We start from the raw sequence: 105,746 nt of genomic DNA on the forward strand, positions 1-105,746 counted from the left end.
GATTAACATTTATCTTTTGGTACTTTTTTGGCACTCACGTCTGGACTGATATCACCATGTCTGGTGGTATGGAAATGATGAACCACGCTACACATGAAGTCCACCACTCCCCCTTATTAATCAGCTTAAAACTAGCGATCGCAGTTATGGTAGTCGCTTGTCCCTGTGCTTTGGGACTTGCCACACCAACAGCCATTCTCGTTGGAACTGCTATGGGCGCAGAACGAGGTCTGTTAATCAAAGGCGGCGACGTTTTGGAGAGAGTACACCAGTTAAACACCGTAGTCTTTGATAAAACTGGCACTCTGACTACGGGTAATCCCATCGTCACAGATTGCCTGTTAATTAAGGAATCGGAGACTAGGGGCTGGGAACTGGGGACTGGAAATTCCCAATCCCTCCTCCAACTAGCAGCAGCCGTAGAAAGTGGTACTCACCATCCCCTAGCAAAAGCGATTCAGCAAGAAGCACAAAGGCAACAGTTATCTATTCCAGAGGCTGTGGACTTTCACACGGAACCAGGGCTAGGAGTGTCTGCTGTGGTAGAGGGCACAGTTGTGCTATTGGGTAACTGGGACTGGTTAAGTTGGCACGGTATTTCAATTAGTGAAACTGCACAACAGGTAGCCCAGAATTTAGCAACAGATGGTAAAACAGTCGTTTGCGTAGCAGTTGGCGGAACTTTCGCTGGGCTAATTGCTGTTTCTGATACTCTTAGACCAGACGCTCGTTCTACCGTAGACAAGTTACGTCAGATGGGCTTACGGGTAATGCTGCTCAGTGGCGATCGCTTAGAAGCAGCTAGCGCCATAGCCAAGCAATTAGGATTAGATAGCGCTGATGTAATAGCAGGTGTTCCCCCAGCAAAAAAAGCAGCTGCAATAAAGTCTCTACAACAAGCAGGGACAAAAGTAACTCCCCAATCGGTAGTCGCAATGGTGGGAGATGGAATCAACGATGCTCCTGCTTTATCCCAAGCAGATGTAGGGATTGCTTTACACTCTGGGACAGATGTGGCGATGGAAACTGCTGAAATTGTCCTAATGCGCGATCGCTTAAACGATGTCGTCGAATCTATTCAGCTTAGTCGCGCCACCTTCAACAAAATCCGCCAAAATTTATTCTGGGCTTTTGCATATAATACAGTTGGCATTCCTTTAGCCGCGGGTGTTTTGTTCCCTAGCTTGGGTTTTGTCCTCAACCCATCTGGTGCGGCTGCATTAATGGCTTTTAGCTCTGTTAGCGTCGTCACAAACTCAATATTATTACGGCGGTTAGCTCATCACCCGTAAAATGCTCTATTGTAAGTAAAATTTCCAAGCTAAATCTTGGTTGTTCCCATCTCAAGTTAAACTGAGTCGGTATTCAAATTTTACCAGTTCACAAAGCTTCTTGAGACACTTACCAAAGCTATCATACCTATTGGAGTAGAACGACCATGTTCTACTCTTTCAAGGTATTATGCAATTTTAAAGCTTATTTAGATCAGCACCACAGATTTATGGTGCGTGAAAATTGCAAAATACGATACTAAACAAATCTTGATTAATCACAGTTCCACCGATTTTAGCAACGATTTGTCAATGGCAGCAGAAACCAATGAAAACCATCTACTGATTATTGAAGACGATCAAGGTCGCAAAGAATTTTCTCTGGAGCACCCCGTCTACTCTATCGGTAGAGACCGCGAATGTAATATCCGTTTGATGTCGCAGTTTGTCTCTCGCCGCCATGCCACATTAGTGAGATTGCCACGAGAGCATAATAGTCATAGCTACTATTACCGGATTGTAGATGGCGATGCCAAAGGTAAGCCTAGTTCCAATGGTTTGATGATTAATGGACGCAAGATACCAGCCCACGATCTCAGAAATGAAGACGAGATCGTTTTTGGTCCTCAAGTACGTGCTATTTATTACCTTTTAAAAAACACTCAGCGTTTGGGACAAACGGATTCGAGCGAGTACGACATTACACTAATAAACCCCGGTATGGCCGAGGATTTAGAGGATATAGGAGACTGAATTATAACTACCAATCACAGTCTGACACTCCCACGGGTTGAAGTTGTGGGAGTGTCAATACAATCACCAAAGCTATCCGGCAAGACTTTCAATCAAATGCCAATGGCGGCTACTTTCAATAGCTTGCTTGATAAATTCAAACATTTGTCGGCAGTAATTATCTAGTTGGAGTGGTAGTTCCTCATTTTTAATCACAATACTCATCCGGGTTTCTGTTTCAGTAGATTTTGATTTATCAATCAGTACTTCTACTGTTACCAATTTAGGAAAAGGAACATTGCCAGGAACCTCACGAGCGATAATGTAATCGGCCGTATTGTATTGAATATCCAACTGACAGTCCTGTAGAAGTTCTACAAGTAACGGCAACAGATGGTCACTAGGAACAGAAACAATAAATGAACAGGTATAGCGAGCCATAATAGCCCCACGCCTTGCAACACTCCGTCCATCCTATAATACCGAAGCATCTAAACGGAAAGTCATTAAAAAAGCAAAGTTTTTTAATTTTGAGATCGGGTACTACCAGATATACAGTCACATCTGTTCTATTTACAAGGAAAGTGCCATGAGGAGGCAAAGGGCAGAGGGCAGGAGGCAGGTGGTCACTTCGACTACGCTCAGTGACCACCTGCCTTCTGCTCTCTGCCTTTTTTGGTAAGCTGAAAGTTTGATCAAAAACTTTACAATAAAAGTTTGGCTGAGGTAGAAAATGAAAGTCGCAATTACTGGAGCAACAGGATTTGTTGGTAGTCGTTTGGTACGACGACTCCACGGGGAAGGTCATAGAATAGTAGTATTAACTCGGAAAACCGCCTTTGCTCAAAAGGTTTTTCCATCTGAGGCTTTCCCCAATGTAGAAATTGTTGCCTATACACCAAATGCATCTGGTTCTTGGCAAAGTGTCATCGCTAATTGTGATGGCGTAGTTAATCTGGCAGGAGAACCCATTGGTGAAGGACGCTGGACACCAGAACGGAAGCAAGAAATCCTCAATAGCCGGAAGCTAGGTACACAAAAAATAGTTGAAGCAATAGTCAACGCTAATCCCAAGCCAACTGTATTAATCAACGCTTCGGCTATTGGCTACTACGGTACCAGCGAAACGGCAACCTTTGATGAAACAAGTCTATCTGGTAACGATTTTCTCGCCCAAGTTTGCCTTGCCTGGGAAGCAGAAGCGGCAAAGGTAAAAGATGCTGGTGTACGGTTGGTAATTCTGCGTTTTGGGGTTGTTCTGGGCAATGGTGGTGCATTAGCTAAAATGATTCCGCCTTTCCAACTCTTTGCCGGTGGCCCCATTGGCAGTGGTAGGCAGTGGTTTTCTTGGATTCACGTAGACGACTTAGTTAACATGATTCAGCAAGCTTTAACTAAACCGGAAATAGATGGCGTATATAATGCCACTGCCCCTAACCCAGTCCGCATGGCAGATTTAAGCCAAACTTTGGGACAAGTGATGAATCGCCCTTGTTGGTTGCCTGTTCCTGCTTTTGCGATCGAAGCCCTTTTAGGAGATGGGGCTATAGTAGTTTTAGAAGGTCAGCAAGTCCTTCCCAAGCGCACCGTAGAAACAGGCTTTAAGTACAAATATCCTAATTTGCAATCAGCACTAACACAAATTCTTACATAGATTCAAAGAGACTGGGTACTGGGTAATGGGGATTGGGCACAAGAGGCAGAGGTGCAGAGGAGAGAACTTTTACCCCTGCTCTCCTGCTTCTTTTCCAGTGCCCAGCCATGCACTGAGTTTCGACTGCGCTCAACTACCGCTTGTCGTTGGCGCAGCCTCTTGTAGAGGAGTGTCCCTAATTCCCAGTACCCAGTCTCTTGACTATTGACTAGAGAGAAATTTTCTGGAAACCCAACTGATAATACCGCTGAGAATAGCACCGCCCATGAGAATGCCAATTGCTGGGTTAAACAAGGGTTGCCACAGCTTATGCCATAAATCTAAACCCAGGTTTACTCCCGCAGCATCACCGATCGCAGCAATCATTAACCAGCCAAAGCCAAACAAAACCAAAAAAACGTCTGCGACTAAAACCATGTTTAGCCAATTTAACAATTTATCTTTCATGATCGGACTGGGTACTAGGGACTAGGTATTAGGGACTGGGGACTGGAAAAGAAGTAAGGGAGCAGGGAGCATACTTCGACTCCCTTCTCCTGTCGGAGACGCTGCGCGTAGCTTGCTTCTCAGAAGGAGTACGACTACGCTCAGGGCAAGTCGCTCAGTAACCGGGGAGTAAGGGAGAAGAGTTTTCCCCTCTGCTAAGAGCACCCCGCCTTTCTGCCTCTTTTCTATTCCTTACTCCCCACTCTCCATCCTCTACTTTTCAAACAACCAATTTTTGACTTTTATCAAACTCTGCCAATCTGGTTTTCTACTTAAACCGTCTTCAATACTATTTTTTATTTCATCACTCCATTCTTCATTGACAAAAATTAACTGTTGTGCAATGTCAATGTGTTCTCGCAAACCTTTTTGACCTGTTTCCAGCATTGCTAAAGCGAGATTTACTCTAGCCTGTGGATCTTGTGGGTTTAACTTGACTGCCTTCTGTGCAGCTTTGTAAGCCAAGTTGGGTTTGTTATCTAGTAGATACAACCACGCCAAACAAATCCAAGCAGCACTAGTTTTAGGAGCGCGATCGCACACTTCTTTAAACACAGGGATTAAAGAATCTACTGCTTCTCCAGCTTTATAGCGTTCTAAACCTGTATCAAACAGGGATTCAACTGTATTAGTCATGAGTCATGAGTCATTGGTCATTGGTCATTGGTCATTGGTCATTGGTCATTAGTCATTGGTCATTAGGCAACTGCAAATGATAAACGACAAATGACGACGGACAAATGACAAATGACAATATTACACCCCAAATGACTTGCCGCAACCGCAAGTTTGGTTGGCATTGGGGTTAGTGAATTGAAAGCCACCGCCAATCATGGCATCGCTATAATCGAGCATTAAGCCGTAGAGATATAACAGACTCTTGCGATCGCTGACAATTTTGAAGCCATCATAGTCAAAAACTTCATCCTGCGGGGTGATCTTGCTAGTGTCTTCAAAGTCCATCATGTAAGACATCCCAGAACAGCCACCCTGACGAACTCCTACCCGTAAGCAGAAGTCTGTGCCTTGCTTGTCCCGGAGGGATTTTACCTGGTGCAATGCGGCTTCGCTCAACAGAATTCCGCGTTGTTGAGGCTGAATTGCTTGTGTCATCTGCTTTTTCAACTCCTTAATTAGTCTAAGATTTACCCTATATCAGCTTGTTAATGCCTCTGGGTTGCCCTTGGTGTTTTTGTATTCATTCTAGCGGCTTAGATGTCGTTAGATGCCAAATTGTAAACACACCGTCAAAAGCAGCCAAAGATTTTTATTCTAGAATTGAGAGACTTCAGTGTATTTATAGATTCGGTATTTTTGAAGTTCAAGCCTTGCGGCAGCAACAGAAGCAACCACCCTTCAGGTGCAGCCATAAAAACTTAATCCGAGGCTAGCTATCCCCCAAAGTTTACTTCCAAATTGCTTCTTTTGATTAACTTACTCTATGACAAGTTTTAATCGCTCTACCAGTCGTCGGTTAAAGAAATTAACTCAAATTCCTTCTGTATGGGAGGGCGATCGCCGTCCGTTGTCATCACCAAACCAGCACTCAGATTCAGAGGCAAAGGGAGAATGCATTCTTTGGGTAGATTACTCTCAAGGTGTTGTTCGAGGAATGGACGTGGTAGCTTCAGATATCGGCCCAGAAGCAATAGTTCGCACCTTAATGCAAGCAATGGAGCATCCCCAGAGTCCGGCAAGACCTGCCAGACCCCAAAGAATTGTAGTCAAAGACCGGGAGATCCAATTTTACCTGCGGGGGGTGCTACAAGATTTGGATATCGCCATTGACTACGCCCCAGAACTACCTTTAATTGACGAACTATTTCGCGGGTTCGCCGACATCCTTGATAGTCAAACCCCCGATTTACCTCCACAGTATGCACAAATCTTGCGAGAGAAAGCATTTGCAATTTGGCAAGCAGCACCTTGGGAATTTTTGGAAGAACAGCAAATTTTGTCAATCGAGATTAATAAGTGGGATGTTGGCACACTCTACGCCTCAGTTATGGGAATGCTGGGAATGGAGTATGGGATTTTGTTTTATCGCTCTGAAGAGTCTTTAAAACGGTTTCGCGCCGCAGTTTTAAGAGATGAAGAATCAACGGAGCACCTAGAAGAAGCGTTCCTCAAGCAAGATTGCCTGTTTCTCACTTTTGAAAGTACTGACGAAACCGATGAAGATGAGGAGGAAGCAGGTAATTTGGCGGATTTGCCATTATCAGAAATTGACCCCACTTTTGGTAATATCCACCCCTTAGAAGGACTGCGGTCTGTTTTGTATGACGAAGAAGCACTAGTAATCTTCGTTGCGATCGAAAGCCTGAGCCGCTTTATTCGCGATCACCGTCGCCAGCTTCATGAGGATATCTTCCCTACCCTCAGCCGTCGCTATCGCATTTCTCTGCCGCAGTCGGAAGAATCAACTAAATCTGTGGCTGTGACAGTCTCTACCATGCCGCAGTTAGCAGCAGAATTAGAGGAAATGGCAGGCTTTGGTGTCGATGCTCAAGAAATTGGGAACCTTGACTCCCCGAAGTTCCAATCATTGCAAGATGACTTGATACCAGAAGACTCTTTTCTTAGCTTAGGTGTGGTGTCTTGGGAAATGTTGGAGTACCTCAGGAAGGGGGTCAGCTACCATAAGGCTGGTGAAATCAAACAAGTGGGTGACGGTTTGCCGGTAATTTTAATTCAAACTTCCCGGCCCAAGGCTAAGACTGTAATTGAAAGAATTGAAGCCGCAGGCGGACTCAAAGCAATTTGCTTTAATCCAGGTGCCGACCCCTTCGATGGCGATCGCTACGATTTAGGTTTATTGCAAACTCAAAATGGCGAATTGTTCCTATTCGGTGAATTTTTAGATGAAGATCCTATTCATGTAGAAGCCCGAAAAAAATGGAATCAGCGGTGTAAGAACACTAAGGGCTACTGTGGCTTAATCATTGCCAAAGGACTAACGGGAGCCTCCCGTGGCAATCCTCAGTTACGAGATATGATGGCTTTGTTTGAAGCGCGATCGCTTTCACCTAAAGATTTAGGTATTGGTACTCTCCAACTGATGCCCCAACTTAAATTTGAATAGTTGCACGAATTCCTACAATCCTTAATCTCAAATTGTGAATATGAGAAATTAAGTCAATATGTATTTGATTTGCATATTGACTGAAACTGCATTTAGGAACGGAAAAGGATAAGGCTTTATCTTTTAACGTTTATTCCTCTTCTCTTTACCAACTGAGTGTTGAGTGAAGTAAAAAGTACTCAGGATTTTCGCATTTGTATATCCTCCATCCCTTGTAGGAGGACTTTTGAGCAGAGGTGGAGTGTCTCCACCTCTGCTCAACACTCTTCATACTTCTCTATTCACGTATTTCTCAGTCCGCGGGACTTCGCAATCTATATTCATGTATATGTCAATACTTATAGGCAGCCAATGATTAGAAGTTAACTTTACCTCAATTTCATGAAGTACCTGTATTCTTACAGTTTTTGAGTTATTTTATTTAATTTTTATCAGTATAAATAACTACATGCTACTCAATAATTATCTGCAAAGTTTGGTTTAATCAAACCTAGCTGATGCACTTAGATATCGGAATCTTTTTTTTAACAAGTTTTTGAGTTTAGCATCTTGTTATATATCAATATGATTAAGCAAAAGTTCAAAAGTATATCTTTTCCTTTGTAATTTTTTTATAAAGGATGAAAATTAGCTTATTTAGTGTCTAAATGAAGATTATTTAAAGTGCGTAAATAATGGATATAATGAACACATCACTAAAAAATATTGAAGCATACAAGTATTTTTCTAGGTATAGCTACCGAATAATAAATAGTTGTAAATCAATATTTTATTGCCAGGAATTTATCTCTTAGCTTAAATCGGAGAAGAAGATTTAGTGTCAAAAATTTAGCACCATAGTTGGCTAAAAATAATTTATCTAACCTCAAGATAGATGAATACTAACAAAGGATAAAACGCTGGAGTGAAAGCAAACTATATCGCTAGAGGGAGGATAAAAAATATGCAAAAATTCATTGTATCTTTACAGGAAGTTAGTGTAAAAGTATGAAACAAAACTAAAATATTATTATCCACAACACTCAAGTAACATCACATCTATTACGGACTAATTCATCTGTGTGAAATTACAGATGATACTGTCAAAATTTACCAATATATTGGCTATTTACACTCAGTCTCCTGAGCCTTATCCCCTTTTTTTCAGCTACTATATTGGCACGGAAAAGCAATCAGCTTGATCAAGGTAAGCCAAAATTCATAAATGTTCAAGTAGCTCTTAACTTCTTGGTTACATTAATGGGTGCAGATGGGTGTTTGTTCTAGAGCGATCGCTTATTTGCCTACTTTAAGTGATTATTCACGATCTATACACACCACTCCAACCCACCTCTCAGCAAGCATTTCAGCATCATGATAATTCTAAAGCTTTATTTTCTAGTGTTGTACTAGATGTTCTCTCAAACTGGATTTACCAAACTTGGTTCAAAGAGAAGGTCAAATGCTTTTAACGAAGAATAACTTTGGAAATCTTTATTTAAGTAAACAGTAGGTGTCTCAAATTCATTTATCAAATTTCATTATGAGGCTTTACTCATGCTGTTAGTGGGGTTATTATCTTCAAAAGCAACTATGTGCATTTTCTACTGTCACAATAGTAACAAATAAAGTGTAGTTTTTTGATTTCTTTAGAAAATGATAAATACTTTGACAAAACAAACATTTTTAATATTAATGGTATTACTTGTTTCCTGAGACCAACTCTGATAATCTTATCGGTTCCCTCATTACTTAGACTTTTTCGACAATCTAAATATACAGCAGATAGCATGATAATGACAAATAAAAAATGGGCCGTTAAACGCATAACAGTCAATCTCGCAACACAGGAAGCGGAAAAACTAGAAAAATATTGTCAACAAACAGGTAGACCCGCAACCGATGTGATTCGTGAACTGATTAGAAGTTTGCCTGTCTCCGATGACAGCAAAGATGGAAACAAGTAAGAAGATGCTTTCATGACTTATTCCAGATAACTGCTTTGCCACCAAAAAATAGCTATGATAATTTTTTGAGTCTGCTGCTATGGACAAGAGTTTGTCTAGCTGATACAGACGCGAGAAAAACGCGTCTGGTCATTTGCCAGGACTAAAAGAAGCGATCAAAGAGATTTTAGCATCGACATTGCCATACCTTAATATGCTGGTACAGTTGATATTAAGTAGCAAATTCCGACACCAACCCAGTTACAATCTGTAAAGAAACTGAAAAGGAACAACGGAATGCGCGTTGCAATCGTAGGTGCGGGACTGGCTGGACTAGCAACCGCAGTGGATCTAGCAGATGCTGGTTGTGAAATAGAGATTTTTGAGTCTCGTCCGTTTGTGGGTGGTAAAGTTGGCAGTTGGGTTGATGAAGATGGCAACCATCTAGAAATGGGGTTGCATGTATTTTTCGGGTGCTACTACCAACTATTTGACTTGATGAAAAAAGTGGGGGTGTTAGAAAACTTACGCCTCAAGGAACATACCCACACTTTTATTAATAAAGGGGGCCAGACTGGTGCTTTAGATTTTCGCTTTCTTACAGGTGCGCCTTTCAATGGCTTAAAAGCATTTTTCACTACTTCCCAACTATCGTTGCAGGATAAATTGCAAAATGCGATCGCTTTGGGTACTAGTCCCATAGTTCGCGGATTGGTAGACTTTAACGGAGCGATGAAAACCATCCGCAAATTAGATAAAATTAGCTTTGCCGACTGGTTTCGCAGTCACGGTGGGAGTAATGGCAGCATCAAGCGTATGTGGAACCCTATTGCCTACGCATTGGGATTTATTGATTGCGAAAATATGTCTGCCCGTTGTATGTTAACGATATTCCAGCTATTTGCAGTCAGAACTGAAGCCTCAGTTTTGCGAATGCTGGAAGGTTCTCCATCTGAGTATTTACATAAGCCGATTCTGGAATATCTGGATGTTAGAGGCACCAAAGTTTACACGCGTCGGCAAGTTCGGGAAATTCAGTTTACTGAGTTAGAGGAACAAACCCGCGTCACTGGTATAGTAGTTGCCCAAGGTGATACAGTAGAGACTATCACCGCTGATGCTTACGTTTTTGCCTGTGACGTTCCAGGAATTCAACGCATCCTACCTCACGAGTGGCGTAAGTGGTCAGAATTTGACAATATTTACAAACTGGATGCAGTGCCAGTGGCTACAGTGCAGTTACGCTTCGATGGTTGGGTAACGGAACTGAACGATGGAGAGCAACGTAAACAGCTAAATCATGCGGCTGGAATCGATAATTTACTTTACACTGCCGATGCTGACTTTTCTTGTTTTGCCGATTTGGCGTTGACTAGCCCTGCTGATTATTATCGCCCAGGACAGGGATCGTTGTTACAGCTAGTGCTGACACCGGGAGATCCATTTATTGCACAAAGTAATGAAGCGATCGCACAGCATGTTCTTAAGCAAGTTCATGAACTGTTTCCCTCGTCGCGGGAGCTAAATATGACTTGGTACAGTGTGGTAAAACTGGCTCAGTCTCTCTACCGAGAAGCGCCAGGGATGGATGCGTACCGTCCCAACCAAAAAACACCTGTAGAGAATTTCTTCCTCGCAGGGAGTTATACTCAGCAAGACTACATCGACAGTATGGAAGGAGCGACTATTTCTGGACGGCGTGCGGCAAAAGTGATTTTGGAGAGTTTGAAGAAGTAGACACGCAATGACTTGCCGCAGGCTACCGCAAAGGACGCGTAGGCATGAAGTGGCTTCTCGAAAAGTAGGACGCGAAGGAAGAAGAGAGAATGTCAGATTGGTTAGAGCATACTGTGCAGGTAGAAGTAGAAGTTCCCATAGATTTAGTATGGAGCCTCTGGTCTGATTTGGAGCAAATGCCTCGGTGGATGAAGTGGATTGATTCGGTGAAAATTCCGCCAGATAATCCAGATATATCTCTTTGGAAATTAAAGACTGGCAGTCTAGAATTTAATTGGAAATCCCGAATTCTCAAAGTTGTCCCCAACCAAATTATCCAATGGGAATCGATTGATGGTTTGCCGAATCAGGGAGCGATTCGCTTTTACGATCGCCACGGTAGTAGCGTTGTCAAAATGACCATTTCCTATGCCATCCCCGGCATTATTGGCAAAATTATGGATAACTTGTTTTTGGGACGGATAGTTGAATCGACGATTCAAGCTGATTTGGAAAGGTTCAAAGAATACGCGCTGAATGTTAAATCTAATTGATATAGATAGCAAAAACAGGCAGTGGGAAACAGGGTGTAAAAGTTTCTTGCTGTCTGATAAGGAAATATGGATTTTTTAAGGATTGGAGGAGATGCGATCATCGACACTTGTTGCGAGTTCGACTATCTACAAATTTTTTAGCATACACAAAATCTTGTTTGGCATATTAACCTTAATAACTAAGAATGACTTCACTTTTAGATTTGACTATTCCACTAGTGAAATAGAGTAAGATTTCATATTATCTAGACTGATTACATCACCTTTCTTGTAAGCCATTGCATCATTTGAAGGAAGATTAATTTCTGTTAACAAAGTAACTGAGACAACCTCACCTGTATTATTAACTTTATGAACTCTTCCCTCCAACCTAACTTCAGAGTTGTTTTCTACAAATTTATCAGGCAGTCCTGGAGATACGAGAGGAAGGATCTCAAAAAACACTATTTTTCCTGCGATAATTTCGCCAATCTGGAAACTATAATTATTGACTAGCTTCTCTGTATGATTAAAACTCTGAAATTTCTGTTTTTGAATCATAATAAATTCTTCAAATAATTTTACAGGTGTACTGGAACTCTTCACTTGTCCCTAACCCTCAAAGATAATCAATGGTTTTGGCAATTTTTGAGGCTAGTAAGAACTACCAAGTGCAATCGCCCGACTTTATATTTCAGGCGCACACTCATGGATGAATATACAAATTTATAACAATAAAAAGCACAGTAATAATACGTAAAAATACTATTTTAAACCAATAATAACCCGCGATCGCACAAATTGTGCAGTATTAGTTACCACCTAGTAAATTGCGTTAACGCACCCTACTTACTGTTGGTTCTGGAAGTGGATCACCTACAGCTTCGTAGGCAATAATTAGGGACTCTAAGGCTTCAATTCCATTTGCCACAGCTAACTCGTAAGTATCTCCGTGAGTCCGCCAGCGTTGTCTTGGAAAATCAGGGAATCCTACTAAAAAGCAATCATCTTCCTCAGACCACTGAATAACCATTTGGTATTTAAGCTTACTCATCTTGTTTGTTCTCCTCTACTTCTTCGTCTGACATTTTGAACTTAGAGGGTTAAAAAACTACCAAGTTGGGTCGCTAAACAAATTAATCGTCAATTCCTCGCGTGGCGGTACTGCTGTGATACAAGCGCGGATGATCTCTCCATCCTCTAATTCGACGGTGCAAGCGTGACAAGACCCCATGAGACAACCGGTGGGTATAAATACCCCAGCCCGGTCTGCTACATCTAAGAGGGCTTCTCCCACTTCGGCATCTACTGTGACATCATCTGGTAAAAAGCGGACACGGACAATCATCAATGTTACGCATTTAATTTAGTATTGACTCGTAAGAATTATCCTTTGTCATTGGTCATTTGCAAATGACAAATGACTAATGACTAATGACATTTCAACGCATTTTAGCTTAAGACAAAAACAGACTTAAGTCTAAATGACTTTCAACTTCAGTGGCTAAAGAATCCAAAATTTGCTCTCGCTGTTCTCGGTAGTTAGCAACACCAGTGGGCAAAGATTTTAAACCCCGCTGTTGACGGAGGCGATTTAACCAAGCCCGTCGCCAAGGCCCATTATCAAAAAGCCCGTGGAGGTAACTTCCCCACACCGATTGACAACTATCCACTAATCCTAAATTAATATCGTCAAATAGTGCATGGTAGGATTGGGGATCTATGCCTTGCTGTTCGATGCGCGATCGCCCTTGGTGAATTTCAAAACCATTGACTGGCAAGCCCTGTTGCGGATAATTTGAGCTAACTTGGCGCTGGCGGGCGATTTTTTGTCCTGTAATTACAGTTCTGATTGGTAAAAGATTTAACCCTTGAAATCTGCCGGCTTGTCCCTCTATCCCTTCTGGATCGGCGATGATTTGACCAAGCATTTGATAACCACCACAGATACCTAAAACCGTTCCACCAGAAGCAGCATAGTTTTGGATAGCTTCTGCCATACCGCTTTTTTGCAGCAGTAGCAAATCAGCAACTGTGGTTTTTGTACCTGGAATAATCACGGCATCAGGATGTCCTAAATCTTGCTTAGGACTAAGGTATTTCACTGAAACTGTACTTTCTGATTCTAGTGGGTCAAAGTCAGTGAAATTGGCAATTCTTGGTAAGCGGATGACGGCAATGTTGAGGTCGGTTTGGACTTTATTCGACGACGATTGACGTTCTAGCAGATCAAGGGAATCCTCTGCTGGAAAAACTTCTTGTAAGTAAGGTATAACACCGATAACGGGGATACCCGTGCGTTCTTCTAACCATTTTATCCCTGGATCTAGGAGCGATCGCTGTCCTCGGAACTTATTAATTACTACACCCTTTATTAAGGCGCGTTCATCCGGTTCCAATAACTCTAGGGTTCCTACCACATGGGCAAAAGCACCACCCCGATCAATATCAACTACTAATATTGTTGGCGCATTCAAATATTTTGCCACCCGCATATTAGTTAAGTCGCGGTGCTTGAGGTTAATCTCTGCGGGACTACCAGCACCTTCACAAACCAGCAAGTCAAATTCTGTTCCTAAATGCTGTAGTGATTCTTCAATTGTCCGCCACCCCAGTTCAAAATATTGCTCGTAGTAATCTGAGGCACTCACTTTGCCAACAGACCTGCCTTTAATAATTACTTGGGAAGTCATATCCCCTTGGGGTTTGAGTAAAATTGGGTTCATTTCTACCCAAGGCACGACTCCCGCCGCCCAAGCTTGTACTGCTTGGGCATAGCCAATTTCTCCACCACTGGCAGTGACATAAGCATTTAAAGCCATATTTTGACCTTTAAAGGGAGCCACTCGCCAGCCACGCCGCGACAGAATGCGACAAATAGCTGTAGTTAAAAGTGATTTCCCTGCATGGGATGTTGTCCCCACTACCATAATTGATTTCATAGTTGCTATCACTTAGTTTTTCAAGATACAGGATGAAATTTTAGGAGCGAACAACAGGGGAGCAGGGGGAGAAGCAGGGGGCAAGGGGGAGAATACAAAATTACCTCTTTTCCCTCTGCTCCCGTTCGGCTACGCTCACGGCAAGCCTGCTCTCTACCCCTCTGCCTTTTCCGAATGCTCAATGCTCAATACTTCGGCTTATCTCGGCTTCGCTCGGCACGAGTCGCTCAGTACAAGTGCCCAATGCACCATCACAAATTTCAGTCAAATGATTATGGTAAAGACTTCATGAATAGATGTGATGTTTCCGTATATATTGTTCCCTTTGATTCCCTAATCCTAACTCTTTGGTCTTTTATTCTAAAAGGGTATCCGCAACCAACGAATCACAGCATCGGATAAACGATCGCGCCATGAAGGAGTCCGCCAATTTTTTCCTTGATATTGTTCCACTAACTGGCGTCCCAAAGGAGTGAGGCGAAAACTATCTGTAATTCCCTGGCCATCGACTTCTCGCCGCAATACACCTACTTGGATCAGCCAGCCTAAAGCGTTGTCACAGGCTAATTCTGATAAAGGGCGCTTAGTATAGCCCTGCTTGAGTCCATTTTCCAGGGCGATCGCAGTTAATGAAACACTCTGATGTCCCATCACTTCAAATAAAGATAACTTAAAGGGTGAACACACTAGCGATCGCTCGGCTCTTTCTACTGTGCTCCGAGGATAGACAAAAATATTTGGGTTTTGGGAATCAACAGCAGGCATTGTATATCGGGAGAAATTTTTCTTGTAATAAAGATTAATTTAAGAATATATTTTTTCTTGTACAAACTACCTCATTTAACCAAAATTAGTTACCTAAAGTATAGTTATGCTATTTTTTAGTAATTATATTTAATCATTATAAATTAATGTAAAATTTCAAGTGCATCAACAATCTGAAACAGGAAAGGTTAATTATGCCTCTAGCAGTTGGTACGGATGCACCTGCATTTACCGCCAAAGATACAAACGGCAACACAGTCTCATTATCTGATTTTGCCGGGAAGACAGTAGTTTTGTATTTTTACCCTAAAGATGACACGCCAGGCTGCACCAAACAAGCTTGTAGTTTTCGGGATGCTCAGTCTCAATATCAAGGTAAAGATATTGTAATCTTGGGAGTCAGTGCAGATGATGAAGTCTCCCATCAGGCATTCACCCAAAAATATAATTTGAATTTTCCCCTACTGGCTGACACCGACAAATCCCTCATTAAAGCTTTCGATGTGGATGGCGGCGGTTATGCCAAGCGCGTCACCTACGTAATTGACCCCAGCGGCAAAATTACCCATGTTGACACGAGTGTAAATACCACTACCCATGCTAGCGATGTTTTAGCTGCACTTGGGCTGTAGTTTTTTACCTGATAACTAAAGATTTTTTAAATAGTCTCAGCCCCAAGCCTCTACGGCTTGGGGTTCTTTGTTTGAATTCAGTTACCTGATGGTGGTGTAACTGAAGCTGGTGTAACTGATTGTGGTGTAACCAATGGCAAACTGGGAGTTGCTTGTTGACCTTGAATTAGTCTTTGTTGCCTTGCTTTAAAGGCTGCTGCTGCTGAGTCTAGTTGTTCGTTCTGTTGGTCAGAATTCCAGTTGAGAGTCCCGAAATTTGCCCGATGAATCAGGTCAAACATATTGAAATTATCTGAGTTCGTCCGAGAAAATGGATCGGTATTTTGGTCTGTTGTACTGTTACTAGGAAAAGCATCTGCTGGGCTGCTGACTTGAGCCGAACTAGGTTGAGCCATGAGCAAAGACGCAAAGCTAATTCCGGCCGCAGTAGCGACAAAGAGTCTAGTAATTTGTAAAAATGATTTTTTCATGGGATTTTGACCCTAAAATTGATCTATTTTATCTTAAGCAAGAGTCCGACGCAGTTGTGGTTGAATACTTAGTAAGGCGACAAGGGCAAAGCCAAATAACACCAGCAACGCTCCCCCAAAGGTAACATCACCCCAAGGAGCCTGCATCACTACACTACTTAATCCCCAACTACTGTGGAGATAGAGATAGCGAATTGGTTCGATCGCATAGCTAAGGGGATTTAGCGTAGCGATAACCTGTAACCACTGAGGCATAAAGGATAGAGGTGCTAAAGCCGTACTAGCAAACAATAATGGCAGGTTAGTGACGAAAATCACTGCAATCAATTCAATGTGTCCGGGTAGAGCAAAAGCTAAACCGAGGGAGATGGCTGTCACACCCAAAGCTAAAAGAAAGACAATTAGAGCGATCGCACTTAAACCAGCTGCATCTGGTAGTCCAGCCCCTAAGAATGCTGCTGCCGCTACAATCACCGCTGCTTGCAGCAAACTTTGGCTGATGATGAAGATGGCTGAGGCAAAGACAATGGAAAACCGTGATGCTAACGGTGCTACCAGCAAACGATTCAAAAAGCCGAATTCGCGGTCAAACATTACGGGCAAACCAGCATTCAGTGCCCCAGCAAAAGCTGTAAACACAATTATGCCGGCAGCCAAAAATTGACCGTAATTGGTTGTGTTGCCAAATATACCTGTGGGAGCATTTTGGAACAAAGCACCAAATAGTATCAACCACATCACTGGCTGAATAATTCCGGCAACTAAAGATGAGGGACGGCGTTGCAACTGAATAAACAAGCGACGAGTTAAAGCCAACGTCTCTTGTACCAATTCACCGAAAAAGTTAGGTGCAGCATTAACATCTGCTTGTGGCAATACTAGAGGCTGCCAATTGATATCAGATTTAGGAGTAACACTCATAGCAATTTTGGATTTTGGATTTTGAATTTTAGATTGGGGATTGGAAAGAGGCAGAGGGGCACAAAGCTTGGAGCAGAGGAGAAAGAGGTAATTTTTTATTCTCCCGCTTGCCCCCTGCCCCCTGCCCCCCTGCTCCATACCCTATGCCCCATTCCCTATCTCATATTCTGCTTTTTCTCAGCTTTGGGATCGCGGGTAGCAACGGCTGCGAGTTCTGCATCCAACAAGGTGCGTCCTGTCGCGGCGAGGTAAACGTCATCGAGACTGGGGCGAGATTGGGCAATGCCAAATATGGGCAAGCCAGCGGTATTCAGCGATTGCTGTATGTTAATCAGAACATCGTTCTGAGGTGTCACCACCAAGTTGAGGGAATTACCTTGAGCGCTGTTGATAATCGCTTCTTGCACAAATGGCAAAGTTTGCAACAGGTTTTTGGCAATTTCTGCTTCCTCAATGGGGGAAAACTCGCGGATTCGCAACGTGATGCGATCGCCCCCTACTTGATCTTTCAATTGCGAAGGTGTGCCAGTGGCAATCACAACGCCGCGATCTATAATTGCCACGCGATCCGCTAAGGCATCAATCTCTTCTAGATAATGGCTGGTAATTACTACCGTCGTTCCAGAGGCGCGTAATTTTCGCAGGAAATCCCAGACCACAAAACGGGTTTCTATGTCAAGTCCGACAGTTGGCTCATCCAATACCAAAACATCCGGTGCATGGAGCAACCCAGCAGCCAAGTCTAGGCGCTTGCGTAAACCGCCTGAGTAGGTTCCTGTCTTTTTGTTGGCGTATTCTTGCAAACCGAGTAAATCTAATACCGTCTCAATACGCTGTTTGGCTACTGCGCCTGGGAGATGATAAAGTGCAGCTTGCAATTGCAGCAGTTCTTTTCCAGTCAGCACCTTATCTATAGCGACTTCCTGAGCTACATAGCCTAGTCTTTGTCTTGCCACTCTCGGATTATCTAACACAGAAATGCCAGATACTTCGATTTTGCCAGCATCCGGTGTGGTAAGTGTACACAAGGCACGCAAGGTAGTAGTTTTACCAGCACCGTTGGGGCCCAATAAACCAAAGATTTCTCCTGATTCTACCTGAAAGGAAACATCTTGGACGGCAACTACCGTGCCGTAGCGTTTTTGCAGATTTTGAATTAAAACGGCGGGAGCCATGACAGCTTATCCCCAACTATACAAATCTCAATAAAGTCTATCTTTATTGTAGAAGGTGGAGAGCAAGGAAATAAGTAATTCAAAATTCAAAATGGAGAAAGTCGATTTTTGCTAGTCATTGGTGGAGACAAATCAAATCTTCACCACTTTCAAAGTTTTGAGGCTTGTGTCATTGCAACCGCTGATAAATCCTCCCATCGCCTGAATTTGTTGCAGATAGTCAAGGACAGGTTTGGTGATGACTTCTCCCGGCATTAATACAGGAATTCCTGGGGGATAGGGACAGACGATTTCGGCACAGATGCGTTTACTAGTCTGTATCAAAGGTAGTATTTCACTGACAGCAAAAAAAGCTTCACGGGGAGAACAACATAAAGCATGACACTGTGTAGTGAAAAGATCCTGCCAAATATGTCTTTTAACAGCCAAGTTGGTTCGGCGATATTCTTTGGCAAGGGCGGTAAATCCTTGCACTAATTGCTCAATATCGGCTGGGGTGTTGCCCAAACTAATGATAAAAGTGAGATGTTGTAGTGAGGCGAATTCAGCAGTGACAGCAAATTTTTCATCAAGAATTTCATCTGCCTCAAATCCGGTTAAGCCTAAACCAGAAACAGTGACAGTTAGTCGCGTTTTATCTAAAGCCACAAAGCCGGGAGATCCCCCCAACCCCGCTTCAGAAGGCTTGCTCAGAATTTGTAAAACAGATAATCCAGGAATTTGACTGATTTTTGTTCTAGCTTCATCAGCAAGTTGCAAAGTGCGAGACATCAGCATTTTTCCATAGAGTGCCATTTGCTGACGCGCTGCATCTAAAGAAGCTAAAAGTAAATAACTAGGACTGGTAGATTGTACGAGTTGCAAAGCTTTACTGATGCGATCGCAATCTATCCTGTTACCTTGAACGTGCAGCATTGATGCCTGTGTCATTGCACCGAGTACTTTGTGGATGGATTGTACAGTTAAATCGGCACCTGCGACTAAAGCTGGAGTGGGTAATTCTGAATGAAAGGCAAAGTGTGCGCCGTGTGCCTCATCTACAAGTAGAGGAATATTATATTGATGTGTAATGCTGGCGATCGCACTCAAATCTCCACAAACGCCGTAATATGTCGGGTAAACTGTCAACACTGCTTTGGCGTCTGGATGTTGTTGGAGTGCAGATTCTACAGCATTGGGCGTGATGCTGTGAGCAATATCTAAAACTGGATCGTATTCAGGATTGAGAAAAATTGGTATTGCACCGGAGAGAATTAAACCAGCGATCGCAGAAGAATGCACATTTCGAGGCAAAATGATTTTATCGCCTGTCCCACAGGTAGCGAGAATTGCCGCTTCAATCCCACAGGTAGAACCATTGACAAGAAACCATGTTTGCGAAGCGCCAAATGCCTCAGCTGCCAGTTGTTGTGCTTCTTGAATAACGCCTTGGGGTGCAAAAAGATTATCTAAATCTGCTAATTCGGTTAAATCAGCGCGAAAGACAGCTTTACCAAATAAGTCAGCCAAGGGTTGAGAAATTCCCTCACCTTGTTTATGTCCTGGAGTGTAAAAAGGCGCATGGGGTCTTGCTGTATTGGCTTTTAAAGCATCTAATAAAGGTGTTTGGTTTTGATTGAGCATTTTTGGAGAAACAAAGCGCAAGGACGCAAAGGAAACAGTACAGAATTAAGGTAGAGTCTAATCCTATAGACAAAATCAAGACTTAGTAGAGCATTTCATTAATTTGTAGCGAATTAAATTTGGCAATACCCTACAATGCCAATGCGACGGCTGCAATCTTAATGTGTCCCGCTACAATACCAATACGTCGGCTGCAATTTTAATGCGTCCTCTTACAATGCCAATGCGATGGCTGCAATCTTAATGCGTCCCGCTACAATGCCAATGCGACGGCTGCAATCTTAATGCGTCCTCTTACAATGCCAATGCGACGGCTGCAATCTTAATGCGTTCCTCTGTGTTGAAAACGCTATGCTTTTACGCAAAACTATATTTAGGCAATCAAAGCTTAAAACCTCGATCTCTCCTAAGCCACTTTCTTAAGGGGGTTGGGGGGTCTCTTCTGCGTAAGTCCTAAGAATGCTATGCTTGCGTTAAAATCCGTAAATTCTCTGTGGCTGACTAGATGAGACCTTATCATCAAATCCCAATTTTTGAGTGTGGTGAACCGATAATAGCGATTCCTTTAAAATTGTTCGCGGTTGAATTTCCCCATCCTTATGAAAAATTAGGTGCACCTTATGGCGATCGCTCTCCCTATTATCTCCGTCAAAGCGTTATTGAAAATTTGATCCAAGCGCAAAATTATCTTGATGTTTTGCATCCTAACTGGCGGATCCAAATTTTTGATGCCTATCGCCCAGTAGCAGTTCAGCAGTTTATGGTAGATTACAGCTTCGCCCAAGCAGTGCAGGATAGGGGATTGACTGAGGTGGAGTTATCACCAAACCAACGCCAAGAGATTTGGGAAGCGGTTTATGCAATTTGGGCTGCACCAAGTTTGGATGAAAAAACTCCCCCTCCTCATAGTACGGGGGCTGCGGTGGATGTGACGCTAGTAGATAATGCAGGGCAAATAGTGAATATGGGTTCGCCCATTGATGAAATGTCCGAGCGATCGCATCCCGATTATTATGCCAATAGTGACAACTCAGAAACACAAAAGTATCATGCTCACCGTCAGCTATTGCAAGATGTAATGTTAAAAGCCGGCTTTCAACGCAATCCCAGAGAGTGGTGGCATTTTTCTGTTGGCGATCAAATGTGGGCTTGGCTGAATAATCAATCTAATCCAGCCAATCCTGTCACAGCAAGTTATGGGCGTCTTGTATAAATGCGTTATGCATCTTGAGGGTTCAGTTCCTTTAACTCGTCAGTGGTGTAAGTACCAATGGGAGTCCAAACTAGATAAGGAAGGAGTAACAGCGCTGCCATTGGAGAAATCGGCAAAATGCAGATTGCCAGGACAACGCCTGAAATCAAACCGATTAGCCCAAGAATTTCCCCAGCTTTGAGACTGCGAAACCTCAACATTATAGGTATGTAGGCCACGGTGATAATTTCCACCAAGAGGTACAAAGCCATTAGTAGCCAAGTAATTAGGCCTCCTGGATTTTTTTCCCAGACAATATAAGCTGAAGCTGCACCGCAAATAAAAATCACAGTCCAGATGAGCGGAATCAGCGGCTCAAAAACTAGCCAGCGAGGGCGACTTAACTTTGCAAACCATTTAACATCACGCGGCGTGATCAAGAAACTACCAAGGGCGATGAAGAAAGTTATAGCCCCAATTATTATCCAAGATGGAATCATAATGCACTCAAGTTTTGTGTATTTTGTCAAGTCATACACTGCAAGTTTGGCAATTTAGGCTATATGTTGAATCATTCGCTGGTGCGAATCTTAGGCATCTTGAGGATTGAGACTAATCATCTGCCAAGTAGTATAAGTACCAATGGGACTCCAGAGCAAATAAGGAACTAGTAATAGTGCTGCCCAACCAGAAAAACCTAAGACTGCAAGTATCAACAAAATACAAATGAGGAAACCTGTGGCACCAAGAATTGTGCCCACTTTTAGACTGCGAAGCCTAAACATTACAGGTGTATAGGCAATGGTTACAATTTCTAAAAGTAGATATAAACCCATAATTAACCAGGTTGAGGTGCTTCCTGGGTCTTTTTCCCAGACAATATAAGCTGACCAAGCACCGCAAATAAATATAACAGTCCAGATAATTGGAATCGCACCCTCAAAAGTGAGCCATCTCGGTCGTTGTAAGCGCTTGAACCACTGGCGATCGCTAGGTGTAATCACGTTTGCTGCTAAAGCAACTAAGAAAGCAACACCCCCAATCACCATCCAAGATTTAATCATGCCCGTTAGTCCTTTACAAGCGCTATCTATCGCTTAATATCACTCTTTATAGTGTGATTTTGTCAATTTAATTGCTAATTTTTCATCGTCCCTGAGTTTGAAAACTTTTCATCGTTTGGCAGGATTTTAAATTATGGGCATTGGTTATTAATTCTTCTCCTTCACTTCTCCTGCTCCTTCTGCTCTCCATTTATTCCCCAAGATTTTAAGATGATTATGTCTAGGGGTGGGTGTATGGGGCGAATCGGAGAAATAATCTTGGCAGTAGGGGGATTAAGGTAATTAGATTTAAGATTTAATGGTGATTGATATGCAAACTGAATCAGAAGCACGACTGCTAGCACCAGAAACTAGAGGAATTGGTAATACTATTCGCCTTACAGGCTGGATTACTTTCTGGATACAATTGGCAATTGGAGTGGTTTCTGTCTTAGCTTTGCTGTTTGCCTTGACTGGTCGTAGATTTGTTCAGCAACAAAATGCTGGTCTTGGGATTGGCATATTTTGGGCTGTATGCGGGATTGTACTGTTGTTATTCAGTCTCTATTGGGATTTTCGTTACACTCGCATAGGCAAAGCTTTAGAAAATACCAATCCAGCTTTGCATCCTAGTAAGGGAGATACAACTAGAATTCTCCGATTGGGCATAGTTGTGAGTTTAGTGGGTATATTATTAACTCTCTTAGGTGCTGGCTCAACCGTGTTAGTGCTAGTGGCAAAATCTATATCCCAACCTCCAGGAGTGGCAATTATCAATCCCTATAACATTATTCGAGCGATGGATATTTTTGTGGCTGTGGCAGACATCACTGGGATTGCTGCTCACTATGCGGGTACTGTCGCTTCGTTATGGTTACTGGAACGAGTTCATCAACACTAGTGCAAGAATACAGGAAAACTGATCTCAGTAACGACTATGCTAGGGGGCTACGCGTAGGTATAATTCAAGCTGCTGACACGCAAGAAGTAGCGATCGCATTTAGCGCTAAGGTCGGTAAATAGTTGTTTTTCTGCGGTCATTGGGTTAGTTGTAATTATTTTAACTTTTACCTAAAGATGCAATTTAAAGGCAGATTGTTATTACTTATGACAGTTACTTGAAATCATTCTGATGAGTGAAAGTATATATACTTAATAACTGAGGTTCAAAGCATGGACTCAACAGGTAAGGTGCAAACTTTGGACTCGTCCTGGTCTCTTCCACTGCCGTTGAAAGAGTATGCAATGAGCCGAGTAACTGTCTACTTTTATAGCGACAGATGGGTTCCAATTAAATATTGTTCTTTGGAAAAGGCAATTTTGCTTTACCACAGGGCAAATTTAGAAGGCAAGGAAATTTTATTATTTCCTACTGATTTAGACCCTAATCGATTCTCAAACTCTTTTAACTAAAATGTATTGAGGTAGACTATCTTTCAAAAATCTTGGCAACAAATGAATCGGATCTAGAGGCGTACATATATATGTACGCCTCTACTTGTAAATAGGTCTAATAATTCGTAAAAACTTCAAAGCCAAAGGTACGATCGCCATAAGGTACAAGTGCGTCAAAAATAAAAATTTAGTATTTTGAAAGTTGCAGACAGAGTAGGGAGCGTCACGTACACTGATCCAGATATTCAGTGGTAAAGATTTGAATTTCTTCTGATATCAAACCAACCCAGAACGCAGTGCTACAACTGCTGCTTGTACGCGATCGTCCACTGCTAATTTATTCATAATCCCTCGGACGTGAGTTTTGATGGTGTTGGGACTGAGATAGAGTTTTTCGGCAATCTCTGGGTTACTCAAACCGTCTACCATGAGTTTCAACACTTCTAACTCGCGCCCAGATAAGTTGGCGTTGTTGCTGGTGGGTGTAGGTGGTTTGAGATTGTCAATTACTCGCCGCGCAATTTGGGGATCGAGATAGGCTGCACCATCAACTGCGGCTGCGATCGCACTTAACAATCTTTCCACACTTGCACCTTTGATGCAATACGCATCTGCACCGCTAGATAGTGCGGCAATAATTTCTGTCTCGGTTTGATGAGATGTCAGCATCACCACATGAGTTGCTGGCAGCGCCGCTTTAATTTGCTGTGTCGCTGCAATGCCATCTAATCGCGGCAATCCAATATCCATAACCACCAAATCGGGTTTCAGTTGCAGTGCTGCTTGGACTCCCAAATAACCATCTTCTGCTTGTCCAACAATCTCCAACTGAGGATGAGCCATTAACGATTGCTCTAATCCCAGTTGCATCATCGGATCATCTTCAACAATTAACACGCGCAACGGCGGAGCATTAGCGGGTAAATTTAAGGGATAGCGAATATCTAAAGACATTTTTATTAATTAAGAGTCATTAGTCATTTGTCCTTTGTCATTTGTCTTTTGCTTTTTTTGCTTGCCAATAACCAATGATTAATACAACTCTTGGAGAGGCTGCGCCAATGGCTTACCTCGGCTCCGGTTCCATCGAGCGAACTTGTGCTGAACGCAGTCGAAGTAGTCGAGATGCTCGGCACGAGTCGCTCAGTACAAGTGACCAATGACTAATGACAAATGACCGATTATTATTCTTCCACGCGATAGCCTAACTCTGCTAAACTTATTCGCGACTGTCGCCATTTTGGCTGGACTTTGACAAACAATTCGAGGTAAACTTTACCAGCGATTAACTTTTGAATTTGCTCGCGGGCTTCACTACCAATTGCTTTGAGCATTGCTCCGCCTTTGCCAATAAGTATACCTTTTTGGGAATCGCGCTCGACGTTGATGGTAGCAAGTACACGCGTAATGGTGGGAGTTTCTTCTACTAAGTCAATAGCGATCGCTACTGAATGGGGTACTTCTTCACGAGTCAATAACAAAATTTGTTCTCGGATTAATTCACCCATAATAAACCGCTCTGGCTGGTCAGTTACCAAATCTGGCGGGTAGTATAACGGTCCAATTTCTAAATGTTCAATTAATAATTCTTGAAGTTGCGGTAATCCTGCACTCGTCTTGGCAGAAAATTTCACGATTTCCCATTCATGGGACTGGGCAATCTGAGCGTAACTATCATCTAGAAACTGAAAATCGGCCGGTTGTTGGTCGATTTTGTTCGCACCCATAATCACTGGTGTTTTGCTACGACTGAGCAATTCGGCAATATAGCGATCGCCTGCACCACAAGCCACAGATCCATCTACCACAAATAGCACTACATCTACAGATTCAATGGCAATTTTGGCATTTTGCACCAATACTTCGCCCAATTGATGATGGGGCTTATGAATTCCTGGCGTATCTACAAAAATTAACTGCGCCTCTGGTGTAGTTAAAATGCCGCGCAAACGGTTACGTGTTGTTTGCGCTACTGGTGAGGTAATGGCAATTTTTTGTCCGACTAATTGATTCATTAAAGTAGATTTACCGACATTTGGACGACCAACAATGCCGATAAAACCTGATTTGAATTCAGGAGGAGCCTGGGGGATTGTTACTTCTCCTGAAAAAGAGAAAGTGTAATTTTCAATACTAGTCACCTTTGGCTCCACCCTCATATTTTACAGCTGGGATAACTTGATTTTTTCTTAGACACAAAACAAGCATAAAATTACCCTGGCATTTTTAGGGATTAATTTTGCCGAGGTTTAATCTACTACTGGCTCTACACTTATATTTTACATCTGACATAACTCTGTTTTGTTTTTAGATACAAAACAAACATAAAATTACTTTGGCATTTACAAGGAGGACTTTTGCTTCGGTTTAATCTGCTGCTAACTTTGGCTTAAGTTTCATCAACTACTAAATATATTTGGATCAAAATGTCAATAAAAGAGATGGGAGAACCCAAACGCATTGGAATTCTTACGAGTGGAGGTGATTGTTCTGGCTTAAATGCTGTGATTAGGGCTGTAGTAAATTGTGCTGTCGATACTTACGGCTGGGAGGTTTTGGGAATTCGTCAAGCGACTCTAGGATTAATGGCGCGTCCGCCACAATTCACAAAACTGGAAATCGATCAAGTTGACTCGCTGTTAACTGCGGGTGGCACAATGTTGGGGACAACCAATAAAGGCGACCCTTTTGCTTTTCCAATGGCGGATGGAAGTTTATGCGATCGCTCTGAAGAAATCATTGCAGGTTATCATGAGCTAGGTTTAGACGCTTTGATTGGTATTGGCGGCGATGGTAGTTTGGCAATTCTGCGTCGCCTCGCCCAACAAGGTGGCATTAATCTAGTTGGTATTCCTAAAACAATTGATAACGACATTGGCGTCACTGAACATGCTATCGGTTTTGATACAGCAGTTAATATTGCCACGGAAGCACTAGATCGATTACATTTTACTGCTGCAAGTCATAGCCGAGTCATGATTTTGGAAGTAATGGGGCGTGATGCCGGACACATAGCTATAGCTGCGGGAATTGCTGGGGGAGCGAATGTAATTTTAATTCCCGAAATTCCTTACACAGTTGACCACATTTGCCACAAAATCAAAGAACGCCAAGAAAAAGGTAAAAACTATTGTTTGATTATTGTTTCTGAAGCGGTTCGTACCCAAGATGGGGAAAACGTGACAATTACAAATCGCTTAGGTCAATCTCGATACGGTGGTATTGGCGAATATTTAGCAGATGAAATTATTCAGCACATTGGTGTAGAAACGCGAGTCACAGTTTTAGGACACATTCAACGCGGTGGAACTGCTTCACCATTAGATAGATTAGTTGCAACAGCTTTTGGCGTTGCGGCGGTTAATCTCATTGCCGAAGGTAAATACGATCGCATGGTAACTTGGCAAAATCGCCAAGTATTAAGTGTACCAATTACAGAAGCGATCGCTCAATATAGCGCCGTCGATCCCAATGGTACTTTAGTTAAAACCGCTCGTGGTATGAGTATTTATTTAGGAGACTGAAATTAGTTAGGAGTGAGGAATTAAAAAGCTCATAACTCCTGTAAAGACGCGATTAATCGCGTCTCTACTCCTAACTCACAATTCCTAGTACAAACTCACCTTCATTCACAGCTTGATTGGTTGCGACATCATAAACCAATCCATCATGTTGAGCGCAGACATCAATTACACTAGGTAACTTACTCTCTTTATTAAAACTGAGAATTTGATACAGTTTTTCTCCAGCTTTTACTGAACTACCTAATTCTATTCTCGATTGAATCATGCCACCTGCGATCGCATAATATTTTTTCCGATTGCTGCTAGATGCAAAAGTCATTTCATGGGTTTTTGTGTCAGATAAAGAATCAGGAATTTGCAGTACATCTTTTTGCACTAAATAGTTTTTTATACCCCTTACACCTTTAGCAACTGAATCAGGATTCATTTGCATTCCTGCTCCTAATTCTAGCGTCCAAGCTTCCACATCAAACTTAATTTTTCTACCCAACTCTTCAAAACAACCTTCCAATGCTAACCAAGGTTTGATAAAAGCTTCATCAAAAGCATCACCATCGTATTTATTAAGTAAGATTCCAAAATCGAGCAGGAAATATTTTGCACTATCTTCTCGGTTTCGGAAGTAATAAAGGTAGTCTAATGCTTGATTTGTAGAACTATGTAAATCAATTAAATAATCTGCATCTAAACTGAGATTTTGTAGTTTATAGCTAAAAACCTCAGTGTAAGGTACACCACTAGGAGAATTAATTTTTTCTAAACCTTTTGCAAATTGTTGCTTGATTATAGTTAGATAATTTTGTCGAACGTCCTTTAGATCATCAATATGAAGTTGAGATTTAGTAAAAGCTACTAAATCATCAGCTTCTTTCTCGTAGTCCCAAAATATGCGATTCCAGTCTTTGGCTTCGTAAACGCAGTAACGCCCAGGAGAAAAATGTTGAGCGCGTTCATTTGTCCCCATTGGATTACAAACGGGAACTAGCCAAATTTCTCCAGTTAGATTTGTATCATTTATTGTTAATAAAAACTCAATTAGCTGGTGAATAACGGCATTACCAGCAATTTCTGCACCGTGCAAATTAGATTGAATATAAACCTTTTTACCAGGTTGAGTGCCAATGAATTTGTAAACTTGGAGAAAAAGGCGATCGCCCGAAGCCATTTGACGTAATACAATGCTTTCAATAACTGGCAACATGAAATAACTCGGTGATGATTTGAGTAAATTATCGCTGTATCTGTAGTGAATTAAAAGCCTAGCCCAATAGAATTAGCTGATTTCGTTTAGCATATTCCCCTCCATTTTTCACATCTGGAGGGGATTTTATTGTACAAAGCGATCGCCTGAATCAATAACTAGCAACTTGGGTTAATAGAGCCACAGCCACAGCAGACTGTTGCACACAATTAGTTAAGACATCTAAAGACTTCTTGCAGAAGTGGGTAAGGGGTAAGGGGGAAAGGGATAGAATTTTCCCTTTCCCTTTGCCCTTTTCCCCTTTCCCTACAAGAGTGCAAAAGGAACTTTTGCAAGAGGTCTTAAGCATTCATACCACCATCAACATCAAGTGTTGCCCCGGTGATGAAAGCCGCGTCAGGACTGGCCAGAAAAGCGACCGCAGCCGCGACTTCCTCTGGCTTGCCGTAGCGATCGAGCGCTGTGGCTGCTTTTTGGATTACCGCAAAATCACTATCAGATGGGTTCATATCAGTTTCAATTGGACCTGGCTGTACGATGTTAACTGTGATCGCCCTCGGTCCCAGATCGCGTGCCCAGCCCCGCGTGTAGCCAGCGATCGCAGACTTAGTTGCTGAGTAATCGGAGATTCCTGCCCAAAGCGAATGGCTTCCAGCACAGGAGCCGATGGAGATGATCCGTCCACCTTCAGTCATGAGCGGTGCAGCAGCGCGGACGGCAGCCACTACGCCACCCACATTGATCGCAAACTGCCGTTCTAAGGACGCAATATCACTTGCAGAATCGCCAACTACACCAAGGACAAACACCCCAGCATTGTTCACGAGAATATCCAGACGGCCAAAGCGTTCGGCGACCATCTTAACCAAATTCTCAACCTCGAGAGAATTGGCTTGGTCGGCTTTGAAGGCGGCGGCACTAACCCCTTTTTCTTCGAGTTCCCGGACAACGAGCGCAGCCTTTTCGAATGAGGTGGCGTAACTGATGGCAACGTCTGCGCCGTCTTCAGCCAGATGTTTGGCGATCGCAGCACCAATACCCCGTGAACCACCTGTGACAAGGGCAACTTTACCTGTGAGTTTCTTTGTATTGCTATTCATGATTTTTGCTCCTTCGTTGTTGCAACCTGTCACCTCAGTTATTTGACAACCGGGTAATTTTGTCAAGATTTTGACAAAGCTATCAACAAATCAGCAATAATAACCAAGCCTGATGTGTTTTACCCAAATTTGAAATTTGTCCCAAAACTGCTTGGTGCGAGACGACGGGTGAAGAGTGCGCTGGAGAGGTGCGCGAGGTAATTTAGTCACTGCGAGATAGGCTAGAAACAGAGTCGTAGGGTGCAGTGCAAGATTTATTGCCAACGTCAAATCATTCATAAGTTTTATTTAAGCATTGCTTGCGATCGCATAAGTGTTGGTCACAAAAACGATTGTTTTCATAACCAAAACGATTGTTTTCATAACCAAAGTGATTATTTTCATAACCAAAGCGATCGTTTTCATAACCAAAGCGATTGTTTTTATGACCAAAACGATTGTTTTCATGACCAAAGCGATTGTTGCCGTTGCAGCTGTGCATGGAATACCTATTAACGGGGCGATCGCAACAATTGTCGTGTTATATATTTTGAAAATTGGAATAAATCTTTTATGCAAATATACTGAGCCAGAGAGTGAGGGAGAGCAACGCAAAAATAATAACACCTAACTCCTGTACAGAGGCGATTAATCGCGTCTCTCCTAACTCCTAACTCCCCTCATGTGCCAGGTAAATTTCGCAAACGCTCATCCAAATGACTACGGTCTGCCAAAACCTTTAACAGCGGACCATGTGAAGTAAATTCTACAATACTGACTGAAGCAACAGGGCATCCCAAACGAAAACGGAAGCGTCCCACATCAATCCCCAGCAAACTACACAGAATAATTCTGATGGTTGCCTTATGGGAAACAACTAAAACATTACCACTACTATAATTTTGTTTAATTTCTTCAATTACCTGCAAGGCACGAGTTGCAATTGTAACAGCCATTTCTCCACCATTTGGTGCATTCCAAGCGGGATCTGCTGACCAGCGAATATAATCATCGTGATATTCACGGCTAATTACTTCTGGTGTTTTTCCTTCCCATAAGCCATAGTTAATTTCTTTCAAACCATCCCTAAGTTGTGGTTCCATCCCTATTGCTTCACATAAGGGTTTTGCTGTCAATACAGTTCGCCGCATTGGACTACAAAATATTGCTGTCCAATCCATAGAACTATATGCGTCAGCAAAAGCCTTTGCCATCTCCAACCCTTCTGGAGTAAGTTCTGAGTCTATGGAACCGCAAAAGGAATTATTGCGACTACATTCTGTCTGTCCGTGACGGAGGAAATAAAGAGTTAGGCTCACGGTATATTCTCATCGATTGTAAATTTAAGAGCATTAACAATCAGATGTAGCTGAAGATAGTTAATGCCTGTGGTATATTACTACAATTTTTTGAGATTTGAAATGATTTTCAGATTGGGCAAAGTTACCGCAGCTACACCCATTATAGACATCGCTATTTGACGCTATTTAAAAGGTAGGCATTGGTGCAGCGATCGCTAATTATTTGATTTTATTTGGCTAAAAATAATCTAATAATATTTTATTACATAATCTTTACTGAATAATAGGCAAAAAATAAAGGTGGGCATAGCCCACCATACTTTGTTACGCAACACTCCAAACTAAGAACTCAAACTTTATTTGCGACTACCCAACCACTTAGCCGCTGCAATTCCGATAATACCTGCAACTACAGGATTACTGAGAAACTTGATAATCCCTGGTTGCTCCGCCAACACTTCGCGGAAAATGTCGGGATGGTTATGATAGACGAAGGACGCTAGTTTGCTAACATCATCAGCACTCATGCGGCTGGGGTGGTGTGTAGAAAGCCCCAACTGTTGCTCTAGATGGCGATCGTCTAGTCCTCTTTCCTTCAAGTGTTTGAAAAAAGCCCTTGCTACATCATCGCGTTCATTGGGTTTAATTTGTGCGATCGCCTGTTGTAATTCTGGCTCCATTTGGCTAGTAGGAATCCGATCTGGATGTAAAGATCGACCAAATAACTGCCGACGTTGATCTGGTGTTGTCCGTTGAGCAAAATCATCGAAATTTTGATATTCTGCTGTTGATTCGGCTGTAGTATCATCCAAAGATTCAACATCACCCTGAGCCAAATCTTTCATTATTTGGCGTTTATACTGTTCGCTGCTTGCCACTTTACTTATCTCCTTTTTTTTCATCAAACTATTTTGATGGCTGGTATTTTCAAGCTATAACTACAAAATCCCAATTCATCAAACCCTCTTCAAGTTTTCATTCCAAATACAGCAATTAGCTATATTTAACTTGATTAGTCTGAGTGTCATACTCAGTAGTCAAAATCAATTTTTTATCAGGTGCATAAATCAAAACTTTTAAGTCTTGATTGGGGAAATTTTTATGAAAACCTTGAACTAAGGATTTTGCTAATGGTCGCACTTCGTTAGGACGAACTTTAGGGGAAATCACAACACCTAGTTTGTTGTTATCACGAACATAAGCGTCCTGAAGTAATCCTTGAGATGTTTGCACAACCCAGGTACCAAAGGTTTGTCCTCCTGGGGTATTGCCTCGCTCTAACTCTGCATAAGTTACATCTCGGCCAATTGCTGACGGAGCAGTTGGGCGGTCAACTTGTGACACGGTAGCGCCACCACAGGCAGTAGTTATCATCAGTACTGCGATTAAAACGAAAGTCGCCAATATTTTGCGACTTTGCTGAAGCAGAATCATTATTTTACCTCCTAAAAAAACCTTGAACAATAGAAAATATAGATTTCCAGTCTGCTCAAAATAATTGAGTTGTTATGCAAATTTATAAATATAGTCTGTCAAGTTTAAGTTGACGGTTAAGCGAGTTATTAGTTAAGACTTTAGTCCTGATTCCCTATACACTAAAATGCTTGGTTACTCCAAACCCTCGAAACTAGCTTGACAAAGTAATAGAGTTAAATTATCTAATTTTTAAGAATTTTTGAAAAGTGTAGAGACGTGATTAATTACGTCTCTACAAAAATCTTGCCAATCAAGCTGATTTTCTATTCTCTACCCCTTGCTCAGGGAAGCTGAAAATAGTTTAGCTTGGCTCTCGAACAACTCATATTTTTTGCAAAAATGGAATCCATCCCATCGATATCCCTAGAGTTTCTGCAAAAAATTATGAATTATTTAGTCAAGTTTTTTCTTCACATTATCTTTTACATCTTCAATGCCGTGGCGTACTTCGCTTTCAGCTTGCTTTGCTTTGCCTTCAGTTTTATCTTTTGGATCTCCAGTAACTTCTGCTGCTGCTTCTTGGGCTTTACCTTCAATATTTTTAGCAGTTGCTTTAGCCCGTTCTTCTAAGCTCATTTTGGTACTCCTTATTTTAAGTTAAGTTTATTTCAAAGCTGTAAATTCACTTTGAAATCTTTTGTGATTACCTTTACACAGTAGCTTAAAGTTTTTCCTAAAGCCTTCCACCACAAGGCATATTAAACAATTTAAGATTCAAACTTAAAAAATCATAATTCACAAAAGTAATTATAGTAAGCATCCTGGCTGTTATTTGAATATAAATTCAATTAATATAGAGTGTAGTTACCTATGCTAAAAGACATAGAACAAGTGCAAATAGCAAATATCGTAATTGCTACTATTGACGTTTAACTAAAAAAACCCAGTTTCGTACAGAAACTGGGTTAATAAAGTTATGAGGATATTTTTTGTCTAATCTAGAAAACCCATCAAGTTTTCAGAATTGTCAATTTCATTTGATGCTATCGGACGGTTACCGAATGTGGAATAGCTTTCAGAAATTACCAATGAACTTGAGCTAATTGGACGAATACCAGAGAGATTAATACTTTCAACAACTTGGAATGTATTAGCACCAATTGGACGAATACCCATTGAGTTATAAGTTTCAACTACTTCTAACGTACTGGTGCTAATGGGACGCACCCCAGCAATTGAAAGTTTTTCAGCAACTTCTAAGTCGCTAGCGCCTATGGGACGAATTCCAGAAATGGCGAGTGTTCCAGAAGCTCCCACTGGCAGTTCATTAACTTCCTCGACTTTATCTGCATTCAAGCTCTGGTCTTGTTGATTTTCAACTTCCTCTGTTGTTTCCCCTGGAGACTTGGCATACTTTTGCCGAGAACTGGTTGCTTTGCCAGCGTTGCTAATAGTCATAAACGAAGACCTCTGGTTTGTTAATTGAATTTTACAATAATTAAGGAAAGATGAAATTTTTTCCCATATACCTTAGAGTTTAACCTTAAAAAACCTCATATAGATATAAGAATCTTTAAAAGTGATACATAAGTAAATTTTAATTATTAAAATTTGTAAAAAATTATTACTAATTATTTGGTCTAATAAGCCAGCTAGAATGGATACAGGGCGAAATCGTCACCATGAGATCGGGTATTTCCAGCAAAACTGTATGACAGAATTTTGTCTTCAAGCTCCCTTTAGTCCCACAGGCGATCAACCGCAAGCGATCGCCCAACTTACTGCTAGTATCCAATCAGGCAATCGTTACCAAACTTTACTAGGTGCTACTGGAACTGGCAAGACATTTTCGGTAGCAGCAGTTATTGAGAAAATTGGCAAGCCTACTTTAGTTCTGGCGCATAACAAAACCCTGGCTGCACAGCTTTGTAACGAGTTGCGAGATTTCTTTCCCAACAACGCAGTCGAGTATTTTGTCAGCTACTACGATTATTATCAGCCAGAAGCGTATATTCCCGTTACCGACACTTATATTGAAAAAACGGCAGCGATTAATGATGAAATAGATATGTTGCGGCATTCAGCGACGCGATCGCTGTTTGAACGTCGTGATGTCATTGTCGTTGCTTCCATCAGTTGCATCTACGGTTTAGGAATGCCAGCAGAATATCTGAAAGCTGCCATCCCCCTTCAGATAGGTATGGAAGTGAATCAGCGCCAAATTTTACGGGATTTGGCAAATGTTCAATATAGCCGCAACGACATAGAAATGGGTCGGGGAAAATTTCGCGTCCGTGGTGATGTCTTAGAAATTGGCCCAGCTTATGAAGACCGAATTATTCGCGTCGAATTCTTTGGTGATGAAATTGACGCGATTCGCTATATTGACCCAGTGACAGGTGAAATTCTCAAAAGTTTGGAAGCAGTGAATGTTTACCCAGCACGCCACTTTGTCACCCCAGAAGAACGATTAGAAGTAGCTTGTCATGACATCGCCGCAGAATTAAAACAGCAAAAACTAGACTTAGAACAAGCTGGGAAACTATTAGAAGCGCAACGCATAGATCAGCGTACACGCTATGACCTAGAAATGCTGCGCGAAGTGGGTTACTGCAACGGCGTTGAGAATTATTCCCGTCACTTAGCAGGAAGACAAGCTGGAGAAGCACCAGAATGTTTAATTGATTATTTTCCCAAAGATTGGCTATTAATTATCGACGAATCTCACGTTACAGTGCCACAAATTCGCGGTATGTATAACGGCGATCAAGCGAGAAAAAAAGTTTTAATTGAACATGGATTTCGGCTTCCTAGCGCTGCTGATAACCGTCCTTTAAAAGCAGAAGAATTCTGGCAAAAGGTGAATCAGTGTATTTTCGTTTCAGCAACTCCCGGAAATTGGGAATTAGAAGTTTCTGAAGATCATGTAGTTGAGCAAGTGATTAGACCAACTGGAGTGGTTGATCCAGAAATTTCCGTACGTCCCACAGAAGGACAAATTGATGATTTGTTGGGAGAAATTAAAGATAGAGCCGATCGCCATGAACGAGTGTTAATTACCACATTAACCAAACGGATGGCAGAAGATTTAACCGAATATTTGCAAGACCGCAGTATAAGGGTACGGTATTTACATTCCGAGATTACTTCTATTGAGCGCATTGAGATTTTGCAGAACTTGCGCGAAGGGAAATTTGATGTTTTGGTTGGCGTGAATTTGCTGCGGGAAGGCTTAGATTTACCCGAAGTTTCCTTAGTAGCAATCATGGATGCAGATAAAGAAGGTTTCTTACGAACCGAGCGTTCCTTAATTCAAACTATTGGTAGAGCCGCGCGTCACGTCCAAGGACAAGCGATTTTGTATGCCGACAATATGACAGGTAGCATGATTAAAGCTATTGATGAAACAGATAGACGGCGTGGTATTCAAACGGCACATAATCGACTGCATGGGATTACACCGCAACCAATTGTCAAAAAATCAAGTAATGCGATTTTGGCTTTTTTAGATGTATCTCGGCGGTTAAATGCAACTGACTTGAAAGTTGTAGATGAACATATAGATGAACTGCCATTAGAACAGATTCCAGGGTTGATTACTCTGTTAGAAGCACAGATGAAAGAGGCGGCGAAAAAACTGGAATTTGAAGAGGCGGGTAAATTGCGCGATCGCATTAAGCATCTGCGGGATAAAATGCTAGGACATTAACGTGAATCTCATGCTGACCAAATATTAGCCTAAATTGAAATAGCTGATTCCAGTCTCAAGTATGATCGAGAAGTAAAAGCGATGGCTTGTCTGCGACACGCTACGCGAACGCCAACGCCAAGGGCGAACGCATACTCTAAATACTTTTGTTGCTAGAGTTCTTTTCTTGAATTCTCAGCAAATTATAGTTATCTAACTAACTAAAGGAGAACCATCATGGCTGTATATTTAATTGCAGACGTTAAAGTTACGGATGATGCCTGGATTTCGGACTACGCAGCAAATGTCCACGATATCGTACATAATCATGGAGGGAAATACCTTTCCCGCAGTGGCAATATTACGACTATTGAAGGCGAGGGATTAGGAACAACATTGCTTGCTTTGCTGGAATTCCCTTCTACGGAAGCAGTGCAAGCGTTTGTTAACGATCCAGCCTATGCAAAATATCGTCAAGCTCGCCAGGCTGGTAGTATCAGCAGGTTCCATATAATTGACGACACCGATGTTGCAGGAACCATACCGTATTTACCAAAAGGTTAATATCGTCTATTGTCCGATTTGATCCAAAATATGCATCTAGATAAATATCCATTATGTTTACTTTGGATCGTCTTTTAGATACTCATACCTTTATCTGGCTACGCTATCCTAAATAAACTGAATCATTAAGAGATCGCGCCGATGGTTGCTTTACCCGATCGCATTTTGATGAGTGCAGAGGAATATCTGGTTTGGGAACCCGCTTAAGAGAAACGCTACGAGTAGTGGGATGGCGAAGTTGTGGGGATGAGCGGTGATACGCGCAACCATAATCGGATTTCTCTCAATTTCTCAAAGCTCTTAGATGATGCCCTGGCCGATGTCTACGACGGGCTACGCCTACGCACCTGTGAAGTATACATTGTAGATGTAAAGGTGCAGGTAGAACCGGGGCAAAAGTATTTTTATCCAGATGTGGTGGTAACTTGCGATGAGCGCGATCGCGATCCACAATTGGTACAGTTTCCCTGTTTAATTATTGAAGTGCTATCACCTTCAATGGAAGCAGCCGATAGAGGAAAAAAGTTTGCCCTTATGGTTCTAGTTTTCGGTGGGAAGTCAGTGAGGTTGGATTTCAAGCAGGGTTTTTTGCTGGTTTTTTAAGCTACGGCATATTTCTATTGGTTAATCAGAGACGAAAATTACCTTTGTCTTATCGGCAATTACTTAAAATGGCACGCTATCCCATTATTTGGGCAATTGTAGTTGCTCAGATCGCAGGATTTATATTTTATTATTTTCAATTTCCCTTCTTTGCCGATCAGATTACGCCAGTCGTTCAACCAGCAGAAGTTTCCAAATTTATGTTGGTTTGGGGAATCCATATTGGACTTTACATCGGTGCAGCGTTAGGAATTGTGCATGGTGTAGCAAAGATTCGTCGAAGAATGCTACATCTGTCACTATAAGGACTATATCCACCCTCGTAATTTTTTATGTACCCATGCCAAATACCACATATAATCATCAATTTTGTAATTATCAGCAGCTTTAACTATATATTCCTGAGCTAAATCAAGATTATTTTGAGCTTCGTAATATAATCCCAAGTAAAGATGACTGTAAAAATTCCCCTTTATTCCTTCTGATTGGCCCACACTTAAAACATCATCTGGTGTACAATTTCCTGCATACAAATCATATACACGCTGCATAATACGTCGAGGGTCATTTTTCACAGTTAGTAAAGAATTACGTGCCTCTTCAACACCTAACGAACGAGCTATGCAGATATATCGCCATACTGTTTCTTCTACATCTTGAGCATTCACAGTCAAATCTATTTCAAATTGTTGAGCGCCTTCAGCAAATCTTTCTGCATAATAATATGATAATCCCCGTTGCCAGAGGTAAGGTTTGATACGGGCATCAAATTGCTCTGCTATATCAAAATCTTGAATAGATTCATCAATCTTAGCTAGTTGAAAGTTAACCATGCCTCGACGAACGTAAGCATTAGGATTTTTTGGCTGATTGCGAATGGTTTCGTTCCAGCGCTGGAGTTGATTTTCCAGAGAATTTGAAAAAAACATGGGTTTGATCAGCTATTGAATTGGAATCAGATGCGGTAAATGCTTTAGGGATTGCGATCGCCTACATTACTATAAAAAGCGATCGCATTGGGCACTTGCAAGATAAACTCTTAGGTTATTGATAGCTTTAAAATAAAAAAATCCGCAGAATTACAAATGAGCGATGCCTACGGCGGGCTACGCCTACGCTGGACACTGACAGGAAAGAAAGCACTGGTTACAGGTGCCACTAAAGGCATTGGACTATAGGACTAGTATTTGATTCTTGAAATACACGTAGGGTGTGTTATGCCGTAGGCTAACGCACCAAAACCTTCGGATGGTGCGTTACGGAAACCGTAACACACCCTACACATACTTAGATTTTTTCATAAATCAAATCCGATTGCTATAGCTGTTGCTAATGAGTTCTTATCTCTGGGTGCAGAAGTCACAATTGTGGCACGGAATTCTCAGGATGTTGACCAACAATTAAGTATTTGGCAACAAGCAGGATTATCTGCTTATGGGATTACGGCAGATGTTGCAACCCCTGATGGGCGTCAAGTCATCTTTGAGCAGGTTAGCAAAACCTGGAATAAATTAGATATCTTGGTCAATAATGTCGGAACCAATATTAGTAAAAAACTCGTAGAGTATACGCTAGCTGAGTATCAGTTCATCATCCAGACGAACCAGATATCAATTTTTGAGATGTGCCGTCTATTTTACCCTCTACTGCAAAATAGGGAAAATAGCAGCATTGTGAATATAAGTTCTGTGGCAGGTTTAGTCTCGAACCGTACAGGTGCTCCTTATGGTATGACTAAAGCGGCTATAAATCAACTGACGCGATCGCTATCAGTTGAGTGGGCGTCAGATCGTATTAGAGTAAATACCGTAGCACCTCGGGCTATTCGCACGTCTCTAACCGAGTCTGTACTCGACAACCAAGATTTTCTCAAATTAGTTCTGTCCCAAACACCTATGGGAAGAGTTGGTCAACCAGAAGAAGTCGCTGGGATTGTGGCATTTCTTTGTATGCCTGCGGCATCTTTCATCACTGGACAATGTATCACCGTTGATGGTGGATTTTTGGCTTTCGGTTTTTAAGTCTAAAGCTGACTTAAGTCCTGTCTAAATCTCAAACTGAGATCCATCCACGAGGTAGAAGAAACTACTTACAAAATTAAGTATTGTAGAATTTGTGTCTTAAAATCAGGAAAAAACGCCCGTGGTTCCCATTAGAGATAATAATCCTACAAAAATTACGCCTTATGTGACTTATGGGCTGATTGCTGCTAATGTCCTTGCTTTTCTTTATGAGGCAAATCTTCCTCCCCAAGCATTAAATGGGTTTCTACGCCTTGCGGCTGTAGTTCCACGAGAACTTACCTTAAGCTTTGCTGGTATCTCTGTACATCAACCAGTACCAGAGTGGGCAACTTTGATTACCTCGCAATTCTTGCATGGTGGTTTCTTGCACTTAGCAGGTAATATGCTGTTCCTCTGGATTTTTGGTAACAACGTTGAAGATAAATTAGGTCATGCCAAATATTTACTATTTTATTTATCTTGCGGTGTTTTGGCAGCATTAACACAGTGGTTCTTCGCTCAAGATTCTAGCATTCCATCTTTGGGTGCGAGTGGTGCGATCGCAGGTGTCATGGGTGCATACATTCTCCGCTTTCCCAATGCTGAAGTTCTCGGCGTTGTACCTTTAGGAATTTTCTTCCCGACTTTCCGCGTTCCCGCATATTTCTTTTTAGGATTCTGGTTTCTCGAACAAGCCTTTTACGGACTTACTAGTCTCGAAGCACGTACCAATATCGGTATGGAAAGTGGCGGTATTGCCTACTGGGCCCATGCAGGCGGGTTTGTCTTTGGGGCAATTCTTGGCCCACTGTTGGGTTTGTTTAACGATAAATCACAGGAAGAATCTTGGTACAAGTAATTATTCATGGTATCGCATTACCCCTCAATTATACTGTTTTGTTTAATAGGTTAAATTGCCTAAACTTCGCAACTGCTAGCCATACAAGCTATATTGCAGTTAGCCAATAACTTAGGAAAAACACCTGTGTTTCCCCTTTACGACGAAAATCCGACGCGAATCACCCCGTATTTCACCTACGGGTTAATTGGCATGAATATTTTAGTTTTTATTCACGAGGTGAGCCTGTCAAATGCACAATTGAGTCAGTTTTTAAGTCAGTATGCGGTAGTACCTCAAGAGTTAACCACCAATTTGAGTGGAGAATGGATAACGTTATTTACGTCGCAATTTTTACACGGCGGTTGGTGGCACTTAATCTCGAATATGGTGTTTCTCTGGGTTTTTGGCAACAATATTGAAGATCGATTAGGTCATGCCAAATATCTGATTTTTTATTTGGCGTGTGGTGCTTTAGCTGCCTTGTGCCAATGGTTTATTGGTATGAATTCTCAGATTCCTTCGTTGGGGGCAAGTGGTGCAATTTCTGGGGTTTTGGGTGCGTACATTATCCGCTTTCCCCACGCTAAAGTGATGACCTTAATATTTTTGGGGATTTTCATTACCACAATTAGAGTTCCAGCACTAGTAATCATTGGACTTTTTGTTGTGCAAAATGTGATATCCGGTCTTGCTACCCTGCAAACAGCCGCTAACATGACTGTGCAAACTGGTGGAGTTGCCTATTGGGCGCACATTGGTGGTTTTGTTTTTGGGGTAATTCTCGCTCCTCTATTTGGTTTGTTTAGGCACGACTAAATACAGCATTTCCTAAATTCATAGCAAAAAATTGCTACCTATCAAACCTCTGCGTATCCTCTGCGCTAACTTTTGTGTACCTACCAGGAAGGCGAAGCGCATCTGCGTTGAAATTTGCACATTTGAAAATTATTAGTTTTTGCCTGCACCTGCTGAAACTTCTGCTGATTCTTCTACCTCAGATGTAAATGTTGATGATTGTGCAACTTGTTCAGGTACAGAAACGATGATATCAGCACCATTAATAATTGCTCCTAATAACCCCAGTTCAGCTTCCACCAATTGATCGATAGCTTCACCTAGCATGTTCTCTTCTGTATAGTGTGGTCGCGCCACTAGTACGATCCCATCGCTGTAGGGTTGGATTAACAAAGGGTCATTAGATATACTGAGTGAACTAGTATCTAAAATAACTAAATCAAAACGTTCGCGGGCATCTTCCATGAGCCGCCGCATTTCGCTGGATTCAAGAATAGCAGCAGATTGCCGTATGGGACCAGGGCTGGGAATAATGTATAAATTTTCCACATCAGGCACTAAACGAATACATTCACTCAAATTACCGTAATAACGCAGGGGTTCAATAGTGGCGTCGGGGTCAGGAATTACTTTCAGGGATGTACAACGGGAAGGCGATCGCAAATCTGTTTCGACGATCAAGGTTCTTTTACCAGCACGTGCAGAAGCTACACCCAAGTTATAAGCACTTGCTGTCTTACCCTCTAGGCTGCTAGTGCTAGTAATCAACACCACCTTTAAGTTTTTCCCACCAATCCGGCGCAGATTACTACGGAATTTCTCATAAAATTCTAAATAAGGAGAATCTTGGGAAAGTACCACTGGCACAGCTTCTTGATCCAAATCATCAACTGGCATTAAAGGCAATTCTCCCAATACTGCCACTTCCCGTTGCTTGAGGCTCTGGCGGATATCCTCCCTGGTTTTGAAAGTCCCTTCCAGCGCTCCCAACAAAAATATCACACCACCACCAATCACCACACCTAAGAAACCACCCACAGCAAGGGTAATAGGCACACTCTTAGGGGGTTTGATATCGGGAACAACTGTGGGTCGTCTGGCAATGCTGAGGCTGCTAGTAGTTTCTGCCTCTGCGGTTTTAGCATCGGTTAGCTTCACCTGCATTTGGTCATAGATGGCTTTTTTGAGGGCAACCTCTTGTTCTAAACGCGATCGCTCTAATTGCTTATTCGGTATCAGAGAATACTCTTGCCGTAGTCGCGCTTCTTGTTGGATTTCTTGAGTTAGTTGTTGTTGCAGCGTCTCCCGTTGGGTTTGCAAAGACACCATTTGGTTTGCCAATTGCTGGCGGGCTGGATCTAAGCTGCTTTGGGTACGAATACCTGCAACACTACCCTGAAGCGGAGCCGCAGTCCCATCACCACCTAACACTTCAGAGGCACGTTGTTGTAGCAATTCCTCAGCAGCTTGTTTCTGACGCAACAACTGAACCATCGTTGGATGTTCCGGTCGCAAATCTTTTCTGAGCACGGCAATTTGCGACTCACTTTGATAAATTTGCGCTCGCAAGTTACCAATAATTGGATCTGCACTCAAAGCAGAAGAAATATAAGCCTGTCCGACTGTTAAGCCTAACTTATTTTGTAAACTGCGAACTTGACCATCAACCCCAGAAATAGTTAATTGAATTTGCCGTTGTAGATTTTGGCTGGCAGTAATGGCGCTTAACAAACTGCCATTCTCCGCTGCTAATATTGCTGTTCGCTCTATGCGATCGTACTGTTCCAACTTCTTTTCAGCAACTTGCAGTTCTCGTTTAGCTTGTGGTGTGCGATCGTTAATCTTTTCAATAATTGCTTGTAATCGTCCAGTATTGATATCACTGCTCAACTTGATCATTGCTTGCATCAATTCCGCCAAGACCTGTATACCTCGTTTGGCGTCAGTATCTACATATTTCAATTCCAAAATACTAGATTCCAGTTCTCCAGACCTGGGGTTTTTTTTAGGTACAGAAAGGACGACACTGGCACCGAGCTTTTTCGGTTTGACACCGACTTTTTCTGCCACTGCTGCAATTATCTGGTTTGACAGTAAAACTTCCTCATTTAGTTCTTTTCCTTGCTGTTGGATTTCACTACCAGTTGCAGAGAAAGAAACTGGTGGACCACTATAGGTAAGTGCAGCAGATGCTATATAGCTAGTAGGTGGCTCTGGTTGCATAGCCACCACAGTTGACCCTGCTACAACTAAAGCAAAACTAGCTAATCCAATCCACTTGTACTTATCAAAAGCAATAAGATAGCGCTTAACAATTGGTGGGGTCATGGTTGCTTCACTCCAATTCAAAATTTAAAATGACGCTCGCAAACTCGCTAACGCTGCACTAACAAAATTCAAAATTAGGAAGCACCAAACTAAAGATAGTGGCTTTGATATAAGGACGCTATCGACTTCCTACTGTATATACCGGTTGATATCTTTAATATTTTTACATTAACGAATTCAAAGAGAAATTGGAGATGTGGCTGCCTCCACTCCCAAGTATTTACAGATTGTATCTTTCTTTTAAAGTCACTAATTTGACCCGCCACCAAAGTTGTCAAAAAACCGGAGAAAGGATTGAACATTAAAGAAAGGTTGGGTAATGGTAGTCAAGAAATTAGTAATTCTACCGATGAGGTTCCGACCAACAACAAGAACATCATTATCTTGAAGCGCTACATTTTGGGACGCATCGCCACCTAGAGCTTTTTTAGCATCAAGTTTCTGGGTAACAGCTTTACCTTGTTCAGGATCGAAGCGAACCAGAGCGATATCTCGGAGGTTAGCAGTGTCGAGATTTACTCCTCCCAAAGCATCTACAAATGTACTGCCGTTAGGCAGTGCTTGAATGGAAATACCTCCCGCAGCATAGTTTAAAACCCGGACTCTAATCTGTGGTACAGCCAAGGATGAACGTGCTACCAAATTGCGGTCATAACCGTCATCATTACCAACTTCACGACGGGGTACGAGTATCGCATCTCCATCTTGTAACCGTAAATTAGGGATTGAACCACCATTTTGCAGTGCTGCATATAGGTCAATAGTTTGTGAAATCACGGAACCATCGATTAACTTCCGACGTACTTGTACTTGCCGCAGGTCTGCATTCAACGTTGAACCACCAGATATTAGCAAGGCATCAGCAACACGGGGTGTTGTTGAATTAATCGGATAAATTCCTGGTCGAAATATTTCCCCGCTAATGGTAACTTGAACTGGTCGCGTCCCTGCCAAGGATACTACCACTATTGGATCTGGGAAAATACGACTCAAACCCAAGCGAATTTTTTCTTGAGCTTCTTCCAAGGTTAAACCTTGTAATGACACTGTTCCCACTTGCGGCACTACAATGTTGCCTTCTGGACTAATTACAGCTTGAAAACCGAAGTCTTGACGCTGGGTTGCTAAGGCTAAAACTATAACTGGATCAACCACATAACGATTTAAACCCAAGCGAATTTTCTCTTGAGCTTCTTGCAAAGTTAAACCTTGTAAGAATACTGTTCCCAGTAACGGCACGACAATATTACCTTCTGGGTTGATTAAAGCTTGAAAGCTCAAATCTGGAAAGCGCTGAACCGAAACGCTAATTCCATCTCCTATTCCTAAGCGGTATGGGCCAGGAGGACGCTGAAGCACAACGCCAATTATATCTCCTGGGCCCAAGAGGTAACGGCTCAGTTGAGGGGAAATTTCGTCATTTGCACCTGGAGGTACAACCTCAGTACCTGGTACAGGCGAGGGGGGTTGCCCTGGTGATTGTCCTTGAGATGGAAAAGGCTGGGCAACAACAAGTTGGATAGGTGTTGTTAAGAAAACTCCTACTTGAAGACTGACAAAACACAGGGCGCTGAATCCACGCATATAAGAATTGGGATCTATGAACATCGGTGCAGGAAAACTGATATATGAATTAGTCGCGCCGAGTGGTTATTTTACTCTAAAAATGTCCTCAATGTCTCTTTTATCTGCAAGTATTTACTAAGAAAAAGAGAAGAATTTTGCTACATATAATTTCTAACTTCATATTATTAACATCTTTTAGCTGAGTTTTTGCCTAAACGCAATTTATCAAGATACTGTTGACGAATCTCTGCACAAAGGCATCCATACCAGACTCTACAATGTGCCTGACATCAATGCAGCTTGCACTGTTTCCCCGATAGACTGGGCTAAAGACCAAGATGTTTCTACCTGCCCCAAAGGTTCCATTGGAATCAGAATACTCACACCAACCCAAGGAGTGCGTTGCTTACGCCACTGTGCCAATTGATCCGCCAAGAACCAGTGGAAAGGTGATGGATTTCCGCCGTCTGGCATAGCGTACCATTGCAATACAGCGAAGGTTTGCTGTGGTGTGGAGGCGCGAAAGAACCTAGCTTGTACTTTAGTTTCGACATTAGAAGCCAACTTTGCAGGCGATTTCACAGGAAACTCAGCAGAACGAAATTGAGCTACATCCCACTTTCCCCAGCGCGATCTTCCCCAGCCGTTAACGTCTGTCCACTCTACCTCTGGTTGATCCATAGGCCCATTTTGCGGCAGCAAAAGTAGGATTGCTTGGGATTCGGAACCTTCTTTTTTAATTAGCTGCAAAGACCATTTATGTTCGCCAATTTGCTGTTCTGCTTGTTCAATGGTTTGCCAACCAGGAAGAGTTAACCCGGTCTTGCGGATCTGTTTTAATTCTTTGAGGGTAGCAACAGGTGGCGGCTGCTTCCATTGCCAGTGTCCTGTGAGGTATCCGGGAACCCCTGCGATTACCAGCAGTAGTAGCAATAACAAAAGTGCTGCTACCTGACTCAATTGGTTTTCCTTGAAAAACTTGGAGAAGGAAATCATCAGTAAAATTTGCAATACTTAGGCAAAATTTTACTTTATAAAATAACACTGTGAGTTCAGTAATATTTAGGACTTACGCATCAGCGACGAAAAATTAAGAGAGCAGGGAGCAGAAGAGGCAGAGAGAAGGGTGGAGAGGAGAGGAATTTTCCCCCTCGCCCCTTGCTCCCCTGCCTCTTTTCAATGCCCAATAGTTCTAACTTTCTCCTTCTTGCTGAGTTTCTAGAGATGCTGAAAAATAGCTATTAATCCAATTCAGTAAGGGCACTAATGACACCAGCATACAAGCAGAGTAGAGATCGCCACCCCAACCCTCATGCAGCCATTTAAAAGCTGCCTCTTGACCTGTACCGTGAAAGAAAGTCAGTAAAGTATTACGGATGATATTGGCACTAATACTAATAATCACAGCAATAGATAAAAACGATATAGTTGTGCGGCGTGAAGACAAAGCATCTGTCCAATAAAGCAGCATCAAGCCGACGTAGAGAGTTGTAAACAACATTTTCAGCCCCGCACAATAGGGAGCAACTTCCACAATCCGACCTCCCACGTAGAGATTTATCTCATCTACGGTTACTTCCATACCAAATTGATTCAGTATGAAGCCTGCTGTTCCAGCAATAAAGCTTTGGAGAGGCAAGGTATAGGGAGCAATGAGATATGGTAATGCCGTTGGGGTTGCTAAAAATACTAGTATCAGAGGGAATCCTTGCGATCGCAAACCTGATATTCCCTTAAACCACAAGCATAATCCTACCAATATAACGGGTAAGGAAAGGTTAACCCACTCCGTAACACCGCTAAGATAAAAAACTGCCCCTAATAACAAGAAAACAGCACCTAAAGGATGGATCGTATCTGGCAAACGTGTCCACTTTTTCCGGTTCATCCAGCCCAGATAAGCAGCAAATGGTAAACCAATAATCCCGTGGCTGAAATATTCATGTTCTGTACTGATATTTTTGTGCAGCCAACCATCCAACCAATGTAGCAATATAGGAGCATAAAGCAGCAGCAAAACACCTAAAATCGCTACATTTAATAAGCCTGAGGCGTTTCTGTTTTTAAAGTGTTGCTGGAGTGCCATGATTTTCAGTAATTCAAAAACTTTGGTCATTAGTCATTGGTCATTGGTCACTTGTACTGCCCTTCTCCAAGAGTTGTATTAGTCATTAGTTTTGGACAAAGCACAAATGACAAATGTCTAATTGTTAGACGCACATCAGGTATGAATTCACTTCAGGCTACCACGCTGCTAAGGTCGGCAGGAGAGGGTTCATTTACCTGAGAAATTGTTGAGACTGCATGAGCGATCGCGGCTACAACTTCTTTAACTTGGCTACTACTCAAACCAGGATACATTGGTAATGATAATATTTGCTTTGACAGTTTTTCTGCTTGGGGAAAATCTCCCAACTGATAGCCTAAGTTGGTGAATGCCGGCTGGAGATGACAAGGAATTGGGTAGTGAATGCCAGTTTGAATTCCCGCTGCTGTGAGTTTTTCTTGGAGTTGCTGGCGTTCTATTGGGCAGGAATCATCAATTTTAATGACATAAAGATGATAGACATGTCCTGTACCACTTTGGTTTTCTATGGGGATAATGCCAGCAGCTGCTAAGGGTGCTAGTTCGTTATCATACTGCTGGGCAATAGTAAGGCGATCGCGATTCCACTGTGGCAAATATGGTAGTTTCTGGTGCAAAACTGCTGCTTGTAAAGTATCCAAACGGCTATTTGTACCTGGTTCAGTATGAAAATACTTTTGCGATGCACCATAATTTCGCAAACGCACCATCTTCTGGGCTACATCGGAATCTCGTGTCAGCAGCATTCCTCCATCCCCAAATGCTCCCAAATTTTTGCTGGGATAGAAACTAAAAGCTGCTGCTATTCCCACTGAACCAGCGTAATATTCCTCTCTTTGGGCGAGATGTGCTTGTGCCGCATCTTCAAAAATTAGTAGTCTGTAGGTATCAGCAAAGTTCAATAACTGGCGTGGTGATACCATTTGGCCATAGAGATGCACAGGGATAATTGCTTTAGTCTGAGGCGTAATTGCCTTTGCTGCGGCTTCTAAGTCAATTAAAGCTGTTCGGCGATCGCAATCTACCAGAATTGGCTTTGCACCAGCCCGTAGGACTCCAATTAAGGTTGCGACAAAAGTGTTTGCTGGTAAAATCACTTCATCGCCAGCACCAATATTACATGCTTGTAAACCAAGAGCGATCGCATCTGTTCCTGATGCAACACCAACTCCATAAGCTGCTCCAGACACTGCCGCAAATGCTGCTTCAAAATCTGAGAGTGCTTGCCCTAAAATAAAATCTCCCTGTTCCAATACAGATTGGATTGCATCTTGCAATTGCATTTGAATTGGTTCATGTTGTAACTTCAGGTCTACAAAAGGAACCCTAATAGTCATTTTATTCATTACCACTTGTCCTCAAAAAGGATTTTATCGTATGGGAAAAATAGAACAGCCTACACAGTTTTCGGCATGAAATTGTAATAGCTTTAATCTATTGGATAGAGACTTATATCAACTATCTAGTACGGTATGAGTAATTCAAAATCATGCCCTGTTCAGTTGAGCGATCAAAGTTACTATCAGACTTCTTTGCAGCTACTATTCCGACTTGTTTCAAAATTCAAAAAGCTGAAAAATTAAGCTTTTCACTAATTTTGTAGCTTGCTTACCCGTAAGGATATGGTTGATCTATTTACGTCATTCTGTACTATAATTGTCACCCCTGAACGCTAGTTTTCTCAGTAAATTTCTTGCAAATAATTACACTAATTTAGTAATAATTTAAGTAATTTTACTTTAGACCTGCTAGTAAAAATTTTCCCTTCCATACATAAAGAATAACAGCCCCTTTGTATTGTATCCTTAGCATTAGGTTACCCTGGCTGAATCCAAATCTAACGCAGTCTGATTGCAAAATCTCAAGCAATAAAGACTACAACAGTGTGAAATAAAGAACATTCAGCAGCAATAAATAGTAACTGGTGGATACCACGTCGTCGGCTTAATGGAAGGGATAAAAAATTTTTGTCCCAAATTTGTTTGTCAGAGGCAAAATTAGGGAATGCTTAAAAATAGCAATTGATAACCCAGAAATAGGGCTTATATCAATTACAGTATCGAGAAATTATTAAGGTAGCAGTGGCAATGATAGAGCCTGAAAACAAATTATTTGCCCTAAAGGATGGTTGGGATTCTCATGAATCAAGAGAACAACAACGCCTCAAAGCTTTGTCAGATTTAGGTTTGCGGCAATCAGAAACGATTCCGGTTTTTGAAGAAGCCACACAGACTGCTGCCCACTTTTTGGAAGCACCAATTTCCATATTGGGATTTGTGGATCAAGAACGCCACTGGTTCAAGTCCGCGGTGGGCTTATCTCGGCTGGGACTAATGAATCATTTGGCACAAAGCCGCCAACTACTACGCCGGGAATCATTTTGCACTCAGGTAGTAGAGAGTTTTCAAATATTTGTAATTAATGATACTCATAAACTTACAGATCCAGTACTTGCTAACAGCAAGTTGGTGCAGGATTATGGTATTCGTGCTTACTTAGGAGCGCCACTGATTGATGCTGAGGGACATTGTTTGGGTGCATTAGCGGTGATGGATTTAGTCCCGCGCAATTTTACAACCCGAGACATTGAGTTTTTACAAATCATCGCTCGTTGGAGCATGAGTGAATTTGAACGTAACCGACTCCTGCAAGGGAAACTCGAATCAAGCACTCCCAAGAGCGCTCCTATATTTTCACTCAATGACGAACGTAACACTGAGATTAAAATCACTGCACCCACTAAAGATAGCGACTCTGTTTCTACCAAACAACTAAAACTGGAACTTTTGGGTCAGCTAACTCAGGAGTTACGCACGCCCTTAACATCTGTACTCGGTATGGCTAGTGTTTTAGGACGTGAGATTTATGGGCCTTTGACGACTAAGCAGAGAGAATATTTGGAAATTATCCAACACAGTGGTCGGTACTTACTTTCCCTAGTAAACGAAATTACCGAACTAGGAGCTATGGATGAAAACTCAACTGTGCTAAATCTAGCTCCTGTGGATATCGAAATGCTATGCCAACAAGCTATCAATACTCTAGAAGAAGTGGCTAATCGCCGCGAGCAAGATATTCGCCTGTCTATAGAACCGGGACGCAATCGCATTTGGCCTTTAGATAAAGACAAGGTGCGGCAAATCCTCTATCACCTGGTTTTCAGTGTGATTCAACTTTCGGCTACAGGTAGCATTGTTCGCATTCATGTTTCTTACAAGGAAGATACACTCAACATTACTATTTGGGTTTCCCATCCTTGGCTAGGGGACGGCATAACTGAGGTTGATCCCTACTTCCGTCTCAATTCTTTGTCGCTGCTGGAGTTGACAGGTGAGGTAGCAAGTTACAATACTCATGCAGAAAGCCATGAGCAACCAAATACTTCATCAGTAGCAGTGGACAATCCAAAAAACTTGAGTGATTCCCACTCAAATTTCTTTGCTACTAGTTCAGGTATAAATTTAGCTAAAGCACATGGAAGTCTTTCTCGTGAAAGCTTGGGCCTATTGCTAAGTTGTCAACTGGCAGAATTGCATAGTGGACATATTTTGATTCAAGGTTCACCAGAATCAGGATATCGTTATGTGCTTTCTTTACCATTGCAACTGGCGACTCCCTCACAAGCAATTAGCGATGTCTAATCATGTGGATTGGGGACTGGGGAATTCGGGACCTGGGGATAAGGGGCAATGGGTATTGGGGATTGGGAAAGACGTATTTTCTATCTATATTTCATTAATTCGTAGCGAATTCTCTATGTGCCTCTGTGCCCTTACCCTGGGGTAAGGCGAAGCGCATCTGCGTTTAAATTTCAACTCTCAATTCGCCACTATTTTACATAAAGCTGTACTAAGTATATGAAGGACTATTTTAACTTCGTATTGGCTGAAGTGGTTTCGGATTAAAGGCAGTGGCTGATGGCTAGGAATAAGAGCGCCATCACGCAATATAAATTTCCGTTATTACCTTTTTATAGCCATAGGCATTATGATCAATTCCAAGTTCTGCGTCGGCAGGCTAATTGATCGCAATGTTTTTTATGAATTTAGTCTGGCAACGATTTACTCTATCATCTTTACCGCTCAAAGAATATCTTGCTACCAGTTATGTACACCGTTCTCTGGTGGGACTGTTAAGTTCTTGGCGGCAAACCAGCATCTTGCTCCAGTGGGGAGATGCGATCGCAGCGGCTTTACTTAGCTTAATATATGCCCTTGCACCTTTTGCTTCGAGTACGTTGGTGGGATTATTGCTGGTGGCTTGTGCAGGATTTTGGCTACTGTTGACTTTATCTGATGAAGTAATACCAGCAAATGTCTCGTCAGTCACTCCCATTCACCTGCTGGTATTGCTCTATTGGGCAATTGCCGCAGTCGCAACAGCATTATCACCAGTCAAAAAGGCAGCGCTTAACGACTTGGGAACGTTAACCTTGTATTTGCTACTATTTACCCTTTGTGCCAGGGTATTAAGGTCGCCTCGCCTCCGGTCTTGGATTATCATCCTTTATCTGCACGTATCGTTAATTGTTAGCGTATATGGGTTGCGGCAATGGTTTTTTGGAGCCACAGCCCTAGCAACTTGGGTTGATCCAGAATCTCCTTTGTCTAAGACTACAAGGGTCTACAGTTATTTAGGCAATCCCAACTTATTGGCTGGATACCTCTTACCAGCAGTAATTTTTAGCTTAGTAGCAATTTTTGCATGGCAAGGCTGGATCAAAAAAGCCTTGGCATTAACAATGTTGATTGTCAATAGTGCCTGCCTGATCTTGACTTTTAGTCGTGGCGGTTGGATCGGACTAGTAGTGGCAGTTTTGGCTGTGATGGCATTGCTAGTTTATTGGAAAAGCGTGGAAATGCCTCCTTTTTGGCGTACTTGGTCGCTGCCGATTGTCTTGGGAGGTTTGATTGGGGTATTGCTGCTAGCAGTAATATTTGTAGAGCCAGTCCGCCTGCGAGTGTTCAGTATTTTTGCTGACCGTAAAGATAGCAGTAATAATTTTCGCCGAAATGTGTGGGATGCTGTTTTTGAGATGATTCGCGATCGCCCGATTTTCGGAATTGGCCCTGGTCACAACTCTTTTAATAAAGTTTATCCTCTCTATCAACACCCTCGTTACACTGCTTTGAGTGCCTATTCAATTTTGTTTGAAGTGACTGTAGAAACTGGCTTTGTTGGTTTAGCCTGCTTTCTCTGGCTAATAATCGTCACATTTAATACGGCATTTTTGCAAGTGCGACGATTGCGACGGCTCAGAAGTGTAGAGGGATTTTGGTTAATTGGAGCGATCGCTATTTTGTTGGGTATGCTAGCTCACGGCACTGTAGATACTGTCTGGTATCGTCCTGAAGTTAATACCCTCTGGTGGCTCATCGTCGCCTTAATTGCCAGCTACTGGACACCTTTACCTCAAAACCAGACAAATTCATCTAACTCAGAACCAGCAGTAAATTAACATAAATAAGTTGTCAGTTGTTTTTTTTCATGACAACTGACAACTGACATTTTTTGAAATTTGTAGACGGATAGCAACTTGTCAAAGTGTATTTTGAGTTGCTTGTACCGATTTAAAAAATTATTCCCACAGATAGATTCACAAAACCCAGACGCAGAAGATGATTCCCAATCTAAAATCCAAGTTGCGCTGGAAGTGGACCAAAGATCCGACCCAAAATCCAAAATAGTATTAGTCCCTATAGGTAGTAGCACCTGGAGCATTAGGGTCGCGATAAGCGGTTGGTTCGTCATTACGCTTTTTGCCAGCCAAACCAGCTAGACCTAATAAACCAATTAATCCTAGCCAACCCCAATCAAAATCGTTGCGATCGTAAGTAGTCGTTCTTGGAGCAGTATTGACTCCGGGATCAGTAGTTGTCTGAGCTTGCGCCGATAGAGTTAAGGGTAAAATTCCCATACTCAAGGTGAGAACGCCAGCACCAACAGCTGTAATGAAATTACTTTTCATAAGTTGTGACAATTCCTTATGCCATCCGAAGTTACTCACCACTGTATCGATTCCCAACCCTAACAAAATCAATCTGCGGCTATAAACTGGGCATTTTCATAACTCACGCTGTGGATATACAACATACTTTTTACAGCAATCCATTTCTCACTCTGGTGTGGTAGTTCAGCGACAGTGACGCTCAATAATTTTTCATTGCCCGTTGAATATCACGCTGGTCTTGGCGTCGTTTCAGGTCTTCTCGCTTATCGTGGAGCTTTTTACCTCTGCCAAGGGCTATACTCACTTTTAGCCAGCCTCGTTTGAGATACATTTTCAAAGGGATTAAAGTTAAACCCTGCTGTTCTACTGTGCCAATTAGCTTGCGGAGTTCTTTGCGATGCAACAGCAGCTTGCGTGTACGCCGTGGTTCATGATTGAAATATTGTCCACTAGCGTTATAAGGCGAGATATGCACATTGATCAACCATGCTTCGCCATTGCGAAGCAAAGCATAGCCATCTTGGAGATTGACTTTACCCGCACGAATCGACTTTACCTCGGTTCCTGTCAACTCAATTCCAGCTTCATAAGTTTCCAGTATTTCATACAAATAACGGGCTTGACGGTTGTCGCAAATAACTTTGTAACCTTCGTTCTTGTCGCTCATTGATAATTTTGTGTGCTTTAAATGTACCTAAAAAATTATTTGGATTGACTTGTGAATTATAGGGTATGTCTTAGAACCGCTATAAATTCTGAACTGTATATCACTAATTTAGCTTTTCTAAGTTCACAATTAAGAGTTTTCTGGCAACTTTAAATTACCTGATACCGATTACCTGTGAGTTTGCATAGAGGCCACTTGTCTCACCAAGCCTGATTTTATGCAGTTTCACAAAGAATTGCTATTACGCCAATGATCATTAGTGATTAACTAGGGACTAATGACTAAGAGAGAATTTCTGAGTGGAGGAAACCTTCGCTCAGAACTTCTCTTAACGAAGAGGCTACGCGTAGTTTGCTTCACCGTAGGAGTACGGTGATAAAAAACAAAAGATATTTCACTTAGCTTTTGGAAAATTATTGATTAAGTTAATAATTTACATTATGATAGGCATTTACTCTGTCTTATTGATGAGTTGTTACAAATTACAAAGGTCTCTATGCATCCCAAGCAGAGGGAGTCAAAGGTGAGTTACACTCCGTTAACTCATCCTAAAGATTTAAGATTTTCTTTATAAATAAACCCTGAAGGCATTCATTAGCTGGTGATCCTGTCATAGTATGAAACATAAGAACACTATTCTTGTCTGTGTTCACTGATGGAGCACGTAGAAGCACATTTCTGAGTAAAAAAATGCTAGGGGTGTATTATCCATGCCCTTGACGATCCTTGTAGTGGATGATGATTTGGGCACTCGTCTGTCTGTTAGCGATTATCTTGAACTGTCTGGCTATTCGGTGATCACAGCTAATGACGGTCAAGAGGCTTTGTTTATGGTGGATGAGTATCATCCTGATTTGATTGTCACGGATATCGTTATGCCACGGATGAATGGCTATGAACTGGTGCGCCGAGTGCGTCAGCAACCAGTGTTTCGTTTATTGCCTGTAATTTTATTAACAGCCCGAACTAAGACCCAGGAAAGGATTATGGGCTACCAGTCAGGGTGCGATTTATACTTACCCAAGCCTTTTGAACTGGAAGAGTTAGCAGCAGCAATCCGCAATCTTTTGGAGCGGTCGCAAATTATTCAGTCGGAATACCGCTTTTCTCATAAAGATAGTTTGAATATTTCCGCCTCGACAAAAGCGGCGGACACCCATAATTCTCTGTCTACTCAAATTCAGAAATCCCATCTTCACTCATCCCTAACTCATAGAGAACAGGAAGTTCTAGAGTTATTGACTCATGGTCTTTCTAATGCCGAAATGGGTCATCAGCTACACCTGAGTCCTCGAACAGTGGAAAAGTACGTTAGCAGTTTATTAAGAAAAACTTCAACCAGCAACCGAGCGGAATTAGTGCGTTTTGCGATTAAGCATGGTTTGGTGGAATAAAAAAGTTATGAGTTAGGAGTTAAGAGTGAGGAGTTAACAAGAGAAGATGTAACTCTTAACTCCTCACTCCTAACTCATAACTTTAAATTATTGGTTGTTGGCTGTTAACGTATGTAAGCAGACCTTCACAAGCATCGACCAGTAAATCAATAACCCGATTAAATCCCTCTTGACCACCGTAATAGGGGTCTGGAACTTCCTTCAGAGTGTGTCGAGAGCAAAACTCGCACATCAAACGCACTTTATGGTGATATTGCTTAGTTTGATCAAGAGTGAGGATGTTCTCATAATTTTCTTGATCCATCGCCAAAATCAAATCAAAGTCTTGAAAGTCTAACTTTTGAAACTGGCGTGCTTGACCACGCAGTTTAATTCCCAACTTTGTAGCAGCCGCAGCACTCATGCGTCTGTCAGGTGGGCTACCAACGTGATAACTAGATGTACCAGCAGAGTCACAAAGGATGCGTACGCCTTTGGCGTCGGCGCAGCCATCGCTCAAGCCAGCCTGCTCAATTAAATGATTCATGATATTTTCTGCCGATGGCGATCGGCAGATGTTACCTAAGCAGACAAACAGCAACTTGTAAGGCATAGATATTCTTTGTCCTTTGTCAATAGTCATTTGTCCTTTGTCCAGTGACTAATGACCAATGACCCTTACGGGTGACGCTCGTTCCTCACTAACGCTGCGCTAACGCCAGTCACTCATGGGGGAAACCCCCATCGCTCTTGGCGTCTCCCCTTGGGAGAAGACCGGTCTGGCTCACTAATGACCAATGACTAAAATCCAGGTAACTCCAACCCACTGGTTAGTTCTTCCATACGTTCCCGCATTGTTGCTGTGGACTTGTTGTATGCTTCTTTCATTGCCACTGTCACGAGATCGGAAAGTACTTCTGCACCTTCCCCTAAAGCATCTGGAGAAATTTCCACCCGTTTGGGTTCTTGGTTCCCACTGACAATCACCTTCACCAGTCCACCGCCAGATTCTCCTTGAATCTCCATTTGCTCCAATTCTTCTTGGAGTCGCTTTGCACCTTCTTGAACTTGCTGCGCTTTTTTAAAAGCTTCGGCCAGCTCCTTCATTTTTCCTAAGCCAAAGCCGAATCCCTGTCCTTTTCCTGTCATAATTATTTGTACGCGTGTGCGTTGAATAACAAATCAAATTCAATTATAGATGCGGTAAGTAATTTGCCTCTTTTTTTACCAATAATTAATGCATCATAGAATAGAGAGTAGGGAATTGGGATTGGGCATTGAAAAGAGGCAGAGGGGCAAGGTGCTGATCTTGCAAAGGGTAAAACTCTTCTCCCTTGCTCCCTGCTCCTCTACTTCTTTCCCACCCCCTATCCACAAGCACCTTGAAACTCTCCGAGCATTTTAACTTCTGGCTCTAAATTAATAGACCAACGTTCTTGTACTTGATGTTGAATGTGGCGAATGAGACAGAAGATATCACTAGCTTTTGCTCCACCACGGTTAACAATAAAATTAGCATGGAGTAGCGCTACTTGTGCTCCACCAATTTGGTAGCCTTTCAGACCAGTTTGTTCAATTAACCAGCCAGCACTGTAAGGTTTGGGATTGCGGAACACACTGCCACAACTGGGGAAGTTGTATGGTTGAGTGCTCAACCGATGCTTTTTGTGCTCTTTGGTGATTGCCACAACTTTTGCTGGGTCGGCACCTGGTGCGAGTTGTAATGTGGCTTGGGTGACTATGCGATCGCCACCTTGCAGTAATGAAGTTCGGTAGCTATAACCTAACTGATCGGGGGTAAGAGTTTCCAGCATACCATCCGGTGAAAGTACCTGGGCACTAACTAACATATCTGCGATACAGCTATTATGTGCCCCTGCGTTCATCACCACGGCACCTCCTGCTGTTCCGGGGATGCCAACAGCCCACTCTAATCCTTGCCATCCTAATTCTGCTGCTGCCCATGCCAAGCTAGGAATTGATTCTCCGGCTGCAACCGTTAATTGACCTTTCTCTGGGTCAAAGTGACTGAAGCGGAGATGACGAGTTGCAATGACTAAGCCTGATATACCGCGATCGCTCACCAGCAAGTTAGAACCTGCTCCCAGTGTTGTCACCTTTAAATCACGTTCTTTTGCGTATTTAAGACTTGCTTGCAGTGCTTCTAAGTTTCGGGGGGCAACATACAAATCAGCTGCTCCCCCAACTCGATAGGAAGTAAACGCTGACAAAGAAGCCTGAGACTTGATCGCACAATCAGTACTGGGTAAGTAGATTACTTCACTCTCCACCGAATTAGCTGTTTGGTGTTTCTTTGTATTCAAAGCAGAAACTGTGCAGACGTTTCCAGCTGCCTGGGAAATGGTCATCTTTACTTTTTTTGGTAAAATTTTTACATTTATTTACCGCAAAGATACGGTAATAGAGTTAAACTATGGAACCGTTACTAGAGGGGCGCTTTGCTCAGAAATAAAACTTCGCAAAGTCTCCACTTAGGATGTGGCTTTAGCAGGCTCACAAAGTGTTGTAATTACTTCAGGAATCACCTGATTCAAGTTCCCAGCCCCCAAAAACAGCGCCAAGTCTCCTGGGCGTAGTGTTTGCAGCAAGTACTCATACACCGAGGGTAAAGTTGGTTGATAAACTACCTGCGAATGCTGTTTAGCAATTTCTGCTGCTAGATGTTCACCACTAATTTGCCCTAAATTGGGTTCACCTGCACTGTAAATATCAGTCAGCACAACCAAATCAGCATGGGTAAAGGACTCGGCAAATTCATCTAAAAAGGTCAGTGTACGGCTATAGCGATGGGGTTGGAAAATGGCAACAACTCTTTGCCCTGGTCTTGCCTGTAAACGTGCTGCGGCGAGAGTAGCGCGAATCTCGCTGGGATGATGAGCATAGTCATCGATGAAGGTAATGCCATCGACTTCACCTCGGAACTCAAAGCGGCGTCTTGCCCCTTCAAAGGTGGCGATACCTTTGGCAATTTCTCCAAATTCTAAGCCCAAGGCCCGGCCAACAGCCACTGCTGCTAGAGCATTGCTGAGATTGTGCCGACCCAGCAGCCGCAACTTCAACACGCCCAAAGCTTTGCCTCTTTCCCAAACTAAAGCTGTCGTGCCATCAGCACGATAATCAATATTAGTGACGGTGTAGTCAGCGTCGGTATCTGAGTGTAAGCTGTAGCTGATTGTGGGTTGCAAGCGATCGCGCACTGTAGCACAGTCAATGCTACCTATCAACATTTTACAACCCTTAGCAAAGGTCTGGAAGATATCAATTACTTCTTCTAATGTATCGTAGTGGTCAGGATGATCGAGTTCAATATTGGTAATGATGCCAATCTCTGGAGCGTGTTTTACCAAGGAACCATCAGATTCATCTGCTTCGGCTACCAAATATTGGCTTTGTCCCAATCGAGCATTACCTTCCCAAGCATTGACTTCGCCACCTACTAAAATCGTTGGGTCTAGACCTGCTTCCAGAAGCATATAGCCAATCATGCTACTGGTTGTAGTTTTGCCGTGTGTTCCTGCCACTGCAATACTATGGTAATCGGAGATTAAGGCGGCTAGTACATCTGAACGATGTAGAATTGGGCAACCTAATTCTAGCGCTGCTTTGTATTCTAAATTATTCGTGTTAATTGCAGTTGAACAAATAACTTGAGGCAGTTTTGAGTTAGTAGCAGTAGGTAATTCTTCTTGTGAATTTAATACTACCGCATTAGCTAATACCTGAGGGCGAAAGAATTCGAGATTGCTTGCCTCTTGTTTATCAAAAATATGAGCACCGATAGTTTCCAACTTGTGCGTAATGTGGTTAGGACGAAGATCCGAACCTGATACTGGAAATTGACGCTTTGCAAGAACGTATGCCAGAGCAGACATACCTATGCCACCGATGCCAATGAAATGAAATGGTCTACCACTAAAATCTACAAAATTACTCATTTATTGCTCCTCTTACACCACACCACACCATAATCACAAATGACACGCGTATCATAACAGGAATTTGATTTTTACCGTAACTACTCCTGTATCATGTTCATGTTTGATGCCCAAATGATGTTTCTGCATTGGTTTTGCTTGTTCAGAATGATTTTACCTTGGTTGGAGGTTTTTGCTATTTCTGAACTGTTGTTAAGATTATTCTGAAAATTTTGGACGCATCGGGAAAAAAATTCTTGTAATGTCAAATACATATTTTTGGCTACCTTACTGGAATTGTCTACATAGTACATTGTTAGTGAAACTGATTTTAAATTGCATCAAGTCTAGGGTTTAATTGAGTACAATAGTACATTGGTAATGAAACTATTTTTCAATTGCATAAAACCCAGGCATAACTGGATGCAGCAACTAGCAATTTTTGGTGGCACATTTGATCCAATTCATTGGGGACATCTGCTCGTAGCCGAGACAGCAATGCAAGAAGTATCCCTTGAAAAGATAATTTGGGTGCCATCCCTAAATCCTCCTCAGAAAGAAGCAGCTTTGTTTGAGCATCGTGTGGAAATGCTGCAATTAGCCATAAAAGATAACCCAGCGTTTACTGTCTCACTAGTGGAGGCAAATCGCTCTGGGACTTCCTATGCCATTAATACGCTGATCGACTTATCTGCTTGTTACCCAAATACTCACTGGTACTGGATTGTGGGCTTGGATACTTTCCAAACCTTACCCGGTTGGTACCGGGGACACGAACTAGCACAAATGTGTGATTGGTTAATAGCACCCCGACTGCTAGGTGGTGAGACTATAACTCAAAGCAAATTAATCTGCAAGCAAGTGGAGCAACAACTTAGGGAGCAGTCATACACCATTCACTGGCAACTCTTGAATATACCTTTAGTAGGAGTTTCATCAAGTCTAATTCGCAAATTTTGCAGCGAACACCAGTCAATTCGTTATTTAGTCCCGGAATCCGTCAGATTATATATCACTAACAACAATCTCTACTCCTACAAATCTGAATAAATTATGTGTTTTTTTATTGATCTAACACTTTATGGTTAAAAGTGCTCCCCCCCTTTGCGATATGATTGGGGTCAACGATATCAACATATAAGCATAAATACAGAGGGCAAGACACTGTGATTAGAGTTGCAATCAACGGTTTCGGGCGGATTGGACGTAACTTTGCGCGTTGCTGGGTGGGTAGAGAGAATAGTAGGATCGATCTTGTCGCTATTAATGACACTTCAGACCCTAGAACCAATGCTCACCTGCTCAAGTATGACTCAATGCTAGGGAAGATCAAGGGTGCTGAGATTAGTGCCGATGATAACTCTATCATCGTTAACGGTAAGACCATTAAGTGCGTATCCGATCGCAACCCAGAAAACTTGCCCTGGAAAGCTTGGGGAATTGACCTAATTATCGAAGCAACGGGGGTATTCACTAGCAAAGAAGGAGCACTCAAGCACGTAAATGCTGGAGCCAAGAAAGTTCTGATTACCGCTCCTGGTAAAAACGAGGATGGCACTTTTGTGGTTGGTGTGAATCATCACGACTATGACCACAACATACACCACATTATCAGTAACGCTAGCTGTACTACCAACTGCTTGGCACCGATCGCCAAGGTGTTGAATGATAAGTTCGGCATCATCAAAGGTACGATGACCACCACCCACAGCTATACAGGTGACCAGCGTTTGCTAGACGCTTCTCACCGGGATTTGCGACGGGCGAGGGCAGCAGCGATTAACATTGTACCCACCTCGACTGGTGCGGCAAAAGCTGTGGCACTGGTTATCCCAGACCTGAAAGGCAAGCTAAATGGCGTTGCCTTACGCGTACCAACCCCGAACGTCTCAATGGTAGATTTCGTAGTTCAGGTTGAGAAGCGTACTATTACTGAAGAAGTTAACCAAGCTCTCAAGGATGCTGCCGAAGGCCCACTGAAAGGCATTTTGGACTATAGCGAACTAGAACTGGTATCTTCCGATTATCAAGGTAGTGATGCTTCTTCGATTGTCGATTCCAGCTTGACTTTGGTTATGGGCAATGACCTAGTAAAAGTTATGGCCTGGTATGACAACGAGTGGGGTTACAGCCAACGAGTCTTAGATTTGGCTGAATTAGTAGCTGAAAAGTGGCAATAATTAGTCATTGGTCATTGGTCATTAGAAAAATGACAAAGAACAAATGACAAAGGACTATTGATCAAAATGTTGAAATCCCTGGCTAAGACTCAGAACTTGGTCAGGGAATTTTTTTTGCTCGTCGTGCAATAGTACTTTTGATCCGGATTTAATCCTGCCCACGATCGCAGCACCTTGACCAAGATGTTGTACTAAGGCTAATGCTGACTCTTGTGGCAAACACAGCACTAATTCAAAGTCTTCACCACCGTATAAAGCATATTCCAGCGCTTGTTCTTGTGTCAGCCAATGGTTAAAAGCTTTTGATAAGGGAATTTGTCTATGTTCTAGGACAGCGCCAACGCCACTGACGCGGCAAATTTGAATAATCGCATCTGCTAAACCATCACTGCTATCCATGCCAGCAATGGGCATGGGGCATGGGGATGCTAAGATTTCCCAGAGGATTGGTAAGACATCTAATCGTGGCTGTGGGCGTTGGTGTGCGCGGATTAGAGCCGTCTTTTCTTCGTCGTTGAGGTTTTGTTGCAATTCGGGATGCAAGAGCAGTTCTAAGCCAGCATGGGAGGCTCCATGAACGCCTGTGACGACGATCGCATCTCCCACAATAGCAGCAGAACGGCGAATAATTCTATGAGGGTGAACTTGACCAAAAGCAGTAATTGCCAAAGTCGTCACAGGCGATCGCACAATATCACCCCCAACAATTGAGGTATTGTATTTTTCCAGGCATTCTGTCATTCCTTGGTACAATTGCTCAACCCAACTCACCCTAACTTCACCAGGGAGTCCCAACCCGACAGTGATTCCTAATGGGGAAGCACCCATTGCTGCCAAATCTGATAAATTAGCAGCAGCAGCTCGCCAACCAGCATCTTCTGGGGAAGTGGTGACATTGCTAAAATGTACGCCATCAACTAGCACATCTGTTGTCACCACCAAAGATTGCTCTGGTGCAGTCTCAAGTACTGCGGCATCATCGCCGATAATTTCTGGAGGACAGAAGCGCTGTAATCTTTCTAAAAGACCTTGTTCACCAATGTCTTTTACTTGTTGAGAAGATAACTCACTGTTCACAATCGGTTTTTCGTGTTGCAAAATTGCGAAGAAAACTGATGATTTACTTTACTGTTTAATATAAGGGTATCGTCTAGGAGTCAGTTGGAATGGTAACAACACCAGTAACCAGCATCACGTTTGAGGAGTACTTAACCTATGATGATGGTAACGGTTTCCATTATGAATTGGTGGATGGCAAGCTAGAGCTAATGAACCCACCAACTATTGAACATTTCCTGATTGCCAAATTTCTTGAACAACTTCTAGATGCAGAAATCAAACGTTGTAGCTCACCTTGGCTGTGTTTTCGGGAAAGTGGAGTGAGAACGGGTAGAAATAAATCTAGGTTGACTGATCTGTGTGTAGTGACAATGGAGCAAGCTAGAGAATTGTTGAATGCTTCAGCAGTATTTGAGTCACCCCCGTTACTAATTGTCGAGGTGGTTAGTCCAGAATCAATCAAACGGGACTATCGTTATAAACGCTCCGAATATGCGGCCTTAGAGGTTCCTGAATATTGGATTGTAGACCCACTGGAAACAAAAGTTTCTGTGTTACTACTGGAAGATGGATTGTACGAAGAAGCAGTTTTTACAACAACTCAGCAAATTAGATCGCAGACTTTTCCAGAATTAGCGATTACAGTTGATCAAGTGTTCACTGCTGGGAATCTGAATCAGGGGAGACGCGATTAATCGCGTCTCTACAGGAATTATTCTCCCCCTGCTCTCTTCTTATGCAGCTTGCGGCTCAACCAGATTTTCTATTCCCTGAATCACAGTTGCCGATTCAATTTTGTCACCAGCTTTCAGTTTATCCAAAACTTCTCTGCCTTCGGTGAGATAACCAAAAACGGCATAACGACCATCCAATAGGTTGCGTCCTGCGGGGGTGAGTTCTGGTTCAAACAAAAAGAAGAAAAATTGTGACGAACCACCATTTACTTCACTTTCGGGACGAGCCATTACCACTGCACCAAAAGCAGAGAAAGGTAGAACTGGCATATCAATGTAACGTCCAGCTTCTTCTAGAGTAATGCCATAAGTAGGTGCTTTATCGCCTTGAACTAAGACTTCCAAGGGAATAGCGCGATATTTGCCTGTTTTTGGGTCAATAAAACCGACATCTTTTCCAGCAGGATCTCCAGTTTGGAGAAAGTAAGATTCTTCAGAACGGGTAAATTCTAAACCATTATAAAAACCCCTCTGTACCAAATCTACAAAATTACCAGCAGTCACAGGGGCGCTATAACCATCTACTACGACGGTTAAATCGCCTTTGTTGGTTTTGAATTCTACAGTGGCACGACCTTTAAGTTGTGGCAGGTTGCTGTATTCAGCAGGTACTTCAAAGGGGAATTGTTTCACCATTGACTCTTCTAGCTGAGTAACGAGATTCAGCAGTTTAGCTCTCTCTTGCAGAATTTGTTCTTTATCTTTGCTGTTCGCCAATTCTTGCAATTTACCCACCCCAGACTTCAACTCGGTAATCCAAGCTTCGGCTTGGGGTTGGCGTTCTTCGGGAACGCTTGTTAAGATTTGGGAAGGTTTATCGAGAATGCGGGATGCTTTGCTGATGTCTTTGGAAATAGCACCCCAGCGCCGATTTGCCCGTAGTTGGGCAGAGATGTCCTCTAAACTGGCTTGTAGTTGCCGCACAGGTTTGTTATCTATCGGGAGTGCATACCGCAACAAAGCCTTGCCGTCGGTAATTGCGTTGCCGGCTGGCAGCGCGGCGCTACTGGAGGGAGTCCACCCAGCTGTAGTTATGCCTAAAAATATTGTTACCAGCAGTATTGCCATTAGGCTGTTCTTCAGCCAGGATTTTAATAAGTTAAGCATGGGATAACTCAAATGCAGCATTGAATTGTTGACTGGACGTAACCCATCAATAATCTTCCCACGTTAAGTGATGAGTGGAGCAGAGGTCTAGGGCAGGGGAGAAATGACTAATGACAAATGCAACTAACTAATGACAAATGCCCAATGACGACCCTAGAAGGGTACAATAAATGCCGATTGTCTTCCAAAATTTGAAAGTTTCATGATCTCCAGTAACGACTTTCGACCCGGTGTTTCAATTGTATTAGATGGGTCTGTATGGCGAGTGCTCGAATTCCTCCACGTCAAGCCAGGCAAAGGTTCCGCCTTTGTACGAACTAAGTTAAAAAATGTTCAGAGTGGGAGCGTGATGGAAAAAACGTTCCGAGCAGGGGAAACAGTGCCGCAAGCCACCCTAGAAAAAAGTACGATGCAGCATACCTATAAAGAGGGCGATGAGTTCGTCTTTATGGATATGGAAACCTACGAAGAAGGTAGATTGACCCGCGCACAAATTGGCGATCGCGTCAAATATCTTAAGGAAGGTATGGAAGCCGAAGTTATTAAGTGGGGCGACCAGGTGCTGGGAGTAGAATTGCCTAAATCTGTGGTTTTGGAAATTGTACAAACAGATCCAGGTTTAAAAGGTGATACTGCCACTGGTGGCTCAAAACCCGCAACTCTGGAAACTGGGGCAATTGTGATGGTTCCTTTGTTTATTTCCCAAGGAGAACGCATCAAAGTTGATACCCAAGAAGATAAATATATCAGCAGGGAATAACTTTCATCTCTACGGAGATGTTTGCTCCCGATTGAAATCCCTATATAGGGATTAAATCCCTGCCGCACTTAAGACGCTCATTTACGGATAGGTCGAGGTAATAAAAACTGTGCCATTGGACTTTAATGAAATCCGCCAATTACTGGCAACTATCGCACAAACAGATATTGCAGAAGTCACGCTCAAAAGCGATGACTTTGAACTAACAGTCCGTAAGGCTGTGAGCGTCAGCAATCAGATGTTGTCGGTAGGTCAAGCGACCTTCGGCGGTGTGGTGGGTTCGGGCTTGACATCGGGTTCATCTGGGGGAAACCAAGTGAACGCAAGCCAGGTAACGGAGGTGTCCACATCTCGCGTATTTGAAAATACTGGAACTAGCACACAATTGCAGTTGTCAGTAAATCCTCCCTCAATCATTGACCAGAGATTAGTAGAAGTGCCTTCCCCAATGGTGGGAACGTTTTATCGCGCTCCTGCGCCAGGGGAAGCGGCATTTGTGGAAGTAGGCGATCGCGTCCGCAAGGGTCAAACAGTCTGTATCATTGAGGCGATGAAGCTGATGAATGAAATCGAAGCCGAAGTCTCCGGACAGGTGATGGAAATTCTTCTCCAAAATGGTGATGCTGTGGAATATGGCCAACCTTTGATGCGAATTAACCCTGATTAAGTATTAATCTATATATGAAGTGAGTCATTGTTAAAACTTTCAGTCCTTGCGGGTTAATCCTGATGAAACAAACGTTGCCTTTACCACCAGAAGTGGTGCAACAAGTAGCTGAATACTTCAGCCTGTTAAGTGAGCCAATGCGCCTGCGGCTGCTCCACTTATTACGGGATGAAGAAAAATGCGTGCAAGAGTTGGTAGAGGCAACACAGACTTCTCAGGCAAATGTGTCAAAACACCTGAAGGTAATGTGGCAAGCAGGTATTCTTAGCCGCCGCAGTGAAGGAACTTGCGCCTATTACCGGGTGGAAGATCAAATGATTTTTGAGTTGTGTAATCGGGTTTGCGATCGCCTCGCCACAAGGTTAGAGGAGCAAGCCCGTAATTTTCGTGTGTTAAATAGCAAACGTTAGATCAGTTATCCTTTGTCCTTCGTCATTTGTCCTTTGTCATTTGTGAAAAACTAATGACCAATGACTAATGACTAATGACTAAAGGGGATAATTTTTCTGAAAGCTTTCACGAGTTAGCGGTTGTTGTAACTCTACACCCTCACCGCCTAAAACATCCAACGGTTTGCCGTTCACGTCAATGTATACTTTGGCTTTTGGATTTAAAGTTGTCGCAGTGTAAACAACTTGTCCCACGCGGCCCATCATTGAGGTGCTACCACCACCGCTGGTAAAATCTTCAGATAAATTAACGTGAACCTCGTCATTTTCTGACTTCAGCCCCAACAGCTTAGTTCCTTTGGGGATAGTCGTCGAATCTGTCCCTTCTGTTGGGCCTGCTAATAAACTCTGGAAAGCTGCTTCTAAAGCCTGGTTGGGTCGTACAGAAGCTACTTTCACAGGCTGGGGAACCAAAGTAACATTTTTGTCTTTTGGTCTTAGCCAATAAACGTTAGGGGTGTTCTCATTACCTGGCTGCCTAGTTGTTGGCTGTGCTGGTTGAGCGATTTGCCCAGAGGGGTTTGACGGTGTGGGAGCATTGCTGGAGTGTGTAGTTAACCAAGCCACACCGCCACCCACCGCTACAACCACTGCTGAGACGGCTGCAATTGCGCCTGAAGAAATACGATTAGATCCTTGTTGGTCTTTCATGTTCAAAACCTTCCTGAATGAGGGCTGATATGGTAGTTATGTGAGGAGCAGCCTGGTTAAAGACGATACTTATAAGTAGAGAGTTTCCCACAACTTGGAGGAGACTTGATGCCTCAAAATGCATTAATCTGGTGAGTCCCTAATTTAATTTTAGAATTTTTATTTCTAGTCCGTCACCTGCCAAATTATCTAAATATCATTCTTTCTGGAGATGATTGAAGATTAAATTTACAACGCAGAGGAACGCTGAGTATTTATCACAAAAATCCTCCACGAACCTCTGCATAAACCTTTGGATTTAATTTTTCCTCTCTATTGCGGCGGTAATCCACTGTTTGAGTGTAGTTATAACTTCATCAATGACAATTTCTTGCGATTTACGGGTGGCTCTTTCTACAACTTCGACTTTGCCATTAGCGATCGCTCGCCCGGTTACAATCCGATAAGGTATGCCAATCAAGTCAGCATCTTTAAATTTCACTCCAGCCCGTTCATCGCGGTCATCTAGTAGGGTTTCAATTCCCGCTTGATTGAGTTCAGTGTAGAGTTTTTGGGCGATTTCGACTTGTTGAGCATCCTTAATGTTAGGAATTGTCACAATCGCGTGATAAGGTGCGATCGCAACTGGCCAAATAATCCCATCTTTATCGTAAGATTGCTCTACGGCAGCTTGTGCTAGTCGTGATACACCTACGCCAAAACAACCCATAAATAGCGGCTTTTCTTCACCCTGTTCATTGGTATAAGTTGCTCCCATCGCTTGAGAATATTTAGTGCCTAATTGGAAAATATGACCGGCTTCGATTCCACGGGCGCTTTGTAAGGTTTGTTCTGGGTTATGGATGGCACGATCGCCTGGTCTTGACTTACGAATATCTACTACTCGCTCTGGTAACTTAAATTGCTCACCCCAATTAGCACCAACTACGTGATAACCAGCTTCATTTGCGCCTGTAACAAAGTTTTTTAAATCAACTGCTGTTTGATCCACCAAGCGCAAAAACTTGGCATGGATCTGTTTATTGGCGGTAATATACTCATCTGCGATGTCTGGTGCAATGTAGCCTAAAGGTAAAGATTTAGCTGTCCATGCTTGTTGGGCTTCTACATTTGGTACATTCAAACTAATAATAGTTTTAGCGCCATATTCAGAAGCTAATTTGGTCAATTCATTTTGCAATTTGACTTCATTAACTTCTTGATCGCCTCGGATGCTTACCAGAACTAACACTGTTGCGCCATTATCATAAACTGTCTGATAAAGGACATTTTTCACCAATTGAGTAGGAGAACAGTTGAGGAGTTGACACACCTTTTCAATCGTTTCTGTTCCAGGTGTATCGCGTTTCTCGTAGGTTGTAAACCGTGAGGTTTCGGCATCAATTGGTAAAGAAACAGCCTTTTCTACGTTAGCGGCGTATTTACCATCCTCAGTGTAGAGAACTTCATCTTCACCAGCTTCCGCCAAAATCATAAATTCTGTGGAACCAGAACCACCAATTGCACCAGAATCGGCTTCCACTGCCCGAAAAGCTAAACCAGAACGTCGCAGAATATTGCTGTAGGCTTTATACATATCCTGGTAAGTTTCTTTGAGGCTGGCTTCATCGGTATGGAAGGAGTAGCCGTCCTTCATGATAAATTCCCGTCCGCGCATCAAACCAAAGCGGGGACGAATTTCATCGCGGAATTTGGTTTGAATTTGGTAGAGGTGTAGGGGTAACTGGCGATAAGAGCGAATCATATCACGAGCGATCGCTGTGATTACTTCTTCATGAGTTGGCCCTAATCCTAATTGTTGCTCACGGCGGTCAATTAGGGAAAACATGATCCCCTCGGCTTTGGTGTAAGTGTCCCAGCGTCCCGATTCCTTCCATAAATCAGCCGGTTGTAATTGTGGCAAAAGACATTCTTGTGCGCCTGTAGCGTTCATTTCTTCCCGCACAATCTGAGAAACTTTTTGCAGTACCCGCCACATTAACGGCAAATAAGCATAAAGACCACTACCGATGCGACGAATGTAGCCTGCACGGAGTAATAATTTATGGCTAGGAATCTCAGCATCAGCTGGATCATCCCGGAGTGTAACGAATAACATTTGTGACAGTCGCATCGTTTATAGCCTTTCTTTGATCGCTAATTTCTATGTCAACTAAAGTATGAAGTATTAAGGATGAAGTACAAAGTACACAGCGTTATTTATTTTTCATTTTTACTTATAGCCTTCCGCCTTTTTTGATCGCAACTTTAGGAGAAAACTACCTTGGCAGATGTAATTTATCAAGCACAGCCACCCTTAGAATTTATTCCTCCGGCGTTTAACCCCTTAGTTCTACGATTTGTCCATCTGTTGCTACCCAGTTGGATAAACTGGCAAACACCTATTACCCAAATTGAAGCAGACAACGTAGAGGTTCTGGTGGATCTCTATCGTCAGTTTCAGGAGGGTAAGATCCGTTTTATGCTGGCATTTCGCCATCCGAAAACAGACGATCCATTTTGTTTGACCTACTTGCTGTCTCAACTCGTGCCAAAGGTAGCACGATCACAAGGCACAACGCTAGAATTTCCGATTCACGCTCATTTTATCTACGATCGCGGCATTCCTCTATGGGCAGGTTCCCACGTTGGCTGGATTGCTTCTCATTTAGGTGGTACTCCGATTCAGCGGGGTAAAGCTGACTGGACGGGGTTACGTTCGGCGCGTGACTTGTTTGCTAATGGGAAATTCCCGATGGCTGCTGCGCCAGAGGGTGCAACCAATGGTTTATCAGAGAATATTAGCCCCTTAGAACCTGGTATTGCCCAATTAGGCTTTTGGTGTGCTGAAGACTTGCACAAAGCTGGACGCGACCAACAGGTTCTAATTGTACCAGTTGGGATTAAATATAGTTACGTTGATGCTCCTTGGGATGCGATCGCCAATCTTTTAAGTGAATTGGAAGCGGCTAGTGGTTTACCTGTGAATCCATCAGAACATGCTTCTATAGAGTCGCTTTATCCCCGGTTATTAACCTTGGCAGAACATTTACTTTCGTTGATGGAAAAATTTTACACGCGATTTTATCATCTAAAGCTGGCAGATGCCAAAACAGCAGTAGGAGGAATTGAAGATAGAAATGAGGCATTAGCAGTTCGTTTACAAGCTTTGTTAAATGCTGCACTACAAATATCAGAACAGTATTTTAATTTGCAGTCAAAAGGTAGTTTAAGTGACCGATGTCGGAGGGTAGAACAAGCAGGGTGGAATTATATATTTAGAGAAGAATTTAAGGATGTAAAAGGGGTATCTGCTGTTGAAAGAGCTTTAGGCGATCGTGTTGCCGAAGAAGCGAATGCGCGGATGTGGCACATGCGTCTAGTAGAAAGTTTTGTAGCAGTTTCTGGTAATTATATTCGTGAAAATCCAACAGTAGAAAGGTTTGCTGAGACGACTTTAATTTTATGGCAAATGATAGCTAAAATAAAAGGCGATAAAGGTGTACAGCGTCCACAATTGGGTAAGCAAAAAGTTAAAATTACTGTGGGTGAACCGATATCTGTATCTGAGCGTTACCCGGCGTATAAGGAAAATCGTTTGGCTGCTAGACAAGCGGTTGCTGATGTAACGAATGATTTACAACATGCGCTAGAAAGTTTGATTTCAAAAAAAGGATGATGGCAATCACTCTTGACAACTCAATAAATATGATTATGTATATACAATGAGCATAGAGGTATTAGACCAAACTTACTTTAAAGTCTAAACATAATTTACATGGCTAAAAAAGTTTCTATCATCAATATGAAGGGTGGGGTTGGCAAATCAACCCTGACTGTAAATCTTGCTTGGCATTTTGCTGCATATACCCATTGGGCAAAGAAGATCTTAGTTGTTGATCTTGACCCTCAATTCAATGCAAGCCAATATTTACTAGGAGTTAGTAAATATAAGACAATACTCAATCAAGGTAAACCAACTACGTGGGATATTCTGGAACAGAACACACGTACACCAACAGGACTGAGTAGAATTATTGATCCACACAAACTCATCCATAATGTTGTTACTTTTGTCACTGACAGTAAAATAGACCTGGTTCCATCAAGGCTTGAACTTGCTTTCTCTCTGAAAAACCCAGCACAGAAGGAGAAGCAACTTTCCAAAATACTTGCCAAGATTGAAAATAGTTATGATTTAATACTGATTGACTGTGCTCCAACTGAGTCAGTCTTAACGACAGCTGCATATCTTGCAAGTGACTATCTACTGGTTCCAGTAAAACCAGAATATCTTGCTGCTATCGGATTACCTCTTCTGGTAAATTCAATGAATGATTTCAAAAACGAAAATGAGGAGCATAATCTGAGCCTTGCGGGAGTGGTTTTTAATGCCGCAGAGAATTATTATCCAGAAGAACAACTATCAAAAAACATGGTACGAGATTTAGCTTCTAAACAGGGTTGGTATGTATTTCAAGCAGAGGTTCCTTACTCCAAATCATTTCCCAAAGGTGCAAGGGAGGGTAAGCCTATTATTAACACTTCATATGCTCGTACAGTTCAAAAAGCACGTTTTATGAACTTTGCAGAAGAATTTGCTAAGAGGATTAGTCTGTGACGGATCAACCAGAATTTGAACTACTAATAGAAATTGCTAAACTGCTCAAAAAGCACAGTCCAGAGTTTTCTAAAAGTCTTGCTGAACTTCTGTCCTCGCCAAAATTTATAGAACACTTAGTTTCGGTTCTCTCAAGTACGAACACAATAAGTTCAACAGGTATAACTCAGCAAATAAAGCCAACAACAAGTAATCAAAGGTTGAAAAAACCTCGCTCATCATTAACTAAAAAAGCTAAAACATCTCAAAAAAAAGAGAGTCAGTCAGCAAAAAGCGGTTTATCTGCAAGTGTCTCTTATCCTTTATTCTTAAAGGAGCTAGAGAAAACAGATCCTGAGAAATCAGCATTGCTTATTAAACTTTATTATAGCCTGATAAACAAAACTCTCTTACCAACTCTGCAAGATATTCGGAATTTTGCATCAGATACAGGCTTATCAACAATAAAGGCAACCTCTCGCAACAAAGCAATCATTCCTCTTGTCAGAGATTTATTATCTTTGAATATTGAACAATTAAAGACAAAACTTGATGGGCTGATGCCAGTTTTGCCCGAAGACGATCGCAGTCTTGAAGCTTGGGCAAATATAATTTTAGATAAAGAGCGGCAAACAAAACAAGAAGACTGAATTTAGTGAGTTATCTATTCAGGCAATTCACCAAAGCGTTCCCGGTAAAGCTGTAAGAGTTGTTCTGCTAGTTATCGCTTTGGGAGACTTTGAATTACCTGAAATTCCTAGATAACCTATTAGACATAGCCTTTTATAAATTAACTGGAAATACCTTAGATAAATCCAGAACTAAATCAAGAAAACAAATGGGGGTAAAATTTTGCCCCTATTTTTTGCGTATTATTTTAAGAATAGCTAGAGAAGGTTATTACTCTGTTAAGTGACTTTCTAGCAAAGTTGCGATCGCTTCAGGGTGAATATTCTTGTATTTCTTTTTACCAAGGTGTAAAACACAGTTGGGAGCGCTGCTACAGCATTTTTGGCAACTCGTATGTTCAATGGTAACTTTGTCTAACAAACCGCGATCGCACAAAGTTTTTTCTAAATCTGATAATAACCCTTTACCACCACGTTTGAGGCAACCTGACTTTTGACATACCATAATCTTCGCTTTGATTTGAGGCGGTAAATCTTGATTTGGACACGCATCAATTGGTGTCACTCGATAGGCTTTAATTTTTATTTTACTTGTGCGCGAATCTAGCTTACTATGGCCACAAACGCGAACTCGCTGGCCAGGAACTAAGGATGAACTTAGTAAACGGCGCAACTCTTTAGGCAGTTTAATTTCTACATTTCCAGATGGAACTGCCAATTGCAAATATTTATATTTTCCTGGTTCACCACCAACAAAACCTAGTAACTGTCCCTCAAGGTTCAATTCTGATAACGTCAAATATTTGTCACCCATAATTGATAAAAAGTTAGGAGTGGGGAGTAGGGAGAGACGCAATTAATCGCGTCTGTACTGGGGAATAGGGAATTAAAAATTAGGAGTTAAAAGTTAAGAATCATAACTCATAACTCCCAACTCTCAACTCCCTATTTTTTTACGCAAGGCGTTTAGCTTCTACTGTTTGAGGTAAATTTGCTGTGTCTGGCAAATCACGAAATTCCAATTCCCAACCATTTGCTAGGGTGAGAATCTTGCCATCATTTCCATCGGTTTGTTTGACTACTTCTTCTTCAAGGTCTTTTTTAGCAACGTAGACTACTAAAGTACCGGCATCATTCATGCGTAGCATTACTTTCATGAGATTCCTCAACAGATTCTAGTTCTTTTTTCTTACAGCCGACGACGAATCCTGTTTCCAAGAAATGCACAGCATATATATAGGAAGTCTGCAAATATGTCCCTATACTGGCTATGTAGCCGATATCTCCTTTGTTGACTAAAACTTGCCCAACTTCTTTGCCAGGAAAAGTACCATCGTTCTTGAGCAGTTTCCGAACTCTGACTTTTTCACCAATTTCAAAAGCGGGTGGCAAGTTTAGCTCTAATTCATCGCGTTGCATGAGAGTACCTCTGTTCTCTGACCAAATTCAATAGTTCTTCTGTCGTCAGGCTGCGTTTTTTCTGTACCGATTGATGGCGCACTGCGTCTAAAACAGACTGGGTTTCTTGGGGGTTCAAGAAAATTCCATGCTGTTCTAGCAAGTTTGAAACCAAATGCCGTCCAGAATGTTTGCCTAATACTAAACGCCGTTCCCAACCCACCTCTTCGGGTGCAAATGGTTCGTAGGTAATGGGATTCTGCAATACCCCGTGAGCATGGATGCCAGATTCGTGAGCAAAGGTATTTTCGCCAACGATCGCTTTCCAAGGTGGTACGCTAGCTCCTGATGCGGCTGCAACTAGTTGAGACAGTTCCAGCAAACTGGGTGTGTCGATGCCTAAATCAACGCCGTAGATGCGTTTAATTGCCATGACAACTTCTTCTAAAGCTGCATTTCCCGCCCTTTCACCTAATCCGTTGACTGTGGTATTCACAGATAAGGCTCCGGCTTTGATACCCGCAAGGGCGTTGGCTGTTGCCAGACCAAAATCATTGTGGGTGTGGATTTCTAGGGGAATCATCAAAGCTGAAACTAGCCGTTTAACCTTGGTGTAGGTGGTGAAAGGGTCAAGAACTCCTACGGTGTCGCAGAAGCGGAACCGGGATGCACCCCATTCTTGAGCATAAAGTGCTACATCTAAAAGGAAGTTTTCATCAGCCCTGGAAGAATCTTCTCCGCCGACTGCTACCCAAAGACCTTGATCGACGGCGAAGCTGATACAGTCTTTGAGTTTTTGCAAACTTACTCGCCATTGACCGTGGAATTTGGCGGCGATTTGGATACCGGAGACGGGAATGGCGATATGCACCCGGTTCAGTCCGCAAGCAATAGAAGCCTTAATATCTGAGATAACAGCGCGGTTCCAGCCAAGGAGTTTTGCTTGTAAACCTAAATCAGAAATTGCGGCGATCGCCCGTGTTTCTTCGTCACCCATTGCTGGTATACCAACTTCTAATTCGGGAATACCAATAGCATCGAGAAATTTAGCGATCGCAACTTTTTCTTCTAGGGTAAAAGCAACACCTGCTGCCTGTTCGCCATCACGTAGTGTAGTGTCATTAATTATGATTTGATTCATTGCAAATATCCCTCTCTTGGAAGTATTCTTAATATCCTTTCTCTCTACAATTCCCAGCGATGGCAAATGCTAAAAATATCACAATTCATAATGTAGGATACATGATCCTTAATTATTGATCTATTAGCAGCATCACATCTGTATGACAGGGAACTAAAACAATGTATAATTTACTAATCGTTTTTACCGATGTCAGTTGAATTCTGTTCGAGTAGCAATGAACTAATATAACTATTAGCAAACCCTGAACAAAGTAAAACACAGAATCCAGCAATTAAGGATGTAATCATCTTAGTAACCTCAGATTTTCTAGAGCATTGGTGTGTACTTTAGGCAGGTAATGGGACTCAGAGCTACAAGGTACAAATTCGCTAACTGTGTTCGGCTAGCCAATCAAATATTTTTCCTAGCTGCTCCAAATCAACTAAACCATACTGCCAGAGAAGCATCGGTAGTGGCCCATTTTCTAATTCACGGTGTCGCAGAGCTACAGCAATATCGGCATTTGAAAGTTCAAGTTCGTTGTGCAAAAAAGTGAGGAGTCTTATATCTCTGTTCCGAGTCGCCATAAATGATTGAACTTTCAATTTCTAATTTGGGAAAAACTTAAAAATCAGAAATTCCAATTTATATTTAGGAATTCCGCCTTTTTAATTGTTGCTATATGTCAGGAAAGTTTTAGATTTACTAGAACAAATAAAATCTAAATCCCATCTAATCCATCTCAGTCTGCAATAAATTCTGCAAGCATACAGTAGCTTCAAACTCTAAACCTATTTGAGCTTTGTGCATCTATGAACAAAAAGGATAAAGTGCAGCCATTTCGTCATGAATTCAAGATTAATAGAGGCGATTAATCGTTGTAATGCCAGCAACGCTCTAGCCACTCTAATAATTCCTGGCGAGAAGCGAGAAATTGCATAACTGTACTGCGAATTAGAATCGCTTCTAGCAAATTGTTCACTTGCACTCGTAAAGAACCATCGGGTGGACAAGAGCTATTTATTTTTAACTCTTGCAGTCGGCGATAGATTCGCCAGCGATCGCTCAGAGGAATCTGCAAAACGTGATTTGTCATTTGTCCTTTGTCCTTTGTCAGTTGTCTTTTGTCCTTTGTCATTTGTCCTTTGCTAATGACTGATGACTAATGACTAATGACTCTTGCCTTAAAGTTTGCAGTTGTTTTTCGAGTTGCTCAACGCGCGAGAGCAAAGAACGAATCACGGTTGCTTCCATATCGGGTAGCTTTCCATGTTCTAAAGGAGAAAGGCTGGCGTTTTCATTTCGGGAAATAATTCGACCGGGAATTCCCACAACTGTGCAATCGTTAGGGATATTCCGCAAGACAATGGAACCTGCGCCAATACGAACGCGATCGCCAATTTGCAGATTACCTAAAACTTTCGCACCTGCCCCGATCACTGCATTTTTGCCGACTGTGGGATGACGCTTACCAGTTTCTTTACCAGTTCCGCCAAGGGTAACGCCCTGGTAAATCAGTGTATAGTCGCCCACGATCGCAGTTTCGCCAATGACAACACCCATTCCGTGGTCGATAAACACGCCCTGACCAATCTCTGCACCTGGGTGAATTTCAATTCCTGTCAAAAATCGCCCCAAATGAGAAATAAACCGAGGGATAAAACCGACTCCTCGACCATGTAACCAGTGAGCAAGACGATGCAAACAGAGTGCGTGCAATCCTGGATAGCAAAACACCACCTCTAGCCAATTCCGTGCTGCGGGATCGCGCTCAAAAATAATGCGAAAATCACTCAATAATGGCTCAAAAAAAACGCCTGAGAGTAAATTTTTCAGCATGGATCTATGTGCAGAATCCTGCATTTTGGTACTGGGGGGATCGCTAATACTGTCTAAAGACTGTTGCATCGGTAATGTCTATCTGGTAAAAGATTCATCTGCTATTTTTATGCTTATATCAGGTGGCTTCCAACTCGATAGGAAACCCAATGCTGATTGGATTTATTGGATTGATTAAGGTTGTACTCAAACGCCGAAACCCCGACTCCAGACAAACTTAAAATTTGTCTTGGGGCAGGGGTGCTAGTGTTTAAGGACGGGGGTGCTAGTATTTTTGGGGCAGGGGTTAAGAATTTCTGTGCTCGCTACAAGAAACTTTACCTGTAAGCCTTTGCTAAGATTTCGTCAAGATATTTTGCAATATATTAAGCTGTACTCAGATGCACTCAAATATGAGTTAGATGAGGCTACAAATCAATATTCTGTATCTCCTATTACTATTAGTATCTTATTATTTGGTTAGGCGAACAACAGGTTTCTTTATTTTCTTTTAGGATTTGCTGTCTGTATGTATGTATACGTTTCAAAATATAGTTATAGCTCATAGTGAATATCTTATTATATAGATGTGTTGAAGTTGCAATACCTTCGACAAGCTGCTTCTCTTCTCCTTCTCCTATCGGAGACGCTGCGCGAACAAAGACGCGATCGCGTAGCTTGCTTCCACAAAGTGGTACGAGAGGCTTGTCTTCGACACGCTGCGCGAACGCCATCGCGTCTACGCATAAAACTGAGCATTTCAATTTTCGAGACTGATAAATCCAGTTCAAAGACTCGGCGACGGAGTTCAGAGATGGATAAACAAAGTAGGGGCGTACATCTGTACGCCCCTATAGCCAATTCATGTATTGCAAATATTTTTGAAAATGATATGAGACTCGCTGACGAGTATTGAATTAGGGACTTCCAGAAAATAAATCGATATTAGACCTTTTGCAAAATTATTTTCAACGATAAGTGATTAGCCGGACTTAATATAAAATCTCTAGCAGATAAGTAGGTAGATTGGCATGAGTGAAACTACAGAAACGATTTTCAGCAAAATTATTAGTCGGGAAATTCCCGCTGATATTGTTTATGAGGATAATTTGGCCCTGGCATTCAAAGACATCCATCCCCAAGCCCCCGTTCATATCCTCGTCATTCCCAAAAAACCCATTGCTACACTAGCTGATGCTGAATCTGAGGATCATGCTCTGTTGGGGCATCTTTTGTTAACCGCCAAACGTGTTGCCGAAGAAGTTGGACTGAAAAATGGTTATCGAGTTGTCATTAACACTGGTGATGACGGCGGTCAAACAGTCCATCACTTACATTTGCATATCTTGGGAGGACGGCAGTTGGACTGGCCCCCTGGTTGATAAAACTAGATGAATTGCGTCTCTAGACGCGGTTCATCAGCAAAAGAAATCACTGTCATAATCAATACATATTTAATATTTCTTTACAAATCTCTATTTTGCTTCTAATGTAATAAACATAGGTAAGCAAATTTGCTTATCCAAATTATAAATAACTAACCGCACTTATAAAACAATGACAACAACCTTACAACGTCGCGAAAGCGCCAACGTATGGGATAGATTCTGTGAGTGGATCACCAGCACCAACAACCGGATCTACATCGGTTGGTTTGGCGTAGTCATGATCCCCACCCTGCTAGCCGCAACCGCCTGCTTCGTAATCGCCTTCATCGCCGCACCTCCAGTAGACATTGATGGAATCCGTGAACCTGTTGCAGGTTCCTTGATTTACGGAAACAACATCATCTCCGGTGCAGTAGTACCTTCCTCCAACGCCATCGGCTTGCACTTCTACCCAATTTGGGAAGCAGCATCTCTAGATGAGTGGCTCTACAACGGTGGTCCTTACCAACTGGTAATTTTCCACTTCCTGATTGGCGTATTCTGCTACATGGGACGTGAATGGGAACTATCCTACCGCTTAGGAATGCGTCCTTGGATTGCAATAGCATATTCTGCTCCTGTTGCAGCAGCAACCGCAGTCTTCTTGGTATACCCCATCGGACAAGGTTCCTTCTCAGATGGTATGCCTTTAGGTATCTCAGGAACATTCAACTTCATGATCGTGTTCCAAGCAGAACACAACATCTTGATGCACCCCTTCCACCAACTAGGTGTAGCTGGTGTATTCGGCGGAAGCTTGTTCTCTGCAATGCACGGTTCTTTGGTTACATCTTCCTTGGTTCGTGAAACAACCGAAACCGAATCTCAAAACTACGGTTACAAATTCGGTCAAGAAGAAGAAACCTACAACATCGTTGCAGCCCACGGCTACTTCGGTCGTCTAATCTTCCAATACGCTTCTTTCAACAACAGCCGTTCACTGCACTTCTTCCTTGCAGCATGGCCTGTAATCGGCATCTGGTTCACCGCCTTGGGTGTCAGCACAATGGCGTTCAACTTGAACGGTTTCAACTTCAACCAATCAATCATTGACTCTGAAGGTCGTGTGATTGCGACTTGGGCAGATGTAATCAACCGGGCTAACCTGGGTATGGAAGTAATGCACGAGCGTAACGCTCACAACTTCCCTCTAGATTTGGCTGCTGGTGATGTTGCTCCTGTTGCTCTTTCTGCTCCTGCTATCAACGGTTAATTCTGAAGTTTAACTAAATCGAAAAGCGCTCTCCTGAAAGGGAGGGCGCTTTTTGTTTAGATGTATAGGAATTGAAAGTTTAGGCCATTTCTAAAATTTCGCCTGCTAATCCACATAGCGATCGCGCAAAATTTCCGCTTCAATTATAGGATGATACTTATCTACAGACTATTTGGATAGCAGAATAACTTATATTATCTCTGCAAGTCTGACTCAATTTTACGGTCTTTCAACCAAGCAAGCAGTTGAAATGACTAATCCAAAATTCTATAAGAATGTCATCATAGTTAAGGTAAAAACATTCTGGAGACAAGACAACGGTTTACGCACGCCCTTTAGCACGGTTAATTGAGCAATTGCAACGCCTGCCGGGAGTTGGCCCCAAATCCGCCCAGCGACTGGCTTTGCATATTTTGAAGCGACCAGAAGCAGAAGTTGAAGCTTTGGCACAAGCTTTAATTGAGGCCAAAAAACAGATAGGCTTATGTTCTGTTTGTTTTCACTTATCTGCTGAACCTGTTTGTGAAATTTGCCGCAATGCCAATCGTGACAACAACACTATCTGTGTTGTTGCAGATCCTCGCGATGTGATTGCGCTGGAAAAAACTCGCGAATACAAAGGCAAGTATCACGTTTTGGGTGGAGTGATTTCACCAATTGATGGGATTGGGCCAGAACAGTTGACTATACTGCCTTTGCAGCGCCGGGTGAGTCAGCAAAAACCTCAAGAAGTAATTCTCGCAATTAGTCCGAGTGTAGAAGGGGAGACAACAACACTGTATATCGGTCAGCTACTGAAACCATTTACCAAGGTAACGCGAATTGCTTTTGGTTTACCTGTGGGTGGCGATTTGGAGTACGCAGATGAAGTTACACTGGCGAGGGCGTTGGAAGGACGCCGGGAATTGGATTAGGTTTAGAGATAACGTTGGATTTAAGTCTTCTGATAGTGTATAAGTCACAACCAAGGAGTTTAGGCTGAGAGTAGATTCACCTTTTCCCTGTGAAGAAAATAGCTATGCCTAGCGGTCATGCAAGTCATAAGGGTAGTTCTGACAAACCCAACGTTAATGCAGCGGGTCAGATTAATGTATCTGCTGCTGACAAATCAGTAAATCCTGAAGATGTTTTGCTGGAAGGTGCTACTACAAATACGACCAGAACCCAAGAACTTGTTGATTATCCTCCCGCCACGGAACGCCCAAGCGAGGAACAAAAACATGAGAATGAAGAGAAATAGAGTTTTAGTCATACCTTTGCCCTAGCAAATCTGCAATTGAGGTTAGTAATTCAGTTGGTTGTACTGGGTTTGGCAATGTGTTTCTGAAAACCAGCTTCTAAGAATCGATCGCGATCGCTTTTTCTGGCAAATGCGGTAAGGGCGATCGCCTTATGCATAGTCGCTATAGTTATACAGTTGAGGAAAATCTCATAGCCTATTTCGGCTTCTGGGTTGAGTCCAAACAGCTTCACATTGGTTTTTTACTAACTTGCGGATACAGCAGCTTGTCATTAGCCAGTTGGTTTTGAGACTTTTCCGTGTCTGGCATTCTAAAAAGTTAAATAAATTTAAACTTAATGTAAGATTCGGCGGCTCATATTTACATAAATTTTAGGGTAATTTCTTCTATCTTTAGGCTCAATCTAGCTGATCCGCTCATCTACACTATGGCTGAGAACTTGCCGTAATTCAGTTAACCTAGTTTAGAGTAGCTGACTGTACAAAGTTGATGATGTGAATGCAACCCTTAAAGGAGATGAGACCGTGAGTAATTTGGGCAAGAAAAGATTGGAAGCTGTTTTGGCGATCGCTACTTACTCTATTGGTAATGGTACTGCTTCAGCTGCACCAACCCCTGGCGTGGAAGTTCCCAAACAGATTGTGTTAACTGCGTCTGATGTCGCCATGTACACCACTATCTGGAAAATCTATTTTCATGAGGATTTATCTAATAAGAGAATTCTGAATATGCTGGCAGAGTTGGGTTTAGTCACCCTTGTTGCTACAGGGACAGCTTATATAGTTGGCAAAGCCACAACAGCGATCACCTGTGAGATCACAGATTGGATAGGCCCGGTGGGATGGGGTGTTGCAGCAGCGATCGCTACTTCTATCACTGGTTTATTTGCCGCTACGTGGGCAATCTATTGCGATCGCCTTTATTCCCAAAAAGAACCTCAACCAATTTGATTCGCAGACCAATTTAGAATAAAAGGATGAAAGCAAGATATCAGTACAGAATTTACCCAACACACCAATATGTTTGATTGATATCCTCACCATCCTCAAGGAGCGGTGAAGATGTCAATCAACCCCCAACATGAATACCAGGGCGCATCTCGGGATTCTTTTCAGCCCGACGCAGTACTTCACGGGTGACTACAGCAATGTCACCTTCACCAAACAAGATAAAACGCAGTAAGTATTGTATGGGGTTTCCCTCAACCCAACCGAAGTAAGCATGGGGAATCTTACCTGTGTGGTCACGAATATAGAGTAGTAAAGCCGCGATCGCATTAGGTACTGCTGCACTTTCAGCCCGGAGGATGCGATAATCACCAACTTGCACCCCTTTTACTTTGATCACATCCGCAAATTCCGAAGCATCTGACACCATAATTTCTAGAAAAAGAATTGGATCGTTGGGTGGAATATGGTTGTCATCGCGTACCTCTTTCTCTTTCATAAAATACTCTAGGACATCGCCCGTATTCAACCGATTTGCAATCAGTCGTATTGCTCCCTGGCTCTCTTCGGCAAGGAATTGACCCGCAAGTTCATCAACTTCGATCCGCTCTGCTCGCAGTTCCGTTGAACGCCAAACACGAGAAACCAGCGAGGTAAAAATGATCGCACCAATAAAGAACCCAGCGATCCTAATCCCTTCTGGTCTTTCGATGATATTGACAATAGTGGTATATAAAAATAACAGTGTGATAATTCCAAAAACGAGTCTTGCCCGCTTTTGTCTGTGACGGTGGGCTGATAAGGTTACGGCAAAGGCGGCTGAGGTGATCAACACAAGCACACCAGTTGCGTAAGCCCCACCTTGGGCTTCCACATTTGCTCTGAAGATAATTGTGACAACAAATGCGATCGCTGTGTAGACTAACACTAAAGGTCGCGTTGTTCGTGCCCAATTGGGTGCCATGCCATAGCGTGGTAGGTAGCGAGGTACGATATTGAGCAGCCCTGCCATTGCAGATGCACCTGCAAACCACAAAATGGAAATAGTGCTTAGATCGTAAATTGTGCCAAAGCCATTGCCTAAATACAGATGTGCTAGGTAAGCGAGGGCCCGTCCATTGGCTTTGCCCCCAGATGCAAATTCTGCGCTTGGAATCAGTAGAGTGGTTATAAAGCTGGTGGTAAGCAAAAAGAAGCTCATAATCAGAGCAGCAGTAGTGAGCAGCTTGCGTGTATTCCGAATCCGCCCTTTAGGATGCTGCGGCGTGTTGTTGTTGCTACCTTTTACCAAGGGCATAACGGTAACACCAGTCTCAAAGCCTGATAATCCCAGCGCTAGCTTGGGAAATATGAGAAGAGCTATGCCGATTAGGATCAAAGGGTTGGAATGGCGGGCAAAAAGTGCAGTTTGCCAGTTAGCGATCGCTTCTGGGTGAGTTAGGATCTGATACAGACCGACGCTAACGACAATGAAGTTTAACAGCAGATAAACTCCCACCAAAACTACTGCAATACCAATTGCTTCTCGGAAACCTCTGAGGAAAACTGCACCTAGTAATGCAACTAATATGAGAGTTATTGCGATCGTCTGATTGTGAAGCCAATTTGCAGCCAGGGGATTTTCGACGATATGGGCTGTAGCATCAGCTGCTGACAGAGTAATAGTGATAATAAAGTCAGTTGCCACAAAGCCGAGTAAGCATAGCACAAGTAATTTGCCTTGCCACCAGGGCAGCAAACGCTCTAACATTGCGATCGACCCTTCACCATGAGGGCTTTCGGCAGCAATGCGCCGATAGATTGGCAATGCTCCAAAGAGCGTCAGCAAAACCAGAATCAGGGTAGCCAGAGGAGAAAGAGCGCCAGCCGCCAGTGCTGCAATCCCAGGTTGATAGCCAAGGGTCGAGAAATAATCTACACCAGTCAAGCACATGACCTGCCACCAAGGATGCTGGCGATGTGGTTCTTCCTTGCGGTAAGGCCCTTTTTTCTCTCGTCGGTCTTCTTCAAGCAACCAGTGGATTAACTGGTTGCTGAGTCGTTTTGTTGAAACAATTGATTTAGCCATCAAATACAGTTGTGTTGCAAAAATCGGCTTTGTGATTTTTTTAAGCCTTTGTAGTTTATTAAAATTTTGAACTACAAAGATATAGCACTATTATTGTAGATTAAGCATCCTGTCCGATTTACAAAATATATAGTAGCTGTTGGCAGTAGTCTGGTCTATCAAGATAAATTGCAGCTGATAGTATCATAAAACTAAATATTGTCTACGTATATTTTCGGTTTAACGCTTTCCTACCCTTAGCATCTTCAAGGTTCATTAGTTCTAAAAAAAAGCTGCTGCTATGCTAAATAAGGCAGGTACGCAATTAGCAAATCTGCCCTAAGGTTAGTTGGCAAATCTACAGAAAATCTGAAGAGATACGGAAAATTACAATTTTCTCAAAAAATCATAACTTTTGGTCGTAGATGAGTGCGGAAATTGTTTTGATGGTAAAAAAGTATTCACAGAGCCAATAAAAAGGTTATAAGCGATCGCAGCTTTAATCAAACTATGAAACACCAGTTTCAACCTAGCTGTTATTAGGGTACTTAGGGTATAGGCATAAAATTTCTCTCGTTGTTTGGGGGACAGTAAATACTTCTACCAAAAGAATCGCCAGTTATCGGGCCAAACAGTTTCCAATAGAAACCAGTCAGATTCTTCCCTAGCCTTTTACTCAAAATGCTGGAGTCTATCGCATTAACTAAAACTCGCTTATAGTAATTCTGAAATTTTGTTTTATTTTTAACTTGCCATTACCCAAAATTAATCCTTTGATAATTTGAGTAAATACTCAAATGAGCGTTTACTCAAATAGACTTAACGCTTTACGATGACTGAGGTGTAAGTATTGATAGGAGTTTGTCAAAAAACTCATTTCAGAATTTGATAAATAAACTTTGAATTTTTACCGAGTTTTTTAACTTGAAAACCAACGGGTTAGGGTTCTCTAAGCCTAATTTGTACAGTGGGTAAGTCCTGATTTCATCTCTTGATTCAGTAACGCTCCAATTTTTCATAAAATTATGCCATACTGGCAGCACGAGACAACCAAACTTGGCGAAAATGTGCCGCTATTGGCAGAATTTTGAGAAAATCCTGTACAAATTCTAATTTCCATACCAGGGGTACAGTAGGCGATATTTTAGGCGCTGATACTGCATAATTTAGAATTGCTTCCATCAATGCGGCTGATTCAATTAGCGGTTCTGGATGCAGCCAAGAGGGAAAAATCCGAGCTTCAAAAGTAAATTTGTCAGGAATCTGATGAATTAAGTTTTTGAGGTTAAAGTCACAGTATTTTGTTAACTGCAATTTGGCAAGGCCCATTTGGACATCAGACCAAGACATCTCACAAAAACCAGTTTCATTAATTAGTGTCAACAAGTCTTCATCCCAAGCCCCCAAACGCCTGCAATGAGGGTTAGTTCCCACCAATTTTTTCAAAATTTCCCCGTATGTCCACAAAATATTAACTAAATTGGTGAAGACTCTTGGTGAACATAAGTTGACAGCATCGAAATGGAAGTGGGTCGCACCTTCACAGGGAATTTTGAAACCCAATGAGCGAGCCTTGTTGAGCAGAAGTTCCAAACGCTGGAAATGATTGCTATCAATAGGTGGCGTAATTAGTTCACAGGGGCGTTCTCGTTCCCCTGGTAAGAGTGCAGCGATCGCAATCGGATTACCTGTATGATCGGCAACACGCATCATACCACCAGGTCCTACTTCCACTTTAGTAGCAAATAAATCGGCAATTGGTTTAAGTACTTCCCCAGAAGCTGCTTTCGGGTCAGCTTGACAGATGACCAGTTGTAAAAGTCTGGTATCATCACTCACAATTCGATACCATTCTGGCTGCGGTTTTTGAGTTTTGTCTAAGTCGTCTTGGAGGGTGAGATCATCTACACAGCGAACAATTAAATTCCCTTCGCTATCAATAACCTCAAACCCCAAGGTGAGATTATGAAACAAAGGAGTTCCCGGTACATGACTTGGTTCAGATTGAGGGTAAAAGATGCGATGGACAAAGCCATCATGTTGTTGAGCGATCGCCTCTGCTAAATCCTGTCTGCTAAGTCCTGGCGGTGCCATTAGCTCAATCTCAAAACCAATTTTCCAATTCAACTCGGACATCACTGTTTAATGATTGCTAAAAATTAGTCTAAACTTACTATTTTGAGGTACGAGCATATTGCAATGCTTCCTCGATAATCTCGTCATTACCCAAAATTAGGTTACGTTCAATCCTTAGCTTGGCATCCCAAGGTGACGGATCGCCCCAAAATTTAGCTAGTAATGCGGCATCATCGTATTTATATTTCGACTGATTATATAGAGAGTTTGGAGTTGTTCCTACTGACTGGAGAGCTTTCACTCTAGCATCTAAAAGAAACTGTTCTAGGATGGCAACATCCTTTCTCCCCCAAAGAATTTTTCTGCCAATTCTAGCTTTAGCATCTTCCACCGACTGTCCCCAATAATTAGCTAAAATCCGTGCATCCCAATAGTCATATTGGCTTCTAAAAAAAGCTTGGAGTTCTTTACTTGTATCTGTCGGTTTTGGTGCTTTTGTAAAGCTTGCCTCTTTTTCAGTATTATCGGTGATTAATTGAAAATTTTGATTAATCTCTTGGGCAACTACTGCATTTATAGAAGTGCTTACAGAAGCAAATAAGCTTAATAATAATAAGAAAACCTGTAACTTATATTTCATCTTAAATTTCTCCTACATTGATATATCTAATAATTTTTTGGAATGCCAATTATTTCGTAATCTTTTATTGCATCCACGCTGACTTTCAGTTGTTTATGGGAGCAACGCGATTTTGTGAGGTGCTAAAAATTAGGGGTAGAAATCACCTGTTTAATAGTGCGTAGGCTAGCAAGAACCGCAGGCATCACAGTGAAATAACTGTTTTTATTGAGATTTTAGCTATATAACTGAGAATTAAACCCCAATCTCACTTTTTCGCGTTGCTCCCGTTATTTATTTATACAATTTCACAGGAGGGTTTTTCTGAAAATTGCAGAAAAAACTGATCGCTTGAGCAAATTTCAAATCACTTGAATCAAAAAAAGTACGAAACAACTACGTTAGTACTACTTATTCGACTGTACAGTTCACTACTAGGACGCTGATTTTTAAAGACTCAATCCTGCTCCAAATTGCGCTGTTGCTTATGTTTGTGTAGATAATCTCTTAGCTGCTGATTCCAATCACTAGCCTTCCATTTGAGCCGCTTAGACTGTGGCAGTAGTTTCTTGACAACTCGTGCAGCAGCTTCTCCTTGTTCATCTGGATCAAAAGCCAACTGTACACTAGGAATATTCTGCAATTGCTTCACTGGCAAGCTGTTGGGGTCATCAACTGCCATGTACAGCGTTCTATGAAGTGGCACTGGTACTCCAGCATGGGACAAGCATAGACTTTTCAAACATCCTCTTAAGCTTTCTCCTGGGTTGCCAGTTGCGGTCATTGCTTTAAATCTGGTATAGTCCGAGTCAAAAAACTCAAAAGCGATCGCTAGAGATAAATATCTGCAATATCAAGCCCAAGAACCCAGGATAATGAATCATAATTAATCTCTAATAGCTTTGAGCTATCAGCCATCAGCCACCAGTTAAAAGCCGGAAGCTGAGATGCCGAATGCTAAAGGCTTTTGATTCAACTTAACGAATTGACTATGAATTCTGAACAAGTCAAAAATTCTCTAAATATTTCGCCAGCGATACGTGTGGGAGTATTGGGTTTCGGCGGACTCGGACAAGCAGCCGCCAAGGTAGTTGCTGGCAAACGGGAAATGATTTTAGTCGCAGCCGCAGATCAAAAAGGCTACGCCTACGCTGCTGAAGGTTTAAATACTGAAAAATCCATTGCAACTTATCAGTCCCAAGGTTCGCTGGGTTATTTAGAGCCAGTTGGTACATTAACAAATCAAAGTATTCAGGATTTAATCGAAATAGCTCAACCTGTAGATGGGTATTTTTTGGCTTTACCCAACCTACCTAATGACTTTATTCCCACTGTAGCCAAGCAGTTTATCAAATCTGGTTGGCGTGGGGTATTAGTAGATGCGATTAAACGCACCACTGCTGTAGAACAACTCCTAGCGATGAAAGAGGAACTGCAAGCCGCTGGGATTACCTACATGACAGGATGTGGTGCTACGCCTGGACTGTTAACAGCAGCAGCAGCTTTAGCCGCCCAAAGCTATGCCGAAATTCATCAAGTTGAAATTACCTTTGGGGTGGGAATTGCTAACTGGGAAGCTTACCGCGCCACCGTTCGAGAGGACATCGGCCACATGCCTGGTTACACAGTGGAAACTGCTAGGGCGATGACTGACGCGGAAGTAGAAGCACTACTAGATAAAACAAATGGCGTGCTGACCTTGACAAATATGGAACACGCTGATGATGTGATGTTAGAAGTTGCAGGGATAGTAGGGCGCGATCGCGTTACAGTTGGTGGTGTAGTCGATACCCGCAATCCCAAAAAGCCCCTCAGCACCAATGTGAAGGTAACAGGGCGTACCTTTGAAGGGAAGATTTCCACCCATACCTTTACTCTGGGAGATGAAACCAGCATGGCAGCCAATGTCTGCGGCCCTGCTTTCGGCTATCTCAAAGCTGGTAGACAATTGCACCAACGCGGCATCTATGGAATATTTACCGCTGCCGAAATTATGCCCCAATTTGTTAGATAAATAGGGGAATGGGGCATAGGGGGTAGGGGAAAAGGTACAAACCTTGTCCCATCCATGTGAGCAAAAGCCCCCTGCTCTTTTTCTCCCTTGATTGAGAGCAAGTCCCGCAAGTGGCGTGGTTTTTCTCCCCAGCTCCCTGCTTTTTTACTTTCTAAGTTCGTTTGATACAATCAATGGAGGTAAAATTTTCAATAGTATAGATATTCTTTAGAATGATTCATTTATCTTTTTCTACCATGATTAGGTCAAACCTTTATACAACTTAGAATCTGAAGTGCATATCGCTTATTAAAAACAAATCCAGATAGTAAGTATCATGAACTTTATGAAAAATTTTCATAATGAATCTGATGAAAAATAATCCATTTAAGCTGATACCAGCCTCTCATTTAATTTTGATTAAGGATGATAAAATATTACTTATTAGACGTTTTAACACAGGGTATCAAGATGGGAACTATAGTGTTGTTGCTGGGTTAGTAGATGGAAATGAAACTTTGGTGCAGGCTGTAGTCAGAGAAGCAAAAGAAGAAGTGGGAATAGATTTAAATATACAAGATTTGCAAGTAGTTCATATTATTCATCGCAAAGATTCTGGAGAAGAATGGATTGATGCTTTTATTTTGGCAAATAAATGGAAATATGAACCTGAAAATATGGAGCCTCAAAAATGTGACGATTTGGGTTGGTTTGAAGTTGAAGCTCTTCCCAACAATATAGTTCAATACGTAAAGCAAGCAATTGAAAATATAAAAAAAGGAATCTTTTATAGCGAGTATGGCTGGTAATTTACACCGGAGGTGGTCAAAATTAGTTGGGATACTGCAAAATTTTGTATATACTTTAATTTAAGATTCTAGTTAAAACTTTCACTTGTTATTGCAAATAAATTTACTTTTTTGTACCAAATTCATAAAATTTTTTAATATTAATAAATAGTTATTCGGTTTCAGATAAGCTAATTCATGCTCTGAGGAAAGAGTTGATTTATTTTATTTATAATCGTATCAAATTTTACAATTATCTAGATGCTTTTGAAATCTTTATTAGTTTTTATTAGTAAATAAGATGCGTTTGCCCTGCCCCAACCCCCAAAGACATTTTTCTTATAATGGTATTTCAGTGCTGATAAATCGGAGGTAAGTGTGACCACTACGGTACACTGGCAGGAACGGGTTGGTAATCAAAGAGATTGGATTTGGCGTGGCTGGCAAACTCGTTATACTTACATTCGCCCTAGCCAAAATCACCACAATACAACACCCCTAATTTTGTTACATGGCTTTGGCGCTTCCATTGGTCATTGGCGACATAATTTAGAGGTGTTGGGTGAGCATCACACAGTTTACGCCATCGATATGCTGGGTTTTGGCGCTTCGGAAAAAGCCGCAGCTAATTACAGCATCGAACTCTGGGTTGAGCAGGTTTACGATTTCTGGAAAACATTTATCCGTCAACCAGCAATATTAATAGGCAATTCCAATGGTTCACTGATTTCTATGGCAGCTGCCGCCACCCATCCTGATATGGTACGAGGTATGGTGATGATGAGTTTACCCGACCCGTCATTAGAGCAAGAAGCAATCCCGCCTCTGCTACAACCAGTGGTCAGAGCAATTAAAAATATTGTCGCTTCGCCGTTGATTCTTAAACCTGTGTTTAACTTCGTGCGCCGTCCTGGGGTGCTGCGTCGCTGGGCACGTCTTGCCTACGCTAACCCAGAAGCGATTACCGATGAACTCATAGAAATCTTAGCAGGGCCTCCCCAAGACCGGGGTTCGGCAAGGGCGTTTAGTGCTTTGTTCAAAGCTGCGATCGGAATTAATTTTAGTCCCAGTGTCAAGACAGTATTACCAACCTTAACAATTCCGATGCTCTTAATTTGGGGACAAAAAGATCGGTTTGTTCCCCCAACCCTTGCTAGCCAATTTGCCCAGTACAACGAGAAATTGGAAGTGCTGAATTTGGAGGATGTAGGGCATTGTCCCCATGATGAATGTCCAGAACAAGTCAACCAAGCTATTTTAGATTGGATTGAGAGGTGGGTTGGCGATCGCCAACCGTTGGTTACTCCCTAAATGTTATGCTTTGGGTGCGATGGGGTAAGCAATGCGATCGCCACTATTGAATTTTGAATTCCTTAATAAACACCTAGCCAATCGTGGCTTGGTTAGTATCAACATCTGTAGTGCCATGCACAGAACGAGCTACAGAAATCATCTTGTTGAGAATTTCTTGACTGGGAACTTTACCTTTCAATACTACAGTGCTACCAGTTTGAGCAACCCAAAGGGTATTAACATCATCGAGTTGGGGATCTTGATCGAATGCCAAAGCTACCCGCTTTGCCAACCCACTTTGGTCATATTCGCCGCTTAATCCCAGACGTTCTGGGGGTATTGATTGAGTAGCAGTAGGAGCAGCGTTAGTACTAGGAGCTTGCGCTATTGACTGCGGAGTAGGATTTACTTCTGCATTTTGAGGTTTTTCCATTCCAAATAGTCTTTTTAACCAACCCATAAAAACTTTTCTCCTATTAGAGGCTCATGTAAATCTGAGTATAAAAGCTTTACAAAAATGCCGCATCTGCCAATGAAAAGAGATGCATTCAATGTAATTCCTCCTTGCAGTATAATTTCTGCCTAATTTTTTCTCTCTAGAGAATGTAATGATTGCAGCTATTGAGTTTACAATAAAAGGTCGCACTGATAATTAGTGCAATAGTACGCCACCACAGAAATCACCATACATCTGACAAAATGTCAAGGGTTTATAACTCAAGGAATTTTGAATTTTGAATGAGTGAATTCTGCAAAGCTGTACTAGTGTCTGCGTTCCTCAAATCCTGTTCTAGCCTCTGTTGGCGAAGATGAAACATACCCTTTCAGTTCTCGTAGAAGATGAGGCGGGTGTTCTTTCCCGCATTTCTGGTTTATTCGCCCGTCGCGGCTTTAATATTGAAAGCCTTGCTGTTGGCCCCGCTGAACAGGGAGGAGTTTCCCGAATTACGATGGTTGTACCTGGTGACGATCGCGTTATCGAGCAACTTACCAAGCAACTGTATAAGTTAGTCAATGTCCTTAAGGTACAGGATATTACCGAAACTCCTTGTGTAGAGCGGGAATTGATGCTTTTGAAGGTGAATGCTAGTAGCAGCAATCGCTCAGAAGTGATCGAACTCTCTCAGATTTTCCGAGCGCGAGTCGTGGACGTGGCGGAAGATTCTCTCACCCTAGAAGTTGTGGGAGATCCAGGTAAAATGGTAGCGATCGTGCAGGTGTTGCAAAAATTTGGTTTGAGAGAAATCGCGCGGACTGGCAAAATTGCCCTGACTCGTGAATCGGGTGTGAATACCGAGTTACTCAAGTCTTTGGAAGCAAAAGTTTAGTTGGGAACTTAAATAAAGGCTTGTAAATAATCAACTTGTGGGGGCGAACATCTGTGCGCCCCCAACCTGTGTTATTTCCATAGATGCGTACCGATGAACCAGTGAGTTGAGCGGGTTTCCTAACTTAAGAAGTAATAATAACTACTAACATACAATTAAGCATATGGGTTATGTCTTTTTATATGCATAAGTTACGCCAAATTGGCATGACGCAACTAATAAGAAACTGCTACAAAGTTAATAAGCTTAGTAAAAAATCCTCTTCAACAGTTTTGTAAATACAAAATACTTTAGGGGTGGCAACTTTTGCTTTGTGGTTAACAATGCTTATTTATAAAGCAATAGGATTCACTTAAAGCTTGATATTTCCTAAAAAAGGTTGGGATTAAGCAATTCTAGTTAAACTTATGCAATTCTAGCTAGACTTTTCTGCAACTTGAATGCACATTGTTTTATGCTCTTTTTCTCAAGGTTTATATCCGTATGCCCACAAGGAAACAGCTATGTGCAGCGTGCCTGGATAAAAAGATATCAATAACCGAAATACATTGATTTATAGGCATTAAAAGTCTAATGTAAATTTAAAAAAATCCTGGCAGGTTAAATCCCCTAAAATTAGTATTTTCATAGGGTAGTTTTACAGCGCCAACATCTTTTAAATTGCGTTAATTGACTATATTTGTTTTGAATTAGCTTGGAATATTTCTACTTCACTTAGATTATCCTAGAGGCTTTATACATACATGGATTGCTTGTTATTTGCTTCTCACTGGCTACCTCAAAAATTAATTAGCGGCTTATTGATAAAATTACTAGATTTAAAAAACAAGCATTTGTTTGTTTTTGATACTATTGTTTTTTCATTTACAGCCTTTTTCGCTCTCAACCTCTATTTAAATGGTAATTTTTCCATCCAAGAGTATAGAGTAAAATTAGGAATTACAACAATACTTTTTTTAGCAGTCAAACTAACTGTATTGTGGAGTTTTGGTTTTTATAGACTTTACTGGCGCTATGCCAGTATTGAGGAACTTTTATATATAACGATGCTAATGGGTATTGCAATAATAATTCAAGCAGTATTCTTTGATGCTATGCGATTTATACCATATTTAGCACTGGATACACTGCCACAATCATTACCATTAATCGACGGGTTACTTTCGTGTATTTTTATTGGTGGAGTGCGTTTTAGTATTCGAATTGTAGAAAGAATCAGTCAGCAACGTGCAGTATTTAAGCCACAAGACCGCGTGTTGATAGTTGGTGCTGGCAATGCTGGCGTTTCCCTTGTGCAAGAAATGCAAAGAAATCCTCAACTGGGGTTTCATCCTGTTGCTTTTATTGACGACGATCCGCACAAATTTCGTGCATACATCCGCGGGATACCTGTAGTAGGCGATCGCTATCAAATACCTGATGTTTTAAAATCTCTCCAAATCCATAAAGTTATCATTGCAATGCCTACAGTTACAGGTGGAGTTATTCGAGAAATCTTAGATATTTGCAAAGCAACTGGAACCCAAACTAGCACTTTACCAGGCATACATGAAATCCTCAATGGTCGTGTGCGAGTTGATAGCATTCGAGATGTACGGATTGAAGATTTACTAAGACGAGAACCTGTACAAATAGATATTGAGCAAGTTGCTCAATTCCTTAAAGGTAAAACAGTACTAATTACAGGCTCAGGTGGATCAATTGGTAGCGAACTTTGCCGTCAAATTTTTAAATGCAATCCTGCTGAAATAATCCTTATGGGACATGGAGAAAACTCTGTGTTCAATATCCAACAAGAACTAGAACAACTTGTTCAAGTTCTCGAAAATGAGGGCAAATCACCAAGAAACACTCCTCGTCTTTCTACCTTCATTGCTGATATTCGCTTTAAATCTCGATTAGAACATGCATTCGAGCTATTCCAACCTGATGTCATTTTCCACGCTGCGGCTCATAAGCACGTCCCATTAATGGAATTAAATCCAGTAGAAGCAATCACCAACAATGTAATGGGGACAAAAAATTTACTAGAACTATCGCTGCAATATAATGTGAAACATTTTGTGATGATTTCTACAGATAAAGCAGTTAATCCTACCAATGTTATGGGTGCTAGTAAGAGAGTCGCCGAAATGTTGGTGCTGCAAGCCGCAAGAGAAAGTGGTAAGCCTTATGTTACCGTCCGTTTTGGCAATGTTTTAGGCAGTCGAGGTAGTGTAGTTCCCACCTTTAAAAAACAAATTGCAGCAGGCGGGCCAGTAACTGTTACTCATCCAGATATTCGTCGTTATTTCATGACGATTCCAGAGGCAGTCCAACTTGTTTTGCAGGCGACAGTACTTGGTCGTGGTGGTGAAGTCTTAATGTTGAACATGGGTAAACCTGTGAAAATTGTTGACTTAGCTAAAGAATTAATTCGCCTTTCAGGATACGAAATCAACCAAGATATTGAGATTGTATTTACTGGCTTACGTCCAGGTGAAAAGTTATTTGAGGAATTATTTCTTCCCGGAGAAGAATATGAAGCAACTCAACATGAAAAACTGTTAGTAGCCAAAAATGCTAGTGGGATGATTCCAGAAAATTTGGCTATTACTGTAGAAACTTTATGTCAAGCAGCAGCTAAAAACGATACGAGTTTTATCCTGTTTTTGCTTGAGCAACTAGTGCCAGGATATAAACCTAAACATTTAGATAATTATGCGGCAGCAAATATTTCCAGCAATAATTCTGTCAAAATACTGGCACATATAAAACCCTAAGGAAGATAAAAAAATCAAACTTCACAATAGGAAACAGGAGAATAAATATGTACAAAAACTATAAGATCAACAGGATCTTACAGGCATCCAATAGAGTATCTAGAGTTAATGATAGATATTTAGCTGGAATGAAAAATATAGCCAAGACTTTTGTCGCAAGAAGAAGCGAATGGTCAATTGGAATTTATATAGGCAAATCTCTTTTTGATTTTGTTAGTCCAGAAAAAATCATCAATCCAGTTTTGACTGCCAAGGATATAACAGATATCCCAGCCTACTTTGTTGCTGACCCATTTATGGTTTGTGAGGACGGGATTTGGTATATGTTCTTTGAAGTTCTGAATAGCCTTCAGAATAAAGGAGTAATAGGATTAGCAACTAGCTATGATGCATATAAATGGAATTATCAACAAATTATACTTGATGAAGCGTTTCATTTATCTTATCCATACGTGTTCAAATTCCAAAACGAATATTATATGATTCCAGAAACCTCTGAAGCTGGTTCTATTCGTTTGTATAAAGCAACTAATTTTCCAACAAAATGGACATTTATTAAAACCTTACTTGATAAAAGAGATTTTGTTGATCCTAGTATTTTTCAATACAATAATCTGTGGTGGCTATTAACTGCAACATCAGAAGCCAGGAATAATCTCCGTCTTTATTATTCTAAAGATTTGACAAGTTCGTGGATTGAACATCCTAAAAGTCCTGTTATAGAGGGAAATAAAAACATAACAAGACCAGCAGGTAGAGTTGTAGTACTCGATGACAAAATTATTAGATATACCCAGGATTGTGAGCGGATTTATGGAAATAAAGTTCGAGCATTTGAAATCACAAATCTGACAACAACAAGTTATCAAGAGAAAGAAGTCAAAGAGAATCCAATTATCAAAGCAAGTGGAATAGGTTGGAATCAAATAGGTATGCACCATATTGATCCTCACAAAATTGATACAAATAAATGGATAGCATGTGTGGATGGAAAGCGAGATCGATTAGTTATCAACCCAAATTCAGTAGTAACAATTTCGCGAAAATGGATAAGTGAGCATTTCAATATCAGGAATTGATAATTACTCTTTTGATAAGTGGATTTTAGCTACAGAATGAGGAAAATAAGCTATGTTAATTGTTACAAAGAAATTTATCTTTTCAGTGGGAGAAGTCTGGTTTGACGAAGATCCACAAGAATTAGGTAATGTAGATGTACTCCATTATAGGCAATGGATACACCCCATTGAGGGTAGTCAGTCTGATGAATTTTATACAAGGTTAATTGACCTAACTAAAAGTCATGATGAACTTTGGAAAAGTATCAGTAGCAATGATAGATATAAGATTAGGCGAGCAGAGCAAAAAGACCAGGTTATTTATGAATCTTTTGAGCATATTGACTCTGATGTTATGAATAAGTTTGCCGATTTTTATGATTTATTTGCTTCCCAAAAAGGGTTAACCAAGATTAATCGAAGCCAGCTAAAAAATCGCGTAGATGCTGGTGTAATTGAAATTTCACATACCAAGTTAAAAAATGGTGAATCTTTAGTTTGGCATGTTTATTATCGTAGTAATAATCGAGTTCGTCTTTTGCATTCTGCGTCACTTAAAAATAGTACTGATACTTCCTATCAGTCAATTTTAGGACGTGCAAATCGTTACCATCACTGGCAGGATCTAGTGAGGTTTAAAAATTTAGGAATTTCGGTTTATGATTTTGGAGGCTGGTATACTGGAAACACAGATCAGGAAAAACTAGGTATTAATCAGTTTAAAGAAAAATTTGGTGGAGAAATTGTCAAGAATTTTAACTGTATTAATGGCATCACTATGAAGGGCAAACTATATTTGCATTTACTGAAAGTTTATACGAGTTTATCTCAATTATCCTTACCACGCTTATCGAATTTTAGATTTTAGATTGAATAATTCTCAATCATTTAAACTGCGGTATGAAAATGTGGCGTTTGCAAAGCTTAGTTGATTACTGGAAGCAACTGACAAGTGGTTCTATCAATCGCCAAATTTTTGGTGCAGCGATGATAGTTGGTTTATTGACAGCATTGGTTAAAATTGCGGCTGTAGGTAAAGAATTGGTGGTTGCTCAGAGGTTTGGTACTGGAGACGATTTAGACGCGTTTTTAATTGCCTTGTTGGTTCCTTCTTTTATCATTAATGTAGTCGCTGGTTCTTTTAATACTGCTCTTATACCTACTTATATGCAGGTACGAGAACAGGAAGGTATAAAGGCGGCTCAAAGGCTTTTCTGTGGAGCCACAATCAGCGGCTTGGGACTATTAGGAATCACAACGATACTGATGTTAGCTAGCGCACCCGTGTATTTATCATACATTGCTGCTGGATTTAGTCCCGAGAAGTTAGATATGACTTTTCATTTGCTCTGTGCGATCGCACCTTTTGTTCTCTTAAGTGGGATTATTATCATCTGGGGCGCGGTATTGAATGCAGGAGAGCGTTTTGCTTTAGTAGCTTTGTCACCAATTATCACCCCAACTATTAGCGTCCTATTGCTCTTGATGCTTAAATCTTGGGGTATTTTCGCCTTAGCAGCAGGCTTAGTCTGCGGTGCAGTAGTAGAAATAACTCTTTTAGGAGCAGCACTACACCGACAAGGCATTTCATTGCTTCCAAAATGGTATGGGTTCGACACTCACCTGCGTCAGGTTGTTAACCAGTATTTCCCTATGATTGCAGGGGGGTTTTTAATGTGTAGTACAAATTTAGTAGATCAATCTATGGCAGCGATGTTGTCACCTGGTAGTGTAGCAGCACTCAGCTATGGCAACAAGCTGATTGCCTTCCCGATATCTCTAGCTACCACAGCATTAAGCACTGCTGTGATTCCCTATTTTTCTAAGATGGTAGCTTCTAACGATTGGATAGGTGCACGCCATACGCTTAAGCAGTATATGCAGCTCATCTTTGTGACTACTATGCTGCTGACAACATTCTTGCTGGTATTTTCTGAGCAGATAGTTCAGATACTCTTTCAAAGAGGTTCGTTTACAGCTAATGATACTCATTTAGTAGCTCAGATACAAAATTATTTTGCTTTACAAATTCCTTTTTATATAGCAGGAACTTTGGTTGTACGATTAATTTCTGCTATGCAAGCCAATCATATATTGATGTGGGGTTCTGCTTATAATCTAATCATCAATATTTTTCTAAATTATGTATTTATGCAATGGCTTGGTGTTATAGGTATTGCTTTATCTACTACTTGCGTTTATGTTTTTTCATTCTTATTTTTAACGTATTCTTTAAAGGCAAGGTTAAACGATAATAGTCTAAATTTAAAAAATGATTAATTATCCAGTATCTGATATAAAAGTGAAAATCCCGACGCTCAAAAATTTTTTAATGCTGGGAATTTAGAAATAAATAAACAATTCGCTTTATAAAAAAATATGGAGATATGATATGGGAAGAAGTCGTAACTTAATTTATGAATTAAAAACTTATTTAGTCCTGAAAAAATAGCTAAAATCAAGAGTAAATTATGAGATATTACAGGAAAATCCAATCAAAAAAACCTTTATTACTAGAGAAAAAGCCATGAAAAAAAGTTATATAATAGAAGTCAAACAGGGTGAACGATTCCAATTTGGTGAGAACTGGAGACACTTTTTATTGGTTCTCAATGATAAACACATTGCAGAAGCTGAAAAGTCTCTCAAGCAGATGCTAAAGCTAGATACTTTGCAGGATAAAAGCTTTCTTGATATCGGTTCTGGCAGTGGTTTATTTTCCTTGGCTGCACATCGCCTTGGAGCTAAAGTTTATTCATTTGATTACGATCATGATTCTGTAGCTTGTACACAAGAACTCAAACGCCGATATTTCTCAATGGATGATTCTGATTGGATTATTGATGAAGGTTCAGTTCTAGATTTGGATTATTTAAAATCTTTAGGGCAGTTCGATATTGTCTATTCATGGGGTGTCCTTCACCATACTGGAGACATGTGGCGATCTCTAGAAAATGTTAGTTTGACCGTTGCGAATGGGGGACAATTGTTTATAGCAATTTATAATGATCAGGGTGGTTGGAGTAAGCGGTGGAAACAAATTAAAAAAACTTACAATACTCTACCAAAATTTTTCAGGCTACCCTTTGCAATTTTAGTACTGTTTCCGCGTGAAATAAAATTGATGGGAGTTGCATTATTAACCTTACGGATAAATAGCTACATTCAATATTGGCTGCAATATCACGAAAACCGAGGCATGAGCCGTTGGTATGACTTAATTGACTGGATTGGTGGCTATCCTTTTGAAGTTGCAAAGCCGGAAGAAATTTTTGGCTTTTATCGAGCAAGAGGATACACATTGGAAAGATTGAAAACTTGTGCTGGCGGTCTTGGATGTAATCAATTTTTGTTTTCAAAGCAATGATAAGCATAAAAAAATAGTGGATCAGTATAAGCAGCTAGTAGAGGTTTAACAAAGCTACCATAAAGCAATTTTAAATAGTGATTTAGATTATTTTCGTTTTGTTATCTTAAATCTTCTGTGTCCATCTGTGCACACGGTCATTTTTCGTTCCATGCAAAGATCAACATATTTAACCAATGTGGAAGTCTAGTTTTACTTGAATGAAGATAACATTAATTATTCATTCCCTTACTTATGGCGGTGCAGAACGTGTCATGTCAATCATGGCAAATTACTGGGCAGCCAAGGGATGGCAAATTACTATATTGACATTTGATGAGAATAAAATACCCCAATTTGATTTAGATAGTCGTGTTGTTTACACTCCGTTAGGTATCGCTAGTAAATCTCCCAATGTGGTTATCGGTATCTGGAATAACTTGAAGCGCATCGGAATATTACGAAATGCAATTATCAACAACAACCCAGATGCTGTGATTAGCTTCACGTCTAAAATTAATGCGATCGCTTTATTAGCAACGCGATGGTTAAATATACCAGTAGTTGTGTCTGAACGTAGTAATCCGGTAAAAAGCTCTTTAGGTGGAAATTGGAAACAACTACGACAACAGACTTATCCATTTGCAGATCGGATTGTTTTTCAAACGAAAAGAGCAAGAGATTGTTTTCCATCGAAACTGCAAACTAATAGCTGTATTATCCCTAATATGGTTGTATTACCACCTATAGAAAAACAGTCATCAGACAAGGTTTTGAGAGAGCGATCGCTCATTGCTATGGGACGCTTTGTCCCAGAGAAAGGCTTTGATTTATTGCTGCAAGCCTTTGCACAACTGAAGGATCGTTATCCAGAATGGACATTGACAATTTTAGGAGACGGTACACTACGCCCAGAGTTGGAAGCTTTGGGTAACCAACTTGGATTGAGCGATCGCGTTCATTTTCCTGGAATGGTAAAAAATAATTATGATTTTTTACAGCAAGCAGAGATTTTTATTATGTCTTCCCGCTTTGAGGGTTTTCCTAATGCACTTTGCGAAGCAATGGCATGTGGATTACCAGTCATCTCTACAGATTGTCCCAGTGGGCCACGAGAGATTATTCGTGATGGCATAGATGGCATTTTGGTTCCAAATGAAGATGTGTCAGCATTAGCCGCAGCAATGGAACGATTAATGTCTGATGAAAAAGAACGGAAGTCTTTAGCTGTTCGTGCGCCAGAAATAATCGAACGATTCAGTGTAGAGAAAATAATGAGTATCTGGGAAAAATTGTTAGCTGAAGTTATTACTGACTTTTCATGCTATGTGGAAAAGCCCACAAAAAACCTAACCCCCTTCCCGATGCGGGAAGGGGGAAAATTCAAAGTCTCTCCTAAAAGGAGAGGGATTTAGAGAGAGGTTTTCCAGATGTCATGAAAATTCAGGAATTTCTTAAAGAGAAATCCTGAGAATTTACAACCAACTTTTATTTTAAAAATATGAAAAATAAAATTGTATTTCTCATTCGTGACCTTAACTATGGAGGAGCAGAAAGACAATTAGTGACACTAGTAAAAGCTCTTGATAAACAATGCTTTGATGTCACCGTTTTATGTTTTTACCCTAGTGGCTCATTATCTTTAGATAAAGACTTGAAAGATAGCGGTATCCCAGTTATATGTTTAGAGAAACAAGGACGTTGGCATTTATTTAGCTTCTTTTGGCGTATTGTTCAGCATCTTCAATATATAGATCCCGATGTGTTGCATGGATATATTGGAATACCTAATTTACTCACTATCTTCTTAAAGCCCTTTTTTCCTTCAACACGCATGGTTTGGGGAATACGATCATCTAACGTAGATCCTGATTTTTACAATTGGTTAGGGTGTTTGCTTTTCCAGTTAGAGTGTCTTTTATCCCGCTTTGCTGACTTGATTATTGTCAATTCTTATGCCGGTCGAGCATATTACCTGACTCATGGATTTCCTGCTAACAAGATGACAGTAATTCCTAATGGTATTGATATCGAACTATTTAAACCCGATCAAGGAGCTAGGATAAAAATACGAAGATCGTGGGGAATTTCTGAAGACACGATTTTGCTCGGTTTAGTGGGGAGACTAGATATAAGGAAAGACCATCCCACATTTCTTAGAGCAGCAGCATTACTCTATAAGGAAAGACAGGATGTGCGTTTTGTCTGTGTGGGTAGTGGGTCGGAAAACTATGCACGAGAGTTGTATAAACTGGCTGATGAATTAGGCATCTCCGATCAAGTTATCTGGGTAAAAGCGTGTACAGATATGTCTGCAATATACAATGCCCTAGATATTGTTGTTTCTTCATCCTATACAGAAGGATTCCCCAACGTGATTGGAGAAGCGATGGCCTGTGGCGTCCCTTGTGTGGTAACAGATGTAGGTGATTCTGCTTGGATTGTTGGTGATACCGATGTAGTAGTACCTCCTAAAAATCCAGAAGCATTGAAAACTGCTATGAAGAGGTTGATAGAAGATATTGGGAAGATTGAGTGCGATCGCACGCAAATTCGACAGCGAATTATTGACCAGTTCTCAGTAGTTAAATTAGTCCTTAAAACCGAAGCCGCTTTACTTTGCCTATCCCATGAATCTATCTATAAATAAAAAACACAATTTACTATTTTATTACCAATGTGCCCTTGCTGTAGGGGCTATTTTGACTTTCTTCACAGAAATTAGTTCCTATTTGTATACATCGGGAATCTTCTCTAGACCTCCCTTATTTTGGATCGTATTCTTTGGTCTAGCCTCCATACCATTGCTTTTTTCAAATATAAAATATATATCACGCTCTGTGATTACTTGGTGCTTTGGGTTTATCTTTGTCTCTTTATTATGGTTCGTATTATTATCGATACCTGCTGAAATTGCTGTTGAAGAATTAAAAAAGCGGATTTTATCAGTGATATTTATTCTAATAAATATCTTGATTTTTTCTTGTAACAAAAATATTCATTATTTGACTAGATGGGCAATTTTTATCACAGTTTTAATGGCTGTATTCAACAATATTTACGAATTTTTTAACCCGATCGCATTTAATTCATTAGGTACTGGTGGCAGGTCTGCTGGATTTTACCTAAATCCCAACAGTGATGGTGCTGCGTTAGTACTTGGCATGATTTTTAGTGTGAGTCTATTGCAACCAATATATCGTTTACCTTTTGTATCTATCATCGGTATTGGGGTGCTGTTAACATTTTCTCGAGGAGCTATTCTTGGCTGGTTAGTTACAGTTATTATTTTTACCATCACCAGTATACTTAACCTTCATAAATTACTTTATTGGGTGTTGGGAATAGGAACAGTTATTATTAGTTTCGGTTCACAGTGGTCAGAAGAAATTTTACAAAATTTTAGCCTAAATCAAAATTCTCTTGAAAGAATTGCATGGTTCCAAAACATTTCAACTTCTGATTCTGAAGATTCTGCTGATTCTCGTTTAGAAGTGGCTCAGTTAGCTTGGGAGCTATTTACTAAACATCCATTTTTCGGTAATGGCATTGGCTCAACTTTAACATGGAATATGGAAATATCTACACACAACATCTACTTATACTATATGGCAGACCACGGAATTTTAGGCGCTTTCATCCTACCTCTATTAGTATATGCAGTCACACAACATGCCCACGGGGAAACTAAATATATTGGCTTGGCTTTTGCTGCTTTTATTCTTCTTTGGGGGCTATTTAGCCATAATGTTTTAGAGGAACGCTACATCTTAATAATGTTCTCATTAATAGCTGCTATGACTGCGGCGAGTCAGTTAGAGCAAAGATTTAAAGTAGGAAATTCATCATGAAAATAATTTATATCATTACAGGGCTTTCTACCGGTGGGGCTGAAGTGATGCTTTATAAACTCCTTTCCAGAATAGATCAAGAGCGTTTTAGTCCAGTTGTCATTTCTTTGATGGATCGTGGTACATGGGGCGATCGCATTGCAAATTTAGGTATTCCTGTTTACACCATTGGGATGAAACAAGGAAAGCCTAAATTAGTTAATATTTGGCAATTGATTAATATAATCCGCCAACTTAAACCTGATTTAATTCAAGGTTGGATGTATCATGGAAACTTAGCTGCACAGTTTGCCAGACTTTTTATATTCAGACAGATGTTCGTTTTATGGAATGTACGTCATTCACTTTATGCTTTAGACTTAGAAAAGCCGGGAACAACTATTATTATTAAACTGTGCGCTCAATTTTCTAACTTTCCTACAAAAATTATTTATAACTCTCAAAATAGTGCTAAACAACACGAAAAAAGCGGGTATGGTATCGAGAAAACCTGTGTAATTCCTAATGGGTTTGAAACAGAAAAATTCACACCATCAGCCAAGGCTCGCCTTAGTCTTCGTTTAGAATTAAATACGCCCGAAAATGCTTTGCTGATCGGTTTGATTGGTCGTTATCATCCCATAAAGGATCATTTTAATTTTCTTCAAGCTGCTGCATTACTACTTAATAATTATTCCAACGTCCAATTTGTTCTTGCTGGCAATAAAGTAGATTGGCAAAATCATATTTTATCTGAGCTAATCCATGAATTAGGGCTTGTCAAGCAGATACATCTACTAGGTGAACGTCATGATATACACCGTTTAACTGCTGCTTTAGATATCGCCTCTTCCTCTTCCTCTGGAGAAGGTTTTCCTAATGTAATTGGCGAGGCTATGTCTTGTGGTGTTCCTTGTGTCGTAACAGATGTGGGAGACTCGGCCTGGATTGTTAGTGATACAGGAAAAGTTATCCCCCCAAGCGATCCAGAGGCATTAGCGAATGCTTGGAAAGCGTTGATAGATATAGGTAAGGAGGGCAGAGAAGCCTTGGGAAAAGCTGCACGGGCAAGGGTGATCGAATGCTTTTCTTTAGACTCCATTGTGGCTCAATATGAGGCGCTATACGACAACGTGCTTGCTAAAAAAACTAAATTTAAAGGGTAAGATTCAATGTGTGGCATTGCTGGTTTTTGGAATATCTCTAGACGAGTCAGCCCTGACGAACTGTGTTACATGGTTCAGCAGATGTCAGACACACTCTTACATCGAGGGCCAGATAATGGTGGGAGTTGGGTTGATGCAGAGGTAGGGATTGCCTTGGGGCATCGACGACTGGCGATTGTAGACCTTTCGCCAGAAGGACATCAGCCGATGATATCTGCGAATGGTCGATATGTAATTGTTTTTAATGGTGAAATTTATAACTTTTTGGAGTTAAAGCGTCAACTTGAATCACTAGGCCATCATTTTCGGGGACGTTCTGATACTGAGGTGATGCTGGCTAGTTTTAGTCAGTGGGGATTACATAGAGCAATTGAGCGCTGCAATGGGATGTTTGCTTTTGCCTTGTGGGATCGTCAAGAGCGAATTTTGCATTTAGGGCGCGATCGCTTGGGTGAAAAACCTCTCTATTATGGTTGGATGGGTCAAACCTTTCTATTCGGTTCCGAGTTAAAAGCTCTAAAAGTCCATCCCGCTTTCCAGGCAAAAATCAACCGTGATGCCTTAGCAGCGTTTTTCCGAAATAACTACGTACCTGCACCCTATTCAATCTACGAAGGCATCTATAAGTTACCACCGGGAACAGTCCTCACTTGGAACGGCGTAGATACTCATCCCAATCCTGTACTCTACTGGTCTGCAATTAAAGCCGCCGAGTTGGGTGTTAATGAACCCTTCACCGGGTCGGAAATAGAAGCTGTGGCACAGATGGAGGCGTTATTACAAGATGCAGTCGGACTACGCATGATTGCAGATGTGCCCTTAGGAGCTTTTCTTTCAGGAGGGGTTGACTCTTCCACTGTGGTAGCCCTAATGCAGGCTCAAAGTAGCCAACCTGTAAAAACATTTACCATCGGTTTTGATGAAGATAATTATAATGAAGCACATTACGCCAAAGCAGTAGCACAGCATTTAGGCACAGACCATACAGAACTTTATGTAACCCCAAAAGATGCACTTGCCGTCATCCCCAAGCTGCCGACACTGTACGATGAACCCTTCTCCGACAATTCCCAGATTCCGACTTTCTTAATTTCCCAGCTTGCTAAACAGCATGTAACAGTCAGTCTTTCCGGGGATGGTGGGGATGAACTTTTTGCCGGATACAAACGCTATTTTTGGGGTCACAGCACTTGGCAAAAGATTGGCTGGATACCTCTAACGCTGCGCCAAGCCGCTGCACGTACCCTATCAAGCTTATCGCCTCAAACTTGGAATCGTGGTTTGGCTAACTTTTATGGCTTACTACCAGCTAAACTCAAGCAACCGACTCCTGGGGATAAATTGCACTGGATTGCGGAAATATTGGCAGTTTCTGATGCTATAGCTTTGTACACAGGCATGATTTCTCATTGGAAAGAGCGAGAAGCATTAGTAGTAAATAGTTTAAAGCCTTTGATGAATTATAGCGATCGCCAAGAATTAGCGCAGTTACCCGACTTCATTCAACAGATGATGTATCTCGACACAGTGAATTATCTCCCAGACGATATCCTAGTCAAAGTTGATCGAGCCAGTATGGGTGTGAGTTTAGAAAGTCGGATACCATTTTTAGATCACCGCGTAGTGGAATTAGCTTGGCGTATACCACTTTCTATGAAAATCCGTAATGGTCAGGGTAAATGGTTATTACGTCAGATTCTGTACAAGTATGTACCTCAAAACTTGATTGAGCGCCCTAAAATGGGGTTTGGAATGCCGATTGATAGTTGGCTACGCGTTCCTTTGCGAGACTGGGCAGAAGACCTACTAGATGAACATCGGCTACAGCAAGAAGGATTTTTGAATCCGCAGCCGATTCGACAAAAATGGGCAGAACATCTTTCATCTGAGCGAGACTGGCAAAATTATTTGTGGGATGTGTTGATGTTTCAGGCGTGGTTAGAAGAAAACCATTAAATTATTAGACCTATCCTTAATACAAAAATAATGAAATAATCAGAAAAAACTAGAAATAATTGACATTGAGCATGACAAGCCCTTTAGTGAGAATAGAGTTGCATCCACAGCAGAAATGTTGAATTATGATACAAAACTTTACATATCTAGTTACAGGAAGTATTACCAATAGAAGGTGAAATAAACACTACAGCGATACGGAATAACTTACACTCAATTGGTCAACGCTTAGAAGACGAGTTGGGGGAAGAGAAAGGAGGATACATTGAAGGCTGCCCAAGGGATTGGGATGAATTGCCCATGTTTAGAGCATTGCAACCTCAACTACTTCAACGCCTAAAAAGTTTCTTAAAGTTGCAACGAGATTATCCTGCTAGTCCCTATATTTTCCAGTCTTCTCGACTTGGCCCATTGGCACATGATACGATCGCCGGCATTGTTGAGCGGGCTGGTGAGTTAGCTGGTTTGCCTTTCCCTATTCATGCTCATATGCTACAGCATGGAACAGGTTATTATCTGGCTAATCGAGGGATTGATACCCGAACAATTCAGAGTTATTTGGCGCATAAAAATATTCAGCATACTGTTCGTTACACCGAACTTGCGTCTACCAAGTTTCAAGGTCTTTGGGATGATTGATGTTTAAGGCCCCTACTTAATTGTTGCCCATCTCCCCCGAAAAAAATCGCTCTCCGTATCTAGGTCTGCAAGCTTAAGTCGTCGTTTTTCTGGGTCTTGTTTTCTCTTATGAGTATGGCGGGTGCGTTTCCATATCTTATATTTAATTGTAACTACCTACTTAACAGGCGGGCATTGATGAGTACAAACTTAATGGAGTAAATCCTAAATCAGATGAATATACCCAAATGAAATGAACACGAATGAATTGATGTCATTAGGCATAAACTATTCTCAACCTATTGGATAGATGAAGCTTTCTATTAATTTGCTCGGATTCGGGCATTACTGCGACGAGGCAGCACAGTATTAACCAAAGTACTCTGCTGGGGTCAGTTGCAGCTCGA

104 protein-coding genes and 1 pseudogene (1 of these 105 running past the window's edge) are annotated in these 105,746 nt (G+C 41.7%); 51 read left to right on the forward strand and 54 right to left on the reverse strand.

What is annotated here, in order from left to right; all coding sequences use genetic code 11:
• Window positions 1-1,292, forward strand: the 3' portion of a protein-coding gene (locus tag RM347_RS01575; RefSeq protein ID WP_322722340.1) for a heavy metal translocating P-type ATPase. Its footprint begins 1,135 nt before the window's first position; only the last 1,292 of its 2,427 coding nucleotides appear in the window; the start codon falls outside the window, past its left edge; its stop codon occupies window positions 1,290-1,292.
• Window positions 1,293-1,514: 222 nt separating this feature from the next.
• Entirely contained in the window at window positions 1,515-2,024 is a 510-nt protein-coding gene (locus RM347_RS01580; protein ID WP_322722461.1) for an FHA domain-containing protein, read from the forward strand.
• 72 nt (window positions 2,025-2,096) lie between these two features.
• On the opposite strand, the gene RM347_RS01585 is transcribed toward RM347_RS01580, so the two are convergent.
• Window positions 2,097-2,444, reverse strand: coding sequence for a hypothetical protein (locus RM347_RS01585; protein ID WP_322722341.1), 348 nt, complete (start codon window positions 2,442-2,444; stop codon window positions 2,097-2,099).
• 292 nt (window positions 2,445-2,736) lie between these two features.
• Here RM347_RS01585 and thyD point away from each other — a divergent pair, with 292 nt between their 5' ends.
• Window positions 2,737-3,657 (forward strand): thylakoid membrane protein ThyD, encoded by a 921-nt coding sequence (thyD, locus tag RM347_RS01590; protein WP_322722343.1) that lies wholly within the window; start codon window positions 2,737-2,739, stop codon window positions 3,655-3,657.
• A 201-nt stretch (window positions 3,658-3,858) separates the two neighbouring features.
• Here thyD and RM347_RS01595 read toward each other — a convergent pair whose 3' ends face one another.
• The 3 genes from RM347_RS01595 to RM347_RS01605 all read right to left on the reverse strand — a co-directional run bounded on the left by RM347_RS01595 (window position 3,859) and on the right by RM347_RS01605 (window position 5,256).
• On the reverse strand, window positions 3,859-4,104 hold the full coding sequence (locus tag RM347_RS01595; protein ID WP_322722344.1) for a hypothetical protein: 246 nt from the start codon (window positions 4,102-4,104) through the stop codon (window positions 3,859-3,861).
• A gap of 252 nt (window positions 4,105-4,356) precedes the next feature.
• Entirely contained in the window at window positions 4,357-4,779 is a 423-nt protein-coding gene (locus RM347_RS01600; RefSeq protein ID WP_322722345.1) for a tetratricopeptide repeat protein, read from the reverse strand.
• A gap of 120 nt (window positions 4,780-4,899) precedes the next feature.
• Window positions 4,900-5,256: an iron-sulfur cluster assembly accessory protein gene (locus RM347_RS01605; protein ID WP_190894026.1), complete on the reverse strand. Its 357-nt coding sequence runs from the start codon at window positions 5,254-5,256 to the stop codon at window positions 4,900-4,902.
• Between the two features lie 328 nt (window positions 5,257-5,584).
• Here RM347_RS01605 and RM347_RS01610 point away from each other — a divergent pair, with 328 nt between their 5' ends.
• The 4 genes from RM347_RS01610 (at window position 5,585) to RM347_RS01625 (ending at window position 11,420) form a co-directional block, all read left to right on the forward strand.
• On the forward strand, window positions 5,585-7,225 hold the full coding sequence (locus tag RM347_RS01610; RefSeq protein ID WP_322722346.1) for a DUF6930 domain-containing protein: 1,641 nt from the start codon (window positions 5,585-5,587) through the stop codon (window positions 7,223-7,225).
• A gap of 1,769 nt (window positions 7,226-8,994) precedes the next feature.
• Window positions 8,995-9,171 (forward strand): CopG family transcriptional regulator, encoded by a 177-nt coding sequence (locus tag RM347_RS01615; RefSeq protein ID WP_292845444.1) that lies wholly within the window; start codon window positions 8,995-8,997, stop codon window positions 9,169-9,171.
• Between the two features lie 276 nt (window positions 9,172-9,447).
• Entirely contained in the window at window positions 9,448-10,887 is a 1,440-nt protein-coding gene (gene zds / locus RM347_RS01620) for a 9,9'-di-cis-zeta-carotene desaturase (RefSeq protein ID WP_322722348.1), read from the forward strand.
• An 89-nt stretch (window positions 10,888-10,976) separates the two neighbouring features.
• A complete protein-coding gene (locus RM347_RS01625; RefSeq protein WP_322722350.1) occupies window positions 10,977-11,420 on the forward strand; it encodes an SRPBCC family protein in 444 nt (147 codons plus the stop codon).
• Window positions 11,421-11,627: 207 nt separating this feature from the next.
• Here the strand turns inward: RM347_RS01625 and RM347_RS01630 are convergent, their stop codons facing one another.
• The 5 genes from RM347_RS01630 to RM347_RS01650 all read right to left on the reverse strand — a co-directional run bounded on the left by RM347_RS01630 (window position 11,628) and on the right by RM347_RS01650 (window position 15,106).
• Window positions 11,628-11,960, reverse strand: coding sequence for a hypothetical protein (locus RM347_RS01630; RefSeq protein ID WP_322722351.1), 333 nt, complete (start codon window positions 11,958-11,960; stop codon window positions 11,628-11,630).
• Between the two features lie 274 nt (window positions 11,961-12,234).
• Window positions 12,235-12,453 (reverse strand): type II toxin-antitoxin system HicB family antitoxin, encoded by a 219-nt coding sequence (locus tag RM347_RS01635; RefSeq protein ID WP_322722353.1) that lies wholly within the window; start codon window positions 12,451-12,453, stop codon window positions 12,235-12,237.
• 57 nt (window positions 12,454-12,510) lie between these two features.
• The gene (locus RM347_RS01640) at window positions 12,511-12,747 is read right to left on the reverse strand and encodes a 2Fe-2S iron-sulfur cluster-binding protein (protein ID WP_069073076.1); all 237 of its coding nucleotides are present in this window, start codon (window positions 12,745-12,747) and stop codon (window positions 12,511-12,513) included.
• A 109-nt stretch (window positions 12,748-12,856) separates the two neighbouring features.
• Window positions 12,857-14,341: a cobyric acid synthase CobQ gene (cobQ, locus tag RM347_RS01645; RefSeq protein ID WP_322722354.1), complete on the reverse strand. Its 1,485-nt coding sequence runs from the start codon at window positions 14,339-14,341 to the stop codon at window positions 12,857-12,859.
• Window positions 14,342-14,701: 360 nt separating this feature from the next.
• Window positions 14,702-15,106 (reverse strand): Npun_F0494 family protein, encoded by a 405-nt coding sequence (locus RM347_RS01650; RefSeq protein ID WP_322722355.1) that lies wholly within the window; start codon window positions 15,104-15,106, stop codon window positions 14,702-14,704.
• Between the two features lie 194 nt (window positions 15,107-15,300).
• Between RM347_RS01650 and RM347_RS01655 the strand changes: the two genes are divergently transcribed.
• Window positions 15,301-15,738, forward strand: a complete 438-nt coding sequence (locus RM347_RS01655; protein ID WP_322722356.1) for a peroxiredoxin — start codon at window positions 15,301-15,303, stop codon at window positions 15,736-15,738.
• Window positions 15,739-15,815: 77 nt separating this feature from the next.
• On the opposite strand, the gene RM347_RS01660 is transcribed toward RM347_RS01655, so the two are convergent.
• The 4 genes from RM347_RS01660 to RM347_RS01675 all read right to left on the reverse strand — a co-directional run bounded on the left by RM347_RS01660 (window position 15,816) and on the right by RM347_RS01675 (window position 19,927).
• Window positions 15,816-16,208 (reverse strand): hypothetical protein, encoded by a 393-nt coding sequence (locus tag RM347_RS01660; RefSeq protein ID WP_322722357.1) that lies wholly within the window; start codon window positions 16,206-16,208, stop codon window positions 15,816-15,818.
• Window positions 16,209-16,241: 33 nt separating this feature from the next.
• Window positions 16,242-17,129: an ABC transporter permease gene (locus RM347_RS01665; protein WP_322722358.1), complete on the reverse strand. Its 888-nt coding sequence runs from the start codon at window positions 17,127-17,129 to the stop codon at window positions 16,242-16,244.
• Window positions 17,130-17,284: 155 nt separating this feature from the next.
• On the reverse strand, window positions 17,285-18,304 hold the full coding sequence (locus RM347_RS01670) for an ABC transporter ATP-binding protein (RefSeq protein WP_322722360.1): 1,020 nt from the start codon (window positions 18,302-18,304) through the stop codon (window positions 17,285-17,287).
• A gap of 132 nt (window positions 18,305-18,436) precedes the next feature.
• Entirely contained in the window at window positions 18,437-19,927 is a 1,491-nt protein-coding gene (locus tag RM347_RS01675) for an aminotransferase class I/II-fold pyridoxal phosphate-dependent enzyme (protein WP_322722362.1), read from the reverse strand.
• Window positions 19,928-20,432: 505 nt separating this feature from the next.
• Between RM347_RS01675 and RM347_RS01680 the strand changes: the two genes are divergently transcribed.
• The gene (locus tag RM347_RS01680; RefSeq protein WP_322722363.1) at window positions 20,433-21,140 is read left to right on the forward strand and encodes a M15 family metallopeptidase; all 708 of its coding nucleotides are present in this window, start codon (window positions 20,433-20,435) and stop codon (window positions 21,138-21,140) included.
• A gap of 5 nt (window positions 21,141-21,145) precedes the next feature.
• Here the strand turns inward: RM347_RS01680 and RM347_RS01685 are convergent, their stop codons facing one another.
• A complete protein-coding gene (locus RM347_RS01685) occupies window positions 21,146-21,619 on the reverse strand; it encodes a TspO/MBR family protein (RefSeq protein ID WP_322722364.1) in 474 nt (157 codons plus the stop codon).
• A gap of 90 nt (window positions 21,620-21,709) precedes the next feature.
• On the reverse strand, window positions 21,710-22,183 hold the full coding sequence (locus RM347_RS01690; protein ID WP_322722365.1) for a TspO/MBR family protein: 474 nt from the start codon (window positions 22,181-22,183) through the stop codon (window positions 21,710-21,712).
• Between the two features lie 310 nt (window positions 22,184-22,493).
• Between RM347_RS01690 and RM347_RS01695 the strand changes: the two genes are divergently transcribed.
• On the forward strand, window positions 22,494-23,063 hold the full coding sequence (locus tag RM347_RS01695) for a DUF3611 family protein (RefSeq protein ID WP_322722366.1): 570 nt from the start codon (window positions 22,494-22,496) through the stop codon (window positions 23,061-23,063).
• 770 nt (window positions 23,064-23,833) lie between these two features.
• On the opposite strand, the gene RM347_RS01700 is transcribed toward RM347_RS01695, so the two are convergent.
• The gene (locus tag RM347_RS01700; protein WP_174710379.1) at window positions 23,834-24,511 is read right to left on the reverse strand and encodes a response regulator; all 678 of its coding nucleotides are present in this window, start codon (window positions 24,509-24,511) and stop codon (window positions 23,834-23,836) included.
• Between the two features lie 74 nt (window positions 24,512-24,585).
• Between RM347_RS01700 and RM347_RS01705 the strand changes: the two genes are divergently transcribed.
• Window positions 24,586-24,720: a hypothetical protein gene (locus RM347_RS01705; protein WP_322722367.1), complete on the forward strand. Its 135-nt coding sequence runs from the start codon at window positions 24,586-24,588 to the stop codon at window positions 24,718-24,720.
• 21 nt (window positions 24,721-24,741) lie between these two features.
• On the opposite strand, the gene era is transcribed toward RM347_RS01705, so the two are convergent.
• Window positions 24,742-25,716, reverse strand: a complete 975-nt coding sequence (era, locus tag RM347_RS01710) for a GTPase Era (protein ID WP_322722369.1) — start codon at window positions 25,714-25,716, stop codon at window positions 24,742-24,744.
• Between the two features lie 282 nt (window positions 25,717-25,998).
• Between era and RM347_RS01715 the strand changes: the two genes are divergently transcribed.
• Entirely contained in the window at window positions 25,999-27,081 is a 1,083-nt protein-coding gene (locus RM347_RS01715) for an ATP-dependent 6-phosphofructokinase (RefSeq protein WP_322722463.1), read from the forward strand.
• A gap of 70 nt (window positions 27,082-27,151) precedes the next feature.
• Here RM347_RS01715 and RM347_RS01720 read toward each other — a convergent pair whose 3' ends face one another.
• From RM347_RS01720 to RM347_RS01755, 8 genes are all read right to left on the reverse strand, one after another.
• Window positions 27,152-28,282, reverse strand: coding sequence for a succinylglutamate desuccinylase/aspartoacylase family protein (locus RM347_RS01720; RefSeq protein ID WP_322722370.1), 1,131 nt, complete (start codon window positions 28,280-28,282; stop codon window positions 27,152-27,154).
• 341 nt (window positions 28,283-28,623) lie between these two features.
• The gene (locus RM347_RS01725) at window positions 28,624-29,382 is read right to left on the reverse strand and encodes an SDR family NAD(P)-dependent oxidoreductase (RefSeq protein WP_428850504.1); all 759 of its coding nucleotides are present in this window, start codon (window positions 29,380-29,382) and stop codon (window positions 28,624-28,626) included.
• Window positions 29,383-29,653: 271 nt separating this feature from the next.
• A complete protein-coding gene (locus tag RM347_RS01730) occupies window positions 29,654-29,863 on the reverse strand; it encodes a hypothetical protein (RefSeq protein WP_322722373.1) in 210 nt (69 codons plus the stop codon).
• A 178-nt stretch (window positions 29,864-30,041) separates the two neighbouring features.
• Window positions 30,042-30,680, reverse strand: a complete 639-nt coding sequence (locus tag RM347_RS01735) for a histidine phosphatase family protein (RefSeq protein WP_322722375.1) — start codon at window positions 30,678-30,680, stop codon at window positions 30,042-30,044.
• Window positions 30,681-31,018: 338 nt separating this feature from the next.
• Entirely contained in the window at window positions 31,019-31,540 is a 522-nt protein-coding gene (locus RM347_RS01740) for a hypothetical protein (protein WP_322722377.1), read from the reverse strand.
• 115 nt (window positions 31,541-31,655) lie between these two features.
• Window positions 31,656-32,096: a hypothetical protein gene (locus RM347_RS01745; RefSeq protein ID WP_322722379.1), complete on the reverse strand. Its 441-nt coding sequence runs from the start codon at window positions 32,094-32,096 to the stop codon at window positions 31,656-31,658.
• 435 nt (window positions 32,097-32,531) lie between these two features.
• Window positions 32,532-32,714 carry a CsbD family protein gene (locus tag RM347_RS01750; RefSeq protein WP_322722381.1) on the reverse strand — a complete coding sequence of 61 codons (183 nt, stop codon included), beginning with the start codon at window positions 32,712-32,714 and terminating at the stop codon, window positions 32,532-32,534.
• A 357-nt stretch (window positions 32,715-33,071) separates the two neighbouring features.
• Complete coding sequence (locus RM347_RS01755) at window positions 33,072-33,536, reverse strand: hypothetical protein (RefSeq protein ID WP_322722382.1); 465 nt, start codon at window positions 33,534-33,536, stop codon at window positions 33,072-33,074.
• A 253-nt stretch (window positions 33,537-33,789) separates the two neighbouring features.
• Between RM347_RS01755 and uvrB the strand changes: the two genes are divergently transcribed.
• The 4 genes and pseudogenes from uvrB (at window position 33,790) to RM347_RS01775 (ending at window position 37,238) form a co-directional block, all read left to right on the forward strand.
• Window positions 33,790-35,787: an excinuclease ABC subunit UvrB gene (uvrB, locus tag RM347_RS01760; protein WP_322722383.1), complete on the forward strand. Its 1,998-nt coding sequence runs from the start codon at window positions 33,790-33,792 to the stop codon at window positions 35,785-35,787.
• A 216-nt stretch (window positions 35,788-36,003) separates the two neighbouring features.
• The gene (locus RM347_RS01765; protein ID WP_322722384.1) at window positions 36,004-36,330 is read left to right on the forward strand and encodes a DUF1330 domain-containing protein; all 327 of its coding nucleotides are present in this window, start codon (window positions 36,004-36,006) and stop codon (window positions 36,328-36,330) included.
• A gap of 141 nt (window positions 36,331-36,471) precedes the next feature.
• Window positions 36,472-36,861, forward strand: a pseudogene (locus RM347_RS01770) (Uma2 family endonuclease); the annotation flags it as partial.
• Window positions 36,862-37,001: 140 nt separating this feature from the next.
• Window positions 37,002-37,238 (forward strand): hypothetical protein, encoded by a 237-nt coding sequence (locus tag RM347_RS01775; protein ID WP_322722385.1) that lies wholly within the window; start codon window positions 37,002-37,004, stop codon window positions 37,236-37,238.
• A gap of 3 nt (window positions 37,239-37,241) precedes the next feature.
• On the opposite strand, the gene RM347_RS01780 is transcribed toward RM347_RS01775, so the two are convergent.
• Window positions 37,242-37,862: a tetratricopeptide repeat protein gene (locus RM347_RS01780; protein WP_322722386.1), complete on the reverse strand. Its 621-nt coding sequence runs from the start codon at window positions 37,860-37,862 to the stop codon at window positions 37,242-37,244.
• Between the two features lie 384 nt (window positions 37,863-38,246).
• Between RM347_RS01780 and RM347_RS01785 the strand changes: the two genes are divergently transcribed.
• From RM347_RS01785 to RM347_RS01795, 3 genes are all read left to right on the forward strand, one after another.
• Window positions 38,247-38,954 carry an SDR family oxidoreductase gene (locus RM347_RS01785; RefSeq protein WP_322722465.1) on the forward strand — a complete coding sequence of 236 codons (708 nt, stop codon included), beginning with the start codon at window positions 38,247-38,249 and terminating at the stop codon, window positions 38,952-38,954.
• A 121-nt stretch (window positions 38,955-39,075) separates the two neighbouring features.
• Window positions 39,076-39,795: a rhomboid family intramembrane serine protease gene (locus RM347_RS01790; RefSeq protein ID WP_322722387.1), complete on the forward strand. Its 720-nt coding sequence runs from the start codon at window positions 39,076-39,078 to the stop codon at window positions 39,793-39,795.
• 126 nt (window positions 39,796-39,921) lie between these two features.
• Window positions 39,922-40,593, forward strand: coding sequence for a rhomboid family intramembrane serine protease (locus tag RM347_RS01795; RefSeq protein WP_322722466.1), 672 nt, complete (start codon window positions 39,922-39,924; stop codon window positions 40,591-40,593).
• A 132-nt stretch (window positions 40,594-40,725) separates the two neighbouring features.
• Here RM347_RS01795 and RM347_RS01800 read toward each other — a convergent pair whose 3' ends face one another.
• The 5 genes from RM347_RS01800 to RM347_RS01820 all read right to left on the reverse strand — a co-directional run bounded on the left by RM347_RS01800 (window position 40,726) and on the right by RM347_RS01820 (window position 47,889).
• On the reverse strand, window positions 40,726-42,900 hold the full coding sequence (locus RM347_RS01800) for a GumC family protein (RefSeq protein ID WP_322722388.1): 2,175 nt from the start codon (window positions 42,898-42,900) through the stop codon (window positions 40,726-40,728).
• A 249-nt stretch (window positions 42,901-43,149) separates the two neighbouring features.
• A complete protein-coding gene (locus tag RM347_RS01805) occupies window positions 43,150-44,508 on the reverse strand; it encodes a polysaccharide biosynthesis/export family protein (protein ID WP_322722389.1) in 1,359 nt (452 codons plus the stop codon).
• 231 nt (window positions 44,509-44,739) lie between these two features.
• Window positions 44,740-45,462 carry a cyanoexosortase B system-associated protein gene (locus RM347_RS01810; protein ID WP_322722391.1) on the reverse strand — a complete coding sequence of 241 codons (723 nt, stop codon included), beginning with the start codon at window positions 45,460-45,462 and terminating at the stop codon, window positions 44,740-44,742.
• Window positions 45,463-45,658: 196 nt separating this feature from the next.
• The gene (gene crtB, locus RM347_RS01815; protein ID WP_322722467.1) at window positions 45,659-46,552 is read right to left on the reverse strand and encodes a cyanoexosortase B; all 894 of its coding nucleotides are present in this window, start codon (window positions 46,550-46,552) and stop codon (window positions 45,659-45,661) included.
• A 152-nt stretch (window positions 46,553-46,704) separates the two neighbouring features.
• Window positions 46,705-47,889, reverse strand: coding sequence for a DegT/DnrJ/EryC1/StrS family aminotransferase (locus tag RM347_RS01820; RefSeq protein WP_322722469.1), 1,185 nt, complete (start codon window positions 47,887-47,889; stop codon window positions 46,705-46,707).
• 750 nt (window positions 47,890-48,639) lie between these two features.
• Between RM347_RS01820 and RM347_RS01825 the strand changes: the two genes are divergently transcribed.
• Together RM347_RS01825 and RM347_RS01830 are read left to right on the forward strand one after the other, a co-directional pair.
• Window positions 48,640-50,193: a GAF domain-containing sensor histidine kinase gene (locus RM347_RS01825; protein ID WP_322722471.1), complete on the forward strand. Its 1,554-nt coding sequence runs from the start codon at window positions 48,640-48,642 to the stop codon at window positions 50,191-50,193.
• 398 nt (window positions 50,194-50,591) lie between these two features.
• Window positions 50,592-52,010: an IctB family putative bicarbonate transporter gene (locus RM347_RS01830; protein ID WP_322722392.1), complete on the forward strand. Its 1,419-nt coding sequence runs from the start codon at window positions 50,592-50,594 to the stop codon at window positions 52,008-52,010.
• A gap of 231 nt (window positions 52,011-52,241) precedes the next feature.
• On the opposite strand, the gene RM347_RS01835 is transcribed toward RM347_RS01830, so the two are convergent.
• Both RM347_RS01835 and smpB read right to left on the reverse strand, forming a co-directional pair.
• Complete coding sequence (locus tag RM347_RS01835) at window positions 52,242-52,520, reverse strand: WGxxGxxG family protein (RefSeq protein ID WP_322722394.1); 279 nt, start codon at window positions 52,518-52,520, stop codon at window positions 52,242-52,244.
• Window positions 52,521-52,701: 181 nt separating this feature from the next.
• A complete protein-coding gene (gene smpB, locus RM347_RS01840) occupies window positions 52,702-53,169 on the reverse strand; it encodes an SsrA-binding protein SmpB (RefSeq protein ID WP_322722395.1) in 468 nt (155 codons plus the stop codon).
• Window positions 53,170-53,879: 710 nt separating this feature from the next.
• On the opposite strand from smpB, the gene RM347_RS01845 reads away from it, so the two are divergent.
• Window positions 53,880-54,563 (forward strand): response regulator transcription factor, encoded by a 684-nt coding sequence (locus RM347_RS01845; RefSeq protein ID WP_322722397.1) that lies wholly within the window; start codon window positions 53,880-53,882, stop codon window positions 54,561-54,563.
• Between the two features lie 82 nt (window positions 54,564-54,645).
• Here RM347_RS01845 and RM347_RS01850 read toward each other — a convergent pair whose 3' ends face one another.
• The 4 genes from RM347_RS01850 to murC form a co-directional block, all read right to left on the reverse strand.
• Window positions 54,646-55,155 carry a low molecular weight protein-tyrosine-phosphatase gene (locus RM347_RS01850; protein ID WP_322722473.1) on the reverse strand — a complete coding sequence of 170 codons (510 nt, stop codon included), beginning with the start codon at window positions 55,153-55,155 and terminating at the stop codon, window positions 54,646-54,648.
• Between the two features lie 188 nt (window positions 55,156-55,343).
• A complete protein-coding gene (locus RM347_RS01855; RefSeq protein ID WP_292762183.1) occupies window positions 55,344-55,691 on the reverse strand; it encodes a YbaB/EbfC family nucleoid-associated protein in 348 nt (115 codons plus the stop codon).
• Between the two features lie 218 nt (window positions 55,692-55,909).
• Window positions 55,910-56,911: a UDP-N-acetylmuramate dehydrogenase gene (gene murB, locus RM347_RS01860; protein ID WP_322722399.1), complete on the reverse strand. Its 1,002-nt coding sequence runs from the start codon at window positions 56,909-56,911 to the stop codon at window positions 55,910-55,912.
• A 123-nt stretch (window positions 56,912-57,034) separates the two neighbouring features.
• On the reverse strand, window positions 57,035-58,498 hold the full coding sequence (gene murC / locus RM347_RS01865) for a UDP-N-acetylmuramate--L-alanine ligase (protein ID WP_322722400.1): 1,464 nt from the start codon (window positions 58,496-58,498) through the stop codon (window positions 57,035-57,037).
• A gap of 402 nt (window positions 58,499-58,900) precedes the next feature.
• Here murC and nadD point away from each other — a divergent pair, with 402 nt between their 5' ends.
• Both nadD and RM347_RS01875 read left to right on the forward strand, forming a co-directional pair.
• Window positions 58,901-59,527, forward strand: coding sequence for a nicotinate (nicotinamide) nucleotide adenylyltransferase (gene nadD, locus RM347_RS01870; protein ID WP_322722402.1), 627 nt, complete (start codon window positions 58,901-58,903; stop codon window positions 59,525-59,527).
• 116 nt (window positions 59,528-59,643) lie between these two features.
• Window positions 59,644-60,657: a type I glyceraldehyde-3-phosphate dehydrogenase gene (locus RM347_RS01875; RefSeq protein WP_322722403.1), complete on the forward strand. Its 1,014-nt coding sequence runs from the start codon at window positions 59,644-59,646 to the stop codon at window positions 60,655-60,657.
• Between the two features lie 54 nt (window positions 60,658-60,711).
• Here RM347_RS01875 and thiL read toward each other — a convergent pair whose 3' ends face one another.
• Entirely contained in the window at window positions 60,712-61,734 is a 1,023-nt protein-coding gene (thiL, locus tag RM347_RS01880) for a thiamine-phosphate kinase (RefSeq protein ID WP_322722404.1), read from the reverse strand.
• 89 nt (window positions 61,735-61,823) lie between these two features.
• Between thiL and RM347_RS01885 the strand changes: the two genes are divergently transcribed.
• Entirely contained in the window at window positions 61,824-62,411 is a 588-nt protein-coding gene (locus RM347_RS01885) for a Uma2 family endonuclease (protein ID WP_322722405.1), read from the forward strand.
• A 39-nt stretch (window positions 62,412-62,450) separates the two neighbouring features.
• Here the strand turns inward: RM347_RS01885 and RM347_RS01890 are convergent, their stop codons facing one another.
• Window positions 62,451-63,557, reverse strand: a complete 1,107-nt coding sequence (locus RM347_RS01890) for a peptidylprolyl isomerase (protein ID WP_322722407.1) — start codon at window positions 63,555-63,557, stop codon at window positions 62,451-62,453.
• A gap of 202 nt (window positions 63,558-63,759) precedes the next feature.
• Between RM347_RS01890 and efp the strand changes: the two genes are divergently transcribed.
• The 3 genes from efp to RM347_RS01905 all read left to right on the forward strand — a co-directional run bounded on the left by efp (window position 63,760) and on the right by RM347_RS01905 (window position 65,394).
• The gene (gene efp, locus RM347_RS01895) at window positions 63,760-64,317 is read left to right on the forward strand and encodes an elongation factor P (RefSeq protein WP_114083704.1); all 558 of its coding nucleotides are present in this window, start codon (window positions 63,760-63,762) and stop codon (window positions 64,315-64,317) included.
• Between the two features lie 109 nt (window positions 64,318-64,426).
• Window positions 64,427-64,984: an acetyl-CoA carboxylase biotin carboxyl carrier protein gene (accB, locus tag RM347_RS01900; RefSeq protein ID WP_012407244.1), complete on the forward strand. Its 558-nt coding sequence runs from the start codon at window positions 64,427-64,429 to the stop codon at window positions 64,982-64,984.
• A gap of 62 nt (window positions 64,985-65,046) precedes the next feature.
• Entirely contained in the window at window positions 65,047-65,394 is a 348-nt protein-coding gene (locus RM347_RS01905; RefSeq protein ID WP_069070430.1) for an ArsR/SmtB family transcription factor, read from the forward strand.
• 78 nt (window positions 65,395-65,472) lie between these two features.
• On the opposite strand, the gene RM347_RS01910 is transcribed toward RM347_RS01905, so the two are convergent.
• The gene (locus RM347_RS01910) at window positions 65,473-66,084 is read right to left on the reverse strand and encodes a GerMN domain-containing protein (protein ID WP_322722409.1); all 612 of its coding nucleotides are present in this window, start codon (window positions 66,082-66,084) and stop codon (window positions 65,473-65,475) included.
• 298 nt (window positions 66,085-66,382) lie between these two features.
• Window positions 66,383-68,197: a proline--tRNA ligase gene (locus RM347_RS01915; RefSeq protein ID WP_322722410.1), complete on the reverse strand. Its 1,815-nt coding sequence runs from the start codon at window positions 68,195-68,197 to the stop codon at window positions 66,383-66,385.
• Between the two features lie 150 nt (window positions 68,198-68,347).
• On the opposite strand from RM347_RS01915, the gene RM347_RS01920 reads away from it, so the two are divergent.
• From RM347_RS01920 to RM347_RS01930, 3 genes are all read left to right on the forward strand, one after another.
• Window positions 68,348-69,742, forward strand: coding sequence for a 1-acyl-sn-glycerol-3-phosphate acyltransferase (locus RM347_RS01920; RefSeq protein WP_322722411.1), 1,395 nt, complete (start codon window positions 68,348-68,350; stop codon window positions 69,740-69,742).
• A gap of 99 nt (window positions 69,743-69,841) precedes the next feature.
• Window positions 69,842-70,684, forward strand: coding sequence for a ParA family protein (locus RM347_RS01925; RefSeq protein WP_322722412.1), 843 nt, complete (start codon window positions 69,842-69,844; stop codon window positions 70,682-70,684).
• Entirely contained in the window at window positions 70,681-71,313 is a 633-nt protein-coding gene (locus tag RM347_RS01930; RefSeq protein ID WP_322722413.1) for a hypothetical protein, read from the forward strand. The genes RM347_RS01925 and RM347_RS01930 overlap by 4 nt, the downstream gene beginning before the upstream one ends.
• Window positions 71,314-71,563: 250 nt before the next feature.
• Here RM347_RS01930 and RM347_RS01935 read toward each other — a convergent pair whose 3' ends face one another.
• From RM347_RS01935 to cysE, 7 genes are all read right to left on the reverse strand, one after another.
• Entirely contained in the window at window positions 71,564-72,106 is a 543-nt protein-coding gene (locus RM347_RS01935) for a (2Fe-2S) ferredoxin domain-containing protein (RefSeq protein ID WP_322722414.1), read from the reverse strand.
• A gap of 139 nt (window positions 72,107-72,245) precedes the next feature.
• Window positions 72,246-72,449: a putative nitrogen fixation protein NifT gene (gene nifT, locus RM347_RS01940; protein ID WP_114083693.1), complete on the reverse strand. Its 204-nt coding sequence runs from the start codon at window positions 72,447-72,449 to the stop codon at window positions 72,246-72,248.
• The gene (locus RM347_RS01945; RefSeq protein WP_012407236.1) at window positions 72,424-72,711 is read right to left on the reverse strand and encodes a nitrogen fixation protein NifZ; all 288 of its coding nucleotides are present in this window, start codon (window positions 72,709-72,711) and stop codon (window positions 72,424-72,426) included. The genes nifT and RM347_RS01945 overlap by 26 nt, the downstream gene beginning before the upstream one ends.
• Window positions 72,698-73,831, reverse strand: a complete 1,134-nt coding sequence (gene nifV, locus RM347_RS01950; RefSeq protein ID WP_322722415.1) for a homocitrate synthase — start codon at window positions 73,829-73,831, stop codon at window positions 72,698-72,700. The genes RM347_RS01945 and nifV overlap by 14 nt, the downstream gene beginning before the upstream one ends.
• Window positions 73,832-74,202: 371 nt before the next feature.
• Window positions 74,203-74,400, reverse strand: coding sequence for a DUF2949 domain-containing protein (locus RM347_RS01955; RefSeq protein ID WP_174710338.1), 198 nt, complete (start codon window positions 74,398-74,400; stop codon window positions 74,203-74,205).
• 284 nt (window positions 74,401-74,684) lie between these two features.
• A complete protein-coding gene (locus tag RM347_RS01960; protein ID WP_322722417.1) occupies window positions 74,685-74,909 on the reverse strand; it encodes an Asr1405/Asl0597 family protein in 225 nt (74 codons plus the stop codon).
• Between the two features lie 38 nt (window positions 74,910-74,947).
• The gene (gene cysE / locus RM347_RS01965) at window positions 74,948-75,721 is read right to left on the reverse strand and encodes a serine O-acetyltransferase (RefSeq protein ID WP_322722418.1); all 774 of its coding nucleotides are present in this window, start codon (window positions 75,719-75,721) and stop codon (window positions 74,948-74,950) included.
• A 941-nt stretch (window positions 75,722-76,662) separates the two neighbouring features.
• Between cysE and RM347_RS01970 the strand changes: the two genes are divergently transcribed.
• From RM347_RS01970 to RM347_RS01985, 4 genes are all read left to right on the forward strand, one after another.
• Window positions 76,663-77,013, forward strand: coding sequence for a histidine triad nucleotide-binding protein (locus RM347_RS01970; protein ID WP_322722419.1), 351 nt, complete (start codon window positions 76,663-76,665; stop codon window positions 77,011-77,013).
• Window positions 77,014-77,188: 175 nt separating this feature from the next.
• A complete protein-coding gene (gene psbA, locus RM347_RS01975) occupies window positions 77,189-78,271 on the forward strand; it encodes a photosystem II q(b) protein (RefSeq protein ID WP_322722420.1) in 1,083 nt (360 codons plus the stop codon).
• A gap of 356 nt (window positions 78,272-78,627) precedes the next feature.
• Window positions 78,628-79,185 (forward strand): recombination mediator RecR, encoded by a 558-nt coding sequence (gene recR / locus RM347_RS01980; protein ID WP_322722422.1) that lies wholly within the window; start codon window positions 78,628-78,630, stop codon window positions 79,183-79,185.
• 104 nt (window positions 79,186-79,289) lie between these two features.
• Complete coding sequence (locus RM347_RS01985) at window positions 79,290-79,511, forward strand: hypothetical protein (protein WP_322722423.1); 222 nt, start codon at window positions 79,290-79,292, stop codon at window positions 79,509-79,511.
• A 50-nt stretch (window positions 79,512-79,561) separates the two neighbouring features.
• On the opposite strand, the gene RM347_RS01990 is transcribed toward RM347_RS01985, so the two are convergent.
• Complete coding sequence (locus RM347_RS01990) at window positions 79,562-79,744, reverse strand: hypothetical protein (protein WP_322722424.1); 183 nt, start codon at window positions 79,742-79,744, stop codon at window positions 79,562-79,564.
• Between the two features lie 292 nt (window positions 79,745-80,036).
• Between RM347_RS01990 and RM347_RS01995 the strand changes: the two genes are divergently transcribed.
• Window positions 80,037-80,462, forward strand: coding sequence for a hypothetical protein (locus RM347_RS01995; protein ID WP_322722425.1), 426 nt, complete (start codon window positions 80,037-80,039; stop codon window positions 80,460-80,462).
• 118 nt (window positions 80,463-80,580) lie between these two features.
• On the opposite strand, the gene RM347_RS02000 is transcribed toward RM347_RS01995, so the two are convergent.
• From RM347_RS02000 to RM347_RS02015, 4 genes are all read right to left on the reverse strand, one after another.
• Window positions 80,581-82,527, reverse strand: a complete 1,947-nt coding sequence (locus RM347_RS02000) for an amino acid transporter (protein ID WP_322722426.1) — start codon at window positions 82,525-82,527, stop codon at window positions 80,581-80,583.
• A 1,002-nt stretch (window positions 82,528-83,529) separates the two neighbouring features.
• On the reverse strand, window positions 83,530-84,642 hold the full coding sequence (locus RM347_RS02005) for an amidoligase family protein (RefSeq protein ID WP_322722427.1): 1,113 nt from the start codon (window positions 84,640-84,642) through the stop codon (window positions 83,530-83,532).
• Window positions 84,643-84,679: 37 nt separating this feature from the next.
• A complete protein-coding gene (locus RM347_RS02010; RefSeq protein ID WP_322722429.1) occupies window positions 84,680-85,222 on the reverse strand; it encodes a hypothetical protein in 543 nt (180 codons plus the stop codon).
• A 436-nt stretch (window positions 85,223-85,658) separates the two neighbouring features.
• Complete coding sequence (locus tag RM347_RS02015; RefSeq protein WP_322722431.1) at window positions 85,659-85,985, reverse strand: hypothetical protein; 327 nt, start codon at window positions 85,983-85,985, stop codon at window positions 85,659-85,661.
• A 207-nt stretch (window positions 85,986-86,192) separates the two neighbouring features.
• Between RM347_RS02015 and bioU the strand changes: the two genes are divergently transcribed.
• From bioU to RM347_RS02030, 3 genes are all read left to right on the forward strand, one after another.
• Window positions 86,193-87,215, forward strand: coding sequence for a (S)-8-amino-7-oxononanoate synthase BioU (gene bioU / locus RM347_RS02020; RefSeq protein WP_322722432.1), 1,023 nt, complete (start codon window positions 86,193-86,195; stop codon window positions 87,213-87,215).
• A 350-nt stretch (window positions 87,216-87,565) separates the two neighbouring features.
• Complete coding sequence (locus RM347_RS02025) at window positions 87,566-88,003, forward strand: NUDIX hydrolase (RefSeq protein WP_322722434.1); 438 nt, start codon at window positions 87,566-87,568, stop codon at window positions 88,001-88,003.
• Between the two features lie 357 nt (window positions 88,004-88,360).
• Window positions 88,361-89,293, forward strand: a complete 933-nt coding sequence (locus RM347_RS02030; protein ID WP_322722436.1) for an alpha/beta fold hydrolase — start codon at window positions 88,361-88,363, stop codon at window positions 89,291-89,293.
• Between the two features lie 73 nt (window positions 89,294-89,366).
• On the opposite strand, the gene RM347_RS02035 is transcribed toward RM347_RS02030, so the two are convergent.
• Entirely contained in the window at window positions 89,367-89,735 is a 369-nt protein-coding gene (locus RM347_RS02035) for a BON domain-containing protein (protein WP_322722437.1), read from the reverse strand.
• 349 nt (window positions 89,736-90,084) lie between these two features.
• Here RM347_RS02035 and ilvN point away from each other — a divergent pair, with 349 nt between their 5' ends.
• From ilvN to RM347_RS02095, 12 genes are all read left to right on the forward strand, one after another.
• Complete coding sequence (gene ilvN / locus RM347_RS02040) at window positions 90,085-90,603, forward strand: acetolactate synthase small subunit (protein ID WP_012408560.1); 519 nt, start codon at window positions 90,085-90,087, stop codon at window positions 90,601-90,603.
• Window positions 90,604-91,346: 743 nt separating this feature from the next.
• Entirely contained in the window at window positions 91,347-93,365 is a 2,019-nt protein-coding gene (locus RM347_RS02045; protein WP_322722438.1) for a polysaccharide biosynthesis protein, read from the forward strand.
• A 47-nt stretch (window positions 93,366-93,412) separates the two neighbouring features.
• Window positions 93,413-94,444 carry a glucosamine inositolphosphorylceramide transferase family protein gene (locus tag RM347_RS02050; RefSeq protein WP_322722439.1) on the forward strand — a complete coding sequence of 344 codons (1,032 nt, stop codon included), beginning with the start codon at window positions 93,413-93,415 and terminating at the stop codon, window positions 94,442-94,444.
• 52 nt (window positions 94,445-94,496) lie between these two features.
• Entirely contained in the window at window positions 94,497-95,291 is a 795-nt protein-coding gene (locus RM347_RS02055) for a hypothetical protein (protein ID WP_322722440.1), read from the forward strand.
• Window positions 95,292-95,410: 119 nt separating this feature from the next.
• Window positions 95,411-96,703: a murein biosynthesis integral membrane protein MurJ gene (gene murJ, locus RM347_RS02060; protein ID WP_322722442.1), complete on the forward strand. Its 1,293-nt coding sequence runs from the start codon at window positions 95,411-95,413 to the stop codon at window positions 96,701-96,703.
• 247 nt (window positions 96,704-96,950) lie between these two features.
• Complete coding sequence (locus tag RM347_RS02065; RefSeq protein ID WP_322722443.1) at window positions 96,951-97,790, forward strand: class I SAM-dependent methyltransferase; 840 nt, start codon at window positions 96,951-96,953, stop codon at window positions 97,788-97,790.
• A 200-nt stretch (window positions 97,791-97,990) separates the two neighbouring features.
• Window positions 97,991-99,184 (forward strand): glycosyltransferase family 4 protein, encoded by a 1,194-nt coding sequence (locus tag RM347_RS02070; protein ID WP_322722444.1) that lies wholly within the window; start codon window positions 97,991-97,993, stop codon window positions 99,182-99,184.
• Window positions 99,185-99,270: 86 nt separating this feature from the next.
• On the forward strand, window positions 99,271-100,419 hold the full coding sequence (locus RM347_RS02075; RefSeq protein WP_322722446.1) for a glycosyltransferase: 1,149 nt from the start codon (window positions 99,271-99,273) through the stop codon (window positions 100,417-100,419).
• A complete protein-coding gene (locus RM347_RS02080; RefSeq protein ID WP_322722448.1) occupies window positions 100,400-101,620 on the forward strand; it encodes an O-antigen ligase family protein in 1,221 nt (406 codons plus the stop codon). Before RM347_RS02075 ends, RM347_RS02080 begins: the two co-directional genes overlap by 20 nt.
• Window positions 101,617-102,765, forward strand: coding sequence for a glycosyltransferase family 4 protein (locus RM347_RS02085; RefSeq protein WP_322722449.1), 1,149 nt, complete (start codon window positions 101,617-101,619; stop codon window positions 102,763-102,765). Before RM347_RS02080 ends, RM347_RS02085 begins: the two co-directional genes overlap by 4 nt.
• A 6-nt stretch (window positions 102,766-102,771) precedes the next feature.
• Window positions 102,772-104,721 (forward strand): asparagine synthase (glutamine-hydrolyzing), encoded by a 1,950-nt coding sequence (gene asnB, locus RM347_RS02090; protein WP_322722450.1) that lies wholly within the window; start codon window positions 102,772-102,774, stop codon window positions 104,719-104,721.
• 300 nt (window positions 104,722-105,021) lie between these two features.
• Window positions 105,022-105,360 carry a tyrosine-type recombinase/integrase gene (locus RM347_RS02095; protein ID WP_322722451.1) on the forward strand — a complete coding sequence of 113 codons (339 nt, stop codon included), beginning with the start codon at window positions 105,022-105,024 and terminating at the stop codon, window positions 105,358-105,360.
• Window positions 105,361-105,746: the final 386 nt, after the last annotated feature.

Source organism: Nostoc sp. ChiQUE02, assembly GCF_034531305.2.
Classification (GTDB): Bacteria; Cyanobacteriota; Cyanobacteriia; order Cyanobacteriales; family Nostocaceae; genus Nostoc.

Coding starts and splice junctions, on each gene's coding strand:
- RM347_RS01585 (WP_322722341.1), bottom strand. CDS start 2,444: ATGGCTCGCTATACCTGTTCATTTATTGTTTCTGTTCCTAGTGACCAT.
- thyD (WP_322722343.1), top strand. CDS start 2,737: ATGAAAGTCGCAATTACTGGAGCAACAGGATTTGTTGGTAGTCGTTTG.
- RM347_RS01595 (WP_322722344.1), bottom strand. CDS start 4,104: ATGAAAGATAAATTGTTAAATTGGCTAAACATGGTTTTAGTCGCAGAC.
- RM347_RS01600 (WP_322722345.1), bottom strand. CDS start 4,779: ATGACTAATACAGTTGAATCCCTGTTTGATACAGGTTTAGAACGCTAT.
- RM347_RS01605 (WP_190894026.1), bottom strand. CDS start 5,256: ATGACACAAGCAATTCAGCCTCAACAACGCGGAATTCTGTTGAGCGAA.
- RM347_RS01610 (WP_322722346.1), top strand. CDS start 5,585: ATGACAAGTTTTAATCGCTCTACCAGTCGTCGGTTAAAGAAATTAACT.
- RM347_RS01615 (WP_292845444.1), top strand. CDS start 8,995: ATGATAATGACAAATAAAAAATGGGCCGTTAAACGCATAACAGTCAAT.
- zds (WP_322722348.1), top strand. CDS start 9,448: ATGCGCGTTGCAATCGTAGGTGCGGGACTGGCTGGACTAGCAACCGCA.
- RM347_RS01625 (WP_322722350.1), top strand. CDS start 10,977: ATGTCAGATTGGTTAGAGCATACTGTGCAGGTAGAAGTAGAAGTTCCC.
- RM347_RS01630 (WP_322722351.1), bottom strand. CDS start 11,960: ATGATTCAAAAACAGAAATTTCAGAGTTTTAATCATACAGAGAAGCTA.
- RM347_RS01635 (WP_322722353.1), bottom strand. CDS start 12,453: ATGAGTAAGCTTAAATACCAAATGGTTATTCAGTGGTCTGAGGAAGAT.
- RM347_RS01640 (WP_069073076.1), bottom strand. CDS start 12,747: ATGATTGTCCGTGTCCGCTTTTTACCAGATGATGTCACAGTAGATGCC.
- cobQ (WP_322722354.1), bottom strand. CDS start 14,341: ATGAAATCAATTATGGTAGTGGGGACAACATCCCATGCAGGGAAATCA.
- RM347_RS01650 (WP_322722355.1), bottom strand. CDS start 15,106: ATGCCTGCTGTTGATTCCCAAAACCCAAATATTTTTGTCTATCCTCGG.
- RM347_RS01655 (WP_322722356.1), top strand. CDS start 15,301: ATGCCTCTAGCAGTTGGTACGGATGCACCTGCATTTACCGCCAAAGAT.
- RM347_RS01660 (WP_322722357.1), bottom strand. CDS start 16,208: ATGAAAAAATCATTTTTACAAATTACTAGACTCTTTGTCGCTACTGCG.
- RM347_RS01665 (WP_322722358.1), bottom strand. CDS start 17,129: ATGAGTGTTACTCCTAAATCTGATATCAATTGGCAGCCTCTAGTATTG.
- RM347_RS01670 (WP_322722360.1), bottom strand. CDS start 18,304: ATGGCTCCCGCCGTTTTAATTCAAAATCTGCAAAAACGCTACGGCACG.
- RM347_RS01675 (WP_322722362.1), bottom strand. CDS start 19,927: ATGCTCAATCAAAACCAAACACCTTTATTAGATGCTTTAAAAGCCAAT.
- RM347_RS01680 (WP_322722363.1), top strand. CDS start 20,433: ATGAGACCTTATCATCAAATCCCAATTTTTGAGTGTGGTGAACCGATA.
- RM347_RS01685 (WP_322722364.1), bottom strand. CDS start 21,619: ATGATTCCATCTTGGATAATAATTGGGGCTATAACTTTCTTCATCGCC.
- RM347_RS01690 (WP_322722365.1), bottom strand. CDS start 22,183: ATGATTAAATCTTGGATGGTGATTGGGGGTGTTGCTTTCTTAGTTGCT.
- RM347_RS01695 (WP_322722366.1), top strand. CDS start 22,494: ATGCAAACTGAATCAGAAGCACGACTGCTAGCACCAGAAACTAGAGGA.
- RM347_RS01700 (WP_174710379.1), bottom strand. CDS start 24,511: ATGTCTTTAGATATTCGCTATCCCTTAAATTTACCCGCTAATGCTCCG.
- RM347_RS01705 (WP_322722367.1), top strand. CDS start 24,586: ATGATTAATACAACTCTTGGAGAGGCTGCGCCAATGGCTTACCTCGGC.
- era (WP_322722369.1), bottom strand. CDS start 25,716: ATGAGGGTGGAGCCAAAGGTGACTAGTATTGAAAATTACACTTTCTCT.
- RM347_RS01715 (WP_322722463.1), top strand. CDS start 25,999: ATGGGAGAACCCAAACGCATTGGAATTCTTACGAGTGGAGGTGATTGT.
- RM347_RS01720 (WP_322722370.1), bottom strand. CDS start 28,282: ATGTTGCCAGTTATTGAAAGCATTGTATTACGTCAAATGGCTTCGGGC.
- RM347_RS01725 (WP_428850504.1), bottom strand. CDS start 29,382: ATGAATAGCAATACAAAGAAACTCACAGGTAAAGTTGCCCTTGTCACA.
- RM347_RS01730 (WP_322722373.1), bottom strand. CDS start 29,863: ATGCACAGCTGCAACGGCAACAATCGCTTTGGTCATGAAAACAATCGT.
- RM347_RS01745 (WP_322722379.1), bottom strand. CDS start 32,096: ATGATTCTGCTTCAGCAAAGTCGCAAAATATTGGCGACTTTCGTTTTA.
- RM347_RS01750 (WP_322722381.1), bottom strand. CDS start 32,714: ATGAGCTTAGAAGAACGGGCTAAAGCAACTGCTAAAAATATTGAAGGT.
- RM347_RS01755 (WP_322722382.1), bottom strand. CDS start 33,536: ATGACTATTAGCAACGCTGGCAAAGCAACCAGTTCTCGGCAAAAGTAT.
- uvrB (WP_322722383.1), top strand. CDS start 33,790: ATGACAGAATTTTGTCTTCAAGCTCCCTTTAGTCCCACAGGCGATCAA.
- RM347_RS01765 (WP_322722384.1), top strand. CDS start 36,004: ATGGCTGTATATTTAATTGCAGACGTTAAAGTTACGGATGATGCCTGG.
- RM347_RS01775 (WP_322722385.1), top strand. CDS start 37,002: ATGGCACGCTATCCCATTATTTGGGCAATTGTAGTTGCTCAGATCGCA.
- RM347_RS01780 (WP_322722386.1), bottom strand. CDS start 37,862: ATGTTTTTTTCAAATTCTCTGGAAAATCAACTCCAGCGCTGGAACGAA.
- RM347_RS01800 (WP_322722388.1), bottom strand. CDS start 42,900: ATGACCCCACCAATTGTTAAGCGCTATCTTATTGCTTTTGATAAGTAC.
- RM347_RS01805 (WP_322722389.1), bottom strand. CDS start 44,508: ATGTTCATAGATCCCAATTCTTATATGCGTGGATTCAGCGCCCTGTGT.
- RM347_RS01810 (WP_322722391.1), bottom strand. CDS start 45,462: ATGATTTCCTTCTCCAAGTTTTTCAAGGAAAACCAATTGAGTCAGGTA.
- crtB (WP_322722467.1), bottom strand. CDS start 46,552: ATGGCACTCCAGCAACACTTTAAAAACAGAAACGCCTCAGGCTTATTA.
- RM347_RS01820 (WP_322722469.1), bottom strand. CDS start 47,889: ATGACTATTAGGGTTCCTTTTGTAGACCTGAAGTTACAACATGAACCA.
- RM347_RS01825 (WP_322722471.1), top strand. CDS start 48,640: ATGATAGAGCCTGAAAACAAATTATTTGCCCTAAAGGATGGTTGGGAT.
- RM347_RS01830 (WP_322722392.1), top strand. CDS start 50,592: ATGAATTTAGTCTGGCAACGATTTACTCTATCATCTTTACCGCTCAAA.
- RM347_RS01835 (WP_322722394.1), bottom strand. CDS start 52,520: ATGAAAAGTAATTTCATTACAGCTGTTGGTGCTGGCGTTCTCACCTTG.
- smpB (WP_322722395.1), bottom strand. CDS start 53,169: ATGAGCGACAAGAACGAAGGTTACAAAGTTATTTGCGACAACCGTCAA.
- RM347_RS01845 (WP_322722397.1), top strand. CDS start 53,880: ATGCCCTTGACGATCCTTGTAGTGGATGATGATTTGGGCACTCGTCTG.
- RM347_RS01850 (WP_322722473.1), bottom strand. CDS start 55,155: ATGCCTTACAAGTTGCTGTTTGTCTGCTTAGGTAACATCTGCCGATCG.
- RM347_RS01855 (WP_292762183.1), bottom strand. CDS start 55,691: ATGACAGGAAAAGGACAGGGATTCGGCTTTGGCTTAGGAAAAATGAAG.
- murB (WP_322722399.1), bottom strand. CDS start 56,911: ATGACCATTTCCCAGGCAGCTGGAAACGTCTGCACAGTTTCTGCTTTG.
- murC (WP_322722400.1), bottom strand. CDS start 58,498: ATGAGTAATTTTGTAGATTTTAGTGGTAGACCATTTCATTTCATTGGC.
- nadD (WP_322722402.1), top strand. CDS start 58,901: ATGCAGCAACTAGCAATTTTTGGTGGCACATTTGATCCAATTCATTGG.
- RM347_RS01885 (WP_322722405.1), top strand. CDS start 61,824: ATGGTAACAACACCAGTAACCAGCATCACGTTTGAGGAGTACTTAACC.
- RM347_RS01890 (WP_322722407.1), bottom strand. CDS start 63,557: ATGCTTAACTTATTAAAATCCTGGCTGAAGAACAGCCTAATGGCAATA.
- efp (WP_114083704.1), top strand. CDS start 63,760: ATGATCTCCAGTAACGACTTTCGACCCGGTGTTTCAATTGTATTAGAT.
- RM347_RS01905 (WP_069070430.1), top strand. CDS start 65,047: ATGAAACAAACGTTGCCTTTACCACCAGAAGTGGTGCAACAAGTAGCT.
- RM347_RS01910 (WP_322722409.1), bottom strand. CDS start 66,084: ATGAAAGACCAACAAGGATCTAATCGTATTTCTTCAGGCGCAATTGCA.
- RM347_RS01915 (WP_322722410.1), bottom strand. CDS start 68,197: ATGCGACTGTCACAAATGTTATTCGTTACACTCCGGGATGATCCAGCT.
- RM347_RS01925 (WP_322722412.1), top strand. CDS start 69,842: ATGGCTAAAAAAGTTTCTATCATCAATATGAAGGGTGGGGTTGGCAAA.
- RM347_RS01935 (WP_322722414.1), bottom strand. CDS start 72,106: ATGGGTGACAAATATTTGACGTTATCAGAATTGAACCTTGAGGGACAG.
- nifT (WP_114083693.1), bottom strand. CDS start 72,449: ATGAAAGTAATGCTACGCATGAATGATGCCGGTACTTTAGTAGTCTAC.
- RM347_RS01945 (WP_012407236.1), bottom strand. CDS start 72,711: ATGCAACGCGATGAATTAGAGCTAAACTTGCCACCCGCTTTTGAAATT.
- nifV (WP_322722415.1), bottom strand. CDS start 73,831: ATGAATCAAATCATAATTAATGACACTACACTACGTGATGGCGAACAG.
- RM347_RS01955 (WP_174710338.1), bottom strand. CDS start 74,400: ATGGCGACTCGGAACAGAGATATAAGACTCCTCACTTTTTTGCACAAC.
- RM347_RS01960 (WP_322722417.1), bottom strand. CDS start 74,909: ATGACAAATCACGTTTTGCAGATTCCTCTGAGCGATCGCTGGCGAATC.
- cysE (WP_322722418.1), bottom strand. CDS start 75,721: ATGCAACAGTCTTTAGACAGTATTAGCGATCCCCCCAGTACCAAAATG.
- RM347_RS01970 (WP_322722419.1), top strand. CDS start 76,663: ATGAGTGAAACTACAGAAACGATTTTCAGCAAAATTATTAGTCGGGAA.
- psbA (WP_322722420.1), top strand. CDS start 77,189: ATGACAACAACCTTACAACGTCGCGAAAGCGCCAACGTATGGGATAGA.
- RM347_RS01985 (WP_322722423.1), top strand. CDS start 79,290: ATGCCTAGCGGTCATGCAAGTCATAAGGGTAGTTCTGACAAACCCAAC.
- RM347_RS02000 (WP_322722426.1), bottom strand. CDS start 82,527: ATGGCTAAATCAATTGTTTCAACAAAACGACTCAGCAACCAGTTAATC.
- RM347_RS02005 (WP_322722427.1), bottom strand. CDS start 84,642: ATGTCCGAGTTGAATTGGAAAATTGGTTTTGAGATTGAGCTAATGGCA.
- RM347_RS02010 (WP_322722429.1), bottom strand. CDS start 85,222: ATGAAATATAAGTTACAGGTTTTCTTATTATTATTAAGCTTATTTGCT.
- RM347_RS02015 (WP_322722431.1), bottom strand. CDS start 85,985: ATGACCGCAACTGGCAACCCAGGAGAAAGCTTAAGAGGATGTTTGAAA.
- bioU (WP_322722432.1), top strand. CDS start 86,193: ATGAATTCTGAACAAGTCAAAAATTCTCTAAATATTTCGCCAGCGATA.
- RM347_RS02025 (WP_322722434.1), top strand. CDS start 87,566: ATGAAAAATAATCCATTTAAGCTGATACCAGCCTCTCATTTAATTTTG.
- RM347_RS02035 (WP_322722437.1), bottom strand. CDS start 89,735: ATGGGTTGGTTAAAAAGACTATTTGGAATGGAAAAACCTCAAAATGCA.
- ilvN (WP_012408560.1), top strand. CDS start 90,085: ATGAAACATACCCTTTCAGTTCTCGTAGAAGATGAGGCGGGTGTTCTT.
- RM347_RS02045 (WP_322722438.1), top strand. CDS start 91,347: ATGGATTGCTTGTTATTTGCTTCTCACTGGCTACCTCAAAAATTAATT.
- RM347_RS02050 (WP_322722439.1), top strand. CDS start 93,413: ATGTACAAAAACTATAAGATCAACAGGATCTTACAGGCATCCAATAGA.
- RM347_RS02055 (WP_322722440.1), top strand. CDS start 94,497: ATGTTAATTGTTACAAAGAAATTTATCTTTTCAGTGGGAGAAGTCTGG.
- murJ (WP_322722442.1), top strand. CDS start 95,411: ATGATAGTTGGTTTATTGACAGCATTGGTTAAAATTGCGGCTGTAGGT.
- RM347_RS02065 (WP_322722443.1), top strand. CDS start 96,951: ATGAAAAAAAGTTATATAATAGAAGTCAAACAGGGTGAACGATTCCAA.
- RM347_RS02070 (WP_322722444.1), top strand. CDS start 97,991: ATGAAGATAACATTAATTATTCATTCCCTTACTTATGGCGGTGCAGAA.
- RM347_RS02075 (WP_322722446.1), top strand. CDS start 99,271: ATGAAAAATAAAATTGTATTTCTCATTCGTGACCTTAACTATGGAGGA.
- RM347_RS02080 (WP_322722448.1), top strand. CDS start 100,400: ATGAATCTATCTATAAATAAAAAACACAATTTACTATTTTATTACCAA.
- RM347_RS02085 (WP_322722449.1), top strand. CDS start 101,617: ATGAAAATAATTTATATCATTACAGGGCTTTCTACCGGTGGGGCTGAA.
- asnB (WP_322722450.1), top strand. CDS start 102,772: ATGTGTGGCATTGCTGGTTTTTGGAATATCTCTAGACGAGTCAGCCCT.
- RM347_RS02095 (WP_322722451.1), top strand. CDS start 105,022: ATGTTTAGAGCATTGCAACCTCAACTACTTCAACGCCTAAAAAGTTTC.